This is a genomic window from Marinoscillum sp. 108 (assembly GCF_902506655.1).
GTDB lineage: Bacteria > Bacteroidota > Bacteroidia > Cytophagales > Cyclobacteriaceae > Marinoscillum > Marinoscillum luteum.
Genome location: NZ_LR734808.1, coordinates 1,326,444 through 1,441,786, shown reverse-complemented (window position 1 = coordinate 1,441,786; position 115,343 = coordinate 1,326,444). Strand labels below are relative to the sequence as shown.

The window sequence follows — 115,343 nt, the reverse complement described above, 5'->3', positions numbered from 1 at the left end:
TACCCGCTATACCAAATCCCGGAATGACGAAGATCTCAGCGGCAATCAGCAGCACCCCTGCAAAGAAGATGATGATTTCCCAGTTTTCGGCCAGTCCGTTGAGGTAGTAAGGGGTGAAATAGAGGATGGCTGCTATGGCAGAAGCCAATATAGGAAAACCCACCCCTGGTGTTTGCAACTCAAAATAAATACCCCCAATGATCACAAGGATTAAGATCCCACTAACAAACGGGTTCAAAAACAAGGCGATGATCCGGTCGGTCAGACTCAGCTTGAATTCAGTAATGTCATAAGTGGCGACTCCCGATCGGGACATGATCTCATCGATATTTGACACTTCAGCTTCGCAAAAACCATATCTGATGGCTTCTGAAACCGAAAATGTAACCACTTTTCCTTCTGTAGCTATGCTATCCAGATCGATATCCTCATCCACCATGCCTTCTGCAATGTGTGGGTTTCTTCCCTTAGCCTCCGCTGTGGATCGCATAATAGACCGCATGTAAGACTGGTATTTGTCCGGGGCTGCCGTACCATCCTGAGTGACCACCGTGGCTGCACCAATGCTGGATCCTTTGGCCATGTAGATACTATCGCAAGCGATGGAAATGAGCGCTCCTGCAGAGGCAGCATCCTTATTGATAAAGGCATAAACCGGCTTGTCGAAGTTAAGAATGCGGGTTCTGATTTCATCTGCATCATTAAGCGCCCCACCATAGGTGTCTAGCTCCAAAATCACATAGTCCGCCTCCATCTCTTTGGCTTTTTCAAAGCCAAGTTCGGTGTACCTGTTGGTTCTTGGGTCGATGTTATCAAGCACTTTGAGATGTAGCACGTTCACTTGCGAGCTATCTTGTGCCTGAACCAAAAGGCCTGAAATGAGGAAGAAAAAGAAGATATATTTTTTAAGCATAGTGGCTGTCCTAACTTTACAACAAATTTGAATAAAAATACTTCAATCAACCTCGTGGCTGTACCTTCTTTCGCTTTTTCTTTATCATTCACTTCCAAAATATGGCAGGTGGCACTGGATGCCGGCACAGGATACATGGTTTTGGAGCTTCGGGATGAGGATACTGGGGAGGTGAAATATCAACTTCTTGATTTAAAATCTCTTAAGGACAAAAAGTCATTTGAGATCCCTGAGGCTGATTGGTGGACCACCGTGTTGAGGTTTTATCATCCGTTTCTTTTGCTCGAGCGGTACAATGACCCACAGAATCCGCTCAGCAAGGATTTGCTGGTATATGATACCCTTTCACTGAGTCTCAATCACGTGCTTACTGATTTTCAGTTGATACAAATGGAGAGTGGAGAGCTCATGGGGCATGTTCCGGGAGATCAGTCCAATGAGCAGCGATGGAGCCTTGGTAGCCGGACAGAGCCGTTGGCAGGCAGCAACGTGAGATATCCGGTTTATTATGCCCCTGGTTCTGAGTACTATACCTTGGTAAAGGAGTTTTTGGGAATGGAGGAGGCACCGGTGGGTTTTGAGTATGATGAGTATGGAAAAAATATCATAATAAGCTATTATGAGCGTTTAGGTACAAAGTTTGATAGAAAGCTTTTGGTTATGCAGGGAGATGTCGAGCTTTACCACGAGGTGGTAGATAAGGGTTTGAATGGCTATGCTTCCGGCAGTTTTTTTTCTTTCAATAATCTTTTGGTGTTTGTTCAGAATGGTAATCAAATTCATGCAATTGAGCTATAAAATCGGAATCGTTTTAGTATTCACTTTTGGGACATTGGCCGGCCGGGCTGGTGGTTTAGATTCGTTGAGGGTCGAAAAAAACAAGGGCCAGTATTTTGTCATCCATCAGGTAGAAAAGGGCGAAACACTTTACAGTTTGGCCAGAAGATATGGCGCTGATCTGGAGCAGGTAGTGAAGCTCAATGACATCCAAAACAATCAGATTTCTCTCGGACAGGAACTGAAGTTGCCCATCGATAAGAGCAAGGCCAGGCAGGCATCTGAGATGAAGCCCGTTGAACCAAAAGCATCTTCCGCCATGGAGGAGGTTACCCATACGGTGGTGCAGGGTGAAACCCTTTATTCGATATCCCGAAAATATGGAGTGGCTGTGGAAGATATGAAAAAATGGAATTCCTTACCTTCTAATGAGATTTCCATTGATCAGCAGCTAACCATTCGAATCTCGGATGATCAGGCAGTACCTGCACCCGTAGAGGTAAAGAAACCCACGAAGGAGACTCCTAAGCCAAAATCCACCGTGCCGCCAGGTTTTACAGAATATTACGTACAAAGCGGAGACTTGCTGGAGACCATAGCAGCCAAGTTTAAGGTGAAACCTGACAGCATTGTTTTCTGGAACCATTTGCCCAATGCCTATTTATCCATTGGCCAAAAACTATTGGTCAGGGGAAAACCGGATTCTGTCAGAATTGCGCAGAATGATGCTGTAGAGATACTGCCATATGGTCAGCGCAAGACCGTTAAAGATCAAAGTGGCTTTACCCGGGTATTTGAAGAGGGTACGGCCCGAAAGATAGAGGATGGTATGGAGACTCAAAAGTATTTGGCACTACATCGTACCTTATCCGTCGGTGCGCTCATAGAAGTACGCAATCTGATGAATAATCAAAAGATTTTTGTCAGGGTGGTGGGAAAGCTCCCTGAGACTGGCCTTAATGAGAATGTGATGATCAGGCTGACGCCTATCTGCTTTGAACGACTAGGAGTGATTGACCCCAAGACGAGGGTGGAGGTATCTTACTATCTGGATTAGTTGTTTTGACAAAAATCCCTGAGCTAAAGGCGTTTCTGGACGAGAAGGTTACCCAATACAATCAGCCTGGTTTTATTGAAAATGACCCCATCTCCATCCCACATGAGTATACTCGCTTGCAGGATATTGAGATTGCTGGATTTATGGCCTCAATACTCGCCTGGGGTCAGCGGGTGACCATCATCAATAAGTGTCGGGAGTTTTTTGAGCGAATGGACAATGCTCCGTATGATTTCATATTGAATCACTCAGAATCCGACCTGAGGGCTTTTCTCGATTTCAAACACCGCACATTCAATGCTACAGACGCGCTTTATTTCATTGAGTTTTTCCGGCACCATTACTCCCAACACGAAAGCCTGGAGAACGCTTTTGTTCGTGGCGCTCTGGTTGGTGCCAGTGACACTTATAGTCATCTGGCAGGTTTTTTCGAATATTTTTTCTCTATACCTGACCACCCCAGGCGAACCTACAAACACATTTCGAGCCCGGTTCGCAAATCAGCATGTAAACGTCTGAATATGTTTCTTCGCTGGATGGTGAGGCAGGATACTTCCGGGGTGGATTTTGGGTTGTGGAAGGTCATTAAGCCCTCTCAACTGGTGTGTCCATGTGACTTACACGTAGATCGGGTGGCTCGCTCGCTGGGATTGATCACCCGGAAGCAGACCGATTGGCAAACTGCCATTGAGCTGACCAATCAGCTCAAGGCGTTTGATCCGAAAGATCCTGTAAAGTACGATTTTGCCCTATTCGGCCTGGGCGTAGAAGAAAAATTTCACTGATTCCACTGAGCAGGATTGCTTCTCCATGCCTGCAGGGTAGCTTCCTGGTCGGGAGCTATGCTTCCATCGGCCAGCATCGCTGCTATCATGGTGGAGTAGTCGCTCAGGTACCACAGGTCCACATGGTGATCCTTGAAGTTTTCCTCAGAGATGCCAAACCCATAAGTGAAAATAGCCACCATACCTAGTACCTCCATGCCTGCCGTTCGCACAGCCTCAGCGGCCTGTAGAGAGCTTCCGCCTGTGGAGACCAGGTCTTCTATCAAAACAACTTTGGTGCCCTTAGAAGCTACTCCTTCTATCTGATTTTCCATTCCGTGGCCTTTGGTGGTGGATCGGATGTAGATAAAAGGCAAATCAAGAGCATCAGCGACAAGAGCACCTTGTGGAATGCCGGCTGTGGCCACCCCCGCAATGCATTCTGCATTCGGAAATTTTTCTCGGATCACTTTGGCGAGGTGATTTTTAACCAGGCTTCTTGTTTCCGGATAGGAAAGGCTGAGACGGTTATCACAATAGATGGGAGATTTCCAACCTGATGCCCACGTGAAGGGCGCCTTGGGGCTTATTTTGATGGCTTCAATGTTCAGGAGGGCTTTAGCGATTTCTTTTGCGACTTGATTGTCGTATTGTTGTACAGGCATGCTTTGTCGATAAGTTTTTTAAAAATATTAGAAGGCGCTTTTATACCCCAATATTTATGTGTTTTATTTGTACGCAAAGCTAAACTTCTTGTGAAAATATTCATCAATGATATCCCTGTAAGTATCGTAAGTCCTGAGGAGCTGGATCCTGCCAAAGAATTTGATCTGGTCATTGATGGGGCGATCACCAAAATAAAACCAAAATCTCTCATTGATGATGTGCTGATCACAGATGCTGCCGCCGATAAGGTGGATGATCTCCTGCACGTGATGACGGATAATAAACTAAAGAAAGTAGATTCGATCACTTTTTGTAGTACTGACAAGCGGGACGTGATCCGCTATATCAAGAAGAAGTTTAAAGTGATAGAGGCTGCCGGTGGGGTGGTGGACAAGGGTGGTAAAATCCTCCTGATCTACCGGAAGGACAGGTGGGATATACCCAAAGGGAAGCTGGATAAAGGAGAGAATAAGCGTGACTGTGCCATACGCGAGGTGGAGGAGGAAACAGGGGTGAAGGTGTCCATAGAGAAAAAGATCAACGCCACGTGGCACACTTACATCAACAAAGAAAAATATGTGCTCAAAAAGACGCACTGGTATGTGATGCGTTGCCTGGATGACTCTAATCTGACACCACAGGCCGAAGAGGGGATAGATGAGGTACGATGGATGACCCTTACCGAGCTACGTGCAGCGCTTTACAATTCCTACCGCTCCATTCGGGTGGTGATACAGGAGTATCACAAACTCCTCAAAATACACGATCAAAGTTTGTAAGGCAGGAAGGGAGTCACATCCCCGCCATAGCGATGTACTTCGCGGATAATACTGCTGCTAATAGGAGCCAGGTCAGGAGAGGTAATCAAAAAGACTGTTTCCAGACCTGCATTCAGGTATTTATTGATTTGTGAGATACTGTTTTCGTATTCAAAGTCAGTGGTGTTTCTCAGCCCGCGTACGAGATAGCGAGCATTGTATTTTTGAGCAAGAATGGCCGTGAGTTCATCATACACTATGACCTTCACCCGCTCATCGCCCTCAAATGCAGCGTTGATCTTTCCGATGATGAAGTCCACTTCGAAATACCGCTTCTTATTGGAATTATGCCCCATGGCCACGATCACCTCGTCGAAGAGTTCCAGGCTTCTCAGCACAATGTCTTCGTGACCCTTGGTGAATGGGTCAAACGAACCAGGGAAGATCGCTGTTTTTTTCATTACTCGCAGAGAAATATGCTGTACAGATCGAAATACCTGTGATCGGCAATGTCTTCAAACTCTGAGGGAAATTTCAGAAAGTTTGGTTTGGTACCGAAGGAGATGTTTCGGATATATTTCTTCAAGAGTTCGATTTGTGGTGCGTCGTTCTTGAGTAGTCCCCATACTACCAGACTGCTGGTTTTGGGCGAAAGACCAATCTCTTTAAAAACGAGCATAATGTATTTGAGGTAATCTTCGCTCTTTCTTACTGCAAACTGATTGTAATAGAGCAACTGATTCTTCTGAGATACCATGATGTGCAGAATACCCCTGTCAAAGTAGGTAAACATGGTTTTTTCCTTGGAGTGGTCATCATACTTCAGCACTCCTTCGATCAGCGCACTACCCTGATGGATGACCTGTAAACTTTTATTGGGATAACGCTCCTTGGACCAGGAAATGACTTTTTTGTCACAAGCAAAGATGTTCACTGCACTACTCGCGATATGCTTGTAGTAATAAACCTCCTCAATCTTGGTTTTAATCTCCGAATTCACGGCCAGGTAATCACTGGATGCTTCCGGTAGAAAATGCGAACCAGGCACCAGAGAGAACTTGTGAGTTTTGAAACTTACCTTGATGTTGTCCCAGAGATTGGAACCTATGAAACTGTGTTTGTTGACGATTTCTTTGATGACCTCCAGCCGGGTATTGATCGTTTTGATGTTTTCCAGCTTGTAATCTTCCATCACCAGACAGGTGCCTGTCTGCTTATTTACCACACAAAATTGAAAATCGCGAATGCCTATTTGCAGACAAAGAGAATAAGATGGCAGCTTTGATTCATCAAAGCTGCCAGCCTTAATTCTTTTAATGAGTTTGAAATTTGATGTGGCGGTTTTTGTCAAAATATTATTCCCAGTTACCTGCTGTAGTTACACTTGTTTTGGAGCCAAATCTCAGAGGCTTTCTTGTGTTATACTCACTTTCTTCATCCCTAATAGGGTTGATAGGCTTAGGATTTTTTACCTCTATTGCATTTACAGAAACCCCACTCTTTTCAATTTTATCAGCCCAGATATCAAATTTGGTTGGAGGCTCTACACCCGGCACGTATGGAAGGGTAGATAGATTGAACCTCGGCCAGGTTGACTTTTTGAAAATTGAATCTTTTACAGAAACCGTACCCAAGGTGTCTATTTCCACATAGGTGCTATCTGCACCGTAATCCAGAGTGATTACATATTCGGTTTTCTCAGTAAGGTAAAACCTACCAGAATCCACAAATGCCAATAGTTTATCCCAATCGCTGGTGTATCGGCCATTCACGGCAAGGTACGACAGCTCCGCTTCTCTAATCATTTTTAATTGCTCAATGATTCGTGCTTCCATTTTAGCAATTCTCTGAGACTCTTCTATACTAGAGTTGATAGAGTAATACAGGAAGAACGACAAGCACAATGCGACGATTCCGAAAACTATGGTAAAGATTTTTGTTTTGGTCATTGATGTTAGGGTTTTTTGCAATAATAAAGATAATTAGACTGTTAGCGAAACGCTATTTTATGGAAATATTCGCAAATTTAAAAAACCCGCGTAATTCGGTTATTTGATTTGGTTCCTGTGTCAGGCCAAAAGCATTGTGCAGGAAACCTGAATCCATGTTTTTGATTTCGTCAAAACTCAGCCACCTCAGTTCTTCCAGTATTTGTTTATTTTTTGGTAGCTCCGGGTCAGCCCCTAATTGAATTTCTCCTGCCAGACGGGTCACTTCAAAAAAGAGTTCGATGGCATGATGCCGGTCGTCCTGATACTCATTCACAAACAAAAACTGACCTACACTGATCGTCAGCCCCGTTTCTTCCAGAAATTCTTTTTTTAGCGCATCTTCCGCATTTTCGCCAAACTCGATACCACCTCCTGGAGGTGACCACAGGTGACCATTAGGTCCGATCCCTTTATGTTTGAGCATTAATATAGCGTTCTCCTCCTGGAGTATTCCGCATACTCTTACCCTTACTCGTCCTTCAAAAATGCTTTTGGTGATGGAATCTGCCATGGTTTTGTTAACATATTATATCGATGTACGTTAACTTTACTCAAAAAAAAAATTATATGAGAGTTTTAGCAAGTTTATTCATACTCTGCGTAGGATTCGGCGTAGTAGCACAAACCACAGGTGCAGAAGAAGTACAGAATGGTCCAAGGATCACTTTCACTGAGTCTGCGCATAATTTTGGTGACATCACGCAGGGTGACAGAGTAACGCATGTTTTCAAATACGAAAACACGGGTAACGAACCTTTAATTCTTTCAGACGTGCGCACCACATGTGGCTGTACTGCTACCAACTGGGACAGAGAGCCTCTGGCACCGGGAGCTACGGCAGAGATTACTGTGAATTTCAACAGCCGGGGTAAGATGGGGATGCAAAACAAGGTGGTAACGATTCTTTCAAACGCCATCAACAGCACGGAGCGCGTGAAGATCACCACCAATGTACTGGCTCCAGCCCCTGTAGATCAGTGATGGCGTAGAGCATAGATAATAAGCGTAACCCAACCGGCAATGAAGAGGATACCTCCAATAGGCGTGATGGCTCCCAGAACGGTAATGTTGGTTATACAAAGCACATAGAGGCTACCCGAAAAGATCAGGGTGCCACTCAAAAAGAAACGAATGGTCCATGTCAGCAATTGATGTGGACCATTTTTATATAAGATGCTTACAAAAAGAATGGCCAGAGCATGAAACATGTGGTACCGCACAGCTGTGTCGTAGGTGTCCTTTCTCCCGAAAGTCTCCAGCGTTTCAGCCAAAGCGTGTGCTCCGAAAGCTCCTAAACCCACAGCAGTTACAGCCAGTATACTCCCGGTTAACAAGTGTTTCTTATCCATAATTTCTTTCTCCAAAGATAGAACTCCCCACTCTGATCATGGTGCTGCCATGCTCCAGCGCGTGCCGATAGTCGCCACTCATACCCATTGAGAGTTCAGTAAGCTCGAAATTGCGGAAATGGAATTTTGAAGAGAACTCATCGAATAGCATCTTAAGTCCTTCAAATTCCTTAGAGATCTGAGTAGTATCCTGGGTGAGGGTGGCCATTCCCATAAGTCCGCATACTTTGATGTGGGTAAGGGCTTCGAGTTCACCATTTTCCAGAAAATACTGCAGGTCATTTTTGTCGAACCCGAACTTGGTGGTTTCCTCTGCAATGTGAATTTGAAGGAGACATGAGATGATTCGGTCGTTTTTGGCGGCTTCTTTGTCTATTTCCCTCAGCAATCTCACGCTATCCACCGCATGGATGAGGTGCACATAAGGAGCGATATATTTCACTTTATTCCGCTGCAGATGACCAATCATGTGCCACCGGATGTCCTTTGGGAGAGCCTCGTACTTCTCAGTCATCTCCTGTACTTTGTTTTCACCAAAATCCCGCTGGTCACTGTCGTACGCTTCCTGCACGGCAGACATGGGTTTGGTCTTACTAACGGCAATCAGTCGGGCACTGGTGCCGGCGAGCTCTGTTTTTATTTTGTTAATATTTACTGCTATGTCGCCCATGTGGAGTGCTAAATTCTTGACTATGGTTAACTTTAAAACTAGCGCAAAGTTGGTAAGTCAGCGGTGAAAATCACATGACTTTCTTAAATACTCTATTATGGCAATATTAGGCACACTTTTGAAGAAAGGAATCATGCTGGGGGAGAGCATGGAGCAGCAATATACGTCTGCCTTTGATCTGCAAAAAGGGGAACTCCGAAAGTTGATGATCCATGCACAGCATACTGAGTTTGGCAGGCACTATGGGTTTGCGAATATCCTCAAAACTTTCAAAACAGGCTCCAGAGACCAGTTCTATGCTGAGTTCATCAGCAAAGTCCCGGTGTTTGACTATGATAAAATCCACAATGAATGGTGGCATTTGGCCAAAGCGGGCAAGAGGGATGTTTGTTATCCAGGCAAGGTGAAGTACTTTGCACTGAGCAGTGGCACGTCAGGCGCTTCCTCCAAGTATATTCCGATCACCAAAGAGATGATCAAGTCGATCAGAAAGACCAGTATGAGGCAAATACTTACACTCTCAAAGTACGACTTGCCTACTGACCTGTTTACCAAAGGAATTCTGATGCTTGGCGGGAGTACAAACCTCAGGAAGAGTGGTACCTATTTCGAAGGAGACCTGAGTGGGATCACTGCCGCACAAATACCATTTTGGTTTCAGCACTTTTACAAGCCAGGGAAGAAAATAGCTAAAACGTCGGACTGGGGAGATAAGCTGGACGAAATCACGCGACGAGCGAAGGATTGGGATATTGGGATTATCGTAGGGGTGCCAGCATGGCTTCAGATTTTGATGGAAAAAATAGTCAAACACTATGGCGTAGCCACGATCCATGATATCTGGCCAAATTTGAAAATCTTCGTGCATGGTGGAGTGTCCTTTGAACCCTACAAAAAAGGCTTTGAAAAACTTCTGAAACATCCATTGATCTATATGGAAACCTATCTTGCCAGTGAGGGATTTATTGCTTTTCAGGCCCAATCAGTGCAACGGTCCATGAAACTGGTATTGAATAATGGAATCTTCTACGAGTTTGTCCCCTTTACCCCTAAAAACTTTACAGAAGATGGTGTAATGAGAGAAAATCCTGAAACGCTTCATATAGATCAGGTAAAGACGGGGGTGGAGTATGCATTGCTGATCAGCACAAATGCCGGAGCCTGGAGGTACCTTATCGGAGATGTGATTAAGTTTGCGTCTGTAGAGGACTCGGAAATATACATTACTGGTCGGACCAAACACTTCCTGAGTTTGTGTGGTGAGCACCTTTCGGTTGATAACATGAATAAAGCCGTGGAGTTGGTAAGTGCGGAATTCAATATCGACATCCGTGAGTTTACGGTGCTGGGAGAATCAGTTGGAGGTAGGTTTGCTCACAGATGGTATCTGGGCACTGATGATACAGTGGATGAGGAGTCATTGCAGAAGCGCCTGGACCTGAAACTGATGGAGCTTAACGACGACTATAAAGTAGAGCGTGGGCATGCCCTGAGGGAGGTGACTGCAAGAGTACTCCCGACAGCATTGTTTTACGAATGGATGAAGGAGCAGGGGAAAGAGGGAGGCCAGAATAAATTTCCAAGAGTACTAAAAAATGAAAAGTCGCAGCAGTGGAAAGAATTCGTTGCAGCCAGAAATATCATGAACCCTAGCTGATGCCTTCATATTTTACAGGATTATTATTTGGATTGATTTTTATTTTTTCCTTTGGCCCTGGTTTTTTTGCACTCCTGCAAACCAGTGTTCAAAAGGGCTTTAAAAAGGCGATTTTTCTAGCCCTGGGTATTTCTCTGAGTGATGTGCTCTATGTGGCCCTGGCCATTATGGGGCTTGCTTCCTTGCTGGAAAAGCCCACTGCGCGAATGTGGATGGCCATAGTAGGCACGGTGGTGCTTATTGCTTATGGGTTATACTCATGGTTTAAAAAGCCTAAAATCTACCAGGAAAAACAGGAGGCGGATACTGAGCTTTCCTATCTCAAATACATGTTGAAGGGCTTTGTGCTCAACGGGTTTAATCCTTTCATAGTGATATTCTGGCTGGGAATTATTGGTCTGGTGGCGGTCAACTACGATTACAGCAGCGGTGAGCAAATTTATTTCTTCGTAGGCGTGCTCACCACCATTCTGGTCTCTGATATCACCAAAGCGTTCATTGCCTACAGGCTCCGAGCGATGGTTACCCCCAAGAAAATTTTGATTCTAAACAGGTCAGTTGGGGTGATCCTGATTCTTTTTGGTATTCAAATGATTTACTTCCTGTTTAATAATTTCCTCATTGACTAGAGGGGCTTCCGCCTAAGTAATCTGAATGTCCAGCTTATAGAGCAGGCCCACCACATCGGGCATAGAAAACCTGGCCTTTTTGAGTTTATTCAGGGCCGGGTCTATAGAGTAGTTCTGAGCTGCTCTGAAGTCTGCTTTTTCCAGGATGGTCTGTTCAAATATAGCGCCTGACAAATCACTTTGGTGAAAGCTGGCCCCGGTCAGGTTGGTCTCTGTAAAATCTACTTCATGCAGACTGCACTGCTGGAATTGGCTTCCCTTAAGATTGAGCTGATAGAAAGAGGAGAAGTTCAGCTGACAGCCACGAAAGTTCATGGCCATGAGGAAGGGATTGCTGTCACTAAAAATAAGGCCCAATAGTTTGCACTCATTGAATTGTACCTCTTTCCAAGAGGTGCTGTTCAGCCGGGCATTGCTGAGGTCACAGTTTTCAAACACACATTCGGAGAAGACCAGGTAGGAGAGGTCCACCCCGGAGAATAAACAGTTGGTAAATTGGCAACGGTTATATTCTCCTTTTTTCAGACGCTGCTCAGTGAAATTCACGCCATTAAAGGCCTGTTCTTCAAAGTAATCTTCCATACCTCGAAGTTAATTTAAACCACCCTTAGGAAGGATTTCTTCTCGTCTAATCTTCGAATTATTTGTACTTATCTGTGTGTACACCCACTGCTCTTCCAGAGGGGTCATTCATGTTTTTGAAGGATTCGTCCCAGGCCAGTGCCTCCGGAGTGCTACAGGCTACGGATGGTACAGATGGTACACACAGTGCCGCAGTGTCCGATGGGAAATGCTCAGAGAAGATGGTTCTATAATAAAATTCCTCTTTGTTTCTGGGCGTTTGTACTGGGAATTTATATTTGGCATTGGCCAGCTGATCGTCGGATACTTTTTCACTGACCACCTGCTTGAGGGTGTCTATCCAGCTATAGCCCACACCATCAGAAAACTGTTCTTTCTGTCTCCAGGCAATGCTGTCAGGGAGGTAGTTTTCGAAAGCCTTTCGCACTACCCACTTCTCCATTTTTTCCGGAGTGATCATTTTATCCTGAGGATTCAGGCGCATGGCCACATCGATGAATTCCTTATCCAGAAAGGGCACACGGCCTTCGATGCCCCAGGCGGCCAGGGATTTATTGGCTCGCAGACAGTCATACTGGTGTAGTTTGCTCAGCTTGCGCACAGTTTCTTCATGAAACTCCTTGGCATTGGGCGCTTTGTGGAAATAGAGATACCCACCAAAGAGCTCATCAGAACCTTCACCGGAGAGTACCATTTTGATCCCCATGGACTTGATCACTCTTGCCATCAGATACATAGGGGTAGAGGCACGCACGGTAGTCACATCGTAGGTCTCCAGGTGGTAGATTACATCGCGAATAGCATCCAGTCCCTCCTGTATGGTGAAGAGAATTTCATGATGGACGGTGCCTATGTGCTCAGCGGCATTTCTGGCGGCTGCCAAATCCGGAGAGCCCTCCAGTCCTACGGCAAATGAGTGAAGCTGAGGCCACCAGGCACCAGTCTTGCCATCAGTTTCTATTCTGTTTTGAGAAAATTTCTTAGCGAGGGCCGAGGTGACGGATGAGTCGAGCCCACCCGACAATAGCACGCCATACGGTACGTCAGACATCAACTGACGCTTTACAGCCGCCTCCAGAGCGTCGTGAAGATCCTCTATGCTTGTTTCACTGTCCTTCACATTTTCGTAAGCAGTCCAGTCACGCTCATACCATTTTACGAGCTTGCCTTCTTTACTATGCAGGTAATGTCCCGGAGGAAAAAGCTCTATTTTGGTGCACACTCCTTCGAGGGCTTTGAGTTCGGAAGCAACATAAAAAGTACCATCCTCATCCCATCCCATGTAAAGGGGGATGATGCCCATATGATCCCTGGCAACGAGGTAAGCATCGCTTTCAGAATCGTAAAGAGCAAATCCAAATATTCCGTTGAGTTCGTCTAAAAAGCTTGCTCCTTTTTCTTTGTAAAGAGCCAGGATCACTTCGCAATCTGATGCCGTGCTGAAATGGTATTTTCCTTCAAATTGTTTGCGGAGTTCCCTGTGGTTATAGATCTCTCCATTGGCAGCCAATACGATTTTCTGATGGTCACTGAAGAGGGGCTGCTTGCCGGAAGCCGGATCAACGATGGCCAGGCGCTCATGGGCCAGTATGGCATTTTCACTACTGTATATACCACTCCAGTCCGGGCCTCGGTGCCTCAGTTTTTTGGACATCTCCAATAATCTTGGTCTGAGTACTTCGGCCTTTTGCTTTAACTCAAAAGCACATACAATTCCGCACATATTCTTACGTTTTCTCCTTTTATTATTCTGTCAAATACTTATTGGTCAGAATAAATATCAGGTGTTTATTTTTCAAGGGCGGAAGTTAATCCCTGTTGCGAATATTTTCAATAAAGTCAAACTTTATTTGTAAATGGAGTGGGGTATATTTCTTGTTATTTGAAATATTCGTAAAATAGGAGGGTGGAAATCATCAATATTTCATCAGAATATTCCTTCTTCTGCAGGGCTTACAAGTTAATTTCGTATTTGTCTGATCAATGCTGTATCAGATGCTTTGGTTAGTCACTTAGCGCGTTGGTAATAAAGGTAGATTTTGTCAGGAGCCAAAGCAAAAAGAATATCATAGCCCAGCGCAGATAGATCGTATAATAATCCGTGGTGTCCTTGTAACGGGTTTCTTTGATTTCGGCCTTCTCCAGTGAGTCGATTTCTGAGAACACTTGCTGCAGAGCTTCTTTGTCGGAGACTCTGTAGAAGTTGCCCCTGCCTATTTTGGCAATCTCTCTCAGGTTGGTTTCATCCAGCGTATTTTCGACATACCTGGGGCGCCCAAAGAAGTCGGTCCCAAAAGGAACTTTGCCTTCTTTACCAATGGCAATGGTATAAATCTTGATGTCGTAAGCTTGAGCCAGTTTTGCGGCAGTGATGGGGTCTATGTTTCCAGCGGTGTTGTCACCATCACTCAGCAGTATCAGCACCTTTGATTTACTGTCTGACTCCCTGAGCCTGTTGGTGGCTACTGCCAGGGCACTGCCGATAGCAGTTCCGCGGTTTTCTATCAGATCAAAGGAGATGTCATCAATGTAAGAGTTGAGTAGGTCATAGTCGGAAGTGAGTGGAGATCTGGAGAACGCATCTCCGGAAAATACGACCAGCCCAATTCGGTCCTGAAACCTGCCCGCTACGAAATTTCTGGCTACCTCTTTGGCGGCCTCCAGCCTGTTGGGCCTGAAATCCTCAATTTGCATGGATTCAGAGATGTCAATGGTCATCATGATGTCTATGCCTTCACTCCATTGCTCCACCTGCTCGTTGGTAGACTGTGGTCTGGCCAGTGCTGTGACCAGCAGGCTAATGGTAATGAAGAAAAGAATAGGGGGGATAATCCTGAAATAGCTCACCGGATCACTTTTGATGTCTTTTTTGGTGAGTGCTATGGGGAGGCGCTGACGAAACTGGGTCATAACTACCGCCCTGATGAGCAGGAGTAGTAAAATGCCCAATAACAGATAGAACCATAAGGGTTGCTCCCAATCAAAAGATTGGAGTTTTGACCAGGTGAACCAGTTGACAGAAAACCAGGAATTCGTGCTCTCCATAATTGTTAGCTGTTTTTGATTTGGTCTGTGATCACTGAATATCTGTGCTGCGTGAAGTCTTCGATAGCCTGAAAATCCTTATATAGCTCGTCGCTCGAGCGACCGCCATAGACGCAGCGGTCAATGTTTTTAAGGGTACCGTTCAGCTCTCCGGTATATTCCAAAGCCATGATTTCCTTGGTGGTGAGCTTTGAGAATGGTCGTTGCTCAAGCCGCTCAAGAAAATTCTTCCACTCTGTCAGGGCGTGCTCGGCGATTTTTTGGTTTGGTGCTTCCTTCAGACTTCTGATGTCCATGGTCAGGTGCTCGGAGAACGCAATAAAGTCTTTTTTCAGTTTCCTCAACCTGATGGTCTTTCGTATTTTCTTTCCAAAAATGAGATAGGTAGCCAGTGTCAGCACCATCAGAACACCCAGAATGATCCATAGTAGTGGAAAATTAAATTGGGTAGGTACGTTTTGATAAGCCAGATTGGTTTTCAGGCTGGTAGTATCGGTCACCACCTCCAGAAGCTGCTTAAAAAAGATGGAATCAAGACCAGCATCTATGCGGGTACTGTCACCTGTAGGTTTGAGTATGAATACAGGAATGGAAAGCGACTGGATCGGATCAATCTCATAGCTCTGAAGGGTATAAACAGCAGAATCAAAGGCCCGATCGGTTTTGATTATACTGGGAAAGTATTCTTTCCCCGAAAATTCAAAGGGTGAGAAATTGTAAGTAGTATCGGGAAAGATCAACTCCAGATGATCCGGGTACTCCGCGGAAACCCAGTAATGAATGTCTTCACCGATTTTGAGGCTGTCTTCTATAAAACCACCTTTGACTGTGATTTTTTGGGCGTTGGCCCCCATCATGATCAAAAGCCCTAGTACGTAAATCAATAATCTACCTTGCACGTTGCGAATTCATTTTGTTCCTGTGTCTGAATAATTTGACCAGCTTGGGCACGTAATCTTCTTCAGTTTCTACCGAGAGATAATTCACGTCGTTTCGACGGCAGAAGTCCTCCAATGCAGCAGTATTTTTCCGATAGGTTTTGTCTAGTACGTTTCTGAATTTCCCCGAAGAGGTATTAATCCAAATGGTTTTCCCGGATTCCTTGTCCAGAAGTGGTACTATTCCCAGGCTTGGCATATTGGATTCCCGCTTGTCAAACAGCTGGATCACCACCAGATCGTGTTTTCTGGCCATGCCCTTCAGGCTGTGGAGATAATCTTCATCGATAAAATCTGAGATGAGAAAAATCACTGCGCGGCGTTTCAGCATGCCCAGAGCCAGCCGAATGGCCTGATCCAGGTTGGTTTTTCTGGAAATGGGTTTCAGCGAAAAGATACTCGAGAGAATCTCGTAGGAATGCTTCATGCCCTTACCGGGCTTGATATAGGTCTCTTTCTGGTCGCTAAACGACAGTAATCCAACTGAACTGCTCTCTTTCACCGCCGACATGGTCAGCAAGGCAGTGATTTCTTTACCCAGGTCAATTTTCTGGTGGTTGGCTTTGCCGATTTCACCGGATGCTGATACGTCCAGCATAAAGAGCACCGTTTGCTCTTTTTCTTCTATAAAAGTCTTTACGAACGTTCCGTGTCCTTTGGCGGTTACGTTCCAGTCAATCGTGCGCACATCATCGCCATACTGGTAGGCCCGGACGTCATCAAACTCGAGACCCGACCCCTTAAAGATGCTGTGAAAGTCACCTTGCATCTGAGAATTGATGGCTTTGCGCACTCTGATCTCATATTTTCTCAGCTTTTTGAGGATGTCCTTCATGCAAAGTAATTTTGGGGTTCAAAATTATAAGAACACTTAGACTTATACCTTGTGAAAAAATCTTTTTTTGTCATATTGATCGTGCTGCTTGGAAGCTGTTCGAAGAAACAAACGGAAATTCCGGCAGATGTGTTGAGTCATGATCAAATGGTCAGGGTATTGATAGAGGTGCACCTGCTGGAAGCCAAAGTAAAGAAGCTCTACATCAAAGGAGATAGCAGCCAGAAAGTTTACAATCATTTCGAAAAGATGCTTTTTGAAGAGCAGGAAATTACCCGTGAGCAATACAGAAGAAGCATGGAGTTTTATGTGGAGGAAATAGAGAACTACAAGGCGATCTATGATGAGGTGGTGGATAGCCTGTTGGCTCGCCAAAAAGCAAAGGACATTCGATAATGCTGATTTATCCAAAAGACATACAGGAGAAGCTGGGGATTGACCAGCTCATGGAGCTTATCCGCCAGCGGTGTAAGTCCGACTTTGCCGTGGAATTTCTGGAAAAGGCCCGGCCATCTTCCAGAATAGAAGAAATCACAAAGTGGCTGGACCAAACTGATGAAATGCTGCGTGTGATCTCCTCAGGTGATAATTTGCCTTCCAGAGATTTTCAGGATCTACGGGTATTTCTAAAGAAGATCAAAGTGAAAGGCACCTTTCTGCAGGCAGAGGATTTTGCGCAGCTGAAATCGCTGCTAGCCCTGCTTTATGATTGGACTCAGTACCTCAAAAAGCATCAGGAGGTATATCCAGAGTTATGCAGTCTGACCTATGGATTCATCGCAGATCAGAACCTGATCAAGGCCATAGAACTCATTGTGGATGAGAAGGGAGTAGTTCGTGATAACGCCAGTCCCGAGCTGGCCTCTATCCGTGCTTTGCTCATTCAGAAAGAGCGTGCTGTTCGTACAGCCATCAATAAAGTACTCAGAAAGGCCATTCAAGACAAACTCACTGATGAGGATAGTTCGGTGACCATCAGAGAAGGTCGTCTGGTGATTCCGGTAAAGGCAGAGCACAAGCGGCGGATTCAGGGATTTATCCATGATGAATCTGCCACCGGGCAAACGGTCTATATGGAACCTACGGAGGCCCTGCAGTTGAACAATGAAGTGCGGGAGTTGCAGTACCAGGAGAAACGTGAAATTGCCCGGATTTTAACGAGGCTTACTGACCTTGTGCGGGAGTCTGTAGAAGACTTGGACAAGGGAGCATTTTTTATTGGCTTATTGGATTTCATTCATGCCAAGGCTGTATTCTCCAAAACCATAGATGCGGTAAAGCCAGGAGTGACTAAAAATCCCATGGTCAAGTGGTATGGAGCCAGGCATCCCTTACTGTGGCTGTCACATACAGCCTCGGGCAAGCCCACCATTCCATTGTCGTTGGAACTCAGCAGGCAGGAAAACAGAATTCTGGTTATTTCCGGACCCAATGCAGGCGGTAAATCCGTGGCCCTCAAAACTGTCGGTTTATTGCAATATATGTTTCAGTGTGGCTTCCTGGTGCCCGCCAGTGAAGCATCCACATTTGGGGTTTTCCGAAGCGTCTTTTTGGACATTGGGGACACCCAGTCATTGGAGAACGACCTGAGTACCTACAGCTCACACCTTACAGCCATGCGTTATTTTGATGAGATGGCCGATCGAAACAGTCTTTTTCTCATCGATGAGTTTGGTACGGGGACTGAGCCGCAGTTTGGTGGAGCCATTGCAGAGTCCATTTTGGGTCAATTGAACGCGAGAAAAGCTTTTGGAGTGGTCACTACCCACTATCAAAACCTTAAGAAATTTGCCGAAAATCACCCCGGTGTGGTGAATGGTGCCATGAAGTATGATGTGGGGGCGCTCGAACCTTTGTTCGAACTGGAAGTGGGTAAGCCGGGAAGTTCTTTTGCTTTCGAAATCGCAAAGAAAATAGGATTGCCGACTCAGATCATTGAGAATGCCAAGGGATTTGTAGGTACCAGTCAGGTGGATTACGAGCTTTTGCTCAATAGTCTCGAGTCTGAACGGAATAAATTCCAGAAGCTCACTAAAAAGCTGGAAAAAGAAGAAAAGGAGGTAATCAGCATCAAAACCGACTATGAGGCCCTGAAGGAAATGCTTCAGGATGAGCAGAAGCGACTAATCAAAGAAGCAAAAGCCCGAGCGAACCAAATAGTAGAGGAGGCCAATCAGCGGATTGAAAACACCATACGTGGGATCAGGGAAAGTAGCGCGGATAAAGAAAAGACCCGCCGGTTGCGTTCAGATTTGGAGCACTATAAGAAGACTCAGGAGGAGAGCATTAAGAAAGAGGAGAAGCGAAAAAAGGCGGAAGAAATAAAGGTGGGCCAGCATGTGACCATAGAGGGGCAGGATACTTCAGGTGAAGTGATGAATGTGAAAGGTAAGCAGGCTCAGGTGCGCTTTGGGAATATCATTTCCTTCATAGAATTAAGCAGGCTCCGCAAGGCTAGTGCTCAGGCCGCCAGGCAGGAGTCGAGAGCGCGCAAAATCGGAGGCATTAATATGATCGAGAAGATGTCTCAGTTCAATGGAGAAATAGATGTGCGGGGAGTGCGGGCTGATGAGGCATTACAAAAAGTGGATGAATACATCGATCAGGCGCTGCTTCTGGGTACTGATCAGGTGCGGATCATTCATGGTAAGGGCCACGGTATCCTGAGGGATGTGATCAGAAATTATCTAAAGAGCCACCAGAGCATAGAAAAGGCAGTGGATGAGCACATCGAGTTTGGAGGAAGTGGCATTACTCTGGTGACTTTTCGCTGATGAGAGAAATTACCAGATCACAACTGGCTCTGAGAAACGGGCAGGACAAAGACGATATCTGGATTGCCTACCAGGGCCGGGTGTATGACGTGACGATCTCACGAATGTGGCGGGACGGCAAACATTACGAGCATTGGGCCGGGCAGGATCTTACCGATGAGCTGCCCGATGCTCCCCATACCGAAAAAGTCTTTGAGAGGTTCTCGCAAATTGGCATCTTAGTACCATGATATTGATAGCAGATGCAGGGGGCACTAAAACAGATTGGAGGCTGCTGGATGATAAGCAAATTTCCCAGTTCACTTCCAGAGGCTTCAACCTGAAGACTCAGGAATTTGATACCTACCTGAGGGAATTGCCGATGGAGCTTGCAGGCTTGAAGGGTATTTCCAGGATTTACTTTTATACTGCCGGGCTGGTGACGGAGCAGGATGCTCAAAGGATAAATGCTCGGCTGGAGTCTTTTTATCCGGGCGCCAAGAGTCATGCCTTCTCAGATACACTTGGTGCCGCTCGCTCACTTTTTGCGGCTCAGGCCGGGTATGTTTGTCTGCTCGGTACCGGGGCAGGTGCGGCATTGTACGATGGTCAGGAAATTGCTGAGAGAGTGCCTTCGCTAGGGTATATTTTGGGAGATGAAGGAAGTGGTGCCGATCTGGGGAGATCCCTTTTACAGACTTACCTCCGGCAGGGATTGCCGGCTGATTTGCAAGACACATTCAAAGCGCAATTCTCAGAACTGAATGAAGCTGCCGTGCTGGAAGTTGTGTACAAACAGCCGGGGGCCAATGCCTTTTTGGCTCAGTTTGTTCCATTCATCGTGGAGCATCAAAACCACCCTTTTGTTTACCAATTAGTATCAGGTGGTTTTCATCGGTACTTTCAGGCTTTTTTTCCCGATAAGGAAAAGTACCAGGGCGCGCCGTTCAGATTTATAGGTTCAGTAGCGCATCTTCTGAGTAACATTCTTCGTCGCGTTGCCTCGGGCTACGGATATCGCATCGACCTCATAGCACAAAGCCCCATAGCAGGACTCACCTTATATCATCAAGAACATGGATAAATTACCAGATACCGAGAAGGCCTCAAAATATGAGCGAATAGAAGAAATGTCCACTTTGGATGTTCTCTCAAATATAAATCGTGAAGATGCCACTGTGGCTGATGCCGTGGCGCTCGCCATCCCTCAAATCCAGCGTCTCGTGGACGCAATAGTGAGCCGGATGCAGACAGGAGGCCGATTATTTTACATAGGCTCTGGTACCAGTGGTCGGCTGGGGGTGGTTGATGCATCTGAGTGCCCGCCCACCTTTGGGGTACCGCACGATCTCGTGGTGGGTATCATTGCTGGGGGTGATGGAGCCATACGAAAGGCAGTGGAGTTTGCCGAGGATGATCAAAAACAGGCTTGGGAAGATTTGAAGGCTTATTTTCCTGATGAAAAAGATACAGTGATAGGCTTGGCGGCTTCCGGTACTACCCCATACGTAATAGGGGGAGTGAGTGAGGCGAGGGCCCATGGATTGCTTACTGGCTGTATTGCCTGCAGTGCCGGATCGCCATTAGGAAAGGTGGTAGAGTTTCCCATAGAGGCAGTGGTTGGGCCGGAGTTCATCACAGGCAGTACACGGATGAAATCAGGAACCGCTCAGAAAATGATTCTTAATATGATCTCCACTTCTGTAATGATAAAGCTGGGGCGGGTGAAGGGTAATAAAATGGTGGATATGCAGCTGAGTAATCACAAGTTAGTAGCGCGCGGGGTAAGGATGCTGATGAATGAACTGAAAATAGATCAGCGAGAAGCTGAAAGTGAGCTAAAACGTTTCGGATCGGTCAGGGCAGTTTTGAAGAACCGTGAGAAGTTATAATGTTCGTATGTTAAGTTAATGTTAAGTTAATGTTACGTATTATATTTTGATTTTAAGGACTTTCGGAGAATACTTTTTTACGATAAATGTAATATCAGAATCTCTTCACTGTCATATTAAGAAATTTTTAAGTCCATTTATATCTAAGGTGACATGGTGTTAACTTGGAGCGTCAAATCGACTAGAAAAATTAACCAAAACCTGAACTCTACTGGTTGGGCGAAAGCCTATTTTTGCCGGGAGTTTAAAAACAAAAAGTAAACGCAATGAGGAAAACTTTACGCAATTATGCACTTGTCGCTTCGATGCTTCTGGCATCGGTGGCATCTTTCGGGCAGAGCAGAATTACAGGAACTGTAGTTGATGCCGAGAACGGAGAGGGGCTACCAGGAGCGAGCGTTGTTCTAAAAGGAACAACCAATGGAACCATTACTGATTTCAATGGAGATTTCAGCTTAACAGTTGAAAAGAGCACGGCTACTATCGTGATCTCATTTGTTGGATTTCAGACTGTAGAGAGAACAATCAACCTTAGCGAGACACAAAGCCTGGGCAAAATAGAGTTAGCACCAGGTGCTAATGAGTTGAGCCCATTGGAAGTAATTGCTTCTGTGGCGGTGGATCGTAAGACACCAGTGGCTGTTTCTACTATCAAGCGAGCTGTGATAGAGGAGAATGCCTCAAATCAGGAATTTCCTGAGCTGCTAAAGAGTACGCCCGGAGTTTATGCCACCAAGCAAGGTGGTGGTTACGGTGACTCTAGAATCAACGTGCGTGGTTTCAATGATGAGAATGTAGCTGTGTTGATCAACGGTGTACCCGTGAATGACATGGAGAACGGAAACATCTACTGGTCTAACTGGGCTGGTTTGACAGACGTGACTACTACCATGCAGGTGCAAAGAGGCCTCGGCGCTTCTAAAGTGGCTGTGCCTTCTATTGGTGGTACAATCAATATTATCACTAAAACAACTGACCTTGAAAAAGGAGGTAATGTATATCAGGGCTTTGGTAACAACGGATATCTGAAGACTTCCTTTTCTTTGAATACTGGCCTTACTGAAAACAACTGGGCCATCTCTGTATCCGGTGCTAAGATCACCGGTGATGGATGGGCAGACGGTACTCAGTTTGTGGGATATAACTATTTCATGAATATCTCTAAAGTACTGAATGACAAGCACACACTTTCTTTTACAGGATTTGGTGCGCCACAGGTACACGGTCAGAGACAAAATATGCATTCAATTGCCAAGTTCAGAGAAGCTCCACAGGGATTGAGATACAATGCTGACTGGGGTGTATTGAATGGTGATGTGGTGAATGTGGAGGATAATTTTTACCACAAGCCACAATTTTCACTGAACCACTATTGGACCATCAGCAACAAATCTGAATTGTCTACTGCAGTATATTACTCTACCGGTACTGGTGGAGGTGGCGGATACGCTACTGAAGAAGATGCTGTTACAGGGTTTGAACCTACTTTTAATAACTACAGGACAGGTGGTACCTATAGCCCATATGATTTGGACGCTATTGTGGATCTGAATCAGACATCATCTGACGGCAGAGCACTGGGTTACCTGAGAGCTTCCCGAAATGACCACAGATGGTATGGTGTACTCTCTACTTATACTCAGGAAATCAATGATAACATTGACATTCTTGCAGGTTTGGATGGAAGGTTCTATAAAGGTATTCACTTCTCTGAGGTGTATGACCTCCTTGGAGCGGAGTATGTTTATGATGATAACAACATGAACAACCCCAATGCAGCATTGAATGTGGGAGACAAAAGAGACTACTACAACGATGGTTTAGTAGGATGGGCAGGAGCCTTTTTGCAGGGAGAGTACTCAAGTGGTCCATTGGCTGCATTTTTGACACTTTCAGCTTCAAATACTTCTTATCAGAGAATTGATTACTTCCAGTATGCTCCGGAAGATCAGGCTACACCATGGCAGAACTTCTTTGGCTACCAGGTGAAAGGTGGTGCTAACTACAACCTGAACAGAAACCACAATGTATTCGCCAATGTGGGTTACTTCGAGAAAGCACCGGATTTTGATGCGGTATTCCAAAACTTCAGAAATGACATCAACTCAGAGGCAGAAAACCAGAAGATCCTTAGCTACGAGTTGGGATATGGTTACAGAAGCCCTAAGTTCTCTGGTAATGTAAACTTGTACAGAACAGGATGGAACGACCGTACGTTCACCAAGAGTTTTCAGGGTGATGATGACAAGCTTTACTACGCGAACATTTTGGGTGTGAACGCATTGCATCAGGGTGTTGAGATAGATTTCACTTACACGCCTGTGAAAGCACTAAAAGTGATTGGTATGCTTTCATTGGGTGACTGGACATGGTCTGATGACGTAAACAGTGTGAACGTTTTTGATGAGCAGCAGAATATCATCGAAACCATCGACCAGTTGTATATCGCTGATATCAAGGTTGGTGGTTCGGCGCAAACCACCGGTGCATTGGGTATAGATTATAACATCATACCTGCTTTCAAGGTGGGTGTACTTTACACATACTTCTCTAAGTTCTATGCAGACTACGATCCTACGAACAGAACCAGTTCTGAGATAGCCGGCATACAGGCATGGGAAGTACCCACTTACGGTTTGCTGGATGTAAAAGCAAGATACGATTTCAAAATTGGAGATCTGGATGCCAATTTGTTTGTGAATGCCAACAACTTGTTTGATGTGGAATACATTTCAGATGCGCAGGATACCAATTCTACAGCAGCTGGAGCTAGCGTATTCTACGGTGTAGGTAGAACATGGACCACAGGCCTGAAGATCAATTTTTAATTAACGACTCTGAAAAATATTTAAGATGATATTCAAAAATATAAAATTCATTTACGCCTTATTGCTAGTAGGGGTATTTGCATGCGATCCTATGCAGGACGTATACGATGACCTGGATAAGGGGAGTACAGGTGGGGTGACCTCAGATGTGGCTTTCACCATGACAGAAGATGATTTCGAATTGGCATTGCCAATAGCTGAAAACGGTAGCGATTCATCAAGTATGAATAGTTTTTACAACTTTTCTGATGAGCAGGCTCGAAAGTATATTCCTTATATTTTGAGTAAGAAATTTCCACAGTTGGCGAAAGGTTCTTCTGCCAATGTGACTTATGCTCAGTATCAGGGAAGTTCGTCTACGGCGAATACTTACAGCAGAGCCAGTGTGTATACTTTGGATGCTGAAGATTACGAAAGTGCAGGAGAGTCAGTAGGGATGGCAGGCTTTTTCTCACCTTCATACCCGGCATCTGCTTATGTTCCCGCCATTTTGCTGGCTGAAGTTCAGGATCCTACAGAGGATCAGGTATATGGTGTCTCTTACAAATATTCAGTGACAGACCCGGAGTTTGACTATGAGAACGCCGGTGATCAGACTGTATACGTTGAAGGATTTACTGAAGATATTTCTGCTTACACCGTGAAGGAAGTTTCAGGAGATTTGGCCGTATGGACTTACGTGATCTTTAGTGATGGTAGTGCTCAGGGCTCAGGATATTCTGGTGGAGCTCAGGAGAATGAAGAGTGGTTAGTTTCTCCGGAAATTGATCTGTCTGGTTTGACTGAAGCAAAACTGCACATGAGTCATGTGACTAGATTTTTGGATGGTAATGCCGTTTCAGATTTCTTAAATGTGAAAATCTCAACTGATTACACAGGTGACATTGCTACAGCCACATGGGAGACTGTTTCATTCCCTGATTGGGTAGATGGTGGTAGCAGTAACACTGCAGTGGAAGTAGAGGCGATGATTGATGCATACGCTGGATCAAAAGTGACTTTGGCATTTGCATATAAGTCTTCTTCGACCATTGCTCCAAGATGGCAGCTGGCTGAGATCAAAGTGACTACTCCAGGATCTGTTGGAGTTATCGCTGAGGATCCTACCAATATGACAGATTACTACTCGTATTCTGGTGGAGCCTGGTCAAAAGACAACGGGGCTTACTACCTAACTGCGGCAGATTATGATGCCATGGGTGCTCCTGGTCAGTATGACAACTTCAGCAGCTCTGTGCCTGCTGATCCATACATCATCACTTACCTGAAGACGAACTATCCTTTTGCTCAGGAGGAAGATGAGTTGGTAGTGGTATACAAATATTACTCTAGTTCAGCTGGTGCTACACAGACAAGAAGCAACCTCTACACAGTAGTAGGAGGAAGCTGGACAGCATACTCTGCTGTAATAGATGCCACTTTGTTGTTTGCTTTTGATGGTACTGCCTGGGTTCCTGACAATACCATAAAGATTACTTTTGGTGCACCGGATTATACCTGGATATCTGAAAACTTCAAGGACAAAAACCCTGGAGGATCAAGCAATATGGGGACTTACGGAAACTTTAGCTGCTTTGAGTGGTCAGACGATCAAATCTTTGATGCCATTACTTCACGACTTGATGTGATCTACAGTAGCATCGAAGAGGGACAGAAATATCAGGTGACTTACTCTATCTACTGTGGAGCTTCTTCAGAGCCTTCACTTGCAGTCATTTACCAAGGTGGTGCCTGGGAAAAACTTTAAGAATTAGAATTTATACTCATTAAAAAGGGAAGTTATACTTCCCTTTTTTTTCTTTAATCCAATGATGAAAAAATATACCTTCCTTCTTCCTTTCGCTCTTTTGAGTTTTCTTGCCTTTGGCCAGGCCCCTAGTGGCTACTATGACGGCACTGATGGACTTACCGGTGAGGCCCTGAAGAAACAACTTCACCGAATATCAAGTGGTCATAAAGTATGGGCCTATAGTGATTTTCGTGATACTATTTTGCCAGATCTGGACGAAGACCCTGATAATCCGGATAACATCATCCTCTTCTATAAAAATGCTTCCATTCCCAAGGCAAATTTCGCTTCCAATAACGAGCCTGATTATTGGAACAGAGAGCACACCTGGCCCAAATCTCATGGGTTTCCAGACCTCTCAGACACTGCATATACGGATGTTCACAACCTAAGGCCCTCAGATGCTACTGTAAACACTTCCAAGAGCAATAAAGACTTTAACGATGTGGAAAACATCGCTGCAAATGCCGAAGGTGAGGCGCCAGATACCTATACCAATGCAGATTTTTGGGATCCCAGAGATGAGATCAAAGGCGATGTAGCCCGCATACTGTTTTACATGGACATGCGCTATGAAAGTGAAGCGCTCGATTTGGAATTAGTGGATCACAAGAGTTTTTCCGGTGATCCCGAATTGGGCGTATTGTTCACCTTGCTAAGGTGGCATGCACAGGACCCGGTAGACGCTGCTGAGATTGCCAGACATGAGAAAGCCTATGGATACCAAAACAACAGAAATCCGTTTGTAGACCATCCGGAATGGGTGGGTGAAATCTGGGGAACAGCTTCAGAGCCATTTGTTTCACTTGATCAATCCAATTTTAGCCAAAACTTTGGAACTGTGCCTTTTGGTCAATCTCTTGTCCAGCAGTATACAGTTAATGCATATAACCTTGAAGGGGACTTGACGGTGACGGTTGAGGCTCCATTCTACGTCTCTTCGGACAATTCAACCTTTTCAGGGTCAAGCACCTTTACGCATGCTGATGGTGTGGTATCCGAAAACTTCACGGTCTACCTCAAGTTTGAGCCCCAGCAGTCTGATGGGGGTACCTATGAGGGCATGGTTACTCATGCATCTGCCGGCCTGACTTCTGTGGAATTGAATGTACAGGGCAAGGAGGGAGAAGTCACCGTTACTACTATTGCAAAGGCACGTCAGCAGGAACTTGGGAGCATGGCCTATGTAACAGGGGTGGTGATAGACGCAGGCAATAATAGTGGAAACAGCCGTGTGATATTTGATGGGACAGCAGGTATTGTAGTGCGGAGCTTCGATGCTGGTAATGAATCTGCTAACCTTGTGCAGGGGGATAGTATTGTGGTAAGCGGTGGCTTATCGGACTATGCAGGAGTGCTTCAGATAGAACAATCTCCCATTACCATCACCTTGGTGGCTCAGGGGGCCATGTTGCCAGAACCCCAGGAGGTGACTATTGCAGAAGTGGGCGAACAGTATGAATCCGAGCTGGTAGTGATCAGAGATGCGGCTTTTAAAGATGCAGGCGGCACTTTTGCTGGTGGTGGTTCTGCAGGTAATTTTGAAATTAAGGACGCCACAGGGACTATGGTTTTCAGAATAGGGTCGTCTGAGCACCCATTGGTGGGTACTCGCATTCCCAATGGTTTATTTGATATCACAGGTTTCGTCGGAGAATTTGCGGGGGATTATCAGATTTCGGTCAGGGATTTGGAAGACATGGTGTTGGTAGACGAAGAGGAGGAGGAACGGCCTCCAGTGATCAGCATTGCAGAGGCGCGTACTATGGTCGAAGGAAGTGTCGTCACTGTGAAAGGCATCGTGATTGGTGGTGAAAATAACAACAGGGATAATCGGGTGGTCTTTGATGGCACGGCAGGGCTTGTGGTCCGCAGCCTTGACCTGGGGAATGCTTCTTCTGTCCTGGTCATGGGGGATAGTGTGATGATCACTGGTGGAATTTTTGACTATAATGGCCTTTTTGAAATAGAAGAGTCTCCGGTATACATAGATATCCTCAATAGTGGGAATGCCCTTCCTGAACCACAAGAGATTACATTATCGGCAGTGGGTGAGGAATATGAATCTGAGCTGATCAGCCTCAGGAATGTTTCCTTTGTGGAAACGGGTGAGTTCGCCGTGGGGAATTACACTCTGACAGGAGATGATGCAGAGGTTGTTTTTAGAGTTGGTACCATCGATCATCCTCTGGTGGGGACGAGTATTCCCCAGGTCTCTGTGGATCTCATCGGTTATGTGGGGCAGTCGAATGAAGATTATCAGGTATTTGTCAGGGTGGCCGAAGATCTCACCTTTTTGGAAGAGGTGTTGGGAGTGAAAGACGCCCGACCTTCACTGAACCTTGTCTACCCCAATCCTGTTTCGGGGTTGCTGCATTTGCATTTACCTGAGGGAATCGATTACCCGGTAAACTTGTCGCTTTTTGATTTACAAGGCAAAAAAGTAAAAACAGCCCAGGTGACGGAAGGAACCCTCAGTGTTGAGGAATTGCAATCCGGCATGTATCTACTCACTCTTGATAAAGAGGGGCGGATATTTTATAATCGAATAATCATAGAATGATTTGCATCAGATAGAACCATATCATAATTGGCAGCAGTACTACGATGCCAGTGAGGATCCTCAATCCCCTTTTTATGGAAAGGAGTACAACTACGACTTGTATTCTGAGAATATCTATGGGTATTTTATAGATCCGGCCTGGGATTTTTTTGGTTCCGAAACACTTTACATGAAGGTGCTTTTTGCCAATTATGAAGAAGGTTTTATTATCATCGAATTGATTGGAGAATGGAATGATGCCATTAACAATGATATCATGCACCTCAAGCGAAATGTGGTAGAGCATGTGATGCACACTGGTATCAACAAGTTCATCCTGATAGGCGAGAACATTCTCAATTTTCATGGCAGTGACGACAGCTACTATGAGGAATGGTTTGAGGAGGTAGAGGATGGTTGGATCGTAGCCATCAATTTCCGTGACTTTGTAGAGGAGGAAATGGCTCGGTTTGAGATTGATTCTTACGTCAATTTTGGTGGACATCTTAAGGTGGTTAATTGGCGCACAATGACGCCCACTGTTTTTTTTGCGGGAGTCAGTCAGCTGATGCAGAGGCGTTTGCAGATGGGTGATCTGTAACCATTAGACAGGAGATTTTACCGTTTGCTATTCAGTGCTTGTCTTTCCAGATTTAAAGAGTTAAATCTGTGATACATTATCAAAAACCATGATTATGAAAAAAACTACTCACCTAATGTTTTTAGTGGGGCTGTTCTTAGTGAATGCCCTCTCAGCTCAGGAAACTGAAAAGTTTGACTTTGATCTGTCGCAGCTTGATATCCCATATCAAAAGTTTGTGCTCAGCAATGGGCTCACGCTTATCGTGCATGAAGATCATAAGGCGCCCATAGCAGCCGTGAATGTATGGTATCATGTGGGCTCCAAAAATGAAAAATTTGGTAAGACAGGTTTTGCTCACCTTTTTGAACACCTGATGTTCAATGGAAGTGAAAATTTTGATGATGATTATTTCCAGGCCATGGAGCGAATCGGAGCCACAGACCTGAATGGTACCACCAATTTTGATCGAACCAATTACTTCCAAAACGTGCCCAAGTCAGCTTTGGATGTGGCACTTTGGATGGAGTCCGATCGAATGGGACACTTCAAGGACGCCATTTCTCAGGAAAAGCTGGATGAGCAAAGAGGCGTGGTGCAAAACGAAAAGCGCCAGGGAGAGAATCAGCCTTATGGTAAGTTTTTTGACCTTGTGACACAGTCCTGCTTTCCGAATGGACACCCTTATAACCACACAGTCATTGGTTCCATGGAGGACCTCAATGCGGCAGCTCTGGATGACGTAAAGCAATGGTTCAATGATTATTACGGAGCTGCCAATGCAGTAGTGGTGATCGCTGGAGATGTTAATACGGAGGAGATTTACCAAAAGGTAGTCGATTACTTTGGAGACATTCCATCAGGTCCTCCGGTTACTCATTATGGTTCTTATGTGGCCAAGAGAACTGGGGAGATTCGTCAGGTGCAGCAGGACAGAGTACCACAGTCGCGTATATACATGGTTTGGAATGTGTCCGAGTGGGGCAATCCCGATGCTTTCAATCTTGACTTTGTTGCTGATGCACTTGCTTCAGGGAAAAATTCACGTCTTTATAAGCGTCTGGTTTATGATGAGCAGATTGCTACAAGTGTGAGTGCTTACAATTGGGAAAATGAAATCGCCGGCATATTTGTGATCCAGGCCAATGTGAAGCCGGGTGTGGACAATATGGTAGTGGAAAATGCGATCAAAGAGGAGCTAGCTAAATTTCTGAAGGAAGGCCCTACCTCAGGAGAGTTGAAGCGTATCAAAACTGACTTTTTTGCCGGGTTTACCCGTGGCATTGAGCGGATTGGTGGATTCGGTGGAAAATCTGATATCCTCGCCATGAATGCTGTTTACGGTGGGTCGCCTGATTTCTACAAAACACGCCTGCAGGGAATGAAGGAAGCTTCCATCAGTAGTGTTAAGTCTGTGGCTAACAAGTGGCTGAGCGATGGCGTATACGTATTGCATATCAACCCTTTTCCTGACTATGAGACGACCGGTAAGGATGTGGATCGCTCCGCACTGCCGGAGGTGGGGCCAGCTGCGACCGTGGCTTTTCCAAAACTGGAGCGTGCAACACTTTCTAATGGGATGAAAGTGGTGCTTGCTCAGAGAAATACCGTTCCGCTCATCGAGTTCAGAATGATATTTGATGCTGGCTATGCCGCAGATCAGTATGCCAAAGCCGGTACTGCCAACCTCACCATGGACATGCTGGATGAGGGCACTAAGGCCCGTACAGCACTGCAGATCAATGAGGAGTTGGCCCTTTTGGGTGCTGAACTCAATACCGGTGCTAATTTGGATCAGTCCTATGTTACCCTCTCTTCATTAAAGAATAATTTCGATCAGTCGTTGGCCCTATTTGCAGATGTGGTGCTGAACCCGGCTTTCCCACAAGCTGATTTTGAGCGATTGCAAAAGCAACAGATAGTGGGGATACAGAATGAAAAGAAAAGCCCGGTGTCTATGGCTCTCCGCACCCTGCCAAAATTTTTATATGGCGAGGATCATGCCTACGGTAGCCCGCTGACCGGCTCGGGATATGAGTCCACTGTGTCTGCCATGACTCGCGAGGACCTGATGAAGTTTTATGAGACTTGGTTTAAACCCAATAACGCCACCATTGTAGCAGTGGGGGATATCACCATGGACGACCTGAAACAAAAACTGGAGCTGAACTTCAAGAAGTGGAAGTCAGGAGAGGTACCCAAGAAGAACCTGGAAATGGTGGGTGCCCCCAATAAGAACAAGATATATGTGATGGATAAGCCAGATGCACTCCAGTCAGTGATCATCACAGGACACCTGACCAAACCCTATGGTGAGGTCAGCGAAATAGGAGTGAGTATGATGAATAATATTCTTGGAGGGGAGTTTACCTCCAGAGTGAATATGAATCTACGGGAAGATAAAGGTTGGGCATACGGAGCATTTACATTCCTTTATTCGGCCAAAGGTCAGCGTCCGTTCCTGGCTTATGCGCCTGTACAGACCGACCAGACTGCTCCATCTATGAAGGAGATCATGGGCGAACTCAAGGGGTATATAGGTGACAATCCGGCCACTAAAGAGGAGTTTGAAAAGACCAAAACCAATGAAATACTCAGCCTGCCCGGTCAGTGGGAAACCATGAATGCCGTGGAAGGGTCTATCGCTAACATAGTGAGGTATGGTCTTGCCGATGACTACTATCAGACCTATGCCGGCGAGGTGCAAAGCCTGGAGCTTTCCAAGGTTCAAAAGTTGGCCAAAGAAATCATCGATCCTCAAAAAATGACCTGGCTGGTGGTAGGGGATAGCAAGAAGATCATGGCGGAGATCAAGGCACTGGGTTATGGTGAAGTGATCGCCATAGACAGTGATGGAAATGTATTACAACCCCAGAGTCAGAAACTTGACGTAGAAGGGGGAAAAAACTGATCCTGATAAACATCTTGGATGAAAAGAGGAATCTTCATTGGTGGAGATTCCTTTTTTTATTGGTTATGAGAGCACTCTTTTAGCTTTATTCCTGAAGGTTGAGATTCTCCAGTACTACATGGCTGGAAACATTCCCAAGAAACTTGGCCAGCAATTCATCACTCAATTTCATAAACTCTACGGCGGCAGTATTGTCAGGTGAATAGTCACTGATGGCCTGACCAATATCCAGTGCTTCGCCTACCTTAATGGATCGGCTCACAGTGGTATCCAATATGAGGTTGCCAAAAGAGTTCTTGGCTTCATTAAATTTTTCCTGAGACAGGATAAGGTTGTTGTTATACATATTGAAAAATACGCCAAGAATATTGAGAAGGCTATTCTCTACCATATTCAGGTAGCCCATCAGCGTTTGTATGCCGGTGATGGAAAAACTATCGGCTTGCGCCGGTATGAGGATGTTTTTGGAGCTCCCAAGTATGGCTTTGACCAGTACCCCAAAGTTGGTAGGGCAGTCCATAATGATAAAGTCATATTCCCTTCGCTGAGAGCTAAGAAGGCGGGCAATGATACCTGTGCCAAATGAAATAAACTGATTATTGGATTCAATCTGAGTCATTTGAAAATCTCCAGGAATGATGTGCAGATAAGGTGTGATTTCCAGCGGCTCAATATCCGGGTCATGATCATGCAGCAGATTTCTGATGTTGTTATAAATAGTGTTTCTTGGTTCCTCTATAGTAATGGCATTGGTGAGGTTACACTGAGGATCAAAGTCTATAAGGAGAACCTTAAAGGATCTCGACCAACTGATTCCAAGATTGAGTGCGGTAGTGGTTTTCCCTACGCCTCCCTTAAAGTTGTAAATGGAAACTGTGTTGGACATTAATGATGCTGGTTGGTAACAAAACACTCAATTTACTACAAACCTTGGAATATATCAATCTGATAATTGAATAGTTATATAGCCTTAATCTTTCATTGCCAGTTAGTCTTCAATCAGCATCACCTGAGCGACTTCAGATATGAGATAGCGTCTGGCGGATCGTTCTTCCATACAGAGGCTTCTGGTTCTTTTCTTTTCCAATTTTTTATAGACTTTTTCATTGAATTCAAATGAGTGACCAACAGGTATTTTGCTCAGAGGAATCAGGTCGGAGGGACCATCGAATTTTTTCAGAACGTTGTAAAGGATTGGATCCGAGCAGCTTGCAGCTTTAGGGTTTTTAAAATAGTTGGTAAGCGCCAGTAGTACAGGTGCCGGAAACACAGATTCATTGAGCACTGGTGTGGCAATCTTTTTGAAATTATCCTTCCATTCTTGCCCGTGAGGTGCGGCCTTTCGACCGTGCGCATTAAAAGTGACAAGGTGAGCCACTTCATGCAGGAAAGTGACGAGAAAGGAAAATTGATTCAAGTCATTGTTAATGGTGATGGTGTGCTTTTTGGTTTTTGGGGTGTACCTGTAATCCCCGAGTTTGGTTTGCCGGCTTTTTTTGATTTTAAACTCAAAACCAAAATAGTCGAGCAATTTACAACAGTACGTCACTGAGTTTTCCGGGACAAAACGCTCAAAAACAGCCTTGGTCGAATTCACGAATTAAAGAAAATAAAAAGTAAGCGAACTGAGTGTATGAAGTGAACAAAATCGAGAAGCCTGATTGACGACTATCAGTTGGATGATTGAGGTTCGTCATAGTTATGCGGGCCAATTCCATTGATCTTAGCCTAATTATTTAACCAACAAAATCATGAAGACGCTCACACCTCCAAAGCCTCATGTAGACCCTCACGAAGGTGGCCTGTCAGAGGCCATTCAAGCCAATGAAATGCTGCACAAGCAAGGTAGGGTTAATCAATACCAAGGTTTACTAGACCTCAAAAGGTCAAGGGAAAAGATGGATGCCGAACGTCGGCCGTTGTTCTTTTTCATCGGTCTCAGCTTGAGTCTTCTCTTTGCCGTTATTGCTTTCAATTGGAAGATTTATGATGAAACTCAAATGGTGGATTTGGGCGATGTGAGTTCAGATTTTGACGAAATACTGGAGGTGCCCCCAAGTTTGCAGTCCCCGCCACCGCCACCTAAGAGGGTAGAAGTATTTGTACTCAGGGAGATAGATGATGCGGAAGTCTTAGACGAAGTGAAATTTGATTTGGATGTGGAGCTTACTGAGGATATGGCCGTAAAGGACGTGATGTATGACGTGGTACTGGAAGAGCCTGAAGAGGAAAAAGCTGAGGAGATCTTCCAGATTGTAGAGGATCAGCCACAGTTTCCGGGAGGATTGAAGGCGTTTTATGCTTTTGTTGCTGAAAACATTGTGTATCCTGATTTGGCTAAGAGACTAGATATCAGTGGGCGGGTGTTTGTGAGGTTTGTAATAGAGAAGGACGGAAGTATTACGGACGTACAAGTGGTAAAAGGCATTGGGGGTGGATGTGACGAGGAAGCTGTGAAAGTGCTTGAAAACAGCCCCAAATGGATTCCTGGTAAGCAGCGAGGAAACAATGTGCGCGTATATATGACTGTTCCTATATTATTTCTACTCAAGGAAAGATGAAAAAATATTGATGCGGAATGACCGAATCAATCAATTAATAGCTTCAATCAAATAACTGTAATAATGAGAAACTCAATGTCTGCTTCAGAAGCAGTCCGCAACATCAAATCTGGTGACCATGTATTTATTCACACAGCAGGGGCTACACCCAATGTGTTGGTAGAGGCCATGACCGACCGGCATTCAGAACTCGAAGGAGTCAAAATTTATCACTTGCATACAGAGGGCCCAGCGCCGTACGCCAAGCCGGAGTACTCGAATAGCTTCCGGGTGAATTCCTTCTTTTTGGGAGCCAATTGCCGGAAAGCTACCCAGGAGGGTTATGCGGATTATATCCCCTGCTTCTTAAGTGAAATTCCATTAATGATTCGATCAGGAATCATAAAAGTGGATGTGGCCCTGGTGCAGGTTTCACCACCTGATGCCCATGGGTATTGCTCTTTGGGGATCTCAGTAGATGCTACCAAAGCTGCGGTGGATATGGCCAAGGTGGTGATTGCACAAGTTAACCCCCGCATGCCCAGGACACATGGAGATGGGTTGTTGCATAAGGATATGTTCACAGCCTGCGTGGAGGTGGATGAGCCACTTCCAGAGTTAATTGGCCATCCGATCACTCCTGAAGAGAAAAAGATGGGAGAATTCATTGCAGAGATGATTCCTGACCGAGCTACGATGCAAATGGGCATTGGGGCCATTCCTGATGCGGTGCTCTCCTGTCTGGGCAATCATAAGGATTTAGGTGTGCACACCGAAATGTTTTCCGATGGGGTGATCCCGCTGGTAGAAAACGGGGTTATTACCAATAAGTACAAGACCAGGCATAAGGACGTGATTGTGTCCGGGTTTATGATTGGATCCAGAAAGTTATACGATTTTGTGGATGATAATCCGATAGTGCGGATGTTGGACATTCAGTATGTGAATGACACAGCGGTGATCAGGCGAATGCCCAATATGATTAGTGTGAACAGCGCCATCGAGGTGGATCTTACTGGTCAGGTGAGCGCGGATTCAATAGGTACGCGTATTTACTCGGGAGTTGGAGGCCAAATGGATTTTATCCGGGGAGCTTCGCTCTCTCCCGGAGGTAAGCCCATCATTGCCTTGCCTTCTACTACCTCAAGGGGTGAGAGTAAGATAGCTTCGTTTTTGAAAGAGGGCGCAGGGGTAGTGACCACCAGAGCACACGTTCATTACATTGTCACAGAATATGGAGTGGCAGAACTCTACGGCAAAAACCTGAGGGAGCGGGCCAAAGCATTAATAAGGATCGCTCACCCTGATCATCAGGCGCGGTTGGAGCAGGAGGCATTCGAGCGATTCAGAGTACTCTGAGGTTGTTATTTTTGGTTGGATGAGCGTCACACTGGACATGTGGCGCTCTTTTTTTAAGTGAGTTTCTTGATGAAAGTGACCAGCCGATTGGTGACTTTGAATCCAACCTTCTGATGAAAAGCAACACTATCTAAATTGTCGGTTTCAGTGTCAGAACCCAGAAAACTGGTACCCTTTTCTCGGCACCATTTCTCAGCTCGCTCGATCAGCATTTTGGCCACACCTTGTTTTCTGAAGGCTGGTTTTACATATATGCCTTCAATGTATCCAACAGGGGATGAACTGGCACCTTCCACATAATCAAATCGCAGATTGAGGTAAATAAATGCAATGTACTGACCATGCGCTCTGGCCAGAAAGTAGCATTCTCTTTCAGATTCCATCGCTTTTACACAGTTGGTATATTCCTGGTCTAACTTACACTCAGGCCACAACTCCACGATCATCTTTGTTAGCTGATCGATGTTTGAATGGTCAAAACGAACAATTTCCATAAGGTCAAAACCTTTCGGCATCATTGATTTCAATCCAGTATCCATCAGGGTCCTGAATGTAAACTTGCTTGACTCCATCGGGCCTGGAATTCGTGCTATTGGCTTCTCCAGGCCAGTTTTCAAAATTTACCTTCTTCTCACGAAGCATGTTCACAAAAGCATCAAAATCATTTACGGCCAGGGCAAGGTGTACATCTTTAATGAGTTGAATGCCTTCTTTACTTCGGTTGATGAGGTGTAGTTCCACACCATCAGCGAAAGTGAACCAACGGATATTGGGTTTTTTAGTCTGGTTGGTTATTTCGTTAAGACCTAATATTTCCGAGTAGAATTGGGCACTCGCAGGTAGGTCTGCTACTACGATAGCGATGTGGTCGGTTTTTACCTGAGGCTTATAGTTTTGTCCGCTAGCTTCCAGGGTAACGAACAATATGGCGACAAAGAAGAATGTTTTTGGTAACAGGAGATTCATGGATGTTTGTTTTTGATTTGAGGGTCAAGATAAAAGAGAAACATTAAACGTATCGGTATCGAAATGGACAGTTTTGGTGTGCAAATGTTGATAGATCGCTCTGATTATGCCGATCGTAAAGGATTTGGAGAACGGATTATGCCCTCCGCTGGAGCTTTGATGGTGTCTGTTTGTTGTTTTTATTAACATGCGGCACCTCTGATGCCGACGATATGAAGCTCCGTAGGAGCGGGATATTAAATAGGCTGAGATTGGTTATTTTTAGAAGCTGCATAGCAGCGACATGTCGGTGTTTGAGATGCAATGTTTTTGATTGATTAAGATTTGAGGGGAGGATTGTGTCGCTCCTCCGAAGCTCAGGGGATTCGCATCGTTGGCGCTATTAATATTTGGCACTTCTGGTGCTCATGAAGTAGGAGATTGAATAAAAATCATAAAATTATGATAGATTCACTTGTCCTATTGAACCTACTCATGGCCAATACCTATACTCAGCTATATGTTCATGTGGTTTTTGCAGTCAAAGGCCGTCAAAACATGATCTCACCAAAATGGAAGGAAGAACTCTATAAATACATCACCGGCATAGTCACCAACCAGGGACAGAAATTAATGATTATTAATGGTATGCCGGATCATTTGCATATTCTTATTGGGATGAAGCCGGACATAGCCCTATCTGATCTGGTCAGAGACATCAAGTCCAATTCCTCCAAATTCATCAATGAAAAAGGGCTAACCATTGGCAAATTTGCATGGCAGAATGGGTTTGGAGCCTTTACCGTTGGCCAGTCCCAGAAGGAAAATGTGATCAACTATATCAAAACCCAGGAAGAGCACCATGGTCATAAGACGTTTAGGGAGGAATACCTTGGCTTCCTTCAGGCTTATCAGATAGCGTATAATGATCAATATGTTTTCGAATGAATACGGTTTTACACACGATCAATTGTGGGAGTTAATTCTGATTCCTTAGGTGATCATGATGGTTTTAGAAATAATCACTTCATCTTCCAGTAAGATGGAGAGCTTCCATGGGCCTCTTTTATCCTCCACCGGTGCCCATATGGAGTCCCCTAGGAAAAACTGAAATGGGTTGTGCTTCACCCGGAATGTGCCCCTAAATGGAGGCTCTACCGCACCGGTTTCATCCGTAAATGGAGGGTGTTCTATCAAGAAATCAAGATATCGGCCTTTGGCCTTTCGGATCTCCACGATCATTCCGAATTCAGCACCAATTACTGCATCTACGGTGTTTGCCAGAGCCATAAATTTAGGGAGCTCATTGCTCACACGATCCCATTCGCTATACGCTCCATAATTAATGATTTCAATTTCAATGGTTTTTGTATTCTTCTTTTTCATCAGAGAGGGCAAAACTAACCTATGCATTTGGGTATGAAAAAGGCCTTAAGAAGAAAAGCGATAGGGAACTAAATGTCAATAGTTAATGGATCATTTGGTTATTCTCCGATAATGCTACCGTTTTATTCTATCACCATTCATATTTTTATTATTTTCGACTTCTGTACCTTTTCCAGGTTGGATTTATTCAAAACTCCATTAACTCAAAACAAGTCAGAGATTATGCAAAGAAAAATTACAATAATGTTCGTCCTTTTTTCCATGGTGTCACTTACCTCATTTGGGCAGCAGTTTAAGGCCCTGCTTTTCACCAAAGTGGCGGGATACCATCACGAAGCAGTGAATGAGGGTGTGGATGCCATGCGGTGGCTGGCGGAGCGCAATGACTTTGCGCTTGACTGGCATCAGGATGCCTCCAGGGTTTTTAATGATAAAGCTTTGGCAGAATATGATGTTGTCATTTTTCTGATGACTACTCAGGACATCCTGAATGACGAGCAACAGGAAGCGTTTAAGCGGTTTATTCAATCTGGAAAGGGCTTTGTGGGGATTCACACGGCTTCAGATACGGAGTATGATTGGCCATGGTACAATCAACTCATTGGCCGTATGTTCTACATTCACCCACACCGTCAGACTGCAGCCATCAGGGTAGAGGATCGTAATTTTCCAGGGATGCAGCTCATGCCTGATATGCGCTGGTGGACAGATGAATGGTATGAGTTTGGAGAAGAAAAAGTGGATAATCTCAATTACCTGATCACCGTGGATGAGTCAACATATGATGTGAAAGCCAAGTGGGGGGAGAAAGAAGCTAAGGGGATGAATGGCTTTCATCCGGTAGCATGGTATCACGATTTTGATGGAGGGAGGGCCTTCTATACAGCCATGGGGCATATGGCGGAGACCTATTCTGATGCCATATTTCTTGAGCACATCTATGGAGGTATTTTCTGGGCGGCTACAGGCAAGGGTGTAATGAAGAAACAATAAAAAGCCTTCTATTTAGGGTAGAAGCCAGCTCCTGATCATATCAGGAGCTGGCTTTTTTGTTTTTCGACTTGTTGAGGTTCTCTGCCAACCGATATTGAACGATTCGGGTGACCAGTTCCATGGGGATCGGTTTGTTCAAGGGAAACTTAATGGTTCCTTTTCCACCTTCATATCCTGACAGCTCTTCTTTAAACACTTCGATCGCTCTTGGTGCAGGGTAGAAGCCTATGTGCTGCTTATATCCCCCAAAGTGAACAAGTGCTCCATTTTGAGAAAAGGTGGGGATGCCATAGCTGATGGATTCAGTAGCTTCCGGTGCAGCCTGTTGAATAACCTTTCTGATTGCCTTCAGGATTTCCTGCACTTCTATGGGGAAATCTGCGATGTACTCATCCACACTTTGTGGTGCTTCTTTTGAATCAGTCTTTTTCATACAGGTCAGTTTTTAGGCCTTAAAATAAACCAAACGCATCATATCACCAATTACTGCGTTACGTCAGTTTTTCTCCTAACAAGGGTCAATCAAATGGTTGATCAAGATCATCCGGTCTCACTGGTTTCGTCATACCTCACGTTCGTGTACCCCTCTACCTTCGCCTTATCAACTAAAACAAAACACAATGAAATTCTTACTAACACTCCTCCTTATATCAGGACTGACCGCCGGTCAGTGGGAGTTTAAGACAGTCCCATCACAGAGCACTATGACCATTCTGGGTACCTCCAGCCTTCACGATTGGGAATCCAAGGTTGGCGATTTTGTGGTCTCTGGTACCATGGGAGAAAACCTCATCAACAACCTCAAGGTAGAGGTGAATGTAAAGTCTATCAAAAGTGGAAAATCCATTATGGACGATAAGACCTACGATGCGCTGAAGAGCGAAAAATTTCCCACAGTCTATTTCACCGCCGAATCGCTGGCGCTATCTGGCAGTAAGGCCGAAGGACTGGGTGTACTCACCCTTGCAGGGGTGTCACGAACCATCTCACTCGAAGCGCAGACCACTATCAAAGGTGCCGGTACTGTGCAGGTGAACGGAGAAGTATCTATCAAAATGTCGGAGTATGGGATAGACCCACCGACAGCTATGTTTGGAAGCCTCACTACAGGTGATCAGGTGACCATCCAATATCAGCTTTTACTCAACAAATAAACAGACTATCTAAACTAAATCAATCATGAAAAACTTCAAGCTCAAATCAATCTTAACAGCCCTGTTTCTGACAGGAGTGGTGTTTGCTTACGCTCAGCAGCCAGCGCTGCAATATTTCAGAGCCAATGACAAAGATGGTCTCAATGTATTTGAGACGTCAAAGGAGAATGATGTGGAATTCACCGGTGTGAAAGTGCGTGTGGGTGGCGATTTTGCCATGCAATTTCAGGGACTTTCTCAAACCAATGCAGGAGACTCTTTAACAGAATTGGCCAATAATTTTAACCTGCCTACTGCCAATCTGAACCTGGATGTACAGCTGGCGGATGGTATGAGAATGCACTTGCGTACCTATCTCTCTTCCAGACACCATACTGAAGCCTATGTGAAGGGTGGATATATTCAGATCGATAAACTCGATTTTATCCGCAAAGACTTCATGAGTGGCTTCATGAATGTAGCAACCATCCGTGTAGGTATGGACGAGTTCAACTATGGAGATGCACACTTCAGAAGATCCGATAATGCCAGAGCTATTTTCAATCCATTTGTGGGCAATTACATCATGGACTCTTTTACCACAGAGCCATTCGCTGAACTGACCATCAATACATCAGGTTTTATAGGAGTACTTGGAGCCACCAATGGCCGACTCAATCAGAGTCCACTACCAGGTGATGATGGCTTTGTGCTCTTCGGTAAACTGGGCTACGATGACCAGATCAATGATGACCTACGTCTTCGTTTGACTGGCTCTTTCTACAGCAGCTCTGACAAAGGCACCAGAGACTACCTATACAACGGTGACCGTGCCGGTGGCAGATACTACCAGTTGTTAGGTACTCAGACCATTTCCAGCAGTGACTTTTCTCCAAGATTCAATCCTGGCTTCAAATACCAGACAGCCTTTCAGATCAACCCATTTGTGAAGTTCAAAGGCCTTGAGTTCTTCGGAGTGTTTGAAGTAACAAGCAATGGTGATGATGCCGTAGGTGGTAGCTTCACACAGCTTGGAGCAGAGGCGCTTTACAGATTTGGTGGTGAGGAGCAATTATACCTTGGTGGCCGTTTCAATAGCGTAAGCGGTGAAATGACCGACGCAGCTGCTGCTCGGGACACACAGCGAATCAATTTTGGAGGAGGTTGGTTCATGACCAAAAACGTACTGGCGAAAATAGAATATGTGAAGCAAACATATGATGGAGCCGGATGGAATGGCAGCCAATATCAGGGAGCAGAATTTAATGGTGTAGTGATTGAAGCCACCATTGGATTTTAGTAGCCTGTTTAGTTGAGTGGCCGCCTCCTTCGGGAGGTGGCTTCTCATTTTAGTTGTAAGAGCGGAGTGTTTACTGGTAGGTTGGGCCAGTAGATGCTCCGCTTCTTCCTTTATATGCGGTCTGAAATAGGTATTATTCCCCGGGTAAATGAAATCTTAACCTGATGCTGAATAAATAAGGTGTACTTTTGTGGCTTACAAAGAAATGACATTTAAAATAAATTGTCGTTTCACAAACAATTTATATGTCGTTTAAATCTTTGGGACTATCCGAATCCCTGTTGCATGCAGTCAACAAAAAAGGATATAGTACCCCTTCTCCAATTCAGGAAAAGGCCATTCCACTCATTTTGCAAGGAAAGGATATACTGGCATCAGCTCAGACAGGCACAGGCAAGACTGCCGGGTTTGCTTTGCCGATGCTGCAGCTACTGGCCGAAGGCCGACAGCAAAGCAGACCAGTTGTTCGTGCACTTATACTCACACCAACGCGTGAGCTGGCTGCACAGGTGCATGAGGATGTACACACATACAGTGAGTTTCTTCATCTGCGATCAGCAGTGATTTTTGGTGGCGTTAATGCCAATCCACAGATCAGGGCACTCAGAAATGGTGTGGACATACTGGTGGCTACACCAGGGCGTTTATTGGATCTGTACAATCAGAAAGCTGTATCACTTGCCAAAGTAGAGATACTGGTGCTGGATGAAGCAGATCGCATGCTGGACATGGGCTTCCTGAGAGATATCAAGAAAATTCTTGCTTTGGTCCCAGAAAAGAGACAAAATCTGTTGTTCTCAGCTACGTTTTCAAGAGAAATCAAGCAGCTGGCCAATGGAATTCTGAATCATCCTGTACTGGTGGAGGCAACTCCGGAGAATACCACTGCAGAGAAAGTGGATCAAAAAATTTACAGAGTAGACAAGAGCAAGAAAGCACAATTGATCACCAAGCTCATTGCTGAAGGTGACTGGCAGCAGGTATTGGTGTTCACCCGTACAAAGCACGGAGCGAACAAGCTGGGTAAAATACTCACCAAGAACGGGCTGACTGCTGCGGAGATTCATGGCAATAAGAGCCAGGGAGCGCGCACCAAAGCCCTTGCAGGGTTTAAGAAGGGTACAGTGCGGGTGTTGGTGGCTACGGACATTGCCGCTCGTGGGTTGGATATCCCGCTCTTGCCTCACGTGATCAATTACGAGCTACCCAATGTACCTGAAGATTATGTACACCGAATAGGTCGTACAGGTAGGGCAGGAGCTAGTGGTGAGGCCATTTCCCTGGTATCGCTCGATGAGATCGAATATGTGAAGGGCATAGAGAAGTTGCTTGGTTTGAAGCTTGATAGTGAGGTGTTAAGGGGATTTGAACCTACAGAGACCGCTGCTGATATCAAGAAAGAGCCTAAAAAGGGGTCTTTTCAGCGATCGCAATCGTCTAAACCCAGGGATTCGAATAAGGGAAATTTCAGAAGATCAAATAGAAGTAATTCGAGCAGAAATCGCTCAAACTGATAATAGAGGAGGGAATCGCGCGACTGCACTCAGTCGAGCGATTTCACTTCCATTCTTAGCTCAAAGGAGACATTGAGCTCATCGTTTACTTTCACCATTCCGAAAAATTTGGTGGGAGCCTCAAGGTCAAAATCATGCATGCTGAGATGCTGTGTGCCCGCCAGGGTAAGCGCCCCCTCAGAGTGATTGATCACCAGTCCATTTTCCACCAGTGCATCGTGTGATTTTCCTGCCAATGTGATAGTGACCGAGGAGACCACTGTTAGTTTAGCGACTTCCTGACTTTCATTTTTGATTTGGATGTCATTGATCCGAAGTAGCAGATACGGATAAGCATCGCTTTTCAGTGTCTTTCGCAAGTCCTGACTCATGGCTTCCAGTCCGCAATCAAACTCTGATACTGGGTATTTGAGTTCTAACCCCTCAAAACGAATCTGGCGTGCCTCACTGGTGGTCTTCACCACTATGGGCTTGCACGGGAGAGCTTGACTCAATGTACATTCAAATGTATTGAGGTTGGTGGTGCCCTGCAGGATGAAGCGTCCTGAACTAATGGTCACCTCGTGATGGGATGGCTGAGCTGAGAGTAGACTACTCCAGATAAGTGCACTGAAAAACAGGGTATATCTCATGCTACAAAGAAATAAACTACGTGCAAACGGTCTTATGACAATTGTCAGGAAGATCAGTGACAGTGCACATGACCACTATTAGGTCAGAACCGAACGGCACTCAGTTTTTCTGGATGGAGTACGTGGATGGTACTACCCTCTATTTTGATAAATCCGTCTTTCTTGAACTCGGAAAGTATCCTGATCACAGACTCTGTGGCTGTACCTACCATGCTGGCCAGGTCTGAGCGTGACACATCAAAGTGATCTTCCTCGTACTTATTGAAGAGCTTCATGAGCGCATCTGCAGTACGTTTTCTCACGGTATCATAGGCCATTTCCACCAGGCCATGTTCTTTTTCCAGTAGATTCTTAGAAAGCATTTTGATAAACTGTCCTGAGACTTCCCGGTTTTGGAAAATCAGATCCTGAAAGTCTTTACGAGGAACTAATATCAGCTCAGTCTCTTCGAGTGCTTGCGCAAATTCCGTGCGCTCAGTGTCCTGAATGAGAGCATTCTCGCCAAGAAAATCTCCGTCTGAGAGTACGTCAAGGATAAATTCCTTACCATCCGGATTGATCTGATAGGTTTTTACTTTCCCTTTTTTGATTTTGTAGGCATAAGAGGCAAAGTCTCCATGTCGATAAATAATGTCTTTTTTCTTGAAAGAACGTGTTTTTCCACTGTTTTCCAGGTCTTTCAGCTCATGGTATTCTTTGGCTCTGGTTACAAATTCCTGTAGGGATTCGTTGCTTGAGAGTCGACTGAATTTCTCCAGTCTTCGCTCTATGGCTCCCAGGAGCTCCATTTCTTCGAAGGGTTTGGTGATGTAATCGTCCGCACCCATGTTCATTCCTTTTCGGAAATCTGTCTTTTCGGCCTTTGCCGTAAGAAAAATAAACGGAGTAGACGCGATCTCAGGATTTTTGCCAATCAGGTAGAGCACCTCATAGCCATCCATCTCCGGCATCATGATGTCACAAAGTATCAGGTCTGGTTTGTGCTCCAGGGCCTTCTTTACACCTTCTTTGCCGTTTGGCGCGGTGATAGGCTCATAGTGAGAAAGTAGTAGGAGTTCTTCTATGTTTTCCCGTACTTCCAACTGGTCTTCGATGATGAGTATCTTCTTTTTCATGACTTTGATTGATCAGGGTTGTATAGGAAAAGAAATCACAAACTCGCTGCCCTGGTTTTCCTTACTGGTAAAAGTAATATTTCCGTGAATGAGGTTAAGGTACCTTTTCACAATATTCAATCCAAGGCCGGTGCCCTGGATGTTGGAGGCATTGTCGGCCCTAAAAAACCGCTGAAAGAGGTTTTTTTGCTCTTCTAGCGGGATGCCGATCCCCTCGTCTTTGATGGAAATCTGAATGCGGTCTTTCACCCGGGAGGTGGTGGCGGTGATGGTCTTTCCCTCATCTGAATATTTAATGGCATTCGAGATGAGGTTGATTATGATGTTTTTTAGAATGTGTGGGTCAGAAACCACTTCAGTCAAGCCCTCCTCAATGGTGATTTTTAGTTGTTGATCTTTTTTCAGGCCTTGTTCGAATATTTCTTCCACCTCCCTGAATAGGCCAGTCATATTGAAGGCCTCTACTTTCATAGTGATGGCACCACTTTCCAGTTTTTCAAGGGAAAGAAAATCATTCAGGATATTGGTGAGGTTATTCACAGCAGATTTGATCCGGTTCACATGCTTGTCACGGTTGGCCTGTTGCTCGGTTTCCGTGTATTTGGCCACCAGATTAGCGGAGGAGTGGATGGTGGTGAGTGGCGTGCGAAACTCGTGACTGGCCATCGAGATGAACCTTGATTTCATCTCATTGAGCTCTTTTTCCTTTTCCAGGGCATTGAGTATCTCTTTCTCTGCTTTCTTTAGCTCTTCCAGACTGGAATGCAGGGCGGCTTCTGCCAGCTTGCGCTCTCTTATCTGGCTCTTGAGCCCCAGGTTGAGATGCTCTAGTTCCTGGGTACGCTCCTGTACTTTAGACTCGAGCTCCGCGGTGTACTGCTTTAGCTTTTCTTCGCTCTCCCTCAGGGCGTCTTCCTGCTCTTTTCTTCTGGTAATATCCGAAATGAATGCCACCACCAGCTTCTCATCCTCATGCATGACATAGCTAAGACTTACTTCCACAGGAAACTCGCTGCCCGATTTTCTCTGCCCGGTGAGGTGACGTCCTATGCCCATAGGTCTGGTCACTGGATGGGCAATATATTCGGTTCGGTGAGGGACGTGCTGTTTGTGATATTTTTTGGGAATTAGATCTTCAATGACCCTCCCCATCAGCTCGTTTTGCTCATATTCAAAAATCTCCTCTGCTCGCTTGTTGATGAGCCGGATTTTTCCTTCACTATCAACGATGATAATACCCTCACCTGCTCCGAGAAAAATCTTATTAAGCAGTTGGAGTCCATTGGAAGAAGTAAGGTATTCGCTGCTGATCGGCATAAACGTGAGGTTTCCGGATTTTGACTTTGAAATATAAACCTACAAAAGGTGCCAGACAGAAGCCCTAGAAGAGTACTGATTTATTTCATTTTTTGGATTGACTATCGTCACATACCCCCAAAAGTGGCATCGATACTTTTGTGAGATACTTTTTTCTTTACCTAATGCCATGAATTTATTCCATCAGATACTTATCCCCACCGACTTTTCACTGGCTGCATGGCATGCCGTGCAGTTGGGCCTACGGCTCATTGCTCCAGAGAATTCCCGTCTCACCCTGCTTCATGTATTTCCCTCGGGACCATCTGAAAGAAGTGGGGACCTTGAGCTGATGGAGGGACTAAGGAGACAGATGGATGACCTTTGTCAGACCCTGGAAAGAAGTCAGAAAAAGAAGATTCAACCCGTGATCCTTGGAGGAGAGGTAGAGGGAGAGGTCCTCAAATTTATCCAGGCAAACGCTTTTGAGCTGATTATTTTAGGTGTAAATAGCAATGGAGTAGACAATGAGCCCGGAAGTCACATATCGGGCATCATCGCTAAGGCCAATGCCCCTGTGATGGTAATGCCCAATGTGATCAATGAAACTCATCAGGTGTCATAAGTCCTCGTCTAGTTGTTTTTACGGATAGGAGATTACAGAATTTGTGTGAGCCCTCCGCATGGTGTGGTGTTCTAATTTTGAAAAATGAAGAACCCACATTTATGTCTTAGTGTCCTGCTCGTGTTTTCGCTGGTATGGCCACTCCAGGCACAGGATTTTCCTGTGAGTATAGAAGCTGAGTATGATCGGTTAACCGCCAAATGGCTGGAAGTCTCTGATGGGCTGAAGACCTATGACGGACTTTCTGAGTTCTGTGCCAATCCCAATTATCGTAATGACATCATTACGGTCTTAGAACATCTTCACCATTATGATTCATTGGTACTGGACTTGCTTCTGGATCCTACTGCCAATACCTCCGATATAAGCCATCACGAATACAAGCGCTCCTTGTCAGATATTCAAAAACTGGAAGGAGACTTTGATATGAATACCTTCATTTCATTTCTGAAAACATCATGCCTTACACGCAGGGATTTGGAACGTGATAAGGAGGATCTGAAGAAGGAATCTGGCATATATTCGTATGACGGGCAGTTGTTGATGCTGGAAACTCAGTTGGGGAAATTTCTAAAACACATAGATAAGAAAGTAGTGCTGGTAGATGAGCATGTTCACAAGATTCACCCCGATCAGATCAGGCCACTACGATTACTTTCGGATAACTAACCACTGAAATGTCGCTGATCAGGTATGTCAGTTTTATATTGTTCATTTTCAATGTGCTTTTTGCCATTGATGCGTATCAAACGTATCACCTGCCAGTGAGCCTAACCAACCTGGCGCGCGAACCGGTGGTGAGAATTTTCAACACCAAGCTCTATTATGATGAGAGTGCCCGGGATCGGAGTAAGGAGGAGCTTTCAACGACTATTCGTCAGATTTACCTGCTCAGAGACAAACTGCACAATAAAGACAGCAGGGAGGTGATAGATATGGCCCTGCCAAGTCTGGTTCAGCTTCACTATGACCTCAAGTCCGATACTGGGAATATTGAGATGAATGAGCACTTTGTCAAGATGCTACTGGCGCTTTCCTATGTGCAGGTGCGATACGCTCAGACCGCCTGTGCTCAGCGGAAAACTGCAGAAGTACACACTTCTTTGCGCACCGCCATGGGCATCATTCGGAGGGCCCTATTCCTTTCAGAGGGAACCAAAAGAGACTTTGAAATCAATATCTACGCTGAGATGTTTGATCTACTTAAGACAAAAGTATCTCATGAAGAGATGGAGAAAAGACTAGGAGGCATACTGGATGAAATCCGGGACCTGGAGGTCAGTTTCCATCATTAGGGACGGACTGTGGTTTCATCCATCCCAGGCTGGTATGCTGGAAGTGATCCGGGTACTTCAGCCCATAACCAAACACCCGATCCATGCTGGCATGTCCAAAGAGTATGATTCCCGAAAGACTCAGTACATCATTTCCAAATTGCCAACCGGCCAGCAGTATGATCACAGCAATGCCCTTATGATGAAGGAAATTGTAGGTAAGGGCACCCACCCTTGTATTGATGGCGTAACCGATCATACCTATGTCCGGAAGCAACAGAAGCGCAGGATACCACCACCAGCTAAATGAGGTCAAAGTAAAGAGGTAAATAGAAAGGCCAAACATGGCTACTTCTTCGAGTTTCAGGAGGTTTTTCATACGGGAGATGGGTTGAATTAATGTTTCTGAAAGCTAACGGAGTATTGTCTTTCGGGTTGTTCGGAATGAACCGTTCGATGAATTGGCAATATTTAGGAAAAAAGCTACCTGAAAATTACGTCATTTACAAAGGGAGTCTTTTAAAAATGCTCTCTATCTAATTATTTGAGCGTCTATTGAGAAATATTCATTAATCGTCTTCCTTTGTATTGAAAATATTAATGAATTATGGAAAAGATTAAGAAATTTCAAATCGTCAATGCCATACTGGCCTTCTTCGGAATTGGTTTTATTGCCATTGGATTTATGGTTTTTAGTCAGCAGGATTCATTCGTGATTTCTTTGATGATCACCTTCATAGGTTGTGCTATGGCCATCTCGGGTATTGCTTCTATGATAGAGCTGAAATTGCTCAGTGATAAACTAAGACACTGAAATTTGCCCTGAGTTAATCATCCAGAGGTAATCGGAAGCCATAGACTTCCAGTGTCCCTTGCCTGAAATCCAAATCCTCGGATCGTTCGAAGCCCATGCGCTCGTACATTCCCCAGGCTACTTGCATGGCCTTGGTAGAGTGAATAATCAATTGCTGACGTTTCTCCTTGCGTGCCCTCTCAATACAATACCTCGTCAGCAGCCTGCCAATTCCCTGACCTCTGAAGTCAGGAGCCACTGCCAATAATCTGAATCCCGAACTGTCTTTTACCTGGGTGGCTGTGCCACCTGATCCATAATATTGCATGTCGCCGATGTACAGCACACAGCCAGCCAGCACCTGCTCCGGAGAGTAAGCGGCCAGTAGGTGGATGTGTGGGTTTTCAGTAAGGGAGCCCACATTCGAGAGCATTTCATAGTATTTGGGCTGCTCCGCCGGTGTGGGAAATCCCTCCAACTGTGAGTACACCTCCACCATCAGCGCACCTATGACGCCATGCTCTTTAGCTCCGGGTTTCCTTGTTGTAAACTTAGATGGATGCATATGTAATGATAAATGGATCTCTGGAATGGGTGGCGGAAATCTGACTACTCCTGGCCACTTACTCTTTTAACTGATAATGTAGCTGAACCAGCCCTGATTCAAAGTTTTTGGCCTTCTTAAGCTCCAGAAGCTGCTCTGGCCTGCCTGTTTTAAATAGAGGAGTTCCTGCCCCCACGATTACCGGCACGATGGATAGAATCAGCTCATCGATGAGTTTTTCCTGGAGTAAGAGATGGACGATTTCTGCACCACCATCACAGAAGATGTTTTTTCCTTCTTTTTTTTTGAGGTCCGTTACCAGGGTTTTGAGGTTGCCGGTGTAAAAAGTCAGGTTCCCTTCTCGCGGCCTTTCTTGTCTGGTGATGATGTACGATTCCTTGTCAGCGTGAGGAAAATCATAGCCCTGACCGATCACCCAATCGTAGGTTTTTCTACCAACTATTACCGTGTCCACAGAAGAGACAAAGTCAGTGTAGCCATAGTCTTCTCCTTCTATCTGAACCAGATTAAGGAAACTCAGATCGTCATTGGGTTTGGCGATGTAGCCGTCCAGTGAGGCCGCGATGTAGAGAATTAATTTTCGCATGTTATTTTTAAGTAATGTCCCGATTCAACCATTCAGGACGGATAGATTGAAGAATTCAAATAAGGCATTTTGATTGATTAGTAGTCCACCTTTGGCGGGTGTCATACGTTTTCACATTTGAGCCTATACGGAGAGCGCCAGACCTGCGTTGCAGGGTTATCAGTATTCAAATATTTCGTGTCCTTAATTTCATCCTCAGGATAGGATAATCATTACCCTGGTCATCTTTGTCACTTCTTTCATAGGTAGCAAATCCCAGGTTCTCATAAAAAGCTACTGCACCCACATTTTGCTCGTTGACATCTACCTTGTGGGCCTTCAACTGAACGATTGCAAAATTTATCAGTTTTTTACCTAATCCCTGACCAAAGTAATGGGGATCCAAAAAGAGCATTTCTACCTTTTTTTCTGCCACACCTAAAAAACCAATCACTCGTGATTCATCCATAAGGCAATGAACTTCAAAACGACTGAAATCAATCTCCCTTACCATTGCTTTGATGGAAATGAAGTCTTCCGGACTCAAAAAGTGGTGGGTGGCGAGCACTGACTTTTCCCAAACGTCGAGCAGTTGCTCCCTATCGGTTTCCTGGTATGGTTTTATTTCCATTAGATATTCTTTGTGACTCAAATGTCTCTAAAATGATTTTCACTGGAGCTCGATTGTCTCGATTTTACTTTGGTAGCTCTACGGCTGTCTTCATGTTGTTGTTTACCTGAAAAGTCAGTTAGGTCAGAAAGGCTTTACATGTTGAACCAGGGCTTTGGACCCTTACGATATTCTTATAACGAGCCGCCTTTCTCGTATCGGGAAAAACGAACCATTCACCCCCAATTTTAAAGTGCTGACCAGTAAGTGATTGACTGCAATATCCGGTTGTGGCATGCTAATGGCAATTGGGCAAGCAATTGAATTAAACCAAAACAAAATGAAAATTTTCAGCCTTTTTAAGTCAGGAGCTCTGCTATCCACAATTTTACTTGGAGCATGCAGTAAAGACGATCCGTCTCCAGGGATCACCATACCTATTCAGACTGTGGTGCAGTCTGGCATAAGCATGGGCGGCACTTCTAGTTTGGCCTTACTAGCCGGAGAGTCTGTTACAAACACTGGAGCGACTTCCATTAATGGAGATATTGGGCTGAGTCCCGGTACTTCTATCGATGGGTTTCCTCCGGGGGAATTCACCGGTACCTTGCATGTTAATGACGCGATTGCCAATCAGGCCAAATTGGATTTAACCACAGCGTACAATGATGCTGCGGGTAGAACATCCACTGATATCGTTGTCTTATCAGGAAATATTGGTGGGTTGACACTTACCCCAGGCTTGTATAAGTCTACCTCTTCTCTGGCGATATCTTCCGGGGATCTGACGTTTGACGCTAAGGGAAATGCTAATGCTGTCTTTATTATTCAGATAGCGAGTGCGCTGACTACCACTTCCGGCCGACAGGTGATCCTGGCCGGCGGAGCGAAAGCTGCCAATATTTTCTGGCAGGTAGGAAGCAGCGCTACTTTCGGGACCACTACCGTTTTTAAAGGCACCGTCATGGCCATGCAATCTATAACGTTCAACACCGGTGCAACGCTAGACGGCAAGGCATTGGCCCGAACAGGTTCTATCACCATGGAGGGCAATGCCATCGTGTTGAAATAACTTTAGATTCATTCAAAGTCACTCCCTCGGCAGAGACCATCTACATCGGAAAAAAGATAGGGGTGGATGGACACTTTGCCGAACAAGTGATATATGTAACGATTAATTTTTAGTGTGTAACTGTTTCGCTTTCAATAGCCTCACCTTTGCATTGTAATGATAATTACACTTTTTAAAAGAAAATATTATGAAAATTATTAAATCAGGACTCGTACTAGCGTTACTACCCATTTTGATGTTCGTGGGTTGTGACAAGGACAAAGACCCAGTGTTGGTGTCACCGGATGTGGTGTCGACCGCCCCGGCTGATGATGCCACCGGAATCGCCGTTACGGCTGCTGTACAATTCAATTTCTTGGCTGATATGAATCCTGAAACCCTAAATAGCACCACGGTGGTACTCATGGAAGGAACTAATAAGGTTGCGACAACAGTGAGTTATGCCAATAAAAAGTTAACAATGACCCCAGTGGCTAACCTGAAGAACAGTACCGTGTATACGGCTACTGTCAAGACGGGTGCCGAAAGTGAACTTGGTGCTGCTTTGGAAAACGACTTCACGATCACCTTCACCACTGTGGCGGAGGTTGACAATGAGGTTCCGGTTATCAGTTCTACGAGCCCTTTGGCTAATGCAGTTAATATAACAAAAGGTAATTCGGTATCTATAGTCTTTAATGAGCCCATGAACCCTGCGACCATCAACGTGACCACTTTTACTTTGGTGAAAGGAACCACAGCTGTAGCAGGAGTGGTCTCGTATGCCGATAACACTGCTACATTTACTGCCACCGAAAGCTTTGAGTCAAATACGGCTTATACAGCCAGGATCACTACAGGTGCTCAGGATTTGGCCGGAAATGGATTGGCTGCTGATACCGAGTGGAGTTTTACAACCACAGATTTCGCAGCGCCATTTATCAATTCTACCGCTCCTCTTAGTGATGCTACGGGAGTTGCCAGAAATAAAACAGTGTCTGTCGTATTTAATGAGCCAATGAATCCTGCTACAATAAGTGCCGCCACCTTCCAGTTGAAGAATGGAACTACTTCTGTACCTGGGGTAGTAGCTTATTCTGGCACTACGGCCACTTTTACTTCAACCACAATTCTAGAAGCGAGTACGGTTTACACGGCGCAGATTACCACAGGCGCACAGGATCTGTCGGGAAATGGATTAGCTAATAACGAGAGCTGGAGCTTTACCACTGGTGAGGTAACCGCCACACTTGCTATGGTCAACCTAGGTGGGGCGAGCAACTATGTGATCCTTGCGAAGACTGCCATCAACAACAGCTCCACTTCTGCCATCACTGGACATTTGGGATTGAGCCCGGCAGCTACCTCATACATCACTGGTTTAGATTTAGTAGATGCTACAGGGTATGCCACTTCTTCTCAGGTAACAGGTAATGTGTATGCAGCTGACATGGCGGACCCCACACCAGTCAACCTGACTACTGCCGTAAATGATATGATCACGGCTTATAATGATGCGGCAGGAAGACCCACACCTGAGTTTCTTGAATTAGGAACAGGAAACATAGGTGGAATGACCTTATCTGCGGGTCTTTATAAGTGGACATCTACGGTGACCATCCCGGCAGATGTTACCCTCACGGGTGCTGCTGATGATGTTTGGATCTTCCAAATCTCAGGTGACCTTACCCAGAGCAGTGCCATCAATATGACGTTGAATGGTGGTGCTCAGGCCAAGAACATTTTCTGGCAGGTAGCAGGAGAGGCGACTTTTGGAGCCAATTCACACTTTGAAGGTAATATTCTCTCAATGACAGGGATTACTTTCCTCACCGGTGCTTCTATAAACGGACGTGCTCTGGCTCAAACTGCGGTCATTCTTGACGCCAATGCAGTGACTAAGGTGCAATAGAAATTGGAAGATAAGGTTAGTAGAGTAGTTTAGTAAAGACCATCCCGGATTTTGGGATGGTTTTTTTATGCCTTCTTTCAAGGAAAATGATTTCATAATGAAGCAGGCACGACCGATGGCTTGAAAAAGGGTTGTGATTATATTTACGTAAGAAACATCAGGTTAAAAAAAGCGGCACTGCAAAAGAGAAAAACTACAAGCCTCTGAAGTAGCAATAATTACAGGTTTTCTGACGTATCTTATTTTACTAAATGCTTCACTGAATTCTATAAGTCTACTCCAGGTGAGTTTGTGAAAATGAGTAAAACAGGAATGTAGTCTGAAGAAAAAGCCTTGTAAATAAATCAATGGAATGCCACCTATATAACTTGATCAGATTCGTATTTGCTTTCTCCATAGTGAATGTGTAGCCTTCCCGGAGTTTACAGCTCCCACCACTTACTGCCTTTATAGCTACCTCTGCCAGGAGGGCCCAGCACCACCAACCCTCGCGCAGAGCGCCCAACCACATCCACTAAGTTTCCAGTGCAGTTTATCATTAACTATTTATAAGTGTTTAAAGTACACTTATTAAAATAATTTGATTACTTTAGTCTTGAAATAAAAATTTTGCAGCATCCATATGGAAAAACAGTATGTAATTGGATTGGACTTTGGTACCGACTCTGTGCGGTCAGTGTTGGTGGATAGTGCCAACGGCAGCACCCTCGGCAGTCAGGTGCATTGGTATAATCGTTGGCGCGAGGGCCTCTATTGCGATCCGGCCACCAATCGCTTTAGACAGCATCCACTGGATCACATAGAAGGAATGGAGGTCACCATTAGAGAGGTGGTGAAGGAGACAGGGGTGAACCCGACCTCAGTGAAGGGTATTTGTATTGATACCACAGGCTCGTCGCCCATTCCGGTAGATGTCAGCGGCACGGCACTTTCGCTGCTGCCCGGTTTTGAGGAGAACCCCAACGCCATGATGGTACTTTGGAAGGACCACACGGCCATTGCAGAAGCCCAAGAGATCAATACATTGGCACGCACCTGGGGTGGGGAGGACTTCACCCGGTTTGAAGGGGGGATTTATTCCTCGGAGTGGTTTTGGGCCAAAATCCTGCACATCTCGCGTGAAGATGAGGCGATAAAAGCCGCAGCGCATTCGTGGGTGGAGCATTGCGATCTGATGACGTTTCTGCTCACAGGGGCCAGTGACCTGAATGGGTTAAAGAGATCGCGCTGTGCGGCAGGGCACAAGGCTATGTGGCACGAGCGCTGGGGTGGATTGCCAGCAGATGCGTTTTTAGCCAAACTGGATCCACATATGGTCACCTTGAAAAAGCACCTTTACCAGGACACTTATACTTCAGATAAGGCAGCGGGTAAGCTGAGTACTGAGTGGGCAGAGCGGCTGGGACTCACCACCGATGTGGTGATAGCCGTGGGCACTTTCGATGCGCACTCAGGAGCAGTAGGGGCAGAGGTGGAGGAGAATACGCTCGTACGTGTGATGGGCACTTCTACCTGCGACATTATAGTCTCTGGCAAGTACGTGATTGGTGAGCGTACCGTCAAAGGCATTTGCGGACAGGTGGATGGTTCGGTATTGCCCGGCATGGTGGGACTGGAAGCTGGCCAGTCGGCATTTGGAGATGTGCTGGCATGGTTCAGAGACATCGTCTCATGGCCTATAGACCAGCTCATCGCTAGGTCTAATCTGCTTACGCCCGAGCAGATCGAACAGCTCAAAGGCGACGTAATCGTGGAGCTCTCACGGCAGGCAGAGCAGACCCCGGTAAGTGAGAGCGCACCCGTAGCCCTCGACTGGGTGAATGGCAGACGCACCCCGGATGCCAACCAGTCCTTAAAGGCCGCTATGGTGAATCTGAGTTTGGGAACTGGCGCACCACATATTTTTCGCGCCCTGGTAGAAGCCATTTGTTTTGGATCAAAGAAGATTGTCAAACGCTTCGAAGAGGAGGGCGTCACTATCAGCACCATAGTGGGCATCGGCGGAGTGGCTAAGAAGTCAGGCTTTGTGATGCAGACCCTGGCGGATGTGATGAATATGCCGATCAAAATAGCTGTGTCAGATCAGGCTCCGGCATTGGGTTCAGCCATGTATGCGGCAGTTGCCGCAGGGATTTACCCATCCATGAAGGAGTCGGTAGCAGCCATGGGCAATGGCTTTGAAAAGACCTACCACCCCAGACCGGATATGGTCAGGATATACGAGGAACTTTATACCAAATACGAGGCACTCGGTGCCTTTGTAGAAACCAATATCAACAACAAGTAAGATGTCAAAATACCTAGAACTTAAAAGAATGTGCTATGAAGCCAATATGGAGCTTCCGGCACAGGGGCTAGTCATTTTCACGTTTGGAAATGTGAGCGCTGTAGACCGCCAGGAGGGTGTGTTCGCCATCAAGCCCAGTGGGGTGGATTATGCCGTACTAAGGCCAGAGGACATTGTGATCGTGGACTTTGACTGCCAGGTGGTGGAGGGAACTATGCGCCCTTCGTCCGATACCAAAACACATGCTTTTCTATACCGCGAATGGTCGGAGATAGGCGGCATCAGTCATACCCATGCTACCTACTCGGTAGCGTGGGCGCAGGCCCAGCAGGACATTCCCATTTTTGGAACTACCCATGCGGATTACCTGACTTCCGACATTCCATGTGCACCGCCCATGAGTGATGAACTCATCAAAGGCAACTATGAGCACATGACAGGGCAGCAGATTGTGGATTGCTTTTCAGAAAAAGGGCTTTCCTATCAGGAGGTGGAGATGGTGCTGCTGGGTAATCATGGGCCTTTTACCTGGGGAAAAACGGCTGCTAAGTCTGTGTTTAACAGCAAACTACTGGAAGAGTTGGCCCGCATGGCTTACCTCACCCGGCAAATCAACCCTGAAGCGCCCAGGCTCAAGGAAGCACTGATCAAGAAGCACTGGGAAAGAAAACATGGCAAAGACGCCTATTACGGACAAAACTAGAACTAACAATACGATGAAGAAATTGAATGAATATGAGGTGTGGTTTGTCACCGGCAGCCAGGATTTATACGGAGCAGAAATCCTAAAGAATGTAGCGGTACACTCAGAGGAGATAGCCAAAGGACTGAGTGACAGTGTGCAGATTCCTGTGCAGGTGGTGTATAAGCCTGTGGTGAAAAGCCCTGAGGAAATCTATCAGGTATGTCAGCAGGCCAATGTGGCGGAAGGTTGTATCGGTCTGGTAGTATGGATGCATACTTTCTCTCCTGCCAAAATGTGGATCAGGGGATTGGATATCCTGAAAAAGCCGCTGGCCCATTTTCACACCCAATACAACACAGAGATTCCATGGGGCGAGATCGACATGGACTTCATGAACGAAAATCAATCGGCCCATGGGGGGCGTGAGTTTGGCTTCATGGCCAGTAGATTGAGAAAAAACAGAAAAGTGATTGTCGGGCATTGGAAGGATGAGTCGGCTCGCAAAAAACTGGGGGTGTGGACAAGGGCTGCTGCCGGTTGGCATGTATGGCAGACCACCAAAGTGGCTCGGATAGGGGATAATATGCGGGAAGTGGCCGTCACCGAAGGTGACAAAATAGAGGCTCAGATTCGCTTTGGATTTTCTGTGAATGGCTATGGCATAGGTGATGTAGTTGCCCACCTCAATGAAGTCTCCAATGCGCAGGTAGAGGCATTGGTGAAAGAATACAACGCACAATACATCATTTCACCTGAAACCCTCAAGAGTCAGTTCTTGAAGGATGCGGCTAAGATTGAACTAGGTCTGAGGAGTTTTATGGAGGAGGGAGGCTTTGGAGCCTTTACAGATACTTTTGAAGATTTGCATGGATTCAAGCAGCTACCAGGAATCGCCGCACAGCGACTGATGGCAGACGGGTATGGGTTCGCTGGCGAAGGAGATTGGAAAACCGCTGCCCTGTTGAGAGCAGTGAAAGTAATGGACCAGGGATTGGAAGGCGGTAGCTCTTTTATGGAAGACTATACCTATGACTTCCGTGATGGTAGAAGCAGGGTTTTGGGGTCACACATGCTGGAGATATGCCCTTCCATTGCCATGGGCAAAGCCCGATGTGAAGTGCACCCTTTAGGCATTGGTGGCAAAGAAGATCCCGCCAGGCTGGTTTTCGATGTAGATGCCGGACCAGCTATCAATGTATCGCTGATCGATATGGGCACCCGATTCAGAATGATTGTTAATGAGGTGGAAGCAGTGAAACCTGAGCACGAGTTGCCAAAGTTGCCGGTGGCCCGGGTGCTTTGGGATCCTATGCCCAACCTTACTATAGCTGCCGAAGCATGGATATTAGCTGGTGCGGCCCATCATTCAGTCTTTAGTAAAGCCATCAATACGGAGTATATTGAAGATTTCGCTGAAATGGCCGGGGTGGAATTGGTGGTGATTGATAAGGATACAAAGCCTCGTCAATTCAAAGATCAATTACATTGGAATGAAGTATATTATCACCTTTTTCAAAATAAAATGTAATCGTTATTAACTTGCGGCCAAATGAAAAATAGAAATATCCTTTTTCTTGCATTAATTATTCTTGGATTTGCTTGTGCTCAGCAGGAGGCACCGAAGGCAACCCTGACCAGCGCTCCGTTCGGAACATTACCCAATGGAGATTCTGTTACTCTTTTTACACTCACCAATGTCAATGGATTATCCATGGATGTGATGACCTATGGAGGGATCGTCACTGCGCTTCGGGTTCCGGATCGTGATGGGAAGTTAGAAGATGTGGTGCTGGGCTATGATAATTTGGATGGCTACTTGAAGTCCTCTCCATATTTTGGAGCCCTGATCGGCCGCTACGGAAACAGGATAGCGGATGGTAGGTTTACATTGGATAGCGTGGAATATACCCTGGTTCAGAACAATGGCAAAAACCATTTGCACGGTGGAACAGTGGGTTTTGATAAGGTAAACTGGACCGCCACATCTGTGGATGTAGAAGGGGGTGTGGCTTTGGCACTGAGCTATGTAAGTGCTGATGGTGAAGAAGGTTATCCGGGTACCTTGACCACTCAGGTGATCTACACCCTGACCAACGAGAACGAATGGAAGGTGAGCTATGAAGCCACTACTGACAAGCGTACTGTGGTGAATCTTACCCAGCATACCTATTTCAATCTTTCTTCCATGAAGGAAGACATCCTGAATCATGAGTTGGTTTTGAATGCGCCAGCGTTCCTGCCTGTAGATAGCACCCTCATTCCCACAGGGGAATTGAGACCAGTAGCAGATACCCCGTTTGATTTCACCTCTGGCAAGCCTATTGGCAGAGACATCTTGAAGGATAATACCCAGTTAAACTATGGTTTGGGTTTTGATCATTGCTGGGTGTTGGAGAAGTCAGATAAGAAGATGAATTTTGCAGCCTCTGTGTACGAGCCAGTGAGTGGCAGGTTCATGGAGATATACACGGAGGAGCCGGCGATTCAGTTTTATTCAGGTAATTTCCTGGATGGATCCATCACCGGGAAAAACAGCACCGTGTACAACCATAGAAATGGGTTGTGTCTGGAAACACAACATTACCCTGATTCACCGAATCAACCCGAATTTCCAAGTGTGGTGCTTAGCCCTGGTGAGACGTATCGCACCAGCACCGTGATGAAGTTTTCAACCAAGTAAAATTTTTTAAATAAAATCACCTAATTAAGGCAATGAGTAATCATCAAAAAGATCAAAGAGCAGTTGATAATATTCGCGTGTTATCGGGAGCTATGGTAGAAAAGGCAAAATCCGGACACCCCGGAGGTGCCATGGGCGGAGCGGATTATATCCATATCCTTTACAGCGAATTTTTAAAGTTTGATCCGGATGATACCAGGTGGCCTTTCAGGGACAGGTTTTTTCTTGATCCTGGTCACATGTCACCCATGCTTTATTCTCAGCTGTATCTTTTGGGTAATTATGCCAAGGAGGATATTGCCAATTTCCGTCAGTGGGGATCGGTGACTCCCGGACACCCGGAAGTAGATGTGGCACGTGGTGTGGAAAACACCTCAGGCCCGCTCGGTCAGGGACATGCCATGGGAGCGGGAGCTGCTCTGGCTGCCAAGTTTCTGGGAGCCAAATTTGGTGGCTGGATGAATCACAAGGTTTATGCTTTCATTTCGGATGGAGGTATTCAGGAGGAGATTTCCCAGGGAGTGGGCCGGATTGCCGGCTACCTGAAACTGAATAACCTCATCATGTTTTATGATTCCAATGACGTACAGTTGTCTACCTATACCAATGAGGTAACAGCAGAAGATACAGCAAAGAAATATGAAGCTTGGGGATGGAAAGTGGTCTCCATCGATGGCAATGATCATGATCAGATCAGAAAGGCACTGACCGAGGCGAATGCTGAGACTGAGAAGCCGTTCTTGATCATTGGGAAGACCATCATGGGGAAAGGCTGTAAAGATGCCGATGGCAACCCGTATGAAGGCCAGTCGGAGCTACACGGTAAGCCTATTGGAGCGACCAAAGCCTCTTACGAAAAGACCATCGAAGGGCTTGGTGGCTCGTTGGAAGATCCATTTGTGATTTTCCCAGATGTAGCTGAGACCTACCAGGAGATTCTGACAAGAAAACGCGCTGAGGTCAAAGCCGAAAAAGCTAAGGAAGCTGAATGGAGAGCTGCCAACCCAGAGTTGAGTGCTAAGCTGGATCATTTCCTTACCGGAAAAATTCCTGCAGATATCGATTTTTCGGCAATCCCTCAAAAGGCAAATGTAGCTTCGAGAGATGCTTCTGCTGCGGTGATGGGTTACCTGGCTGGTAAAGTAGAAAACCTCATTGTGGCTTCTGCAGATTTGGCCAATAGCGACAAGACAGATGGTTACCTCAAGAATGTAAAAGCATTCACACCTGGTGAATTTGATGCCAACTTCCTGCATGCAGGGGTGTGCGAATTCTCTATGGCAGCCATGGCCAATGGAATGGCCCTGCACGGCGGAGTAATTCCTGTGGTGGGTACTTTCTTTATCTTCTCTGATTATCAGAAACCTGCATACAGGCTTTCATCATTGATGGAGCTACCAGTAATTTATCTGTGGACGCATGATGCCTTCAGAGTGGGAGAGGACGGACCTACGCACCAGCCGATTGAACAGGAAGCTCAACTGCGACTGATGGAGCAGTTGAAAAACCACAAAGGTAAGCGCAGCATGCTGGCACTGAGACCGGCAGATACAGCTGAAACGACTGTTGCCTGGAAGATGGCCCTTGAAAACACAGAAACGCCAACAGGCTTGATCCTGTCCAGGCAGGGAATCACGGATGTGCCTTCTGATAGAGACAGGTATCAGGATGCCCTTCAGGCAGAAAAAGGAGCCTATGTGGTGAAGTCCTCTGCTGACGCGGCTGTGACACTCCTGGCCAATGGCTCAGAGGTAAGCACCCTTGTGGAAGCTGCTGCTCTACTGGAGAAAGATGGCATCAATGTGAACATTGTTTCTGTGATTTCGGAAGGGCTTTTCAGAGATCAGCCTGCTGATTATCAGCGTTCGGTTCTGGATAGCTCCAAGCCAGTATTTGGACTGACAGCCGGTTTGCCAGTGACTCTGGCTCAGTTGGTGGGAGCCAATGGTACCGTCTTTGGATTGGATCATTTCGGATACTCAGCGCCTGCCGGTGTGCTCGATGAAAAGTTCGGATTTACCGGAGCTCAGGTGTACGGCGAGGTGAAGAAGTATCTTGGTAAATAAAATAGAAACCTTATAGAGTAAAACACCCTGATTCAACATCAGGGTGTTTTTTATTTGATTTTTTAATAAATGTATTTGTTACACTAATTTTAAGCATGATATATTGAGCCAATTCTGATGGCATAAAAATGTTTTTGGTGTGATCAGATTTCAGGTCATCACCTCCACTTTAACCTAAACACACTATGGGCTTTTCGACATTAGACTACATCGTATTTGGCATCTACTGTGCAGTCATTTTATTCATGGGCTTGTATGTCTCCAGAGACAAAAAAGGACACCAAAAGACAGCCAATGATTATTTTTTGGCGAGCAACTCGCTCACCTGGTGGGCTATTGGGGCATCGCTCATCGCAGCAAATATCTCCGCGGAGCATTTTATTGCTATGTCTGGGTCTGGCTATGCTATCGGGCTAGGGATCGCGGCTTATGAGTGGTTGGCGGCCATCGCGCTTATCCTTGTGGCCAAGTATTTTCTTCCAATTTTTCTGGAGAAGAAGATCTACACCATGCCACAGTTTGTCAATGATCGCTTTAGCAAGCTGGTAGGCTCTTTGTTTGCTGGTTTCTGGATTTTGGTTTACATCTTCGTGAACCTCACCTCGGTAAGTTATCTGGGTGCACTGGCCATGGAGAAAATTATGGGTGTGCCGCTAACCTATGGAATCATTGGGTTGTTGGTGTTTTCAGGGATTTATTCTATATACGGCGGGCTTTCCTCAGTGGCATGGACGGATGTGATTCAGGTGATTTTTCTAATTGGAGGTGGGCTGGTAACTACTTTTATCGCACTGGACGTGGTAGGTAATGGAGACGTTTTTCGGGGATTTAATTATTTGTATGAAGGGGCCAGAGGCCACTTTTCAATGATCATCGCCGAGGGTGCCAAATCAGTCCCGGATGGCAGTGGCGGGCTGAAGGATGCCTATAATGACCTGCCAGGTCTAGCAGTGATTCTGGGCTCTATGTGGTTAATCAACCTCGGGTATTGGGGCTTTAATCAGTACATTATCCAGAAAGGGCTTGCAGCAAAGACGTTGCAGGAAGCTAAGCGAGGGTTGATTTTTGCGGGATTTCTGAAAATATTGATTCCCTTGCTGGTAGTCATTCCTGGTATCGCGGCCTATGTCATCACCAACGACCCTGAATTGGCCAAAAACACGGTAGGGGAGATCACTAAGTCTGACGAAGCTTATCCCTGGCTGTTGCAGAATTTTGTGCCAGCGGGTGTAAGAGGATTAGCTTTCGCCGCATTGGTGGCCGCAGTGGTGTCTTCATTGGCGTCCATGATCAACAGTACTTCCACGGTCTTTACCATGGATATTTACAAAGCATACATCAGTCCGAATGCCGATGATAAGCACCTTATCCGTACGGGTAGGTTGATGGCAGTCACAGCGATGGTGATTGCCATGGTAGTGGCTCCGGCCTTAAAATCTTTGGATCAAGTATTTCAGTACATTCAGATGGTTACGGGTTTTGTTTATCCTGGAGTGGTGGTGGTCTTTGGTTTGGGTTTATTCTGGAAGCAGATCACCAATAAGGCAGCTCTTTGGACAGCCCTTTTGACTTTGCCGACTGGTATTTTCTTCTATCTGGTGACTCCAGAGCTGCCATTTATTCTCAGGATGGGTTACGTATTTATGATTCTCTGTGTGGTAGCGTCGGTGATCAGCTTTATGGACAAGGGAGTGAAAATCTCAAGTGTGGTGCCTACAGGCAGCGTGCAGAGGAAGTTGGTCAATACCAGCTACTTATTGTTTGCTATAGGCGTCATTACGCTAATTCTAGGGGTGTTTTTATCAGCACCTCTTGCTAAATACGGCTTTGAAGCAATATTTGTGATCAGCACGCTGTTTCTGATGCTGGGAATGGTGATTTATACGAATGCGAAAATGGACGTGCAGGATGCACATGCCATTTCTGTGAGGCCTACTCTTTTCAAAACGGATGTGGTTTTCAACGTGGGAGCTATCGGCATCATTGGGATTGTGGTCATTCTCTATACCCTGTTTTGGATCTAAGGTGTAAAACGACAGGCATTAAAAAAGGCTCCGAACGGAGCCTTTTTTAATGCCCAATCAGAAAGAAAACCGGTCGTGAAAGGAGCGGATAATTTCCTTGAAATCAGTTTTTTCTTTGAGCTCCATAAACCCGGCAAGTTTCAGGTCGGTGCTCACTTTGATGTTTCTCAGCTTCAGGTGCTGGTTGATAAAGATAAACTCCAATTCAGGGTTTACTTCCTTGAGTACATCCACAATGTCCAACACCGAAATATTCAGTTCTACAAGATTGTAAATCCCCGATGGAACGGAGGAGGTGAGTAAACGATTAAAGGTGTCGGCTACATAATCCACATGAGCGAATGATCGATACTGCTTTCCATTTCCATGAATGGAAATCCGGTTGCTGAAGTTGCTTTCGAATACAAACTTGTTGATCACCGAATCGAAGCGCATACTTCTGCTATAACCGAAAATGTTTCCACATCGGATGATGTGGGTTTTCATCTTTTCACTGAGACGTGAGACGTGCTCTTCGCCACGGTGCTTGGAGATGGCGTAGAATGTCCGTGGGTTAGGATTGGTACTCTCGTCCATTTCGCTGCTAGATGAGCCATATACACCCACACTGCTGCTGTAGACGAAATGCTTGACGCCACTCTCTTCTGCTGCGTATACCAGTTCGGCGGTTCCCCAGTGATTGACCTGCTCGAAGAAATGAGGGTCTGTATTGGCAAAAGGACTGGTAACCTTGGCGGCCAGGTGGAAGACAGCATCTACCCCCTCCAGTGCTTTTCTGAGCTTTCTGGAGTCGAGCAATTCTCCATGAATGAAGGAGATGTTTTCTTTATTGTCGTACTTATGACCTGTGAATAGGGCGTAATTGTCCCTGCTCAGGTTGTCATATATTCTGATTTCCTTGACTTCCGGGTTTTTCGAAAGTTCCTTGATTAGTTCCGTACCCAGATATCCTGCGCCTCCGGTAATCAATACATTCATAGATCGTAATTTTCGGTTGGAATTATTTTTTCACAAGGTCAGTATGGAGACCACATTCTACTTTGTTGAGGCCAAACCATCGGGCTTCACGCTCCTGCATTTCGGGGTCCAGCTTTCGGGTACATGGTTCACAGCCTATGCTCAGATAACCCTTGGAGTCCAGAGGATGCCTGGGGAGGTTGTGCTCCCTAATGTAGGCAAAAATGGTTTTCATGTTCCAATCAAGCATGGGGTGAAAACGAATGGTATCGAAAGGAGCCTCTTGTTCAGTTTTCATGGCTTTACGAGTAGAGCTTTGGTCTCCTCGTACACCATTGATCCATATGTCATAGGTTCTGAGGAGCTCCTCAGTCGGTGCTGTCTTGTTGATGTAGCAGCAGTGATCGGGATCAGAGGTAAAAAGGAGCTTTCCTGAATGATCTTTTTGCATGTATCTGGGTACTGAAGAGCGGGTTTCTATGACGTTCAGACCGAAGGCCTCCGTCACCTGATCTTTGAAAGAGACCGTCTCCGGAAAATGATAGCCGGTGTTTAGAAAATAGACCGGAATGGTATTGTCTATTCTGCTCAGGATGTGGAGCATTACCAGACTGTGGGTCTGGAAAGAGGATGTGGTAAACATCTTTTTCCCCTCAGCTTTGTAGGATTCCAGTTTTGCTTTGATTTCAGATATCTCCATGTTTCGAAATTAGTATACAAAACAATAAGGAGCTGTTGAAAATTCAAATGAAAGTCGGTTTTTTTCGAAACTGTAAAATAAAAAGGGCTATTTCCTGAGAATAATATCCCATTGGAAATAGCCCACAACTAACCGCTAACTTTAAGATAAGTGAGTTTTTCGTTAAGCGTATACTGACGGTTCCAGTAAATAGCCCAGTCGACTGAACGAATCTTCCATACTCAAACCATTCCTGATGTTCAGTTTCAGAAATGACGTTAATTCTTTCGCCTTTTCTTTTGATAGATCCAACACCTGAAGGAGTCTGGCGACAATACCTTCTTTTCTATCAGAAAGGGCTCCATTGGCCATGAGGGAGTTTACCAGAAAAAAGACCAGATTAAATCGTTCTCTGGCTGTTTTAGGTAGGTTTTTTCTGATTTTGTCCACTTCCACCATCTTATTCTCTAAAGAGATGTAGCCAATCTCCTGCTTGAGTAAGAGGATGTCTTCCTGATCGATAATGTGCTCGTAATGAGCAATGATTACGAGCTTGTTGATATGCTCTTTTTCACTCCTGTTGGTGAATAAAGTGTTTATCCATCCCATGATTTTGTCTGGTTTTTTGGTTGTTTCGTCTATAAATATAGGTATTTAGTCGAAGGATGCAATAGATAAATGCAAAAAATAATAAGAAAAGTCATATTGAATTGATTTATGGCATGAATTGCATATTTGATCAGCTCAAAACCAGTCTTTGGTAGCGCTTGGGGTGTCCTGTTTTGCAATAGTTAAATTCTGTTGAGTGGAGTTCTTTCTATAATGACAATGCGTGTAGATTAATGTCGGTTAGCTTATCAAATGTATGTTTAATTATTAGGTAAAAATGTTAAACAAAATCAATTTGAAATGTGTTTGATGGAAGTAATTTGATTTTTTAATCAGTTATTTGCCTAAACATCACAGCTGAATGAGAGTAGCAGTTTTTCGGAAGGAACATTTTAACGCAGCCCATCGTCTATACAATCCTGATTGGACAGATGAACGCAATCAGGAGGTTTTTGGGAAATGCAACAATCCAAATTGGCATGGTCACAATTATGAACTGGTGGTAAAACTGGTAGGTGAACCTGACCCAGCTACAGGCTACGTTTTTGATATGAAGGAGCTCAGTGACCTGATCAAGATCCATGTATTGCGAAAATTTGATCACAAAAACCTGAATCTGGACACAGAAGAATTTAAAAGTATCAATCCCACGGCGGAGAATATTGCGGTAGTGATCTACAATATTCTGAGAGAAAAGATTGATCGTACATTGGAATTGAAAGTGATACTTTATGAAACAGAAAGAAACTTCGTTGAATACCCCGCATAATATGAATCATTTGGATGACGATTTTGCAGAAGACCATGCAGGTACTTCTGACAGTACACCCCTGAGATCGGACGCTTTCGAAATGGATGATGACCTCAAGATGGAGTTGATTGCCAAACATTTCAAAGAGATTATGCAGATTTTGGGACTGGATCTGACAGATGATAGCCTCCAGGGGAGTCCTAAGCGTGTGGCCAAAATGTATGTGCAGGAGGTATTCAGTGGTTTGAATCCGAAGAACAAGCCCAAAGTACGGCTATTCGAAAATAAGTATAAGTATGACCAGATGCTCGTGGAGAAAGACATCACGTTTTACTCTCATTGTGAGCATCATTTTGTCCCTATTTATGGCAAAGCACATGTGGCTTACTTCTCGAGTGGGAAAGTAATAGGCCTTTCAAAGATCAACAGGATCGTGCAATACTATGCCAAAAGACCTCAGGTTCAGGAGCGTCTCACTATGCAGATTGCCAATGAACTGAAGGATATTTTGATGACTGATGATGTGGCTGTGGTGTTGGATGCTACTCACATGTGCGTGAGCTCTCGAGGAGTGAGTGATACCAACAGTATGACAGGTACGGCATTCTTTGATGGCAAATTCAGAGATCAGAACATAAAGACAGAGTTTCTCAATTACATCAACGCCAAAACTGACCTGAGATAATTGGCTTCTATTGGAACATTTGAAGGAAAGAATGTACTGGTGGTAGGTGGCAGTAGTGGAATAGGCAAAGCCACCCTGTCCAAACTTCGGGAGCAAGGAGCGGAAGTTTATAATGTTTCAAGATCGCCTTGTCATATTCAAGGTGTTTCCGATATTTTACTGGATGTCTTGTCTGATTTTTCAGTGATAGAGGGCATGCCGGATAGGTTAGACGGACTAGTATACTGCCCGGGTAGTATCAACCTCAAGCCTTTTCAGGGATTGAAGTACGAGGACTTTTTAAGAGACTTTGAAATCAATGTGCTGGGAGGGATCAAGGTACTGAAGGCATGTGTCAAGAATATTAAGGCCGCAGAGAGTCCCAGTATTGTCTTTTTTAGTACCGTTGCCGTCACGCAGGGTATGAGTTTTCACAGCTCTGTAGCGGCATCCAAAGGGGCTATAGAAGGGCTGGTCAAATCATTGGCAGCTGAGTGGTCGAGATCAGGTATCAGGGTGAATGCCATCGCACCGAGTTTGACGGATACGCCAATGGCCCAAAATCTACTTTCTACAGATGAAAAGAGGAAGGCTTCAGAAGAACGTCATCCACTTAAGGGAATCAGCACAGCCGAGGAGCTGGCAGGTACCGTGATGTACCTGCTTTCAGACGTTGCCCACAGAGTTACTGGACAGGTGATTCATGTAGATGGAGGAATGTCCTCTATACGGCCCTTTTAAATCTTTCATCTTTCGATGTCCGGTTTTTGAACGGGCATTTGTCAACCGATGCAGTTAATCCAAAATATCACCTCATTTAATTGGATTGCAGGCAATGAATGACCGAAAAAACCTATCTGATTTTACATTTTTATAATTTCACGAGTCGGTTATCTTTGCACATCTTTTTAAAAACCAATACAACAATATGAGTTATTTGATATACGCAGTGCCGGTACTGGCATTGATAGGAATCCTAGTGATGATCGTGAAATCACGATGGGTCAACAAGCAGGATGCGGGCGAGGAGAAAATGCAAACCATCGCCAATCACATCAAGGAAGGTGCCCTGGCTTTTTTGAGCGCTGAATACAGAGTGTTGGCCATTTTCGTGGTGATTGCCGGCATTTTATTGGGTGTCATTTCTGCATTGGTAGAAACTACCCACTGGTTCATCGTAGTGGCATTCGTCATAGGTGCCATATTCTCTGCAGTAGCTGGTAATATTGGTATGCGCATCGCCACCTCGGCTAATGTGCGCACCACACAGGCGGCACGTACCAGCTTGTCAAAAGCACTAAAAGTGAGTTTCACCGGGGGTACCGTCATGGGACTTGGTGTAGCTGGTTTGGCTGTATTTGGTTTGAGTATGTTATTTATCCTGCTATTTGGCTGGTTAATGGGAGGTCAGTGGACCAACACTGACGACATGACCATTGTACTTGAGGCATTAGCAGGATTCTCGTTAGGTGCAGAGTCCATTGCTTTGTTTGCCCGTGTGGGTGGTGGTATATATACTAAGGCTGCTGATGTAGGAGCCGATCTGGTAGGTAAAGTAGAAGCCGGAATTCCTGAGGACGATCCTCGAAACCCGGCTACTATCGCTGATAATGTTGGGGACAATGTTGGGGACGTAGCTGGTATGGGTGCTGACCTTTTTGGCTCCTATGTAGCCACGGTATTGGCTTCTATGGTGTTGGGTAATTATGTGATTCGCGATATGGGCGGATCCATTGATGATTCCTTCAATGGCATCGGACCTATCTTGCTTCCGCTGGTAATCGCCGGATTGGGTATTATTTTCTCCATCATCGGTACTTTCTTTATCAGCGTGAAGGACGAAAATGCAAAAGAGCCTCAGGTACAGGCGGCATTGAACAAAGGGAACTGGAGTTCCATCATTATCACTGGGATTGCTTCCTATTTTGTGATAGATATTCTTCTTCCTAAAAATATGAAGATGGACTTCTTCGGAATGGGTGTTATTGATATCCCTTCTTCCAACGTTTTTTATGCGGTATTGATTGGTCTTTTCGTAGGAGCGGCCATTTCATTCTTTACTGAATACTATACAGGTCTTGGTAAAAAGCCGGTAATGGATATTGTTAGAAATTCATCTACAGGTGCGGCTACCAACATTATCGCAGGACTTTCTACAGGAATGATTTCCACTTTTGCACCAATACTCCTTTTTGCCGGAGCTATCTGGGGTGCTTATGAGTTAGCCGGATTTTACGGGGTAGGTATTGCTGCCTCTGCAATGATGGCTACTACAGCCATGCAGCTGGCCATAGATGCTTTCGGACCAATAGCCGATAATGCGGGAGGTATTGCTGAAATGAGTGAACTTCCTAAAGAGGTGCGCGAGCGCACAGATATATTGGATTCGGTAGGGAATACTACTGCTGCAGTTGGTAAAGGTTTTGCTATTGCCTCAGCAGCATTGACAGCCTTAGCACTTTTCGCTGCTTATGTCACTTTTACCGGGATCGATGGAATCAACATTTTCAAAGCCAAAGTACTTGCTGCTTTATTCATAGGTGGCATGATTCCCGTTGTGTTTTCCGCATTGGCCATGAGGTCTGTAGGTAAGGCAGCCATGGAAATGGTGAAAGAAGTGAGACGTCAGTTCAGAGAGATACCAGGTATCATGGAAGGAACCGGGCAGCCTGAGTACAGTAAATGTGTTGATATTTCAACGAAGGCAGCCATCAAGGAAATGATGTTGCCAGGAGCACTGACTATCATTACACCTATTTTGATTGGATTCTTCATGCAGGCAGAAGCATTGGGAGCTTATATGGCTGGTGTTACCGTTTCGGGTGTGCTATGGGCTATTTTCCAAAACAATGCCGGTGGTGCATGGGACAATGCTAAAAAGTCTTTTGAGGCAGGAGTAATGATTGATGGTGAGATGACCTACAAAGGCTCAGAGGCTCACAAGGCCGCTGTGACCGGAGATACTGTTGGTGATCCATTCAAAGATACCTCAGGCCCATCCATGAACATTTTGATCAAGCTAACCTGTCTGGTAGGTTTGGTGATTGCGCCTATTCTGGGTGAGATTCATGGAGCTAGTGGACACGGAAAAGCCGCTGTAGAGATCGTTGATCCGGTGGTTATAAAGAAAGAAGTGAAGGTGAAGGTGGAAGGAGAGGATGAATCTAATATGAAAGCTGAGATTACCATCACTGAGGGTGAAAACACCACTACTGAGACTTTAGAAGGCTCAAAAGAGGAGATAGAGAAGAAGATCGAAGAGTAGACTAAGTTCTTAATTATAGTAAATAAGTCAGAACCCTGCTTGAAATTCAAGCGGGGTTTTTTTATGCCCTTGACGCCAGGGGTATAGCTTAAATAGTGCAACTCAAGCTTTAATTAATCATATCTAATCACCTGTTTTATAGGTGTTTAAATAATTTATCTATATTTGTGCAGGATATAATCGAAAAATTATGAGAAAATCCAGCCGTCTAATTATCGTTGCCCTCATTGCTTTGACCTATGCATTTCCTGCATTTTGCCTTGGCGGAGGAGAAGAAGCTAATTTTCAAACACTCTCACAGAAGCTGGAAAATGCGATAGAAGAGAGGAACTTTCATGAAGCCAGGGAGGCCATAGAGGAGTTGATGCCTCTCATGAAAGAGGAATTAAAAAAGGATAAGAAAACACTTTCAGAACTGAAGCGTGAAGAATCACCAGAGATGGATCCTACTGAATTCGAAAAGAAATTGGTACGGAAAACCGAGCTGTATGATGCTTTGAAGGAGTTGGTGAATATATCACCTGCTGCGCTCAGGGTAAAATCTGAAAGAATAAAAACTGATGTCAAGGAGTTCATCGATCTCTCCTGATTTTTAGTGGTTACTGTAGTTTAAATCCTCCTGGTATCAGATCAGGAGGATTTTTTTTGTTTGACACATTCGAGTAAAAATTTCTCAGGACAGATTAGTAACTGCATATTATTTCGGAGTTTTGCAGGCATCCCGAGCAACCTTGGCGCAAAAGGAGCTGGGGTGATTCCACTAAAAGTAGCATCATTTGAAAAAATCAGTCCTCTTCTTTGTTTCGATATTAGGTACCATCCTACTGTCTCGCGGGCAGGGAGTGTCTTACACTGATGCCCAGGCTCAGCAGCAGGTGATAGACCGAGACAACAGTGATTGGGCCATGCAGCAAGGCTATGTGGTGCTTGTAGGTATTGATGGTTTTCGATATGACTATGCACAGAAGTACGGAGCTAAGCACATACAAAAGCTGGGACAAAAAGGTGTAAAATCAGAGCGTTTACTGCCCTCATTCCCGACCAAAACATTTCCTAATCACTACACCATTGTTACAGGTCTGCTGCCTGGCAATCACGGCTTGGTGGGCAACAGTTTTTATAGCAGAGCCAAGCAGGCATGGTATCACGTTTGGGACAGAGAGGCGGTAAGAGAAGTAAGCTGGTATGCGGGTGTCCCGCTATGGGTATTGGCAGAGGAGCAGGGCATGCTTTCTGCTAGTTTCTTCTGGGTGGGTGCCGAATCACCTATTCATGGAGTAAAGCCTACCTACAACTATGCCTACGACGGGAGCATGCCAAATGAACACAGATTGCGTCAGGTACTGGATTGGCTGAGACTGCCTGATGCCAAACGTCCACACATGATTGCTGCTTATTTCTCACTCGTGGATGATGCCGGGCACAAGTACGGACCTGACCACCCCAGGACGGGAGAGGCAGTGTTGAAGGTAGATTCTTTGATTGGGAATTTTATGGATTCTTTGGATCAACTGGATTTACCAGTTCATGTGGTGCTGGTTTCTGATCACGGTATGTCTGCCATCAGCCATGGGATTGTACTGCCGGATGTGGCGGACCTTGATGATGCGCAGGTATCTTATAGCTTCCCGCCGATGGTCTACCAGCCGGACAGCGCCAAGCGACTGAAACTGTATGATCAGCTCCTTAGGGTGCCCAATATGGACGTTTATACCAGAGAAAACATCCCGGACTTCTTATCCTTTAGCAACGATGATCGGATTGGCGATTTCATACTCATGACAGACGCACCAACCATCATTTTAGAAAAGCCCAGACCTGTGTCTGGTGGCACACATGGGTTTGATCCCTACAGAAATGTGAATATGGGAGCCATCTTTTATGCCGCAGGCCCAAAGTTGAAATCTGGTTTGGAAGTACCACCCGTAGAGAATATCCACATTTATCCTTTCATTGCCGAACTACTCGGGCTGACCATTTCTGAGCCAATAGACGGTGATTTGAATGCATTGCAGATCCTATTGAAGCAAGACTAGTATTTATTATTGGCATGCTTTTAGATAATGTACTTGTATGCTACAGTTTTTAGATGCTTTTCTGACTATTTTTCATTCGGCGTTTGTTCTGTTTGTGTTATTTGGTTGGGCTCACCCAAAAACACAGAAAGCACATATCACGGCGCTGTTGCTCACGTTTTTAGCCTGGATGCTTCTGGGCTTGTACAAGGGCGTGATTGGCTATTGCCCCCTTACTGATTGGCACTGGGATGTCAAACGTGCATTGGGGGAGACAGGAATGTCCGGTTCCTTTGTTGGTTACATGATCGAACACTATTTAGGCCTTTCATTTTCAAGAAGCTTTTATGATGCCATTACGGCAGGTGGACTTATTTTAGGATCGCTGATGTCCTTTTTGGTCCATCGAAAAAATCGGAACAGCAAATCTGAGGCTAGTAGTCAGGTTGCTTGAAATCGTCTGGAGAATTCCTGTTCACTTCACAATCGAACCAAACCATATGAAAATTGACATTTTCATTCAGGAAAAAATCCCAATCATGCAAAAAAAGCTATAACTAAGCGATAGTTGATTTATCTTGGTGCTTTCTAGGGGTAACATGAGACAATCAAAAGAATATACGGTACTGTACGTAGACGATGAGCGGGCAAATCTTCGAAGTTTCAAGTCTGCATTTCGAAGGATATACAACGTGATTATTGCTGATAGTCCCCTGGAAGGCATTGAGATTATCAAGGAGAATAAAATCAACATTGTGGTGTCTGACCACAGGATGCCCGAGCTGATAGGTACCGACTTCCTGAGAAAAGTATACGAGCACGACGGCAACATCCGCAGGATCATTTTGAGTGGGTTTGTAAAGAAAGAGGATTTGCAGGAAGCCAATGAGGAGTTCGGGATCCATGCCTACATCTCCAAGCCCTGGGATTTCGATCATCTCCAGGGGATTTTTGAAAGGTTACTCACCGAAGAGAAGTCTGAGCACATCATTTACGACTGATTTAATTAGGTCCAGCATTTACATCATTGCTTTTTCAAATTGAGATTTTTTTCCTCGCTCTGAGAGAAAAGAATACTCTTTTAAGTCCTTTTGGAGCCTTCGTGTCAGATCATGGCCGCTTATTTCAATATTTTCCTGAAAAATTTTCATGGTTTTTAGTTTTTGGCATAGTTATCGCTAATAAGTATTCAGAGTTTGAGATCAGAAAATGACCTTGACTCGGAAGAAACTTTTTAGTTAGGTTAGGTTGGTGATAAGCTCCCCTCATTTATGAGGGGGGCTTTTTTTTGCTCCTTGTTTGAGGGAATGAAGGGGATTTATTTTATCTTATCCTATCACTAACTCTAGTTCAATATGAAAGTACTTTTCGAATGGCTGCTTAGTATCCTTGCAGCGTTTCTGCTTTTACAGACCTTATTTTACAAGTTTTCGGGGAGCGATGAGAGTGTATATATCTTCACTCAAGTGGGTATGGAACCCTGGGGGAGGTATGCTTCAGGTGTGGTAGAGCTTTTGGCAGGTGTGCTTTTACTCTCCCAAAAGTATAGGGCATATGGTGCTGTCTTGGGTTTGGGAGTGATCTCGGGAGCTTTGTTTTTTCACCTGACCTCCCTCGGTATTGAGGTGTTGGGCGACGATGGTCGTTTGTTCTATTATGCGCTTACTGTTTTTATCAGCTGCATACTGCTCCTGATCATGCGGAAGAAAGACATTCCGTTGATAGGACAGAGATTTTGAGTGTTTTTTTGAGTGTTGGGATCGATACTTGGCTGAGGCGACACATTGAAAGATGAATTAGAACCGGCACTGGCCTGGTTTAAATCCAGAGGATGGGAACCATTTGACTTTCAAAAGGAGACCTGGCAGGCATATCTCAGCGGTCATAGTGGCTTGCTCAACGCGCCCACGGGCAGCGGAAAAACCTACGCCCTCTGGATTCCATGTGTTTTGGAGTTTCTGAGGGATCATGATCCTTCCGAGGTTACTCCAGAATTGCGGATTTTATGGGTCACCCCACTGAGGGCACTAGCCAAGGATATTCAGCGTGCCATGCAGGCTGTCTGTGATGAAATGGATCTTCGGTGGACCGTAGGTCTCAGAACGGGAGATACCACTACCTCTGAACGGCAGAGGCAAAAGAAAATCGCGCCACAGGCTTTGGTAATTACTCCCGAAAGCATTCATGTTTTATTCAGTCAAAGTGATTACCCCAATTTTTTCAAGGGAGTAAAAGCCATTATCGTGGACGAGTGGCACGAGATTCTGGGTACCAAGCGTGGAGTGGCCACGGAGTTGGCCATTTCCAGACTCAAACACATTACCGAATCAAAGCTAAAGGTTTGGGCAATTTCTGCCACCATTGGTAATTTGCCCCAGGCCAAGCGGGTGATCCTCGGCGAAGACGCCTATAAGGAGGGTGTGGTGATCAAGTCCCGATTGGAAAAAAAGGTGGAGGTGGAGTCTGTCTTGCCCGATGAGGTGGAAAAATTTCCCTGGACGGGGCATTTGGGTACCAAATTACTACCCAAAATATTGCCCATCATTCTTAAGAGTAAGACCACTTTGCTTTTTACCAACACCCGCTCTCAGACAGAGCTCTGGTACCAGGCCATTCTGAAATTTGCCCCAGAGCTGTCAGGAATCATAGCCATGCACCATGGTTCTATGGATCACGACATCAGGGGCTGGGTAGAGGATGCTCTTCACGCAGAGAAACTCAAATTGGTGGTGTGTACCTCCAGTCTGGATCTGGGGGTTGATTTCCGCCCGGTAGACACTGTTATTCAGATCGGAGGGCCAAAGGGCGTGTCGCGGTTCTTTCAAAGGGCAGGCCGTAGCGGCCATCAGCCAGGAGCTACCAGTAAGATTTACTTTGTGCCCACACACTCTCTGGAGCTGATAGAGGGTGCGGCCCTTAGGGAGGCTATTGAGGAGGGAATGTTTGAAAGTAGAAATCCCTTGCAAAAAAGTTTGGATGTATTAGTGCAATATCTGGTCACCCTGGCCGTGAGTGGGGGATTCAGGCCACTACAGATACTTGAAGGGGTGCGTCAAACGTATAGTTACCGATTGTTGACGGCTGAAGAGTGGAGCTGGTGCCTTGATTTTATCACCACCGGAGGCAAAACTTTAGGTCAGTATGATGAGTTTGCCAGAGTGTATAATGATGATGGGGTTTACAAAATCATTAATAAGAAGGCGGCTACCAGGCATAAACTATCCATAGGCACTATAGTGGGGGATCCGGCCCTCAAGGTTAAGTTTATCACAGGTGGTCATATTGGTACCATTGAAGAGAGCTTCGTGTCAAGACTGAATGTAGGGGACACTTTTTGGTTTTCTGGCAGAAACCTTGAATTCGTGAGGATCAAAGACCTGACGGTACTGGTAAGGAAATCCAATAAGAAAAGTGGACTCACCCCTCAATGGATGGGGGGTAGGCTGCCTCTTTCCTCTATGCTGGCATTTAAGATCAGAGAAAAGCTGGATGGTGCTATTGGCGGTGATTATTCGTCTGTCGAGATGCAAACCATCCGACCTATCCTGGATCTGCAAAGTCGCTGGTCGATGATCCCCTCTTCCAAACAGCTCCTGATAGAGAAAACTAAAACGCGATTTGGTCATCACATTTTTATTTTCCCATTTGAGGGAATGTTTGTTCACGAGGTGCTTGCTGGTGTCATTGCCATGCGCATCAGCAGGATTAGACCCATTTCATTTTCCATTTCCATGAATGATTATGGGTTTGAAATGCTTTCTGATCAGGAAGTACCCATAGAGGAAGCACTTGAACTGGACCTCTTTTCAGAAGAAAACCTCATACCGGATATCTATGAGTCCATCAACATGACAGAGATGGCCCAGCGAAAATTTCGTGATGTGGCCACGATTGCAGGCCTGATCTTTCAGGGGTACCCCGGTAAAAACATTAAATCGCGGCATTTGCAGGCCTCTTCAGGTATTTTGTTCAAAGTATTTGAAGAATATGATCAGGGAAATTTGCTGGTTCGTCAGTCTATGGAAGAGGTGATGACCTTGCAGCTGGAGCATTCACGGCTTTTTGAAGCTGTCAGGCGAATTAACCAACAAACCATCATCTTGAAAGAGACCATTAAACCTACCCCGTTTGCATTTCCTATATTGGTGGATATGTTTCGAAGGCAAAAACTCACCTCTGAGCAGCTAGCCGATCGCATCCGGAAAATGCAAATACAGCTGGAACGTGCGGCAGCCAAATAGGGTATTTTCATTACTTTGCGGAAAATCCTGAATATGAGACAAATTTTCATTCTCCCTCTTTTTTTTAGCCTGATATCAGTACAGGCCCAGTCAGTTACTGGACTATGGAAGACCATTGATGATGAGACTGGTAAGCCCCGATCAATCGTACAAATAGAAGAACGCGATGGTCAGATTTTCGGTACCATTGTGCGCTTGTTTAGATCCCCGGATGAGGAGCAGGATCCTGTGTGTAAGGTGTGCCCCGGGAAGCGCAAAAACCAGAAAATTATCGGAATGGAAATCATCTCTGGATTGAGTTACGATCAGGATGATGAGGAGTATGGTGGTGGAGAGATTCTGGACCCGGAGAGTGGCAATGTGTATGACTGCAAAATTTGGCTGAGTGAGGATGGAACCCTAAAAGTGCGTGGATACGTCATGTTTTTATACCGAACCCAGACATGGCTCCCTTATGCGGAGTGATCTGGAGATAAAAGGTTCTGAACATCAGTTTCATCTCAAAGGGCAGTCTTTGGTGTTGAGTTGTGATCGTTCCATTTTCTGGGAGGATCACTCGGCGCTTGTGGTGTCCGATCTGCATTTGGGTAAAGCCGGTCATTTCAGAAAACACGGGATTCCTGTGCCTTCACAGATTCATATCTCAGACCTTCAGCGGGTCAATTCCCTGATTGAAATATATCGCCCAGAGCGCATTCTATTTCTTGGGGACCTTTTTCATAGTGACCAAAACGATGAGTGGCAGGATTTTATGCACTGGTCCAATTTTCATTCCGACATAGAACAGATCCTGATTTTGGGGAATCATGATATTTTGGATCCTTCTCAGTATGGTCACACGAGGGTGCGGTTATGCGAAGAATACATGCACGGTCCCTTCGAATTCACCCATGAAACACGCCGGTCAAAGGCCTACAATATATCAGGTCATATCCACCCATCCATCAGGCTCAGTGGCCTGGCCAGGCAAGGGGTTACGTTACCATGTTTTTACTTTGGGCAAGACCATGCCTTGCTTCCGGCTTTTGGAGAATTTACCGGAAACCACCCGATTCGCGCCCGCGCCGGAGATCAGGTTTTTGCAATTGGCGAAGATCTTTTGATAGGGTTGGTGGGGTAAATCACTAATTTTACAGTCAGAAATGACCAATTCATCGACAATGCGGTTACTTTATCAGGAAAAGAGGTATTTAATGACAGAGCGCGAGCTCCTGCTGCTATGAAGGATAGTGAGATTCTTGAGAAAATTGCAAAAGGAGACGAGACAGCCCTTGACTATCTGTACAAGAAGTACTACAGGATGATGACCAATCTTGTCCTGAAGAACAACGGTACAGAAGAAGAAGCTAAGGATGTGTATCAGGAAGCGCTTTTGGCATTTTGGCAAAAGGCAATAAGTGGGAAGCTGGTGTTGACCTCAAAGATTAGCACCTTTCTCTATAGCATTTGCCTGAACCAGTGGAGAAAGGAATTAGACAGGAAGAGCAGGTTATCCAATGAAGAGGTGGATAGCGAAGAGTTTCAGGGGCATGACCAGAATGAGCGATACAAGATAGTCATGCAATGTATCAGTGAACTTGGCGATACCTGCAAGAGAATATTGACATACTATTACTTTGATGGTCTGAATATGACCGACATAGCGGAAAAATTGAATTTTGCTAACACGGACACAGCCAAGACCAAAAAATATAAGTGTAAGAAGAAATTAGATAGTTTAATAAAAGCACGATATACCACAACCGACTTTTTTGATTAATGAATCCAACGCCGCACCAAATAGATAGCTACTTAAGAAACGAACTTAGTTCATCCGAACTGAGTGCATTCGAAGCAGAAATGTCCAATAACCCAGAGCTTATGGATCAGGTTCGTTTTGAACAAACTGTTGTAGAAGGTATTTCACAGTATCGCAAGGCAGAATTGAAAGCCAGACTTGATGCCATAGAGATCGGTTCAGGCTGGATGGGAATCGGCCAGCTGGGGAGTAGTGCGTTGGTGAAAAGTGTTGGTGGAGTGCTGGTGGCCTCACTTGTTGGGGTGTCTGCATATTTTGTTTTCACAGCAGAAGAGAATATCACTTCTCCGGAGATTATTGAGTCGATTGAAATCACCTCACCAAAGCAGTCGGAGAGCTATCAGTTTGAGTTCCCTGAATTATCAGTTCAGAAGGTTTCATCTGTCGTTTCCGAATCTTCTCCCAATGTTGCTGAAAAAAGCAGCGCCACTTCGGATGAAAAGGTGAAGGCACTGCCTACTGTACAGAAATCAGTAGCTTCTGTAGATGAAGAGACTGAATTTGTACCGGTGGTTGATTTACCAGATTTGGGTGAGTTGAGTGAAGAGAAAGGATTGAAGATCGAGGATGCAAACTTGCCGGAAATGAATGAGATGGACGTAGTATCCTCTAAAGGTGAAAGTCCGATCAGCGTGGAGACCATCCAACGAAATTCTGAATCCATCAAATACAAATATTTCGACGGTAAGCTTTTCCTCTATGGGGATTTCAAAAGCACTCCTTATGAAATCATAGAAATCAACAGACCTTCTGAGCGAAAACTATACCTCTTCTATGATCAGGAGTACTATTCTATCATCGTCAGCGATAAGGTACAGGAGCTATCTCCGATTACGAATCATCAACTACTTCAGGAGTTGGAAATAGTCAGAAACAATAAGCTCTAGCATTCTCTGCATTTCGGGTTACATTATTTAGTTTTGGGGCGGGATGGAACAGAAAACCCGTACAAAAAGGAAATTAGGGAGCTATCCCTTCGTGAGTGTTACGTTTAGCATCACGTTGGCACTCTTTGTCATTGGTCTATTTGGCCTGATGGCTTTGCATGCCAATAAGTTGACAAACATCATTCAGGAAAACATAGAATTGCAGGTCTTTTTGAATAAACAGATTTCTGCTGGCGAGGTGAGTAAGATCAATCGCACCATAGGCTCCAAAGCCTATGTCATCAAAGAAAATAACGAACCAAGAATAAGACTTGTTACCAAAGACGAGGCAGCCGCCCAGTTCATTGAAGATACCGGAGAGGATTTCAAGGAGTTTTTGGGAGATAACCCACTTCGTGATGTGCTGATCATCAATGTGAAAACGACCTATCAGTCGGCCGATTCACTGAAAATGATCAAGAAGGACATAGAGAAGATGAGTGGAGTCTACGAAGTGTCTTACGTAGAATCCCTGGTTGAGAGTATCAATGAAAACCTGGCCAAGATTGGCGTCATATTAATCGGATTTTTCACGATTCTGCTCATTGTAGTGGTTATCCTGATCAATAATACCATCAAATTGGCCTTATTCTCCCAGCGCTTTCTTATTCGCAGTATGCAGCTTGTAGGCGCCACTTCCGGATTCATTCGAAAGCCTTTTCTCAAACGCTCGATTTGGTATGGTTTTCTGGCCGGTCTTTTTTCATCTTTAATGCTCCTGGCGCTGCTGATGTATGCCAACCAGCGTATCGAGGACATCAGAGCGCTTCAGGATTTCAAGAATTTAGGAATACTTTTCGGAGGATTAATCGTTTTAGGAATTACCGTGGGCCTTTTGAGTACCTACCGGGCAGTTAAAAAATATTTACAAATGTCATTAGACGAACTTTACTAGCTTATGTCAGACCAACATAAATTCGCCTTTCAAAAGGCCAATTATATCATCATGCTCGCCGGAGTACTTACTCTGGTGATAGGTTTTTTCATCATGGCTTCAGATAGCGAACCCTACGGCTTTGGTTTTCTCGGCCTTACGCTCGGACCAATAGTGGTGATGCTTGGTTTTTTGATTGAGTTCGTAGCCATCTTTTACAAAGGGAAGAAATCAGAATCAGATAGCCAATAACAGCCTATGACCTGGATTGAGGCGTTAATTCTTGGGATTATTCAGGGATTAACTGAGTTTTTGCCAGTGAGCAGTAGCGGACATCTGGAGATGGGTACGGTGCTGTTGGGGGTAAAGTCAGAGGAAAACTTGCTGTTTGCAGTTATTGTGCATGCGGCTACCGCATTGAGCACCATTGTGGTTTTTAGGAAAGATATTGGGGAGATCATTGCAGGCTTGTTTCAGTTCAAATGGAACGAATCCTGGGATTTTGGCATCAAAATCATTATTTCTATGATTCCGGTTGGCATTGTAGGGGTGTTTTTCGAAGATGAAATTACCGCCCTTTTTACCGGAAACCTGTTGCTGGTAGGGAGTATGCTATTGGTCACCTCGGCACTGCTGTTCTTTTCGCATTTCAAAAAGAATAACGAGAAGCCTGTGAGCAAGCCGCACGCTCTTATCATTGGACTGGCTCAGGCAGTGGCCATTCTACCCGGTATTTCCAGATCTGGAGCCACCATTGCCACTGCATTGCTCCTGGGTGTCGAAAAGAACAAAGCCACACGATTTTCATTTTTGATGGTGCTCATTCCCATATTGGGAGCAAGCATGTTGAAGCTAAAAGACTACTTTGAAGCCCCTGCTGCATATGAGGGGCTATCAGGACCTTCCATGGTGGTAGGGTTCCTGGCAGCATTCCTGGCAGGCTACGTAGCATGCAAATGGATGATTGGTATTGTGAGAAAAGGTAAACTCACCTACTTCGCGGCATATTGTCTGGTTATTGGACTCATTGCCATTATTTCTCAGATATGGATTTAAATGCCTACACAGAAGGACAAATACTGCTCATAGACAAGCCGCTGACCTGGACTTCCTTTGATGTGGTGAAAAAACTGCGCTACGCACTAAAGGTCAAGAAAATCGGGCATGCAGGCACCTTGGATCCTTTGGCTTCAGGTTTGCTGTTGATCGGTACAGGCAAGTTCACCAAAAAACTGAATGAGCTACAGGGGCTTGATAAAACCTACGAGGGTATTATCACCATCGGAAAAACCACTCCATCCTATGACCTGGAGACAGATTTTGACTCTGAGACTGATATTAGTCACTTGACCAAGGAGGACCTTCAGGCAGCAGCGCTGAAGCTTACAGGCCCCATAGCGCAGGTGCCACCGGCTCACTCTGCGGTGAAGGTGAATGGGGAGCGGGCATATAAGAAAGCCAGAAAGAATATCGAAGTAAAGCTGGATCCTCGAAGTATCACCATCCATGAGTTTCAATTGTTGAAGGTGGAGGGTGCTGATGTTCATTTTCACATTAGCTGTTCCAAAGGAACCTATATCCGTAGTATCGCCAGGGATTTCGGTGAAATACTGGGAGTGGGAGGACATCTTTCCAGTCTGAGACGAACCAGTATTGGCGAGTACCAGGTGAGTGATGCTGAGGATTTGGAAGCGTTTGTTGCCAAAGTTCGTGACGATGAAACTGATTGATGACCTTTCTCAGTTCACTGCACCGGCATATTCGGTAGTGACCAGCGGCACTTTCGATGGGGTGCATGTGGGACATCAGAAGATTCTTCAAAAAATTGTGCAGGAAGCACGAAAGAGGGGTGGTAAGAGCATTGTGCTCACGTTCTGGCCACATCCACGGTTTGTCTTGAAAAAGGATGCCGGTGACCTGAAGCTGTTGACAACTTTCGAGGAGAAAGTGGAGCTATTGGCTCAAAATGGCATAGACTATTTAGTCAAAATACCTTTCACTAAAGAATTCTCAGAGCTCACCTCAGACCAGTTCATCAGGCAAGTGCTCGTGGAAAAGCTCAATACAAAGCTGTTGGTGATCGGTTATGACCACAGATTTGGAAAAAACAGAGAAGGTGGCTTTGACTATCTAATGGAACATTCAGGTGAGTATGGTTTTGCCATCAAGGAAATATCCCGAAAAGATATAGAGGATGTGGGGGTAAGCTCCACCCTGATTAGAAACTCTCTTGCCGAGGGCAACATTCACATTGCTAACGATTTTCTGGGAAGGCCATACAGTCTTTCCGGTTTTGTGAAAGATGGTGATAGGATTGGCCGGAGTATTGGATTCCCAACGGCTAATATCGACGTACCGGAAGCTTACAAACTCATTCCGGCGGATGGAGCCTATGCAGTGTTGGTGAGTCTTGAGGGGCAGAAATTTCAGGGAATGCTAAACATTGGTCAGCGCCCTACAGTTTCTGGTGAGGAGCGCAGGATTGAAGTAAATCTGTTTAATTTTGATGCTGATATCTATAATCAACGCCTCACGATTGAGTTCATTAAGTTATTGAGGACGGAGAGAAAATTTGAAAGTATTGAGCGGTTGAAAGAGCAACTCTCTCTGGATAAACTGGAAGCAATTCGGATTTTAAACCAACAGTCATGAAAGTACTAAAGTTAAATGCATCATTGATCATCATGATCATCTTGTCGGGGTGTGTGGCTTCCGGAGGAAGGGTCACTTCATTGCTTTTTGCACCTTCGGATGACAAGAAGCTGGGTGAGCAGGTGAGCCAGGAGATCGCAAACAACCCTGCCGAGTATCCGGTATTATCTGAGAGCAAATACCCTCAGGCTTATCAGTACCTCAATGCCATGCGGGACAAAATACTAGCCAGCAATGATATAGATTATAAAAGTGAATTTGCCTGGGAACTGAAAATCATTCAGGATGACCAAGTCCTCAACGCTTTTGCCACACCAGGGGGCTACATCTATGTGTATACAGGTCTGATCAAATACCTGGAGAAAGCCGATGACCTGGCGGGTGTGATGGGGCACGAAATTGCCCACGCCGACAGGAGGCATTCGATCAAGCAATTGGAAAAACAATATGGGTTGAACATCCTACTCAGCATAGCGCTAGGCAATGAACCAACTCAGCTGGCACAAATTGCCGCACAGCTGGCAGGTACTGGAGCTGTTTTGAAGTTTAGCAGAAATGCAGAAGCAGAGGCGGATGAATATTCGGTGAAGTACCTGGGCGATACCCCTTATGCCTGTAATGGAGCGGCTTCTTTTTTTCAGAAGCTGTTAGATCAGGGACAAACCGGTGGCACACCGGAGTTTCTGAGTACTCATCCCAGCCCCAAAAGCAGGGTGAGTGATATCAATGCCACGGCTCAGTCAGCAGCATGCAGTACGGCCCTGATCAAAGAGACTGGTATGAATTATGCTCAGTTTAAAGCCAGCCTTCCTTAAGTAGCCTATGAAAACAATGAGAATTTTATCCCGAGTTTTAGTCTTAGCGCTTTTGCCATTTTCAATGGCTTGTGACAAGAATGGAGACGTGAGTTTTTTTTCGATCGAACAAGACAAAGAGTTGGGCGCGCAGGTGGCTGCACAGATTGCCTCAGACACCAGCTTCAATATATTGTCAGCTGCGGAATACCCGGAGGCTTATGCCTATCTGGAGAGCATGAAAAATGTCATCCTTAATTCCGGTAGCGTCAGCTATAAAGATGAATTTGCCTGGAAGTTGCACATCATTTATGATGATGTGCTCAATGCTTTCGCTACCCCGGGAGGTTATATTTATGTCTATACAGGTTTGATCAAATACCTGGAAAAAGCCGATGACCTGGCAGGAGTGATGGGCCATGAGATTGCCCATGCGGATCAGCGACACAGTTCCAAACAACTCCAAAAGGCCTATGGAGTTCAGATTCTTCTGAGCATTGCGCTGGGAGAAGATGCATCACAGCTAGCACAGGTAGCCGGTCAGATCGCGGGTACCGGGGCTATTTTGGCATTTAGCAGAAGTGCTGAGACAGAAGCTGATGATTTTTCGGTGCAGTACCTGTCCGATACAGATTACGCCTGCAACGGCGCAGCCAGTTTCTTCCAGAAGTTATTGGACGAGGGGCAGGGAGGGAGTACGCCTGCTTTTTTGAGCACCCATCCTTCACCTGACAACAGAGTAGCAGATATCAATGCCAAAGCAGACAAGCTAGGCTGTGATACCGACACCATTACTGAAAGTGGATTTACTTACCAAGATTTTAAAAATAGTTTACCTGAATGAAAAAATCAGACATCAATATTACCGTAGAGTTGGATGACCAGAACATTCCTGAGAAGATCACCTGGGATGCGGATGAAAAGGATCAGCCTGGTGCTTCTGAAACCAAATCCATGAGCCTGTCACTTTGGGATGAGAAGACCAAAAACACGCTACGCATAGACCTCTGGACCAAGGACATGCCGGTGGAAGATATGAAGCGGTTTTACATCGATTGCCTGGGCGGGCTGGCACAGTCCGTACTCAATAGCACCGGAGATGAATACATGTCATCGGAGCTCAATGCACTCTGTGACCGGTTTGTGACTCACCTGAAAGATGAGGTGGGTTAGTAGAATGTCTAAAGATATGATGAAAAAGCCTGTTGATGCCAACAGGCTTTTTTTATGGTCAAAATTGATCGTTTGATCAGAATACCTATGGTTTTAGGGAGAAAATCTTGATATTTTTATCTAATATTAGCTTTTACTATCATACTTACATTAACCTCTACCCAAATGACGATTTCAAGGATCAAATTTTACCTGAGTTTCCTTCTGCTTTGTTTAATTGGTATGCATGCATACGGTCAGGTGACCATCGCCGGTCAGGTGACAGACGAGCGAACTGGAGAATCACTCATCGGAGTAAACGTGCTGGTGAAAGGGACGGTACTGGGTACCATTACCGATGTTCAGGGAAACTTTAATTTGAAAATCACCTCACCTCCTCCGGTGACCCTGGTGATTTCCTTTGTGGGCTTTGAGCGGCAGGAAATAGAAATTGATCAGGCGGTCATTTCCAACCTTCAGGTGAAGATGACTGAGTCTTTTATGCTGGGGCAGGAAGTCGTGGTTTCAGCCTCGCGTGTTGAGGAGAGCATTTTGCAATCTCCCGTGAGTATTGAGAAAATGGACATACTCGCAGTACAAAACACCTCTTCAGATACTTATTACAAGGCGATAGCCAACCTGAAAGGAGTGGATGTTGCTTCCAGTAGTATCAATTTTCAGATTATCAATGCGAGAGGTTTTGGTAATACTGGTAATACACGTTTTGTGCAGCTGATCGACGGGATGGATACACAGGCCCCGGCGCTTAACTTTCCGATAGGTAATCTTAATGGCCCCTCAGAGCTGGATGTAGAAAGTGTAGAATTAATTCCGGGAGCTTCTTCGGCATTGTACGGCCCCAGCGCATTCAATGGCGTACTGCTCATCAATAGTAAAAATGCTTTTGATTATCAGGGAGCAAGTGCTTTTGTGAAGACAGGAGTGAACCACGTGGGTAGCTCTGCAGACCAGGGCCCGGCATTGATGAAGGAGGCTTCTATTCGATATGCAAAGGCTTTTAACAATAAATTCGCATTTAAGATAAACGGTAGCTACTCCAAAGCCGATGACTGGCACGGAACAGACGCTGCGGACAGAAATGCTGACTTCAACCCATTGGCATCCGTAGGTGGTGAAAACCCAGGAGCTGACAGGTTGCACTTCCATGGAGATGAGGCAGGTATCAACCTGGCCATATTCCCATTTAGTGCGGCGTTTGGTACCATAGCCAGAACCACCCAGTTTGAGAATGGAAGGTTTGCTTCTAACTACATGAATGCTGGAGATTTACCCAATCATGTGGCAACGATCACTCCCTACAAGGAAGTGGATCTGATCAACTATGGTGCAGAAAACATGAAGGTGAATACAGGTCTCTACTACAGGATCACCGACAATATGGAGCTTAGTTACTTGTACAATGCCGGGTTCGGTACCAGTATCTACACCGGAGCTCAGCGTTATTCCCTTTCCAATTTTGGGATTCAGCAGCACCGTTTGCAGCTCCGTGGAGACAACTTTTTCCTACGGGCTTATGGCACCTTTGAGAATTCGGGAGACTCTTATATCACGGAGTTTTTGGCCAAGCGGGTAAACGACTTAATGGTGGGTTACAACTTCGGGGATTACCACAACGGGTTTAATCCGTTTGAGAACCAGGGGAAAGGGGACCTTACAGGGTATTTGGTGGATTATGGTATTGAATACCTTCGCTCTATCAGTGATCAGGGCTATCAGCCGGGTGAAATCGCTGCATTGAGTGAGGCAGAGCGTCTGCAAGTGCAGCAGAATGCGCATCAGTATGCCCGCTCTACGGTGGATGATCGATACATCATGGATCCCAAAACAGGTACGGTGGTAGATGGAGAAGGTAATACGCTTACTTTCGAAGATGTGAAGAAGGAGGCATTGAAAGGGACCATCCCGAACGGACCAAGCTTCGCAGATAAGTCGGCCATGTACCATGCAGAAGGGCAGTATGATTTTAAAAATGAAATTGATTTTATGGAGCTCCAGATGGGGGCCAGTTTCAGGATTTATGATCTGGGCTCCAAGGGAACGATTTTCCCGGATACTGTAGGAAATGAAATTGCCATTAAGGAATATGGAGTTTACGCGCAGGCAGGTAAAAGGCTCACCGATAACTTCAAACTATCAGGATCGATACGCTACGATAAAAACGAAAACTTCAAGGGGCAGGTTAATCCTAGAATCTCAGGAGTATTTACGTTCAATAAAACTCATAATATCAGAGCTTCCGTGCAGACTGGTTTTAGGTTTCCTACCACCCAGGGGCAATATATCAACCTGGATGTACTTTCCAGTAGATTGCTAGGTGGATTGCCTCAGTTTTATGAACAATATCTTCCTGATCCGGAAAATAACTACTATTACTCCGGTGCATCAGTGAATGCTTTCCGAAATAACATTTTTTCAGGCCAGGAGATATCAGAAGCCGCCACTGCCTTGGTGAGAAGGACTGACTTTAGTCCGGTAAAACCTGAGCAGGTAAAATCCATTGAAGTGGGTTACAAGAGTCTGATCCAGAATAAGCTGCTAGTGGACATGGTGTATTACTACAATAGCTATTCAGACTTTATTACACAGGAGTTGGTAGTAAAAGCCCAAAAGGATACTGATGACGAGCCCAACTACCTGACTATTTTGAGAAGTAATGCAGACAATGCATTTTCTATCTACACCAACCTGGATAACCAAGTGACCACCCACGGAGCAGCAGTAGGCCTGACCTACAACCTGGTCAAGGGATATCAAATAGGAGGGAATTATACATGGAGTAAATTTATCAGCGGTTATGATGAAAATGTGCTGAATGACTTCAATACACCTGAGCACAAATTCAATGTCAATTTCGGGAACAGAAAAGTGACGGATGTTTTCGGCTTCAATGTTACCTACAGATGGCAGGAAGCTTTCAGATGGGAATCTTCATTTGCCAGGGGCCCTGTGCCAGCCTATGGCACGCTGGATGCCCAGATTTCTTTAAAATTGGATAACCTGAGGTCAATTTTGAAAATTGGTGGGTCCAATGTTCTGAATAATTACTATATTCAAAGTCTGGGAGGACCCAATATTGGTTCCATCTATTATGTATCCATCAGTTTTGATGAATTAATGAACTAAACGGTTTTATCACCAATCTAACCGAAGCCCTTTCCATTTGGATAGGGCTTTTTTCATGGATTTGCGATATTTAGGATATGGAAAACGCGGATTTTAAACATTTCGGCAAACTGAGAAGCAAGCTCTTCGTCATCGTGTTTGGTACCGATACCCCGGCAGGCAAGGCTTTTGATTTGGTACTGCTAGTGGCCATTGTACTCAGCATCATTGTTGTCATGCTGGAGAGTGTAAGGGATATCAAAATCAGATTTGAGGAGATATTTTACATACTGGAATGGACCTTTACAATCATTTTCAGCATCGAATACCTGCTGAGGATTTTCATAAGTAAAAAACCAAAAACGTATGTCTTTAGCTTTTTTGGAGCGATAGACCTCATTGCCTTGCTGCCGACTTATATCAGCTTATTTGTGACCGGAGGCAGCTACCTGGTAGTGATCCGGGCGATACGGTTACTGCGAGTTTTTCGAATCATGAAGCTGACCAGGTACATCAATGAAGCCAGGATGTTGGGGCAGGCCATGGAAGGTGCCAAACGCAAGATCCTGATATTTATGGGAGCTGTATTTACCCTGGTAATGATCACTGGCACCCTGATGTACCTCATAGAAGGTGGGGAAAATGGATTTACCAGCATTCCTAGAAGTATCTACTGGGCTGTGGTGACCGTAACGACTGTTGGTTATGGAGATATCGCACCGCATACTGTGCTGGGGCAGACCTTTGCCACCATACTGATGCTTACGGGTTATGCTATCCTGGCAGTGCCCACAGGGATTATGACTTCTGAGATCAATAAAGCAGAACGACGAGGATCTATAAAAGATAAGATTTGTCAGCGTTGTACTACGGGCAATGAGCGACAATCCAATTACTGCAGTAAATGCGGAGAACGCTTGGAAGAAATATAAGCGCATAAAAAAACCTCCCTGATGATTCAGGGAGGTTTTTTTATGTAATTGGTTTCGTTTAATTCTTATTGTACCGGAGACAGAAGCCCTGCGATTACATGTACTCGACCATTTGCAGTAACAAGAGATGAACTTGCGCTGGCAGGTACAGCTACCTGAGCCTCAGGTGTAGTGTCACCATTAGAATCAATCACTATTCCTGTAAGGATACCTTTTGCAGGATCAGTAGGGGCTTCAGTAGACAATACGGTCAGCGTAGCTCCAGAAGCAGCTGTGAATTGTGCACCTTGAGTTAAGCTGGTGGATAACACCTCAGACAAAACAATCTGAGTGGTGATAATTCCATAAAAGCTCTGAGCCGGGGTGCCTGACATAAAGGCTTTGATCTCTGCTTCACTGGCTGTTCCATCGCTATTTCCCGCTTTTGTATCGGCAGCCACATGGAATGTTCCATTACTTGGTGCAAACACCGTGTGCGTAGCACTACCCGAAAGCATGGAGTAAATGGTAGGCAAAGAATTTTGAGCCGCGAATGTGTCAGCTTTGAAGATCGCCTGAGCAAGTAATGAGAAATCAGCACCAAGAAGGAGTGTTCCTGCATTGGTTCCAAGGATAGGAGTCAGCTGTGCACCGACTGTTTGGGGTATCAATACAGATCCTACCACGTGCATCACGCCATTTGTCGCTTTTTTGTTAGCTCCTGTAATTGCAATGGCATTATTAGAAGAACCTGTCAGCAAGGTTCCATCAGCATTCACCACGATTTTATCTACGCTATTCACATCCACACCCTGACCTGTAGCCAATGTGGTTACCTGCTTGCCAGAGGTCAAGTCAGCTTTCAGGTAAGAGGTTACCGAAATGTGATAGGCCAGTACATTTTTGATGATATCTGGATTAATAGAGGTGATCTGAGCTGGGAATCCCGGAGTGGCCAGTAGGTTGACAAATGCATCATTGTTAGGCGCAAATAGGGTAAAAGTACCACTAGCACCCAGAGTAGCTACCAAATCAGGATATACACCCAGGTATTTCTCCAAAGAGTCAAGACCCTCAGTGCTTTGTACCAATTCCCAGATGGTCTTGGTAGGTTCGCCCTGAGTATCATCATCATCATCGCTATTATCTACATATCCGGTAGGCTGCTCGCAGGCACTTACAGAGGTATTGGCATCACCCAAACCATCCGCATCGGCATCCGCATACCAGGTAGTTTCAGTACATGAAGGTTCATCCTCACCACAGCTGGTGGTGAATGCCAGGCCAATTACTACGGCAAGCATAGCCAGGACTTTCAATGGGTTAATTGAATTTTTCATCATCATCTTCTTCGATTTTGTTTAATGTGTAATTTAATTCCAATCTCTCATTTTATGGAACACATAAAGTTAGATAAAATTATTATGCAAGCATACTATTTTGCTCCTCAGAAATGTCGAAATATTTTCATTTTGTTAATTCTTCAGATTTTTTTCCGGGCTACCTGAGTGTGCAGATCTTTGAGTTTCATAAGTGCAGCACTACCATACCATGGCCTGAGCTCCATTTTTAATCGCCCCGCCTGTATGGCAGGATCGGTGCTGGTAAGGGCTTCGGCTTCTTCTATGGTTTCCACCGCAAAAACATAGATACCCCGGATTTCCTGATCATCCAGAAACGGGCCAGCCAGAACCAGTGTGCCTTCCTCAGCCATTCTGGTGATGTTATCCAGGTGTGCTCTTTGCAGCCTGGAAGCTTCCACAGAATCCTGACTCCTGTTGGGACCTGCAATGAGGTTGGCAATGACGTAGGATCGCATGCCATAGTCGTCTGCACCAACTTCCGCTGCCAGCAGTGAATCATACTCAAGAGCCGTAGATGGTTGAAGGTTGGTTTGTTCTTTTTTGGAAGATTGGCAGGCACATAGTGCCAGTATAAGTCCGGGGATTATTATCTTAAGGGTGTTCATGTGAGCGAAAATTGTTTTAGGTTAATCTAGCCATTTTGACAATAATCGAGGAAATGATTAGTTTTAAAGAATACAAAAATTTCTATGAATAATTCAAAAGATAGAAATTATCTACCAAAAAATTATCAGGAGCTACTGGCCAAGTACCGTAAAGTACCACCGGTAGTGTTGGAAACCAATCACCCAGCCTCGCCGAAGCGAAGTGCCTTAGCCACTGGTTTGGAGGTTTACTCAGGGGAGTGGGGCGATGTGCAAAAGCTTCATCTACTCAGGAGAACACTTTTTGGAACCAGGCAGAAGGATTTGGAAGCCCTTGCGGGTTTAGACGTGTCGCAAGCCGTTGATCTGTTGCTGACCAAAGGAACAGTGACGCTTCCCGTGAACAATTATAATGATCCTGCAAACGGGGTGGAAGATCCGGAGATTGCTTTCGGGGAAACCTGGATCAATTCCGCTTACGGCGATCAATACGAAGGGCCCAGAACCAACTCACTCAAGGGATGGCTGATTAAAAATATGCTCAATCAGGATACCTCAGTTGAGGAGAAAATGCTTCTTTTCTGGCATAACCTGCTGCCTATCCAAACCTGGGGTGTGTTCTATGCAAAGCTGAGCTATCGCTATTTTGAGATGTTGAGGAGAAATCTCTTTGGCAATTTCAAAACCATGATCAAAGAATTGACCCTTGATCCGGCCATGCTGCTGTACCTAAACGGAACCTTTAACAACAAGGAAGCTCCCGATGAAAACTACGGCCGTGAACTGCAGGAGCTATTTTGTATCGGTAAGGGACCCAATGCGAACTTCACTGAGGAAGATGTACAGGCTGCTGCTCGTGTGCTTACTGGTTGGGTTGTTCGGTGGGAGGATTTTGAGGCGTCCGGGATATTGCCTTCTTATTTCTACAGCCCGTTTCATGACACCACCAACAAGCAATTTTCAGCATTTTATGGGAATAGGGTCATCCTGGGCAGGACCGGAGAGGCCGGAGCGGAGGAGCTGGATGAGTTGCTGGATATGATTTTTGATAACAACGAAACAGCACTTTATCTGTGCAGGCGACTGTATCAGTTTTTCGTATATCCGGAGATAGATGCCGCAGCTGAAGGTCAGGTGATAGAACCCCTGGCGAATATTTTAAGAACCAATGATTATGAAGTAAAGCCTGTGCTGGAGGCCCTATTCAAGAGTGCTCACTTTCATGATGAAGCCAACTGGGGAGCCATTATTAAAAGCCCGACAGAGTATGTTTTAGGCTTGTGGAGAACCCTGGAAGTAGAAGGAGTAGATACTGAGGATTTGCTGCTCGGTTACACACAGCATAACAGTTTCTTATGGAACATGGCCAATCTGGGTATGGAAATTGGTGATCCCCCGAGTGTATCGGGTTGGCCAGCCTATTACCAGACTCCTTCTTATGATAAATATTGGCTGACTACAGATACCATTGCCAACCGTGCGATTGCGAGTGATTCGCTGGTGTATTGGGGTTTTTGGATCAAGGAGGGAGTTCAGATTCCTGCGGATTTGATCAAATTTATCAGTGGACTCAACCATCCTGAAGACCCTAACCTGATGCTCCTGGAGAGTAGCCGGCTCTTGCTCGGAATGGAGCTGGATACGGAGATGCTGAATAACCTGAAGAGCATTTTATTGTCTGGCCAGCAAACAGATAGCTACTGGTCTACAGCCTGGGGTGAGCTTACGGAAAACCCCGACGATGAAGAGTACAGAATGGTCGTTGAAAACCGCTTGAAGCCTACTTTTCAGCATTTGTTACAATTGGGAGAAGCCCAGCTAATGTAGATTTATTATGAGAAGAAGATCATTTTTAAGACACGTTTCTCATTCTCTGGCGGTACCTGGCGTGCTGGGTGCTATGGGCTTCCGCATGCCGGGACCCAATTCCTTAACCTCATTATTGAGAATGGCTGTGGATACCGATCGCGTATTGGTTATGATTTTTTTGGAAGGTGGAAATGATGGATTGAATACCGTCATCCCTCTGGATCAGCTTTCTGCTTTGAACAAAGTGAGACCACATGTGATCATGCCTGATAATAAGCTTCTGAACCTTTCAGATGCTGATGTGGCGTTTCATCCTTCTTTTGATGGTTTGAAATCACTGTATGATGAGAACAGGTTTCAGGTCATTCAAAATGTGGGCTATCCACAGCAAAATTACTCTCATTTTCGATCCACGGACATCTGGATGAGTGCCTCTGATTCCAATGAGTTGGTCAATTCGGGGTGGACCGGGCGCTTTTTGAGTGATTCCTATCCTGGTTATCCTGAGAGTTTCCCCAATGATGACATGACCGATCCACTATCCATTGAGATAGGCTATGGTAGCTCTTTGCTTTTTCAGGGGCCTCAGTCCTCCATGAGTATGGTCATCAGCGATCCGGATTTCTTCTATGACCTGATAGAGAATGAGGAACGGGAAGTGCCGGATACCCCCGCAGGAGAAAAACTAAAATATGTGCGTCTGATTGCCAAGCAATCTCAGCAATATGGGCAGGTGGTCAAAGCTGCTGCCGCCAAGGTCAAAAGTCAGGCGACCTATCCTCAAACGTATATTGCCCAGCAGCTGAAGATTGTTTCTCAGTTGATCGCCGGAGGATTGAGAACTCCTTTGTACCTGGTGAGAATGGGGGGCTTTGATACCCATGATGCGCAGGTAGAGGGATCTGATCATACCCAGGGAGAGCACGCTTCTCTTCTCAAGGATCTGAATGACGGCATTATGGCTTTCATGAAAGATCTGGAGATGCAGGGGACAGATGATAAGGTAGTTGGTCAGACATTTTCCGAATTTGGGCGACGCATCGTCTCCAATGCCAGCTTAGGTACGGATCATGGAGCTGCCGCTCCGATGTTCTTCTTTGGAAATGCAGTGATGGGAGGGGTGACAGGCACTAACCCGAGCATCTCCAGCAATGCCAAGTATGATGACAACCTGGAATGGGAGTTTGATTTCAGACAGATTTACGCTTCTGTTTTGGAGCAATGGTTGGGAGCTTCTTCGCCTCAGGATGTATTATTTAGGGACTTTGAAACAGTCTCTATTATTGGTGAACGCGAAAAAACATTGGCTGCCCAACCTCAGGAGGGTCGGGGATTACTGGTCTACCCTAATCCACTGAACGGACGTGCTACGATCAGGGTGGATGCCGTGACAGAGGCAGTAGCCATCGATTTGATTGATATCAGCGGAAAACATATTGAGTCCATCTATCGAGGGAACATTTCTCAGGACCAGCAGATTAGTTGGGAAACTTATCGCCTCCCACCGGGTAAGTACTTTGTCACTGTTCGTGGCCAAAAAACAAGGCGGGTTTTTCCGGTCATGAAGGTTGGATACTAATGACCTTTTAGGGTGCGAAATAAAATATCGGGCAGCTATTCGCTGCCCTTTCTTTTGGCTGCTTGTCTGGGAGCATTCACCTTTAAAGGAGCGGAAGCATTCTTCTCACCAATGTTCAGTGTGAAGGTGTAGGCACCCGCCGGGAGGTAGTACTTTCCATTGTCTCTTGCTTCCAAAGTGCTTTCCAATTCCAATTGCTTTTGCAGTTGTTTCACCTGAGAGCTGTCAAATGTGAAATCATATTCCAGGTAGTTCAACCCTTTGTCCAGATGAGTAGTCCATGATTTCAATACCAGGCTGTCTATTGAAATGCTCAATGTAGCCGTGCCTCCGATGCTTGTATAGGCTTCTACGACCGTTTGAGGCTCATTGTACCCGTCCCAATGCCAGCTGCCTTTGGTGCCCCACCTTTCGGAGTAACTCTTCTCAGAGATCGGAAATACCTTGATGTCATCAGTAAGGCCGGGAAGTTGCTGTAGGGATTCCATATTGGCCACATAGATAGAGCGCCCATGGGTACCGAGGATGAGGTCTTTGTCTCTGGGGTGGATCACCAGATCATGCACTGCCACGGCCGGTAGACCTGCATTGAAAGCCATGAAAGACTCACCTCCGTCCAGGGAGACATATGCTCCATGATCTGTACCTACATAGAGAATGTTTTCGTTTTTCGGGTCCTCTTTGATCACGTTCACGGGTTCTTTGGGCAAATCCAAGCCAATTGGTTTCCATGTTTTTCCATAATCATCGGATCGATAAATCAGGGCATCAAAAAGGTCCCAGCGATAACCATTGAGGCTGGCATACACCCGGCCTTCGGCATGTGCCGATGCGGTCACCCTGCTCACCCAAAGGTTGGTGGGAAGGCCACTGGCTATTTTCTCCCACGTCTGTCCGGCATCTCTACTGATATGGATGAGTCCATCATCGCTGCCTGCATAGAGCAGCCCAAACCTGATGGGAGATTCGCTAATGCTCGTGAGTGTTCCATAAGCCACATCACCTTTTTTGCCACCATTGGTCAGGTCTCCGGAGAGGGTCTCAAAATCTTCGCCCTGGTTCATAGAGCGATGAAATTTGTTGCTGCCAAAATAGACAATGTCCTGATTGTGGCTGGAAAGGAGGATCGGTGACTGCCAGTTCCAGCGGAGCGGGGCCTCGCCCAGTTGATGCTTTGGGGTAATGTATTTTTGATCTCCGGTGGAAGTATTGATTCTGAAATAGTTGCCAAACTGATAGCCGGTATAAACCAGATCGTTGGTTCGGGTGTCTATGACCACCTGCATACCATCCCCACCCATGAGCCGCTCATAAGGGTATTTTCCTTCTTCCAGCCAACTTCTGCTGTAGGTATAGTTGCTGGGGCCTTTCCAGACACCATTGTCCTGAAGACCGGCGTACACATTGTAAGGCTCAGCCATATCCACATTTACCGTATAGAGCTGACCTACTGCCGTGGAGTTACACTTGACCCAGGTGTCGCCGAAATCATAAGAGATATTGATTCCACCGTCATTCCCATTGATCAAATGACCCGGCCTGGAGGGGTTGACCCAAAGAGCGTGATGATCGGCGTGCACGTTTTCCATATCCGTGATGCTCCAGGTGCTGCCCCCGTCTGTTGATTTGATCAGTGGAACTCCCATGGTATAGAGAATGTCAGGATTTTGTCCGTCCACTCTTATTTGTCCAAAATAGTAACCATAGGAAAATACCAGCGCGTCAATGTAATCTTCATGCGTTTTTCTCCAGGTTTCTCCGCCATTGTCTGAGCGGTATACTTCCGCACCCTTCACGGGGGTATCAAAAAGGAGTGAATTCGCATCCTCCAGATAAGTCACCAGGTCCTGGGGTTTTACTTTTCCTTTTTTTACCTCTTCCTTGATGTCTACGGCATTGTATTCATCGGGAAAGTTTTCCCGGTCCAGAAAATCGTTGAGTTCATCATTGGTAAGCGCCAGGAAGGCATCGATCGTTGTGTTTCTCAGTAGGTTTTTTGTGACAGAAAAAGTTTCCTTTTCCTCTTCATTCCGACGGTCCTGATTATCCAGTATGGCATAGATGATCTCAGGGTTAGAGGGGGCATATGCCAATCCAATCCTGCCAGTGCCTTCAGTATCCGGAAACCCATTGTTTCCGGATGAGATATTGAGCCAGGTGATGCCACCATCTGTAGATTTAAACATGGCCGAACCTTTGCCTGACTCCTCAAAATTCCATGCTTTTCGGTCCTTCTGCCATGAAGCCGCAATCAACTCATCGGGTTTTTTTGGATTCAAAATCAATTCTACAAATCCACTTTTTTTATCTACATAGAGGGTTTTTTCCCATGAAGCACCACCATCCACGCTCCGGTAAATGCCAGATGCTTGATTATTTGAGTACAATGGGCCCAAAACAGCCACCCAGAGAATTTTCGGGTTATCGGGATGTACAATGACCCGGCCGATGTGATGGGATTCCGGGAGCCCCAAATGCTGCCAGGATTGGCCATTGTCTGAGGATTTGAATAATCCGTAGCCTGAGTAGGAGGACCGGCTGGAGTTATTTTCACCGGTGCCTACATAGATGACTTTCTCGGTCCAGTCTACAGCAATATCGCCGATGGTCATCACGATCTCATTGTCAAATATGGGATCAAAAGAGGCACCTTCATTTTTGGTTTCCCAAAGCCCTCCGGAGGCATAGGCCACGTAGAAGTGCGTGGGATCCTGAGGGTCAACTTCCAGGTCTACCACCCGGCCACTCATGATGGTGGGGCCAATATTTCTGAAGGGAATGTTTTTGACCAGCGAGTTTTCCAAAAGGCTTTGTCTCTGCAAAAAGCCTTGCCATCTGTCTGCAGCAGAGGTGGCGGCCGGGGTATCATTTATTTTTAGTTTTTGCCCGGAGACGTGAGTAGTAGCTAGCGTTAAGGCGAGCAGTAAAATCAGAGGGAAGCTTTTCATGGGTAATGTTTTTGACGGAGGTGTAATTATACTAAATTTCGGGTTCAAGAAAACGAACCCAAAGATGACCAAAATATTTCATAACCCGAGGTGCCGAAAGAGCAGGGAAACGTTGAATTTACTGGAAGAGAAAGGTGAGCAGCCCACTATCATAGAGTATTTGAATACGCCCCCCACAAAGGCCGAACTGGCGGAAATCGTAAATATGTTGGGTATCGCCCCTGAGAAGTTGATTCGAAAAGGAGAAACTGAATATAAGGAGCTTTTCAAGGGAAAAACGTTGTCTGATGATGAATGGCTGGATGCTATGGTGCAATACCCCAAACTTATCGAGCGCCCCATTGTGATCAAAAATGGGAAGGCTGCGATCGGTCGTCCTCCGGAAACCGTACTCGATATTTTATGATTACGAAATCCATCCTCGTGAATCAGTTTAGTGCGTCACTTGATTTGACATTTACGGAGACTGATTTCCCTCGGTTTGCACAGGATGAGGTGTTGATCAAGACAGCATTTTGTGGTGTAAACTTTCCCGATCTTTTGATTGCTCAAGGGAAGTACCAGTTTCGGCCGGATTTACCTTTTTCTCCAGGACAGGAAGTTTCCGGTGAAGTGGTAGCGGTGGGTACCTGGGTGGATCACGTGCAGGTAGGAGACAGGGTGATGGCTTCTATGGGGTGGGGTGGCTTTACTGAATTGGCCGTGGCCAAGGGCAGCAATACCTACCTTATTCCACCGGAGGTCTCTTTGAAAGATGCTTCGGCGATTTTGGAGTCTTATGCTACAGCCTTGTATGCACTGAAAGACAGGGCCATGATGAAACCAGGTGAAACACTTTTGGTATTGGGTGCTTCTGGTGGTACAGGCACAGCCGCAGTACAGCTCGGAAGAGTGTTTGGTAGCAAGGTTATTGCGGTAGCTTCTACCGAAGAAAAACGAGCATTTTGTTTGCAGAATGGTGCCCATGAGGTGGCGAGCCCCGGTGAAGAACTAAAGGAACAGATCAAAGAGCTGGGAGGTGCAGATGTTATTTTCGACCCGGTAGGGGGCGCTCAGTCGGAGGCAGTGTTTCGCACCCTGAAACCCGGAGGGCGCCATTTAGTGGTTGGATTTGCCTCTGGAGAGGTTCCGTCCATTCCTTTTAACCTGCCACTACTGAAAAGTGCGTCTATTGTAGGCGTATTTTGGGGAGCCTTTTGGCGAAATGCTCCGGAGGACAATCGCAGAAATGTATTGATGCTCCTCCGGTGGTTTGCAGAAGGTAAATTGAGCATCAATGTTACAAAAACGTACCCACTGGCGGATGCAAAAAAAGCCCTTGAAGACCTGATGAACAGACGTGTGTCTGGCAAGATTGTGCTTGAGGTTTAGAACCGTTGATTAAGTCTGACCCCAACATAATCATGCCGTGTGGCTGATGCATTCTCCTGTGTTCTCCAGTAGGCAATAAAGCCCAGGTCAAACCGGGGCCAACTGAGCATCACACCTCCGCGGTGCTGGAAAACCCATCGGATCGCATCCACGGTGTAGATGGATTTCTCACCAATAAAATTGCCCTCCAGGGTGGCATTGTAAAACACATATTCCAGTCCTGGAGAGTAGAAAAAATAGATCTCGCTGATTTTGGGTTCAGGGAGTTTGATTCGTTTGTTGCCCAGAGATGAGCTGACATAGGCAGATTTGTTGATCGGCTTGAGTTCTCCCACCCGTACCATGAGTTCCTGTCTGATGTTGTTGTAGACCGTACCTCCACTGGCATTGGTTTCGCTGGTCAGCTCAAAATTGTAAGAAGAGTAAATGGGCTTAATGTAGGTAAGGTTGAGGTTAATGATCGGTGTGTTATTGATCTGATATTTCCAGCCCATGGGCTGAGGCATACCAAACCATCTGTGCCAGGTGGCCTGTGTTTCTCCCACCAGGGCCCCAGGCCCCAACCATCCCAGCTCCAGCTGCGCTTTCAGGTATTGGTTAGAATGAAAGTAATATTCATTGGCAATGGAAGCAGATAAGAGACCTGCGTAAGGACGATCCAGCTGTTCTTGTCGGTCCCAACCGATCCACTTGGGCGTATACATCCTGTGGTTGAGCTGATAAGATTGAATCACCTTGGCATTGGCGATGCTGTCTTTCAGTATCCTCACTGATCCATAAATGCCACTGCTGTAATATTGATCCTGTGTGAGATCAAAGGTGAAGGCATCATTATCCACTATCAATTGATAATCGAAGGTGAGGTATTTTTTTTGAGATTTTTCCTGTGCGGTGAGTTTCAGAATGAGCAGCAGGGCAATGATAGTAATGAATAATTTTCGCATTGGTGGTCAAAGATAGATATTTACCAAATTTGCAGGCATGACATTGGATTTTCTACAAGAAAAACTTCAGGACAGGATTGAAAAGGGCAATATCCGTACGCTAGGTGGGAAAGCGGGTTTGGTGGATTTTGTATCCAACGATTACCTGGGCCTTTCTCAAAACCAAGAACTGGCGAAGCGAATAAGAGAAAGAATGGATAGTGAAGGAGCTGTACCCAATGGAGGTACGGGCAGCCGCCTGCTCTCTGGCAATCATCGATTTTATGGAGCAGCTGAGCAATATCTTCAGGAAGTATTCAGGGCTGAGTCAGTGTTGATTTTTAATTCGGGCTATGCAGCCAACCAGGCCCTCGTATCCGCTGTGGCAGAAAAGGGCGATACCATTTTGTATGACCAACTATCCCATGTATGCCTGAAGGAAGGTGCCTGGCTAAGTCGGGCCGAGACCGTTAGTTTTTTGCATAATGACCTCAATGACCTGGAGGCTAAAATAAAGCGGGCGAAGGGCAGGGTCTTTGTGTTGACCGAAACGGTCTTTTCGATGGATGGTGACATGGCCCCATTGGCTGATCTGGTGGAGGTCTGTGAGCAATCAAACGCTTACCTGATTGTGGATGAAGCCCACAGCACTGGGGTGATGGGCCCGGGGGGTGCCGGATACATGATTCAAAAGAACCTACATGACCGGATTTTTGGCAGAGTCTACACCTTTGGCAAAGGCATGGGTGTACACGGTGCCTGTGTGGCCGGATCCAAGATCCTTACCGATTATCTGATCAACTTTGGCAGGCCTTTTATTTATACCACTTCTCTGCCACCACACAGTGTATTGGCAATAGAGGAGAGTTTTCGGTACCTGAGTGAACACCTTGTGTTACAGGATGAGCTGGAAGCTAAAATTAACCTTTTCAGGAGTCGTTGGGAGAAATCTCTGAGTCATACTGCTATTCAGCCAGTGATGATTGGCAGCAACAAAAAAGCTCGTGAGGTTTCCATGAGCCTTCAGGAAGCTGGTTTGGATGTAAGACCGATCCTTTCACCCACCGTACAACGGGGTACCGAGCGATTGAGGATCAGCCTGCATGTTCACAATACTGATGCGGAGATTATCCGCCTCACAGACTTGCTCAGCGAGTTGGTGTAGTTTGATGCCTGAGGGTCATGGAATCCACTTGATGTCTTTGAAATCTGGCTTTCGCTTTTCCAAAAAGGCATTACGACCCTCTTTGGCCTCATCAGTCATATAGGCCAAACGGGTGGCCTCTCCGGCAAAAACCTGTTGCCCCACCATGCCATCGTCGGTCAGATTGAAGGCAAATTTGAGCATTTTGATAGAAGTAGGAGATTTCTGAAGGATTTCAAGTCCCCACTGATAGGCCGTATCTTCCAACTCTTCGTGAGGGATCACATCATTCACCATGCCCATGTCGAAAGCTTCCTGTGCAGAGTAGTTTCTTCCAAGGAAGAAGATTTCTCTTGCCCGTTTTTGCCCAACCATCTTGGCCAGATAGGCTGACCCGTAGCCCCCGTCGAAACTGGTGACATCTGCATCTGTTTGCTTGAAAATAGCATGTTCCTTGCTGGCCAGCGTGAGATCGCATACGGTATGGAGCGAGTGTCCTCCACCCACAGCCCATCCAGGTACCACTGCTATGACCACCTTAGGCATAAACCGGATGAGGCGCTGTACTTCCAGGATATTGAGGCGGGGCATCCCATCATCATCCACATAGCCCTGGTGGCCACGCGCATTTTGATCTCCACCTGAGCAAAACGCCCATCCTCCATCTTTCTTAGAGGGGCCCTCCCCTGAGAGTAGCACCACACCAATGGAGGTGTCTTCTCGGGCATCCAAAAAGGCCTGATAAAGCTCGCCTACGGTTTTAGGTCGGAAGGCATTGCGTACCTCCGGCCGATTGAAGGCTATACGCGCTACACCACCTGACTTTTTGTAAGTGATGTCTTCAAATTCTCTGACTACTTTCCAGTTGGGTTTGCTCATGGTGTTTATTTTTTGGTGAAATTATTGATTTCAGGTGTAGTACCAAAGACCGAGCAGAGTTTACTGCCATGAACTTGTCAAAATCCCATTCCAGAGAAGTCTGTGCTCTTGTTTCTGTTGGATGAATTCTGACCACCACAAAGAGTCGGGATATTAGGACTTGCATATTAACTTCGCTTCATGAACTACTTTGTGACGGCCATAGGGACGGATAGTGGAAAGACACTGGTGAGTGCCATACTGACGGAGATGCTACATGCTGACTACTGGAAGCCGATCCAATCGGGAGCGCCCAGAGACACGGAAACGGTCAGAGCGCTGGTCACCAATGAGCAAAGTAAATTTTACAAGGAGACCTTCCTCTTAAAAACCCCGGCCTCACCACATGCCGCTGCCCGCATCGATGGGATAGAGATCACCATTGACCAGATAGTACCTCCCATTTCCAATCGTGATTTGATCATTGAAGGTGCAGGTGGGGTGATGGTACCTCTAAATGATGAGGAGGTGATCCTGGATATGGTGCCTAAACTGAATGCAGAAATCGTGTTGGTGTCCAACCTGTACCTGGGGAGCATCAACCATACCCTGCTAACGGCTGAAGTCATCAAAAGCCGCGGTTATGACGTGAAGGGAATTATTTTTAATGGCCCGGGCAATGAGGAGAGCGAAAGAATCATTCTGCTCAAGACAGGGTATAGGCAGTTATTGAAAGTGGAGCAGGAACCCGTAATTAATAAAGAGATTGTAAAGAAATACGCCGAAAAGCTAAGCGCATGTTGGGATTGAATAATTTTGAAAAGGCAGACCATAAGAATATTTGGCATCCGTTTTCTCCACTGGCAGGAAATAAGCCGATAGGGATCAAAAAGGCTAAGGGCGTATATCTGTACACCCAGGATGGTCGTAAGATCATGGATGCGGTATCCTCGTGGTGGGTGAACATCCACGGTCATAGCCATAAGCGAATCAATAAAGCCCTGAGCAGGCAGGCTGCCCGGTTGGAGCATGTGATTTTCGCTGGATTCACACACAAGCCTGCGGTGGATCTTTCCAAAACACTCAAACGGTTACTCCCCAAATCCATTGACAAGATCTTTTTTTCTGATAATGGGAGCACCTCCGTGGAGGTGGCCATCAAGCTCGCGGTGCAGTATTGGTACAATCAGGGAAAGCCACGCAAGAAAATCATCGCATTGGAGGGTGCCTATCACGGAGACACATTTGGCAGCATGTCGGTAGCGGAGCGAAACTTGTTTTCTGCTCCTTTCAATGAATTATTGTTCGAGGTTGATTTCGTTCCTTTTCCAAAGGGCGATGGGGCAGAGGCCATAGCCAGAATGAAGGAACTGGTCACGGAGGAGACGGCCGCTTTCATATTCGAACCTTTGGTGCAGGGGGCTGCAGGCATGCAAATGTATGCAGCCGAGGTACTGGATAAACTCATCGATATTGCACGAAGCAGGGAGGTGGTGTGCATAGCGGACGAAGTGATGACCGGCTTTGGTCGCACAGGTAAAATGTTTGCCTCCGACCATCTCAGAAATGATCCTGATCTGTTTTGTCTCTCCAAAGGGATCACCGGGGGCTATTTACCCATGGGAATCACGGCAGTCAATGAGCGAATCGTGAAAGCCTTTGATGTGGAAGATCGTACCAAAGCCTTTTTTCATGGTCATTCGTATACCGCCAATCCACTGGCCTGTGCAGTCGCCAATGCAAGTATGAAGCTGCTGCTCGGGAAAAAATGTCAGCAGGATATACAGCGCATCTCTGAGCAACATCAGGCCTACCTGGATCAATTTCGATTTCATAACAAAGTCAAAGAGATTCGTCATTGTGGTACCATTCTGGCGATTGAGCTCCATGCTGATGATGCTGGCTACACGAGTAACCTGAAGGAGAAAATTTATGATTTCTTTATGGCCAGGGACTTGCTGCTGAGGCCTTTGGGAAATGTAATCTATATCCTGCCACCCTATATTATTACCGATCAGGAGCTACAAAGGCTGTACAAGGCGATTGATGTTTTTCTGCTAGAGCTGTGATGGCCGGAGACTTTCAGCGTTAATTTCATTCAGAGTGTTGAGGGCGTCTGAGGCTAGCCTCGTCAGTAGGGTGCCTGGTTGTATTCGTCTTCCACTCGTTGGCCCCATTCAGGTTTTATCCTACTCATCAATTCAATTTTTTTGATTAAAAAGTGCTTATGAAAGTCCTGACCCGAGGGGTCCATTTCCATGGCATGTGCTGATGCCATGGCGGGTACAACATGCTGGAAGGTGTGGTACATTAATTCTTCCAGATCGGTGAAGGTATAGCAGAATACCTGCAAGCCACGCTCATAGGCTTCATATGAAAGCAGACCATCATCGGAGATATTGATGTTCGGGCGACCACCACCCTGGAGTCGGCAAACGGTTGGGAGCTGATCAGATTTGGCACCTATGAGCTGCGCCATACGTCTCATCTCATTCTGTACTTCTTCAATGGTCATAAACTGCCTGATGTCTTGTTCTGAAATTTATGCCATTTTGAATGATCTCTGTTTACTTTCTTCCACTTTTTCTTTGTCCATCTGGTGGATATTGGCAAGGGTCGAATGTTTCGGTGGATTGGCTGATCTGGAAAGTTGGGGAGACGGGAGCTCGCCGGGCCTTCTCACTGGGTGGCCATCACACTCCTTTGTGACAAAGCCAACACGTGTCGACCTGTGGCCTATACATAGGAGGTCTGACGGAGGATTGCTTCGCCCCGATAGGCATCGGGTACTCGCAATGACGGACTGGACAGTCATTCCGTGTAGAGGGAATACACTGCTTTGTCTTACCCTTCGACGGTGCTCAGGGTGACAAAGCCAACACATGTAGACAACCAGGGCTGGATTAGTGAAGTCACTACCTGCCTCCCGTTACCTCAATAAATGATCCGGTTGAAAAGGAGGATTCTTCAGACAGTAACCAAAGTATGGCGTTGGCCACTTCTTCGGGTTGGCCACCTCGCTGCATGGGGAGGGTTTCTTTGATTCGGTCTACTCTATTGGGCTCACCACCATCAGCATGAATGTCTGTATAGATAAACCCGGGTCTCACGCCATTCACCCTGATTCCTTCGGCTGCCAGTTCTTTGGCCAGTCCTATGGTAAAGGTATCTATGGCACCTTTAGACATGGCATAATCTACGTACTCATTAGGTGAACCGGTGCGGGCGGCGATTGATGATACGTTCACAATAGCCCCACCACTGCCACCATAGCGTGTTGACATGCGCTTGATGGCCTCCCTGGTACACAAGAAGGCGCTGACGACATTCTTATTGAATATCCGCATCAGTCGCTCTAAATCCATTTGATCCACTCTTGATTGAGTTTCTAAAATGCCTGCATTATTCACCAGCGCATTGATCGGACCAAAGTCCCGGTCGATTTTTTGAAACAGACTGAGCACCTCAGCTTCTTTGGAAACATCGGCCTGATAGGCGACAGCATGTCCTCCATCTGTCTTTATTTGATTCACTATTTGAGATGCAGCTTCGCTATTACTCAGATAGTTTACACAAATATTGTAGCCTCTTTTTCCAGCAAGCAGGGCAGTAGCCGCACCGATTCCGCGACTGGCTCCTGTGATTAATAGGGTCTTTCTCATAGGTTGGACTCCGGTTTCTGCGCCCGGTTATTGGCTTAAATTAATACAGCTGACGGATATAATCCAAAGAAGACTGCTTTGGAGAAGGGTACGATCTCGTAACCGCCATTCCGTGCAGGCGGCCTTCACACTCCTTTGTGACAATGCCAACGCATGTCGGCTTATGGCCTATACATAGGAGGTCTGGCGGCGGATTGCACCGCCTATGCCGGCTGGATCAAATCAATCAAATTGCCATACAGGTCCTCAAAGACCAGCACCTGGCCGTAGGGCTCGTCCACAGGTCCGCGTACGATCTTCACGCCTTTGGCTTTCAGGTTTTCATAGTCCCCCTCAAAATCATCGGTATGGATAAAGAGAAACACCCGGCCACCGGTCTGGTTGCCTACGCGGCTGAGCTGCTCGTCACCTACACCCTTGGCCAGCAGGAGCCTGCAGCCAGTGTTTCCGGGCGGGGCCACCACCACCCAGCGCTTGGTTTCGCTCATTTTCGTATCTTCTATTAGTTCAAAGCGGAGCGTTTGGGTGTAGAAGGCAATTGCCTCGTCATAGTCTGCCACCACCAGGGCGAGTTGTACAAGTTGCTGCATAGGTTATCCGAATAAGTTTCTGGTAAAGTTGATTTTGATGCCTTGCTGGAAGTTTTCTATCACCTTGAAAATAGCCTTTAAGGTCACCACCTCTATCTTGGTGAGACTGCCGGGACTTACGTAGTTGTGGGGCTCGGTGTGGTCGTTCATGATCTGCCGGGCCTGATACCTCAGGCGCATGCCCATCATGTAGTAGTACGACTGCATCAGCTCATGGTAGGCTTCCTCGGTAAATACCTTCTGATCCCGCAGAGCAGAGAGCCGTTCGCCGGTATTGGTTTTGAGGATTTTGTGTTTCAGGGCGTATACCCGCACCAGGTCCACGATGGGCGTCATAGACCGCTTGATGTTAAACACTTGCTGATCGTCCTTTTCGATGGTTTTGATCCCTCTGAAAAAGGTGAGGGGCGGTTCGTACTGCAGGGCGTTGGTGGCCAGCTGTGTGAAAAAGTAGGTGCCCGGGTCCTCCAGCTTTTGCAGGATGTGTGCCTGTAGCTCCTTCACCAGCGACTCTTCACCGTAGATAAACCGGCAGTCAAAAAAGGTGGAGAAATTCATCACCGACTGTGAGTCGGGGTTTTCAATCCATTCGTTGTAATTTCTTTTCCAGTGGGAGAGGGAGTGGGTCCACTTGGGGTTTTTGGCCATGAGTCCGCCGGTACAAAACACAAAGCCGATGTGGTTGAGTCGCTCGGAGACCAACTCCGCAAAATGAAGAAAGTAGGTTCTCGTGATCTCCCTGAACTCGTTGGCTTTGTCCTCATAGATGATGGCATTGTCCTGGTCGGTCTTGAGAGTCTGCTCCATGCGGCCCTCGCTGCCCAGTGCCATGAAGACAAATTTGGCTGGCGGAGGGCCTATTTCAGCAATCACACCCTCGATGACCTTCTGAGCGATGGTGTCGGAGATGTTGGTAATGATCTGGTTGGCCAGCTCTGACTTTACTCCCCGTGTCAGGAGGTTGTAGACCACCTCGGGCACTTCTGCCCACTTGGCTTTGAGTTCGTCCACAGACATGGCCAGCCGCACCGACTGGATAAACACAAAAGGTGATTGCGCCTGGTCGGAGAGGAGTTTGCTCCGGCTGATCACCCCTGTCTCCTGGCCATGATCCTCCACGATGAGGTAGCGGATTTTATGGTTAAACATCATGAGGATGGCTTCATAGATATAAGCCTCCCGTGATATTCGGTAAATAGGGCCTTCCATGATCTCCTCCACTGGGGTATTCGCATCTCGCTGCGCCGCAATGATCTTGTTCCGAAGGAGTATATCCGTCACATACCCGATAAAGTCATCATCATCCCGCACGAAGAGGCAGCTGAGTTTATTGGCTTCCATAAGCTTAGCGGCTTCATGTACCGGTGTGCCACGCTCACAGCTCACAATGGGGCGGGTGTTCACGCTGTCCATTCGCCCGATGAAGTAACGATCGAACGTGAGTGTGTCCAGGTCATAGGAAGGGCGGGTGACAAAGTTGGCAAAAGCATCATTGAGCATTTCCCTACCGAAAAGGGTGACAAAGGACTGATAAAAGGCATCATGCTCCTTGCAGAGGGTTCTGAAAGTGGCGGTTGGCGCCCGGTAGATTTTGGTTTTCTTAGCAGCAAAAACGGTCTTGATGGATTTTCCTTTGTTCAGGAGGATGGAAAAAGCCCCATAGGTATCACCCGGCCCCAGGTTGCTGCTGGCTTCCTTCTTACCCTCACTGTTGTAAAAATAGGTTTCATACTGGCCCATTACGATGATTTCCAGTCCATCCACTTTGGTTTTGTGCTGCTCATGGATAATGCCAGATTGACCAAATTCGATTTCCTCAAGGGCATCTGCCAGGTGCGAAAGCGCATCATCTGGCAGTAGGTCAAATGGGTGGGTGTTTTTCAGAAAAGATAACTTGTCGCTCATAGAAACCATAAAAGGATGCTTGCAATGATCAAAACGAAAACCGGCAATCCGCAGCCCATTTTGGCTTTGGCCTTGCTTTTCATTTGGGTGTAAATTGGCTGTGCGGCCAGAATTTTCTCGGTGAGTTCCCCCTTATGGTAGAGCACCCAAAAACATTCCGCAGTTGCGGCCACATCTGCAGCCGCATCGTGCTGATGCTCCATCCGCTTGCCAAAGAGTTTCAGATAAAGTTCGTCCAGTTTCGGGTAGTTGTGGTCTGTATGGCGAGCATACTCTGTGGTGGCTTTCATGGTGCAAAACATCGGGTAGCGGGTTATGATGTTTTTCATCCCCGAGCGGAGGAGTGCCACTTGTAGCATCTTGCCATCAAACTCCATGAAATGGCCAATCAGCAGTGGCTTGTACTGGCGCAGGTCCTTGGTGAACTGCCGCATCACCGCTTTGCGGTCTTCGCCTTTTTCTTTTAGTTCTTCCAGCGTGATTCCATGGATCTCAATGGCTGACGGACGGATGGAGATGTCGTCTTCATAGATGAAATGATTTTCCTGTTTGACGAGCTGACCAGCCCGATCATACACCGCCCAGGCCAGCTGGAGGATAAAAGGCCATTTATCCAGCTCCGAAATGGGGGATTTCAGTGAGTGCGGGATGCCGGAGGTCTCAGTATCTACAAAGAGAAGGTATTCTTGCATGGCAGGGTGGAAAGTTACTGCCGCAGGGCCAGATCGCAAAGGTATAGGGGTCACTCATCTGCTATTTTGCTCGATTAAAGCGCGGGAGGTGGAGCTAGGCACTTTGATCGGGTATTTATAAAGATATATACCCTACTTTTGCAGCGAATCCATTTCCCCTTCATGAATACATTTGAAATTTTGAACCTCTCAAAGCCTTTGCGTCAAGCCATTGACGATCTGGGGTTCGAGAGGCCTACCCCCATACAGGAGCAGGCATACCCGGTGATTCTTTCCGGCAAGGACATCATCGGGATCGCTCAGACAGGTACAGGTAAAACCCTGGCCTATATGCTGCCGATCCTCAAGGACCTTAAATTTTCTGAGCAGGTAAACCCACGAGTGCTGGTGCTGGTACCTACCAGAGAACTGGTGCTACAGGTGGTGGATCAAATAGAGCAGATGGCTGCCTATATGAGTGTGCGGGTGCTGGGCGTCTACGGGGGCACCAACATCAACACCCAGAAGATCACCGCGCTACAGGGAGCGGATATTGTGGTGGCTACTCCCGGTCGTCTGTATGACCTGGTGCTGAGCCGTGCGCTCCAGCTGAAGGAAGTGAAAAAACTGGTGATTGATGAAGTGGATGTGATGCTCGATCTGGGCTTTCGCTTTCAGCTTACCAACATCATGGAGCTGCTGCCCGAGCGCAGACAGAATATTATGTTTTCTGCCACCATGACCGAGGATGTGGAAGTGCTGATCAATGATTTCTTCAGCGCGCCGGTCAAAATCTCCATAGCGGTGAGTGGTACACCACTGGACAATATTTCGCAGGAGTACTACCCGGTGAAGAACTTTTATACCAAAGTAAACCTGCTGCTGCATTTGCTCAGGGACAGGGAGACTTTTCATAAGGTACTCGTATTTGTTTCCAATAAGAAAAGTGCCGACCGCCTTTTCCTGGCTATGGAAGGCATCTATGGTTCGGAGACCTGCATCATCCACTCCAATAAGAGCCAGAACTACCGGATTCGCTCCATCAGACAGTTTGATGAAGGTAAGAACCGAATACTGGTGGCCACAGATGTGATGGCCCGGGGACTGGATATGGCGAAGGTTTCTCACGTGATCAACTTTGACACACCCGCTTATCCGGAAAATTATATCCACAGAATCGGCCGTACAGGTAGAGCTGAGGAAGAGGGCAAAACGATCCTGTTTTGTACAGAAAAAGAAACACCTTTCAGAGAGGCCATCGAATACCTGATGGCCTATGAGATTCCAAGGCTTGAGTTTCCTGAGGAAGTAGAGGTGTCCACAGAGCTGGCACCTGAAGAGCGACCGAAGAACAAAGAAATCAATGCCCACCACAAGGTGCCTGATCCGGATGCACCAGGCCCTGCATTTCATGAGAAAAAGGCCAAGAACCGAAAAACGAACCTGGGAGGCTCTTACCGCAGGGAAGTGGGTAAGAAATATAAGAAACCAAGAACCCGGGGGGACAAAAACCAAAAAGGTAAGGGGAAAAGATAGGGAAAATGGCAGGGCTGAAAAGTGTGCACCACATCGCCATTATTTGCTCAGATTATCAGCGATCTAAGCACTTCTATACAGAGGTGCTGGGGTTGGAGATTATCCGGGAAGTCTATCGGGAAGCGCGTAAGTCCTACAAGCTTGACCTGGCGCTGAATGGCCACTATGTGATCGAGTTATTTTCTTTTCCGGAGCCTCCTGCGCGTGTTTCTCGTCCAGAAGCCGTGGGCCTGCGGCACGTAGCTTTTGAGGTGGAGGATATCACGGAGATGGTGGAGGCGTTGAAGGCCAAGGGAGTGGAGACAGAACCCATTCGGATAGATGAAAGCACTGGTCGCCGGTTTACGTTTTTCGAAGATCCGGATCGGTTGCCGATTGAGCTATATGAAGTGGCCAACTAGCAATTAGTAGATCTTCGTCTCCAGCCATTTAAGATCACGCGACACACCCTCCAGTCCCGGATAAATTAGCCGCTGGTTGATCCCGTATTTAAACAGCGTCTTTTTAATAACTCCTTTGATTCCTTTGGGGATGATGACCCTGCGCAGCTTGTCGTGTTCAAAAGCCTGGTCGGGATGCGGGTGAACCGTGAAGAGCCCGGCCTGATTTTGAATCCTGGCAGAGATGTAGGGCGGCCGATATTTGTAGACTTTGTCAATGGTGAGTGGCTTGAATGCCTGTGGATCCTGGATGGTACTGCATCCAGACAGGATATAGATGGCAGCATCTTCCGAGGGGTTAGATTCTATGGCAAAGTAAGTGGCCACCAGTGGGTTATAGCTCCAGTCCAGCAGGCGGGTAGGGAGCCCGAAGTGTTGAGCAATGGCCAACCATTCCATCTCATTGGCAGGCTTATGTTCCAGGTAAGGCACGGATGATTCTTTGAAGAGTTTGATCAGTCGTTTTTCCAGTTGCTCAAGTGATTTGCCATTGACCGGCTCACATCTGCCCAGAGAGGTGAGGAGCTGGTAGGAGCTGTTGGCGACACCTCTGAAGACAATGTTTTGACCTTCTTTTTCCTTTTCGAATTCCTTGAGGAGCTCCTCAAAGCTGGAGATGGTGGTGGACTTCATAGACGGCTTACGGTTGGTTGGTAAAACGTCTAAAATAGCGGATTCGTAAGGGAACACAAAGTTCCCTTACGAAATCGACAGATGATTTTTATTGAGGCTGTGCCGGAGAACCTTCCTGCTTACTTCTGCTTGATGATCGCTTTGATCGGCACCCCTTCGAAATCAAAATGTGACCTGAGCTTGTTGATCAGGAAACGCTCGTAAGACTCAGTGATGTCTTTAGGGTGATTACAGAAGAATGCGAATGCAGGTGTCTTGGTGGGCAGCTGCGTGATGTACTTGATGTGAATGTGTTTGCCACGGACAGATGGTGGCGGATAATTCTCTATTTCTTTCAGCATTTTGGCATTGAGTACCGAGGTGCTGATCCGTTTGTTTTTATTCTCAGCAACTTTCAGGGCCAGTTCTATGGCTTTGAAGATTCGCTGCTTATTGATGACACTGGTGAATACCACCGGGATATAGCCCAAAGGCCCCAGTTTTTCAGCAATGTGTTTCTTGTACTCATCGGCAGACTTGGTATCCTTTTCATACAAATCCCACTTGTTTACCATGATAATGGATCCCTTGCGGTATTTGTGTGCCAGTCCGATGATGTTCATATCCTGTGCTTCCAGTCCGTTTTCGGCGTCCAGCATGACGATACATACGTCAGAGTCTTGCAGGGCCTGTATGGCGCGGAGTACAGAGTAGAACTCTATGTCTTCTTTTACTTTGGCTTTTTTTCGAATCCCGGCAGTATCAGTCAGGATAAAGTCTTTGCCAAACAGGTTATACCTGCTGTCGATGGCATCTCGTGTGGTACCGGCGATGTTGGTAACGATGGTTCTGTCTTTACCCAGCAGGGCATTCAGGAAAGAGGATTTGCCCACATTGGGGCGACCCACGATGGCAATTCTGGGTACTTCATCTTTCTCCTCATCTTCCACTTCTTCTGCGAAGTGAGACACCGTTTCATCCAAAAGGTCTCCTGTGCCTGATCCACTCACCGACGAAACGGCATAAATGGAATCGGTCAGACCCAATGCGTAAAATTCGTTGGCAGCGTATGATTTTTCTGTATTGTCGGCTTTGTTGGCCACAATGATGACGGGCTTGCCTACCTCACGTACTACATTGGCAAAGTCCTGATCCAATCCGTGAAGGCCTGTGATACAATCCACCATGAACAGAATGACATTGGCCTCCTGTAAGGCTTCCTTCACCTGTGTGCGAATGGCTCCTTCAAAGATATCATCCGAACCTTCCACATACCCGCCTGTATCTATGACGGTAAATGACTTACCATTCCATTCAGAATACCCATAATGACGATCTCTGGTCACTCCGGACTCATTATCCATGATGGCCTGTCTGCGTTCGATGAGTCGGTTAAAGAGGGTGGATTTGCCAACATTGGGTCGGCCTACAATTGCTACAATATTTGCCATAAACCGCAAAGGTAGACTTTTTAAGGTTAAGGAACACTTATTTGGTTGAAGGGGATTTTATTAAGTTATGATGGCATGTTAGGAGTGTGAAGTTACACTTCTGTTGGCTTGTCCGAAACATTGACAGGGAATGCCAGGTAGAAAGTAGATCCCTTTCCTTCTTCACTGACGGCCCAAATCCGGCCATGGTGTCTGTCCATGATTTTTTTGCATAAAGCCAGCCCAACTCCTGTGCCTTCGAATTGATCATCTGTATGAAGGCGTTCAAACATGCCGTAGAGCTTTTCACTATATTTAGTATCAAACCCTACCCCATTATCTGAGATACTGAATACTACCTCATTTCCCATTGTTTGTCCTTCGAGGACAATGGTGGGCTGATCTTCATTATTGCTGTATTTGATGGCGTTGGAAATGATGTTTTGAAAGACCTGACGAACAAGCGATTGGATTCCCTGGACGGATGGGAGCGGTTTGATCTTGATGTGTGAGGACGAATTGGTGAAAGTGTCTTCTATGAGTTCGGAAACAATCTTCTGTACGTTGATGGTTTCATAACCTCCGGTGATTCTGGTCACACGGCTGTATTCTAGTAAGTCATCTATGAGTTGCCCCATTTTGACACTGTTTCTGGTGATTCTCGATAGGTATCTGACTCCATTTTCAGGGATCAGGTCACCATAGTCTTCAATGAGTGCCTCGGAAAAACTGTTGATCGCTCTCAGTGGGGCTCTCAGGTCATGTGATACGGTATAAGTAAATGCTTCAAGCTCGCTATTGACATTTTCGAGCTCGCTGGTCCGTTGCAATACCTTTTTCTCAAGGAGGGAGTTCATGTTAGCTAGGATTAGCTCTGCTTTCTTTTTGGTATCGATGTTTTGAAATAACCCTCTGAGAGCAATGACTTTACCGTTTTTCACCACTGGTTGGCCAATGGCTCTCACCCAAATGACGTTTTCTTTAGCGGTGATCAGAGTTAATTCCAGATCGTAGGGCTCATGATGTTGAATGGCGTTATCCAGGGCTTTGGTAATGATATTTCTGAAGTCGTTGTGGTAGAAGTTGATTCCTTTGGTAAGGTCAATGTTTTCGCCACGTTCTATTTCATGAATATCATAAACTACGTCACTCCATTCAATAGTGTTATTGATCAGGTCAAATTCCCAGGTTCCGATCTGAGCTACTTCAGACATACCCAGCATGGTTTGTGCTTGTTTTTGAGCCTGCTTATTTTTTTGAAACAGCTCTTTCTCTAAGCGTACATTCTCGGTGATGATTTCGGTAAAAAGAAAAACCCCACCAACTTTCCCATTGCTCAAGCGCCACGGTTGGGTTCGCCACTTCAGGTAGATTGTTTCTCCGTTATACTTGAGCTTAGCCCTTTCACTTTCTGTAACTTGACCCGTTAGCGCTGCGGGTAATGCGTTTGTCCAATTATCATCTGTATCCGCATTCGGAAAAACTGCGTTGAAAGAAAGTCCGGTAATATCGGCTCCTTCAAGCTTATAATCTCTGTACCAGTTGTCATTGACCATCATAAATTCCAGGTCGCTGTCTAGCATGGCTGTGGCGCCTGGAGAGTATTTGACGAAGATTTCGAAGATTTCCTGGAGTTTCCTTCGCTCGTTTATTTCCTCCTGCATTTCTTTTGGGCTCTTAAACTTGAGCGCAGAGGGAATGACAAAGCCTAGTACCACTGCAGTGGCCATAGAGACTAGTCCGGTCAGAAGCTTGGTGAATCCGCTGAGGCGGTAGACGGGCTCCCAGAAAAGGGTGGCATCTAGTAGGTGAGTAATACCACATAGCCCTATAAAGGCCACAAAAAGTAAGACAATCCACCTTAAGTGTCCAAGTGGTTTCTCTCTGACATACCAGAGCAGCATGATCGGGATAGAAAAGTAAGAGAGAAAAATGGTGATATCCGAAATGATGTATACCCAACCCTCGGTTTCATTCCAATCTCCACAGGTCCATCTGGCTGGCCATCTGCTGGTGTCTAACAAACCTCCAAAGTACTGTCCTATACTGATAGAAGCCGGGGAAGGCTGTTGTATAGCGCAGGTGGCAATGTCGCCCTGGATGCTAATGGGATCTTCGGTAGCACCGAGGGGCAGAGCCGCCAGAAAAAAGAGAAAAGTAATAATAGCGTTCAAGTTCATGGAAGTGCCATTTACATTCAGGTAATGTTACTTCCTTCTGCTATGTGTGAAGACGCTTTTTAGTCGAGGGGTATAGAATTGCTCGTTAAACCCTAAGAAATGTCAGTTAAATGGTTTTAGTGGCTTAGTAGCCAAACCGTTTCAATTTGGAATCGTCCTTGCGCCAGTCTTTTTCCACTTTCACAAAGGTTTCCAGGTGGATCTGTTTGCCAAAAAAAGACTCAAGCTCCTGCCGGGCGGCGATACCCAGGTTTTTGATGGATTCGCCCTTCTTGCCGATGATGATGCCCTTTTGACTGTCGCGCTCCACAAATATTTCAGCAGCGATCCGGATGATTTTCTCTTCTTCCTTGAAAGAAGTCACCACCACTTCTGAGCTGTAGGGGATTTCCTGCTTGTACTGCAGAAAGATTTTCTCTCTCACGATCTCCGCAGTGATAAACCGCTCAGACTTGTCGGTCATCTCATCTTCAGGGAAATAGGGGGGGTGCTCCGGTAAGTGACTGACGATGGTCTGCTGGAGGAGGTCTACGCCCTCACCAGTCACGGCGGATACTGTCATAGGTTCCGCCCAGTCGAGTTGTTCTTTCCAGTAAGTGACTTTATCTTCTACCTGTGATCCTTTGCCAAGATCCGTTTTGTTAATCACAAAAAGCATGGGTATTTCTGTGCGTCTGGCCATGTCTATCCATTCCTGGTGATCGTTTTTTTCACCCAGCTCCACCATGAAAAGGATTACGTCGGCATCTTCCAGCGATTTCTTCACGAAGCCCATCATGCGTTCCTGCAACTTGTAGCTCGGGTCCAGCGTGCCGGGGGTATCGGAGTACACAATCTGATACTCAGGTGTGGTGACGATCCCAAAGATGCGATGACGGGTGGTTTGCGCCCGGTTACTAACAATGGAAATGCGCTCCCCTGTGAGCTGATTCATGAGGGTGGACTTACCCACATTGGGTTTTCCCATGATGGTCACAAATCCCGATTTGAATGGCTTGGCTTCTGTCATATCGGGTGCAATTTCGCCAAAAACCGGATACCCTGAGGTCG

Annotated in this window: 112 protein-coding genes (1 of these 112 only partly in view); 69 read left to right on the top strand and 43 right to left on the bottom strand. The window is 45.9% G+C overall.

What is annotated here, in order from left to right:
- Positions 1 to 913: the 5' portion of a nodulation protein NfeD gene (locus tag GV030_RS06005; RefSeq protein ID WP_159580772.1), read on the bottom strand. The gene continues 431 nt to the left of window position 1, outside the view; the window shows 913 of its 1,344 coding nt (coding positions 1-913); its start codon is at positions 911 to 913; the stop codon falls past the left edge of the window.
- A 27-nt stretch (positions 914 to 940) separates the two neighbouring features.
- On the opposite strand from GV030_RS06005, the gene GV030_RS06000 reads away from it, so the two are divergent.
- Genes GV030_RS06000 through GV030_RS05990 form a run of 3 tightly spaced genes read left to right on the top strand, consistent with a single transcriptional unit; the run spans position 941 to position 3,532 of the window.
- Positions 941 to 1,711 carry a DUF4905 domain-containing protein gene (locus GV030_RS06000; protein ID WP_159580770.1) on the top strand — a complete coding sequence of 257 codons (771 nt, stop codon included), beginning with the start codon at positions 941 to 943 and terminating at the stop codon, positions 1,709 to 1,711.
- Positions 1,701 to 2,747, top strand: a complete 1,047-nt coding sequence (locus tag GV030_RS05995; RefSeq protein WP_159580768.1) for a LysM peptidoglycan-binding domain-containing protein — start codon at positions 1,701 to 1,703, stop codon at positions 2,745 to 2,747. Before GV030_RS06000 ends, GV030_RS05995 begins: the two co-directional genes overlap by 11 nt.
- 14 nt (positions 2,748 to 2,761) lie before the next feature.
- Positions 2,762 to 3,532: a TIGR02757 family protein gene (locus tag GV030_RS05990; RefSeq protein ID WP_159583643.1), complete on the top strand. Its 771-nt coding sequence runs from the start codon at positions 2,762 to 2,764 to the stop codon at positions 3,530 to 3,532.
- On the opposite strand, the gene pyrE is transcribed toward GV030_RS05990, so the two are convergent.
- A complete protein-coding gene (gene pyrE / locus GV030_RS05985) occupies positions 3,526 to 4,176 on the bottom strand; it encodes an orotate phosphoribosyltransferase (protein WP_159580766.1) in 651 nt (216 codons plus the stop codon). The two genes, GV030_RS05990 and pyrE, sit on opposite strands and share 7 nt — an antisense overlap.
- A 90-nt stretch (positions 4,177 to 4,266) precedes the next feature.
- Here pyrE and GV030_RS05980 point away from each other — a divergent pair, with 90 nt between their 5' ends.
- On the top strand, positions 4,267 to 4,956 hold the full coding sequence (locus GV030_RS05980; RefSeq protein WP_159580764.1) for an NUDIX hydrolase: 690 nt from the start codon (positions 4,267 to 4,269) through the stop codon (positions 4,954 to 4,956).
- Here the strand turns inward: GV030_RS05980 and coaD are convergent.
- From coaD to GV030_RS05960, 4 genes are read right to left on the bottom strand one after another with little or no spacing between them, the layout of a single operon-like run.
- Positions 4,944 to 5,396 (bottom strand): pantetheine-phosphate adenylyltransferase, encoded by a 453-nt coding sequence (gene coaD, locus GV030_RS05975; protein ID WP_159580762.1) that lies wholly within the window; start codon positions 5,394 to 5,396, stop codon positions 4,944 to 4,946. The genes GV030_RS05980 and coaD overlap by 13 nt on opposite strands.
- Positions 5,396 to 6,286 carry a DUF3822 family protein gene (locus tag GV030_RS05970; protein ID WP_159580760.1) on the bottom strand — a complete coding sequence of 297 codons (891 nt, stop codon included), beginning with the start codon at positions 6,284 to 6,286 and terminating at the stop codon, positions 5,396 to 5,398. The genes coaD and GV030_RS05970 overlap by 1 nt, the downstream gene beginning before the upstream one ends.
- 4 nt (positions 6,287 to 6,290) lie before the next feature.
- Complete coding sequence (locus GV030_RS05965) at positions 6,291 to 6,884, bottom strand: hypothetical protein (protein WP_159580758.1); 594 nt, start codon at positions 6,882 to 6,884, stop codon at positions 6,291 to 6,293.
- A gap of 52 nt (positions 6,885 to 6,936) precedes the next feature.
- Positions 6,937 to 7,437: an NUDIX hydrolase gene (locus tag GV030_RS05960; RefSeq protein WP_159580756.1), complete on the bottom strand. Its 501-nt coding sequence runs from the start codon at positions 7,435 to 7,437 to the stop codon at positions 6,937 to 6,939.
- A 56-nt stretch (positions 7,438 to 7,493) separates the two neighbouring features.
- Here GV030_RS05960 and GV030_RS05955 point away from each other — a divergent pair, with 56 nt between their 5' ends.
- Positions 7,494 to 7,907 carry a DUF1573 domain-containing protein gene (locus tag GV030_RS05955; protein WP_159580754.1) on the top strand — a complete coding sequence of 138 codons (414 nt, stop codon included), beginning with the start codon at positions 7,494 to 7,496 and terminating at the stop codon, positions 7,905 to 7,907.
- Here the strand turns inward: GV030_RS05955 and GV030_RS05950 are convergent.
- Together GV030_RS05950 and GV030_RS05945 are read right to left on the bottom strand one after the other, a co-directional pair.
- Positions 7,901 to 8,275: a DUF423 domain-containing protein gene (locus GV030_RS05950; protein ID WP_159580752.1), complete on the bottom strand. Its 375-nt coding sequence runs from the start codon at positions 8,273 to 8,275 to the stop codon at positions 7,901 to 7,903. The genes GV030_RS05955 and GV030_RS05950 overlap by 7 nt on opposite strands.
- Complete coding sequence (locus tag GV030_RS05945; RefSeq protein ID WP_159580750.1) at positions 8,268 to 8,945, bottom strand: YggS family pyridoxal phosphate-dependent enzyme; 678 nt, start codon at positions 8,943 to 8,945, stop codon at positions 8,268 to 8,270. The genes GV030_RS05950 and GV030_RS05945 overlap by 8 nt, the downstream gene beginning before the upstream one ends.
- A gap of 97 nt (positions 8,946 to 9,042) precedes the next feature.
- Here GV030_RS05945 and GV030_RS05940 point away from each other — a divergent pair, with 97 nt between their 5' ends.
- Positions 9,043 to 10,602, top strand: a complete 1,560-nt coding sequence (locus GV030_RS05940; protein ID WP_159580748.1) for a GH3 auxin-responsive promoter family protein — start codon at positions 9,043 to 9,045, stop codon at positions 10,600 to 10,602.
- A complete protein-coding gene (locus GV030_RS05935; RefSeq protein ID WP_159580746.1) occupies positions 10,602 to 11,231 on the top strand; it encodes a LysE family translocator in 630 nt (209 codons plus the stop codon). Before GV030_RS05940 ends, GV030_RS05935 begins: the two co-directional genes overlap by 1 nt.
- A gap of 12 nt (positions 11,232 to 11,243) precedes the next feature.
- On the opposite strand, the gene GV030_RS05930 is transcribed toward GV030_RS05935, so the two are convergent.
- The 5 genes from GV030_RS05930 to GV030_RS05910 form a co-directional block, all read right to left on the bottom strand.
- A complete protein-coding gene (locus tag GV030_RS05930) occupies positions 11,244 to 11,813 on the bottom strand; it encodes a pentapeptide repeat-containing protein (RefSeq protein ID WP_159580744.1) in 570 nt (189 codons plus the stop codon).
- Between the two features lie 58 nt (positions 11,814 to 11,871).
- Positions 11,872 to 13,536 (bottom strand): asparagine synthase B, encoded by a 1,665-nt coding sequence (asnB, locus tag GV030_RS05925; protein ID WP_159580742.1) that lies wholly within the window; start codon positions 13,534 to 13,536, stop codon positions 11,872 to 11,874.
- Between the two features lie 281 nt (positions 13,537 to 13,817).
- Entirely contained in the window at positions 13,818 to 14,858 is a 1,041-nt protein-coding gene (locus GV030_RS05920) for a VWA domain-containing protein (RefSeq protein WP_159580740.1), read from the bottom strand.
- A gap of 5 nt (positions 14,859 to 14,863) precedes the next feature.
- Positions 14,864 to 15,757, bottom strand: a complete 894-nt coding sequence (locus GV030_RS05915) for a hypothetical protein (protein WP_159580738.1) — start codon at positions 15,755 to 15,757, stop codon at positions 14,864 to 14,866.
- Positions 15,747 to 16,631, bottom strand: a complete 885-nt coding sequence (locus GV030_RS05910) for a DUF58 domain-containing protein (protein WP_159580736.1) — start codon at positions 16,629 to 16,631, stop codon at positions 15,747 to 15,749. Before GV030_RS05910 ends, GV030_RS05915 begins: the two co-directional genes overlap by 11 nt.
- Before the next feature lie 51 nt (positions 16,632 to 16,682).
- On the opposite strand from GV030_RS05910, the gene GV030_RS05905 reads away from it, so the two are divergent.
- The 10 genes from GV030_RS05905 to GV030_RS05860 all read left to right on the top strand — a co-directional run bounded on the left by GV030_RS05905 (position 16,683) and on the right by GV030_RS05860 (position 31,926).
- Positions 16,683 to 17,027 carry a DUF4296 domain-containing protein gene (locus GV030_RS05905; RefSeq protein WP_159580734.1) on the top strand — a complete coding sequence of 115 codons (345 nt, stop codon included), beginning with the start codon at positions 16,683 to 16,685 and terminating at the stop codon, positions 17,025 to 17,027.
- The gene (locus tag GV030_RS05900) at positions 17,027 to 19,405 is read left to right on the top strand and encodes an endonuclease MutS2 (protein ID WP_159580732.1); all 2,379 of its coding nucleotides are present in this window, start codon (positions 17,027 to 17,029) and stop codon (positions 19,403 to 19,405) included. The genes GV030_RS05905 and GV030_RS05900 overlap by 1 nt, the downstream gene beginning before the upstream one ends.
- A complete protein-coding gene (locus GV030_RS05895; RefSeq protein WP_159580730.1) occupies positions 19,405 to 19,635 on the top strand; it encodes a cytochrome b5 domain-containing protein in 231 nt (76 codons plus the stop codon). The genes GV030_RS05900 and GV030_RS05895 overlap by 1 nt, the downstream gene beginning before the upstream one ends.
- Positions 19,632 to 20,468 carry an N-acetylglucosamine kinase gene (locus GV030_RS05890; protein WP_159580728.1) on the top strand — a complete coding sequence of 279 codons (837 nt, stop codon included), beginning with the start codon at positions 19,632 to 19,634 and terminating at the stop codon, positions 20,466 to 20,468. Before GV030_RS05895 ends, GV030_RS05890 begins: the two co-directional genes overlap by 4 nt.
- Positions 20,461 to 21,276 (top strand): N-acetylmuramic acid 6-phosphate etherase, encoded by an 816-nt coding sequence (murQ, locus tag GV030_RS05885; RefSeq protein ID WP_159580726.1) that lies wholly within the window; start codon positions 20,461 to 20,463, stop codon positions 21,274 to 21,276. The genes GV030_RS05890 and murQ overlap by 8 nt, the downstream gene beginning before the upstream one ends.
- A gap of 266 nt (positions 21,277 to 21,542) precedes the next feature.
- Positions 21,543 to 24,104, top strand: a complete 2,562-nt coding sequence (locus GV030_RS05880; protein WP_159580724.1) for a TonB-dependent receptor domain-containing protein — start codon at positions 21,543 to 21,545, stop codon at positions 24,102 to 24,104.
- Between the two features lie 25 nt (positions 24,105 to 24,129).
- Positions 24,130 to 25,851 (top strand): choice-of-anchor J domain-containing protein, encoded by a 1,722-nt coding sequence (locus tag GV030_RS05875; protein WP_159580722.1) that lies wholly within the window; start codon positions 24,130 to 24,132, stop codon positions 25,849 to 25,851.
- Between the two features lie 61 nt (positions 25,852 to 25,912).
- Positions 25,913 to 28,456: an endonuclease gene (locus GV030_RS05870; RefSeq protein ID WP_159580720.1), complete on the top strand. Its 2,544-nt coding sequence runs from the start codon at positions 25,913 to 25,915 to the stop codon at positions 28,454 to 28,456.
- Position 28,457: 1 nt separating this feature from the next.
- Positions 28,458 to 29,036, top strand: coding sequence for a hypothetical protein (locus GV030_RS05865; RefSeq protein WP_159580718.1), 579 nt, complete (start codon positions 28,458 to 28,460; stop codon positions 29,034 to 29,036).
- 94 nt (positions 29,037 to 29,130) lie between these two features.
- Positions 29,131 to 31,926 carry a pitrilysin family protein gene (locus GV030_RS05860; RefSeq protein WP_159580716.1) on the top strand — a complete coding sequence of 932 codons (2,796 nt, stop codon included), beginning with the start codon at positions 29,131 to 29,133 and terminating at the stop codon, positions 31,924 to 31,926.
- Positions 31,927 to 32,011: 85 nt separating this feature from the next.
- Here the strand turns inward: GV030_RS05860 and GV030_RS05855 are convergent, their stop codons facing one another.
- Complete coding sequence (locus tag GV030_RS05855; RefSeq protein WP_159580714.1) at positions 32,012 to 32,812, bottom strand: ParA family protein; 801 nt, start codon at positions 32,810 to 32,812, stop codon at positions 32,012 to 32,014.
- A 102-nt stretch (positions 32,813 to 32,914) separates the two neighbouring features.
- Positions 32,915 to 33,523: a SprT-like domain-containing protein gene (locus GV030_RS05850; RefSeq protein ID WP_159580712.1), complete on the bottom strand. Its 609-nt coding sequence runs from the start codon at positions 33,521 to 33,523 to the stop codon at positions 32,915 to 32,917.
- 154 nt (positions 33,524 to 33,677) lie between these two features.
- On the opposite strand from GV030_RS05850, the gene GV030_RS05845 reads away from it, so the two are divergent.
- Positions 33,678 to 34,487: an energy transducer TonB gene (locus GV030_RS05845; RefSeq protein ID WP_159580710.1), complete on the top strand. Its 810-nt coding sequence runs from the start codon at positions 33,678 to 33,680 to the stop codon at positions 34,485 to 34,487.
- Between the two features lie 63 nt (positions 34,488 to 34,550).
- On the top strand, positions 34,551 to 35,825 hold the full coding sequence (locus GV030_RS05840) for an acetyl-CoA hydrolase/transferase family protein (RefSeq protein WP_159580708.1): 1,275 nt from the start codon (positions 34,551 to 34,553) through the stop codon (positions 35,823 to 35,825).
- Positions 35,826 to 35,878: 53 nt separating this feature from the next.
- On the opposite strand, the gene aac(6') is transcribed toward GV030_RS05840, so the two are convergent.
- On the bottom strand, positions 35,879 to 36,319 hold the full coding sequence (gene aac(6'), locus GV030_RS05835; RefSeq protein WP_159580706.1) for an aminoglycoside 6'-N-acetyltransferase: 441 nt from the start codon (positions 36,317 to 36,319) through the stop codon (positions 35,879 to 35,881).
- Positions 36,320 to 36,323: 4 nt separating this feature from the next.
- Positions 36,324 to 36,791, bottom strand: a complete 468-nt coding sequence (locus GV030_RS05830; RefSeq protein WP_159580704.1) for a VOC family protein — start codon at positions 36,789 to 36,791, stop codon at positions 36,324 to 36,326.
- Between the two features lie 441 nt (positions 36,792 to 37,232).
- On the opposite strand from GV030_RS05830, the gene tnpA reads away from it, so the two are divergent.
- Positions 37,233 to 37,718, top strand: coding sequence for an IS200/IS605 family transposase (tnpA, locus tag GV030_RS05825; protein ID WP_370519054.1), 486 nt, complete (start codon positions 37,233 to 37,235; stop codon positions 37,716 to 37,718).
- A gap of 45 nt (positions 37,719 to 37,763) precedes the next feature.
- On the opposite strand, the gene GV030_RS05820 is transcribed toward tnpA, so the two are convergent.
- Positions 37,764 to 38,156, bottom strand: a complete 393-nt coding sequence (locus tag GV030_RS05820) for a DUF3859 domain-containing protein (RefSeq protein WP_159580702.1) — start codon at positions 38,154 to 38,156, stop codon at positions 37,764 to 37,766.
- 222 nt (positions 38,157 to 38,378) lie between these two features.
- Between GV030_RS05820 and GV030_RS05815 the strand changes: the two genes are divergently transcribed.
- The gene (locus GV030_RS05815; protein ID WP_159580700.1) at positions 38,379 to 39,149 is read left to right on the top strand and encodes a ThuA domain-containing protein; all 771 of its coding nucleotides are present in this window, start codon (positions 38,379 to 38,381) and stop codon (positions 39,147 to 39,149) included.
- A 40-nt stretch (positions 39,150 to 39,189) separates the two neighbouring features.
- Here GV030_RS05815 and GV030_RS05810 read toward each other — a convergent pair whose 3' ends face one another.
- Positions 39,190 to 39,582 carry an iron chaperone gene (locus GV030_RS05810; protein ID WP_159580698.1) on the bottom strand — a complete coding sequence of 131 codons (393 nt, stop codon included), beginning with the start codon at positions 39,580 to 39,582 and terminating at the stop codon, positions 39,190 to 39,192.
- Positions 39,583 to 39,769: 187 nt separating this feature from the next.
- On the opposite strand from GV030_RS05810, the gene GV030_RS05805 reads away from it, so the two are divergent.
- From GV030_RS05805 to GV030_RS05795, 3 genes are all read left to right on the top strand, one after another.
- A complete protein-coding gene (locus GV030_RS05805) occupies positions 39,770 to 40,303 on the top strand; it encodes a YceI family protein (protein WP_159580696.1) in 534 nt (177 codons plus the stop codon).
- 25 nt (positions 40,304 to 40,328) lie between these two features.
- Positions 40,329 to 41,582 carry a hypothetical protein gene (locus GV030_RS05800; protein ID WP_159580694.1) on the top strand — a complete coding sequence of 418 codons (1,254 nt, stop codon included), beginning with the start codon at positions 40,329 to 40,331 and terminating at the stop codon, positions 41,580 to 41,582.
- A 245-nt stretch (positions 41,583 to 41,827) separates the two neighbouring features.
- Positions 41,828 to 43,096, top strand: coding sequence for a DEAD/DEAH box helicase (locus GV030_RS05795; RefSeq protein ID WP_159580692.1), 1,269 nt, complete (start codon positions 41,828 to 41,830; stop codon positions 43,094 to 43,096).
- A gap of 29 nt (positions 43,097 to 43,125) precedes the next feature.
- On the opposite strand, the gene GV030_RS05790 is transcribed toward GV030_RS05795, so the two are convergent.
- The 3 genes from GV030_RS05790 to GV030_RS05780 form a co-directional block, all read right to left on the bottom strand.
- A complete protein-coding gene (locus tag GV030_RS05790; protein WP_159580690.1) occupies positions 43,126 to 43,728 on the bottom strand; it encodes a hypothetical protein in 603 nt (200 codons plus the stop codon).
- Between the two features lie 83 nt (positions 43,729 to 43,811).
- Positions 43,812 to 44,843, bottom strand: coding sequence for a response regulator (locus GV030_RS05785; protein ID WP_159580688.1), 1,032 nt, complete (start codon positions 44,841 to 44,843; stop codon positions 43,812 to 43,814).
- A gap of 12 nt (positions 44,844 to 44,855) precedes the next feature.
- Positions 44,856 to 46,160 (bottom strand): PAS domain-containing sensor histidine kinase, encoded by a 1,305-nt coding sequence (locus GV030_RS05780; RefSeq protein WP_159580686.1) that lies wholly within the window; start codon positions 46,158 to 46,160, stop codon positions 44,856 to 44,858.
- A 169-nt stretch (positions 46,161 to 46,329) separates the two neighbouring features.
- Here GV030_RS05780 and GV030_RS05775 point away from each other — a divergent pair, with 169 nt between their 5' ends.
- The 3 genes from GV030_RS05775 (at position 46,330) to GV030_RS05765 (ending at position 48,059) form a co-directional block, all read left to right on the top strand.
- A complete protein-coding gene (locus GV030_RS05775; RefSeq protein ID WP_159580684.1) occupies positions 46,330 to 46,764 on the top strand; it encodes a universal stress protein in 435 nt (144 codons plus the stop codon).
- An 84-nt stretch (positions 46,765 to 46,848) separates the two neighbouring features.
- On the top strand, positions 46,849 to 47,433 hold the full coding sequence (locus tag GV030_RS05770) for a hypothetical protein (RefSeq protein WP_159580682.1): 585 nt from the start codon (positions 46,849 to 46,851) through the stop codon (positions 47,431 to 47,433).
- Between the two features lie 8 nt (positions 47,434 to 47,441).
- The gene (locus GV030_RS05765; RefSeq protein WP_159580680.1) at positions 47,442 to 48,059 is read left to right on the top strand and encodes a hypothetical protein; all 618 of its coding nucleotides are present in this window, start codon (positions 47,442 to 47,444) and stop codon (positions 48,057 to 48,059) included.
- Here GV030_RS05765 and GV030_RS05760 read toward each other — a convergent pair.
- Positions 48,043 to 48,417: a DUF4260 domain-containing protein gene (locus tag GV030_RS05760; RefSeq protein ID WP_159580678.1), complete on the bottom strand. Its 375-nt coding sequence runs from the start codon at positions 48,415 to 48,417 to the stop codon at positions 48,043 to 48,045. The two genes, GV030_RS05765 and GV030_RS05760, sit on opposite strands and share 17 nt — an antisense overlap.
- 228 nt (positions 48,418 to 48,645) lie before the next feature.
- Between GV030_RS05760 and GV030_RS05755 the strand changes: the two genes are divergently transcribed.
- The gene (locus tag GV030_RS05755; protein WP_159580676.1) at positions 48,646 to 48,852 is read left to right on the top strand and encodes a hypothetical protein; all 207 of its coding nucleotides are present in this window, start codon (positions 48,646 to 48,648) and stop codon (positions 48,850 to 48,852) included.
- A gap of 13 nt (positions 48,853 to 48,865) precedes the next feature.
- Here GV030_RS05755 and GV030_RS05750 read toward each other — a convergent pair whose 3' ends face one another.
- From GV030_RS05750 to GV030_RS05740, 3 genes are all read right to left on the bottom strand, one after another.
- Entirely contained in the window at positions 48,866 to 49,396 is a 531-nt protein-coding gene (locus GV030_RS05750; RefSeq protein ID WP_159580674.1) for a GNAT family N-acetyltransferase, read from the bottom strand.
- Between the two features lie 58 nt (positions 49,397 to 49,454).
- Positions 49,455 to 49,982 carry a dihydrofolate reductase family protein gene (locus GV030_RS05745; RefSeq protein WP_159580672.1) on the bottom strand — a complete coding sequence of 176 codons (528 nt, stop codon included), beginning with the start codon at positions 49,980 to 49,982 and terminating at the stop codon, positions 49,455 to 49,457.
- A gap of 166 nt (positions 49,983 to 50,148) precedes the next feature.
- The gene (locus tag GV030_RS05740; protein ID WP_159580670.1) at positions 50,149 to 50,592 is read right to left on the bottom strand and encodes a GNAT family N-acetyltransferase; all 444 of its coding nucleotides are present in this window, start codon (positions 50,590 to 50,592) and stop codon (positions 50,149 to 50,151) included.
- Positions 50,593 to 50,911: 319 nt separating this feature from the next.
- On the opposite strand from GV030_RS05740, the gene GV030_RS05735 reads away from it, so the two are divergent.
- From GV030_RS05735 to GV030_RS05700, 8 genes are all read left to right on the top strand, one after another.
- On the top strand, positions 50,912 to 51,643 hold the full coding sequence (locus GV030_RS05735; protein WP_221413290.1) for an ice-binding family protein: 732 nt from the start codon (positions 50,912 to 50,914) through the stop codon (positions 51,641 to 51,643).
- A 187-nt stretch (positions 51,644 to 51,830) separates the two neighbouring features.
- Positions 51,831 to 53,534, top strand: a complete 1,704-nt coding sequence (locus tag GV030_RS05730) for an ice-binding family protein (protein WP_159580666.1) — start codon at positions 51,831 to 51,833, stop codon at positions 53,532 to 53,534.
- Positions 53,535 to 54,156: 622 nt separating this feature from the next.
- Positions 54,157 to 55,821, top strand: a complete 1,665-nt coding sequence (locus GV030_RS05725) for a ribulokinase (protein WP_159580664.1) — start codon at positions 54,157 to 54,159, stop codon at positions 55,819 to 55,821.
- A gap of 1 nt (position 55,822) precedes the next feature.
- Positions 55,823 to 56,524 (top strand): L-ribulose-5-phosphate 4-epimerase, encoded by a 702-nt coding sequence (locus GV030_RS05720; RefSeq protein WP_159580662.1) that lies wholly within the window; start codon positions 55,823 to 55,825, stop codon positions 56,522 to 56,524.
- A gap of 13 nt (positions 56,525 to 56,537) precedes the next feature.
- Positions 56,538 to 58,034, top strand: a complete 1,497-nt coding sequence (araA, locus tag GV030_RS05715) for an L-arabinose isomerase (protein ID WP_159580660.1) — start codon at positions 56,538 to 56,540, stop codon at positions 58,032 to 58,034.
- Between the two features lie 21 nt (positions 58,035 to 58,055).
- Positions 58,056 to 59,186 (top strand): aldose epimerase family protein, encoded by a 1,131-nt coding sequence (locus GV030_RS05710; protein WP_159580658.1) that lies wholly within the window; start codon positions 58,056 to 58,058, stop codon positions 59,184 to 59,186.
- Positions 59,187 to 59,218: 32 nt separating this feature from the next.
- Positions 59,219 to 61,252, top strand: a complete 2,034-nt coding sequence (locus tag GV030_RS05705; protein ID WP_159580656.1) for a transketolase — start codon at positions 59,219 to 59,221, stop codon at positions 61,250 to 61,252.
- Positions 61,253 to 61,437: 185 nt separating this feature from the next.
- Positions 61,438 to 63,276: a sodium/solute symporter gene (locus GV030_RS05700; protein WP_159580654.1), complete on the top strand. Its 1,839-nt coding sequence runs from the start codon at positions 61,438 to 61,440 to the stop codon at positions 63,274 to 63,276.
- Positions 63,277 to 63,333: 57 nt separating this feature from the next.
- Here the strand turns inward: GV030_RS05700 and GV030_RS05695 are convergent, their stop codons facing one another.
- The 3 genes from GV030_RS05695 to GV030_RS05685 form a co-directional block, all read right to left on the bottom strand.
- Positions 63,334 to 64,254, bottom strand: coding sequence for an NAD(P)-dependent oxidoreductase (locus tag GV030_RS05695; RefSeq protein ID WP_159580652.1), 921 nt, complete (start codon positions 64,252 to 64,254; stop codon positions 63,334 to 63,336).
- A gap of 22 nt (positions 64,255 to 64,276) precedes the next feature.
- The gene (locus GV030_RS05690) at positions 64,277 to 64,933 is read right to left on the bottom strand and encodes a phosphoadenylyl-sulfate reductase (RefSeq protein WP_159580650.1); all 657 of its coding nucleotides are present in this window, start codon (positions 64,931 to 64,933) and stop codon (positions 64,277 to 64,279) included.
- A 162-nt stretch (positions 64,934 to 65,095) separates the two neighbouring features.
- Positions 65,096 to 65,521, bottom strand: a complete 426-nt coding sequence (locus GV030_RS05685) for a hypothetical protein (protein WP_159580648.1) — start codon at positions 65,519 to 65,521, stop codon at positions 65,096 to 65,098.
- Positions 65,522 to 65,882: 361 nt separating this feature from the next.
- Between GV030_RS05685 and GV030_RS05680 the strand changes: the two genes are divergently transcribed.
- The 24 genes from GV030_RS05680 to GV030_RS05565 all read left to right on the top strand — a co-directional run bounded on the left by GV030_RS05680 (position 65,883) and on the right by GV030_RS05565 (position 88,708).
- Entirely contained in the window at positions 65,883 to 66,290 is a 408-nt protein-coding gene (locus tag GV030_RS05680; protein ID WP_159580646.1) for a 6-carboxytetrahydropterin synthase, read from the top strand.
- Positions 66,253 to 66,957, top strand: coding sequence for a GTP cyclohydrolase I FolE (gene folE, locus GV030_RS05675; RefSeq protein ID WP_159580644.1), 705 nt, complete (start codon positions 66,253 to 66,255; stop codon positions 66,955 to 66,957). Before GV030_RS05680 ends, folE begins: the two co-directional genes overlap by 38 nt.
- Complete coding sequence (locus GV030_RS05670; protein WP_255465146.1) at positions 66,958 to 67,677, top strand: SDR family NAD(P)-dependent oxidoreductase; 720 nt, start codon at positions 66,958 to 66,960, stop codon at positions 67,675 to 67,677. It begins immediately after the preceding gene.
- A gap of 187 nt (positions 67,678 to 67,864) precedes the next feature.
- The gene (locus tag GV030_RS05665) at positions 67,865 to 70,201 is read left to right on the top strand and encodes a sodium-translocating pyrophosphatase (RefSeq protein ID WP_159580642.1); all 2,337 of its coding nucleotides are present in this window, start codon (positions 67,865 to 67,867) and stop codon (positions 70,199 to 70,201) included.
- 190 nt (positions 70,202 to 70,391) lie between these two features.
- A complete protein-coding gene (locus GV030_RS05660) occupies positions 70,392 to 70,790 on the top strand; it encodes a hypothetical protein (RefSeq protein WP_159580640.1) in 399 nt (132 codons plus the stop codon).
- A 187-nt stretch (positions 70,791 to 70,977) separates the two neighbouring features.
- The gene (locus tag GV030_RS05655; RefSeq protein WP_159580638.1) at positions 70,978 to 72,237 is read left to right on the top strand and encodes an ectonucleotide pyrophosphatase/phosphodiesterase; all 1,260 of its coding nucleotides are present in this window, start codon (positions 70,978 to 70,980) and stop codon (positions 72,235 to 72,237) included.
- A gap of 37 nt (positions 72,238 to 72,274) precedes the next feature.
- Positions 72,275 to 72,670 (top strand): DUF2784 domain-containing protein, encoded by a 396-nt coding sequence (locus GV030_RS05650; protein WP_159580636.1) that lies wholly within the window; start codon positions 72,275 to 72,277, stop codon positions 72,668 to 72,670.
- Between the two features lie 145 nt (positions 72,671 to 72,815).
- Entirely contained in the window at positions 72,816 to 73,217 is a 402-nt protein-coding gene (locus GV030_RS05645; RefSeq protein WP_159580634.1) for a response regulator, read from the top strand.
- A 354-nt stretch (positions 73,218 to 73,571) separates the two neighbouring features.
- Complete coding sequence (locus GV030_RS05640) at positions 73,572 to 73,955, top strand: DoxX family protein (protein ID WP_159580632.1); 384 nt, start codon at positions 73,572 to 73,574, stop codon at positions 73,953 to 73,955.
- A gap of 45 nt (positions 73,956 to 74,000) precedes the next feature.
- Complete coding sequence (locus GV030_RS05635; protein ID WP_159580631.1) at positions 74,001 to 76,457, top strand: ligase-associated DNA damage response DEXH box helicase; 2,457 nt, start codon at positions 74,001 to 74,003, stop codon at positions 76,455 to 76,457.
- Between the two features lie 33 nt (positions 76,458 to 76,490).
- Complete coding sequence (locus GV030_RS05630; RefSeq protein WP_159580629.1) at positions 76,491 to 76,922, top strand: DUF2147 domain-containing protein; 432 nt, start codon at positions 76,491 to 76,493, stop codon at positions 76,920 to 76,922.
- Positions 76,912 to 77,577, top strand: coding sequence for a ligase-associated DNA damage response endonuclease PdeM (gene pdeM, locus GV030_RS05625; RefSeq protein ID WP_159580627.1), 666 nt, complete (start codon positions 76,912 to 76,914; stop codon positions 77,575 to 77,577). The genes GV030_RS05630 and pdeM overlap by 11 nt, the downstream gene beginning before the upstream one ends.
- Positions 77,578 to 77,676: 99 nt before the next feature.
- Positions 77,677 to 78,216, top strand: a complete 540-nt coding sequence (locus tag GV030_RS05620; protein ID WP_159580625.1) for an RNA polymerase sigma factor — start codon at positions 77,677 to 77,679, stop codon at positions 78,214 to 78,216.
- Positions 78,216 to 79,142, top strand: coding sequence for a hypothetical protein (locus GV030_RS05615; protein ID WP_159580623.1), 927 nt, complete (start codon positions 78,216 to 78,218; stop codon positions 79,140 to 79,142). Before GV030_RS05620 ends, GV030_RS05615 begins: the two co-directional genes overlap by 1 nt.
- 43 nt (positions 79,143 to 79,185) lie before the next feature.
- Complete coding sequence (locus GV030_RS05610) at positions 79,186 to 80,076, top strand: ABC transporter permease (protein WP_159580621.1); 891 nt, start codon at positions 79,186 to 79,188, stop codon at positions 80,074 to 80,076.
- A gap of 3 nt (positions 80,077 to 80,079) precedes the next feature.
- Entirely contained in the window at positions 80,080 to 80,307 is a 228-nt protein-coding gene (locus GV030_RS05605; protein ID WP_159580619.1) for a DUF3098 domain-containing protein, read from the top strand.
- 6 nt (positions 80,308 to 80,313) lie between these two features.
- Positions 80,314 to 81,111: an undecaprenyl-diphosphate phosphatase gene (locus GV030_RS05600; RefSeq protein WP_159580617.1), complete on the top strand. Its 798-nt coding sequence runs from the start codon at positions 80,314 to 80,316 to the stop codon at positions 81,109 to 81,111.
- The gene (truB, locus tag GV030_RS05595; RefSeq protein WP_159580615.1) at positions 81,102 to 81,785 is read left to right on the top strand and encodes a tRNA pseudouridine(55) synthase TruB; all 684 of its coding nucleotides are present in this window, start codon (positions 81,102 to 81,104) and stop codon (positions 81,783 to 81,785) included. The genes GV030_RS05600 and truB overlap by 10 nt, the downstream gene beginning before the upstream one ends.
- A complete protein-coding gene (locus GV030_RS05590) occupies positions 81,772 to 82,707 on the top strand; it encodes a bifunctional riboflavin kinase/FAD synthetase (RefSeq protein WP_159580613.1) in 936 nt (311 codons plus the stop codon). Before truB ends, GV030_RS05590 begins: the two co-directional genes overlap by 14 nt.
- Complete coding sequence (locus GV030_RS05585; RefSeq protein ID WP_221413289.1) at positions 82,704 to 83,522, top strand: M48 family metalloprotease; 819 nt, start codon at positions 82,704 to 82,706, stop codon at positions 83,520 to 83,522. Before GV030_RS05590 ends, GV030_RS05585 begins: the two co-directional genes overlap by 4 nt.
- A 64-nt stretch (positions 83,523 to 83,586) precedes the next feature.
- Positions 83,587 to 84,345 carry a M48 family metalloprotease gene (locus GV030_RS05580; protein ID WP_255465140.1) on the top strand — a complete coding sequence of 253 codons (759 nt, stop codon included), beginning with the start codon at positions 83,587 to 83,589 and terminating at the stop codon, positions 84,343 to 84,345.
- Positions 84,342 to 84,674 carry a gliding motility protein GldC gene (gldC, locus tag GV030_RS05575; protein ID WP_159580609.1) on the top strand — a complete coding sequence of 111 codons (333 nt, stop codon included), beginning with the start codon at positions 84,342 to 84,344 and terminating at the stop codon, positions 84,672 to 84,674. Before GV030_RS05580 ends, gldC begins: the two co-directional genes overlap by 4 nt.
- A 165-nt stretch (positions 84,675 to 84,839) precedes the next feature.
- Positions 84,840 to 87,797: a TonB-dependent receptor domain-containing protein gene (locus GV030_RS05570; RefSeq protein ID WP_255465139.1), complete on the top strand. Its 2,958-nt coding sequence runs from the start codon at positions 84,840 to 84,842 to the stop codon at positions 87,795 to 87,797.
- 77 nt (positions 87,798 to 87,874) lie between these two features.
- A complete protein-coding gene (locus GV030_RS05565; protein ID WP_159580607.1) occupies positions 87,875 to 88,708 on the top strand; it encodes an ion transporter in 834 nt (277 codons plus the stop codon).
- A 65-nt stretch (positions 88,709 to 88,773) separates the two neighbouring features.
- Here GV030_RS05565 and GV030_RS05560 read toward each other — a convergent pair whose 3' ends face one another.
- Together GV030_RS05560 and GV030_RS05555 are read right to left on the bottom strand one after the other, a co-directional pair.
- Entirely contained in the window at positions 88,774 to 90,033 is a 1,260-nt protein-coding gene (locus tag GV030_RS05560) for a fasciclin domain-containing protein (RefSeq protein WP_159580605.1), read from the bottom strand.
- A 137-nt stretch (positions 90,034 to 90,170) separates the two neighbouring features.
- Complete coding sequence (locus GV030_RS05555; RefSeq protein ID WP_159580603.1) at positions 90,171 to 90,656, bottom strand: YciI family protein; 486 nt, start codon at positions 90,654 to 90,656, stop codon at positions 90,171 to 90,173.
- Positions 90,657 to 90,740: 84 nt separating this feature from the next.
- On the opposite strand from GV030_RS05555, the gene GV030_RS05550 reads away from it, so the two are divergent.
- Positions 90,741 to 92,462, top strand: coding sequence for a DUF1800 family protein (locus GV030_RS05550; protein ID WP_159580601.1), 1,722 nt, complete (start codon positions 90,741 to 90,743; stop codon positions 92,460 to 92,462).
- 7 nt (positions 92,463 to 92,469) lie between these two features.
- Entirely contained in the window at positions 92,470 to 94,023 is a 1,554-nt protein-coding gene (locus tag GV030_RS05545) for a DUF1501 domain-containing protein (protein WP_159580599.1), read from the top strand.
- 35 nt (positions 94,024 to 94,058) lie between these two features.
- Here GV030_RS05545 and GV030_RS05540 read toward each other — a convergent pair whose 3' ends face one another.
- Positions 94,059 to 96,971: a sialidase family protein gene (locus tag GV030_RS05540; protein WP_159580597.1), complete on the bottom strand. Its 2,913-nt coding sequence runs from the start codon at positions 96,969 to 96,971 to the stop codon at positions 94,059 to 94,061.
- A 64-nt stretch (positions 96,972 to 97,035) separates the two neighbouring features.
- On the opposite strand from GV030_RS05540, the gene arsC reads away from it, so the two are divergent.
- Positions 97,036 to 97,377 carry an arsenate reductase (glutaredoxin) gene (gene arsC / locus GV030_RS05535; protein ID WP_159580595.1) on the top strand — a complete coding sequence of 114 codons (342 nt, stop codon included), beginning with the start codon at positions 97,036 to 97,038 and terminating at the stop codon, positions 97,375 to 97,377.
- Positions 97,374 to 98,342, top strand: coding sequence for an NADPH:quinone oxidoreductase family protein (locus GV030_RS05530; protein ID WP_159580593.1), 969 nt, complete (start codon positions 97,374 to 97,376; stop codon positions 98,340 to 98,342). Before arsC ends, GV030_RS05530 begins: the two co-directional genes overlap by 4 nt.
- On the opposite strand, the gene GV030_RS05525 is transcribed toward GV030_RS05530, so the two are convergent.
- Positions 98,339 to 99,286, bottom strand: a complete 948-nt coding sequence (locus GV030_RS05525; protein ID WP_159580591.1) for a lipid A deacylase LpxR family protein — start codon at positions 99,284 to 99,286, stop codon at positions 98,339 to 98,341. The two genes, GV030_RS05530 and GV030_RS05525, sit on opposite strands and share 4 nt — an antisense overlap.
- Before the next feature lie 37 nt (positions 99,287 to 99,323).
- Between GV030_RS05525 and GV030_RS05520 the strand changes: the two genes are divergently transcribed.
- Positions 99,324 to 100,430, top strand: coding sequence for an 8-amino-7-oxononanoate synthase (locus tag GV030_RS05520; protein ID WP_159580589.1), 1,107 nt, complete (start codon positions 99,324 to 99,326; stop codon positions 100,428 to 100,430).
- Between the two features lie 15 nt (positions 100,431 to 100,445).
- On the opposite strand, the gene GV030_RS05515 is transcribed toward GV030_RS05520, so the two are convergent.
- A complete protein-coding gene (locus tag GV030_RS05515; RefSeq protein WP_159580587.1) occupies positions 100,446 to 101,288 on the bottom strand; it encodes a 1,4-dihydroxy-2-naphthoyl-CoA synthase in 843 nt (280 codons plus the stop codon).
- Positions 101,289 to 101,468: 180 nt separating this feature from the next.
- Here GV030_RS05515 and bioD point away from each other — a divergent pair, with 180 nt between their 5' ends.
- Positions 101,469 to 102,077 carry a dethiobiotin synthase gene (bioD, locus tag GV030_RS05510; RefSeq protein ID WP_159580585.1) on the top strand — a complete coding sequence of 203 codons (609 nt, stop codon included), beginning with the start codon at positions 101,469 to 101,471 and terminating at the stop codon, positions 102,075 to 102,077.
- Positions 102,065 to 103,336 carry an adenosylmethionine--8-amino-7-oxononanoate transaminase gene (bioA, locus tag GV030_RS05505; RefSeq protein WP_159580583.1) on the top strand — a complete coding sequence of 424 codons (1,272 nt, stop codon included), beginning with the start codon at positions 102,065 to 102,067 and terminating at the stop codon, positions 103,334 to 103,336. Before bioD ends, bioA begins: the two co-directional genes overlap by 13 nt.
- Before the next feature lie 62 nt (positions 103,337 to 103,398).
- Here the strand turns inward: bioA and GV030_RS05500 are convergent, their stop codons facing one another.
- The 5 genes from GV030_RS05500 to GV030_RS05480 form a co-directional block, all read right to left on the bottom strand.
- Positions 103,399 to 103,782: an Imm63 family immunity protein gene (locus GV030_RS05500; RefSeq protein WP_159580581.1), complete on the bottom strand. Its 384-nt coding sequence runs from the start codon at positions 103,780 to 103,782 to the stop codon at positions 103,399 to 103,401.
- A gap of 400 nt (positions 103,783 to 104,182) precedes the next feature.
- On the bottom strand, positions 104,183 to 104,929 hold the full coding sequence (locus GV030_RS05495; protein WP_159580579.1) for an SDR family oxidoreductase: 747 nt from the start codon (positions 104,927 to 104,929) through the stop codon (positions 104,183 to 104,185).
- 203 nt (positions 104,930 to 105,132) lie between these two features.
- The gene (locus GV030_RS05490; RefSeq protein ID WP_159580577.1) at positions 105,133 to 105,519 is read right to left on the bottom strand and encodes a VOC family protein; all 387 of its coding nucleotides are present in this window, start codon (positions 105,517 to 105,519) and stop codon (positions 105,133 to 105,135) included.
- A gap of 3 nt (positions 105,520 to 105,522) precedes the next feature.
- Positions 105,523 to 107,424, bottom strand: coding sequence for a DUF294 nucleotidyltransferase-like domain-containing protein (locus GV030_RS05485; protein WP_159580575.1), 1,902 nt, complete (start codon positions 107,422 to 107,424; stop codon positions 105,523 to 105,525).
- Entirely contained in the window at positions 107,421 to 108,116 is a 696-nt protein-coding gene (locus GV030_RS05480) for a 3'-5' exonuclease (protein ID WP_159580573.1), read from the bottom strand. Before GV030_RS05480 ends, GV030_RS05485 begins: the two co-directional genes overlap by 4 nt.
- A 162-nt stretch (positions 108,117 to 108,278) precedes the next feature.
- Between GV030_RS05480 and GV030_RS05475 the strand changes: the two genes are divergently transcribed.
- Positions 108,279 to 109,631 carry a DEAD/DEAH box helicase gene (locus GV030_RS05475; protein WP_159580571.1) on the top strand — a complete coding sequence of 451 codons (1,353 nt, stop codon included), beginning with the start codon at positions 108,279 to 108,281 and terminating at the stop codon, positions 109,629 to 109,631.
- A 5-nt stretch (positions 109,632 to 109,636) separates the two neighbouring features.
- Entirely contained in the window at positions 109,637 to 110,032 is a 396-nt protein-coding gene (locus GV030_RS05470; protein WP_159580569.1) for a VOC family protein, read from the top strand.
- Positions 110,033 to 110,035: 3 nt separating this feature from the next.
- On the opposite strand, the gene GV030_RS05465 is transcribed toward GV030_RS05470, so the two are convergent.
- The 4 genes from GV030_RS05465 to era all read right to left on the bottom strand — a co-directional run bounded on the left by GV030_RS05465 (position 110,036) and on the right by era (position 115,302).
- Positions 110,036 to 110,704, bottom strand: coding sequence for an FRG domain-containing protein (locus GV030_RS05465; protein WP_159580567.1), 669 nt, complete (start codon positions 110,702 to 110,704; stop codon positions 110,036 to 110,038).
- A 119-nt stretch (positions 110,705 to 110,823) separates the two neighbouring features.
- Complete coding sequence (gene der / locus GV030_RS05460; protein WP_159580565.1) at positions 110,824 to 112,134, bottom strand: ribosome biogenesis GTPase Der; 1,311 nt, start codon at positions 112,132 to 112,134, stop codon at positions 110,824 to 110,826.
- Positions 112,135 to 112,226: 92 nt separating this feature from the next.
- On the bottom strand, positions 112,227 to 114,293 hold the full coding sequence (locus tag GV030_RS05455; protein WP_159580563.1) for an ATP-binding protein: 2,067 nt from the start codon (positions 114,291 to 114,293) through the stop codon (positions 112,227 to 112,229).
- A 124-nt stretch (positions 114,294 to 114,417) separates the two neighbouring features.
- Entirely contained in the window at positions 114,418 to 115,302 is an 885-nt protein-coding gene (gene era / locus GV030_RS05450) for a GTPase Era (RefSeq protein WP_159580561.1), read from the bottom strand.
- Positions 115,303 to 115,343: the final 41 nt, after the last annotated feature.

Coding starts and splice junctions, on each gene's coding strand:
- pyrE (WP_159580766.1), bottom strand. CDS start 4,176: ATGCCTGTACAACAATACGACAATCAAGTCGCAAAAGAAATCGCTAAA.
- coaD (WP_159580762.1), bottom strand. CDS start 5,396: ATGAAAAAAACAGCGATCTTCCCTGGTTCGTTTGACCCATTCACCAAG.
- GV030_RS05965 (WP_159580758.1), bottom strand. CDS start 6,884: ATGACCAAAACAAAAATCTTTACCATAGTTTTCGGAATCGTCGCATTG.
- GV030_RS05960 (WP_159580756.1), bottom strand. CDS start 7,437: ATGGCAGATTCCATCACCAAAAGCATTTTTGAAGGACGAGTAAGGGTA.
- GV030_RS05955 (WP_159580754.1), top strand. CDS start 7,494: ATGAGAGTTTTAGCAAGTTTATTCATACTCTGCGTAGGATTCGGCGTA.
- GV030_RS05950 (WP_159580752.1), bottom strand. CDS start 8,275: ATGGATAAGAAACACTTGTTAACCGGGAGTATACTGGCTGTAACTGCT.
- GV030_RS05945 (WP_159580750.1), bottom strand. CDS start 8,945: ATGGGCGACATAGCAGTAAATATTAACAAAATAAAAACAGAGCTCGCC.
- GV030_RS05940 (WP_159580748.1), top strand. CDS start 9,043: ATGGCAATATTAGGCACACTTTTGAAGAAAGGAATCATGCTGGGGGAG.
- GV030_RS05935 (WP_159580746.1), top strand. CDS start 10,602: ATGCCTTCATATTTTACAGGATTATTATTTGGATTGATTTTTATTTTT.
- GV030_RS05930 (WP_159580744.1), bottom strand. CDS start 11,813: ATGGAAGATTACTTTGAAGAACAGGCCTTTAATGGCGTGAATTTCACT.
- asnB (WP_159580742.1), bottom strand. CDS start 13,536: ATGTGCGGAATTGTATGTGCTTTTGAGTTAAAGCAAAAGGCCGAAGTA.
- GV030_RS05920 (WP_159580740.1), bottom strand. CDS start 14,858: ATGGAGAGCACGAATTCCTGGTTTTCTGTCAACTGGTTCACCTGGTCA.
- GV030_RS05910 (WP_159580736.1), bottom strand. CDS start 16,631: ATGAAGGACATCCTCAAAAAGCTGAGAAAATATGAGATCAGAGTGCGC.
- GV030_RS05900 (WP_159580732.1), top strand. CDS start 17,027: ATGCTGATTTATCCAAAAGACATACAGGAGAAGCTGGGGATTGACCAG.
- GV030_RS05895 (WP_159580730.1), top strand. CDS start 19,405: ATGAGAGAAATTACCAGATCACAACTGGCTCTGAGAAACGGGCAGGAC.
- GV030_RS05890 (WP_159580728.1), top strand. CDS start 19,632: ATGATATTGATAGCAGATGCAGGGGGCACTAAAACAGATTGGAGGCTG.
- murQ (WP_159580726.1), top strand. CDS start 20,461: ATGGATAAATTACCAGATACCGAGAAGGCCTCAAAATATGAGCGAATA.
- GV030_RS05880 (WP_159580724.1), top strand. CDS start 21,543: ATGAGGAAAACTTTACGCAATTATGCACTTGTCGCTTCGATGCTTCTG.
- GV030_RS05875 (WP_159580722.1), top strand. CDS start 24,130: ATGATATTCAAAAATATAAAATTCATTTACGCCTTATTGCTAGTAGGG.
- GV030_RS05870 (WP_159580720.1), top strand. CDS start 25,913: ATGATGAAAAAATATACCTTCCTTCTTCCTTTCGCTCTTTTGAGTTTT.
- GV030_RS05860 (WP_159580716.1), top strand. CDS start 29,131: ATGAAAAAAACTACTCACCTAATGTTTTTAGTGGGGCTGTTCTTAGTG.
- GV030_RS05855 (WP_159580714.1), bottom strand. CDS start 32,812: ATGTCCAACACAGTTTCCATTTACAACTTTAAGGGAGGCGTAGGGAAA.
- GV030_RS05845 (WP_159580710.1), top strand. CDS start 33,678: ATGAAGACGCTCACACCTCCAAAGCCTCATGTAGACCCTCACGAAGGT.
- GV030_RS05840 (WP_159580708.1), top strand. CDS start 34,551: ATGAGAAACTCAATGTCTGCTTCAGAAGCAGTCCGCAACATCAAATCT.
- GV030_RS05830 (WP_159580704.1), bottom strand. CDS start 36,791: ATGAATCTCCTGTTACCAAAAACATTCTTCTTTGTCGCCATATTGTTC.
- tnpA (WP_370519054.1), top strand. CDS start 37,233: ATGATAGATTCACTTGTCCTATTGAACCTACTCATGGCCAATACCTAT.
- GV030_RS05820 (WP_159580702.1), bottom strand. CDS start 38,156: ATGAAAAAGAAGAATACAAAAACCATTGAAATTGAAATCATTAATTAT.
- GV030_RS05815 (WP_159580700.1), top strand. CDS start 38,379: ATGCAAAGAAAAATTACAATAATGTTCGTCCTTTTTTCCATGGTGTCA.
- GV030_RS05810 (WP_159580698.1), bottom strand. CDS start 39,582: ATGAAAAAGACTGATTCAAAAGAAGCACCACAAAGTGTGGATGAGTAC.
- GV030_RS05805 (WP_159580696.1), top strand. CDS start 39,770: ATGAAATTCTTACTAACACTCCTCCTTATATCAGGACTGACCGCCGGT.
- GV030_RS05800 (WP_159580694.1), top strand. CDS start 40,329: ATGAAAAACTTCAAGCTCAAATCAATCTTAACAGCCCTGTTTCTGACA.
- GV030_RS05795 (WP_159580692.1), top strand. CDS start 41,828: ATGTCGTTTAAATCTTTGGGACTATCCGAATCCCTGTTGCATGCAGTC.
- GV030_RS05790 (WP_159580690.1), bottom strand. CDS start 43,728: ATGAGATATACCCTGTTTTTCAGTGCACTTATCTGGAGTAGTCTACTC.
- GV030_RS05785 (WP_159580688.1), bottom strand. CDS start 44,843: ATGAAAAAGAAGATACTCATCATCGAAGACCAGTTGGAAGTACGGGAA.
- GV030_RS05780 (WP_159580686.1), bottom strand. CDS start 46,160: ATGCCGATCAGCAGCGAATACCTTACTTCTTCCAATGGACTCCAACTG.
- GV030_RS05775 (WP_159580684.1), top strand. CDS start 46,330: ATGAATTTATTCCATCAGATACTTATCCCCACCGACTTTTCACTGGCT.
- GV030_RS05770 (WP_159580682.1), top strand. CDS start 46,849: ATGAAGAACCCACATTTATGTCTTAGTGTCCTGCTCGTGTTTTCGCTG.
- GV030_RS05765 (WP_159580680.1), top strand. CDS start 47,442: ATGTCGCTGATCAGGTATGTCAGTTTTATATTGTTCATTTTCAATGTG.
- GV030_RS05760 (WP_159580678.1), bottom strand. CDS start 48,417: ATGAAAAACCTCCTGAAACTCGAAGAAGTAGCCATGTTTGGCCTTTCT.
- GV030_RS05755 (WP_159580676.1), top strand. CDS start 48,646: ATGGAAAAGATTAAGAAATTTCAAATCGTCAATGCCATACTGGCCTTC.
- GV030_RS05750 (WP_159580674.1), bottom strand. CDS start 49,396: ATGCATCCATCTAAGTTTACAACAAGGAAACCCGGAGCTAAAGAGCAT.
- GV030_RS05745 (WP_159580672.1), bottom strand. CDS start 49,982: ATGCGAAAATTAATTCTCTACATCGCGGCCTCACTGGACGGCTACATC.
- GV030_RS05740 (WP_159580670.1), bottom strand. CDS start 50,592: ATGGAAATAAAACCATACCAGGAAACCGATAGGGAGCAACTGCTCGAC.
- GV030_RS05735 (WP_221413290.1), top strand. CDS start 50,912: ATGAAAATTTTCAGCCTTTTTAAGTCAGGAGCTCTGCTATCCACAATT.
- GV030_RS05730 (WP_159580666.1), top strand. CDS start 51,831: ATGAAAATTATTAAATCAGGACTCGTACTAGCGTTACTACCCATTTTG.
- GV030_RS05725 (WP_159580664.1), top strand. CDS start 54,157: ATGGAAAAACAGTATGTAATTGGATTGGACTTTGGTACCGACTCTGTG.
- GV030_RS05720 (WP_159580662.1), top strand. CDS start 55,823: ATGTCAAAATACCTAGAACTTAAAAGAATGTGCTATGAAGCCAATATG.
- araA (WP_159580660.1), top strand. CDS start 56,538: ATGAAGAAATTGAATGAATATGAGGTGTGGTTTGTCACCGGCAGCCAG.
- GV030_RS05710 (WP_159580658.1), top strand. CDS start 58,056: ATGAAAAATAGAAATATCCTTTTTCTTGCATTAATTATTCTTGGATTT.
- GV030_RS05705 (WP_159580656.1), top strand. CDS start 59,219: ATGAGTAATCATCAAAAAGATCAAAGAGCAGTTGATAATATTCGCGTG.
- GV030_RS05700 (WP_159580654.1), top strand. CDS start 61,438: ATGGGCTTTTCGACATTAGACTACATCGTATTTGGCATCTACTGTGCA.
- GV030_RS05695 (WP_159580652.1), bottom strand. CDS start 64,254: ATGAATGTATTGATTACCGGAGGCGCAGGATATCTGGGTACGGAACTA.
- GV030_RS05690 (WP_159580650.1), bottom strand. CDS start 64,933: ATGGAGATATCTGAAATCAAAGCAAAACTGGAATCCTACAAAGCTGAG.
- GV030_RS05685 (WP_159580648.1), bottom strand. CDS start 65,521: ATGGGATGGATAAACACTTTATTCACCAACAGGAGTGAAAAAGAGCAT.
- GV030_RS05680 (WP_159580646.1), top strand. CDS start 65,883: ATGAGAGTAGCAGTTTTTCGGAAGGAACATTTTAACGCAGCCCATCGT.
- folE (WP_159580644.1), top strand. CDS start 66,253: ATGAAACAGAAAGAAACTTCGTTGAATACCCCGCATAATATGAATCAT.
- GV030_RS05665 (WP_159580642.1), top strand. CDS start 67,865: ATGAGTTATTTGATATACGCAGTGCCGGTACTGGCATTGATAGGAATC.
- GV030_RS05660 (WP_159580640.1), top strand. CDS start 70,392: ATGAGAAAATCCAGCCGTCTAATTATCGTTGCCCTCATTGCTTTGACC.
- GV030_RS05650 (WP_159580636.1), top strand. CDS start 72,275: ATGCTACAGTTTTTAGATGCTTTTCTGACTATTTTTCATTCGGCGTTT.
- GV030_RS05645 (WP_159580634.1), top strand. CDS start 72,816: ATGAGACAATCAAAAGAATATACGGTACTGTACGTAGACGATGAGCGG.
- GV030_RS05640 (WP_159580632.1), top strand. CDS start 73,572: ATGAAAGTACTTTTCGAATGGCTGCTTAGTATCCTTGCAGCGTTTCTG.
- GV030_RS05630 (WP_159580629.1), top strand. CDS start 76,491: ATGAGACAAATTTTCATTCTCCCTCTTTTTTTTAGCCTGATATCAGTA.
- pdeM (WP_159580627.1), top strand. CDS start 76,912: ATGCGGAGTGATCTGGAGATAAAAGGTTCTGAACATCAGTTTCATCTC.
- GV030_RS05620 (WP_159580625.1), top strand. CDS start 77,677: ATGAAGGATAGTGAGATTCTTGAGAAAATTGCAAAAGGAGACGAGACA.
- GV030_RS05615 (WP_159580623.1), top strand. CDS start 78,216: ATGAATCCAACGCCGCACCAAATAGATAGCTACTTAAGAAACGAACTT.
- GV030_RS05610 (WP_159580621.1), top strand. CDS start 79,186: ATGGAACAGAAAACCCGTACAAAAAGGAAATTAGGGAGCTATCCCTTC.
- GV030_RS05605 (WP_159580619.1), top strand. CDS start 80,080: ATGTCAGACCAACATAAATTCGCCTTTCAAAAGGCCAATTATATCATC.
- GV030_RS05600 (WP_159580617.1), top strand. CDS start 80,314: ATGACCTGGATTGAGGCGTTAATTCTTGGGATTATTCAGGGATTAACT.
- truB (WP_159580615.1), top strand. CDS start 81,102: ATGGATTTAAATGCCTACACAGAAGGACAAATACTGCTCATAGACAAG.
- GV030_RS05590 (WP_159580613.1), top strand. CDS start 81,772: ATGAAACTGATTGATGACCTTTCTCAGTTCACTGCACCGGCATATTCG.
- GV030_RS05585 (WP_221413289.1), top strand. CDS start 82,704: ATGAAAGTACTAAAGTTAAATGCATCATTGATCATCATGATCATCTTG.
- GV030_RS05580 (WP_255465140.1), top strand. CDS start 83,587: ATGGCTTGTGACAAGAATGGAGACGTGAGTTTTTTTTCGATCGAACAA.
- gldC (WP_159580609.1), top strand. CDS start 84,342: ATGAAAAAATCAGACATCAATATTACCGTAGAGTTGGATGACCAGAAC.
- GV030_RS05570 (WP_255465139.1), top strand. CDS start 84,840: ATGACGATTTCAAGGATCAAATTTTACCTGAGTTTCCTTCTGCTTTGT.
- GV030_RS05565 (WP_159580607.1), top strand. CDS start 87,875: ATGGAAAACGCGGATTTTAAACATTTCGGCAAACTGAGAAGCAAGCTC.
- GV030_RS05560 (WP_159580605.1), bottom strand. CDS start 90,033: ATGATGATGAAAAATTCAATTAACCCATTGAAAGTCCTGGCTATGCTT.
- GV030_RS05555 (WP_159580603.1), bottom strand. CDS start 90,656: ATGAACACCCTTAAGATAATAATCCCCGGACTTATACTGGCACTATGT.
- GV030_RS05550 (WP_159580601.1), top strand. CDS start 90,741: ATGAATAATTCAAAAGATAGAAATTATCTACCAAAAAATTATCAGGAG.
- GV030_RS05545 (WP_159580599.1), top strand. CDS start 92,470: ATGAGAAGAAGATCATTTTTAAGACACGTTTCTCATTCTCTGGCGGTA.
- GV030_RS05540 (WP_159580597.1), bottom strand. CDS start 96,971: ATGAAAAGCTTCCCTCTGATTTTACTGCTCGCCTTAACGCTAGCTACT.
- arsC (WP_159580595.1), top strand. CDS start 97,036: ATGACCAAAATATTTCATAACCCGAGGTGCCGAAAGAGCAGGGAAACG.
- GV030_RS05530 (WP_159580593.1), top strand. CDS start 97,374: ATGATTACGAAATCCATCCTCGTGAATCAGTTTAGTGCGTCACTTGAT.
- GV030_RS05525 (WP_159580591.1), bottom strand. CDS start 99,286: ATGCGAAAATTATTCATTACTATCATTGCCCTGCTGCTCATTCTGAAA.
- GV030_RS05520 (WP_159580589.1), top strand. CDS start 99,324: ATGACATTGGATTTTCTACAAGAAAAACTTCAGGACAGGATTGAAAAG.
- GV030_RS05515 (WP_159580587.1), bottom strand. CDS start 101,288: ATGAGCAAACCCAACTGGAAAGTAGTCAGAGAATTTGAAGACATCACT.
- bioD (WP_159580585.1), top strand. CDS start 101,469: ATGAACTACTTTGTGACGGCCATAGGGACGGATAGTGGAAAGACACTG.
- bioA (WP_159580583.1), top strand. CDS start 102,065: ATGTTGGGATTGAATAATTTTGAAAAGGCAGACCATAAGAATATTTGG.
- GV030_RS05500 (WP_159580581.1), bottom strand. CDS start 103,782: ATGACCATTGAAGAAGTACAGAATGAGATGAGACGTATGGCGCAGCTC.
- GV030_RS05495 (WP_159580579.1), bottom strand. CDS start 104,929: ATGAGAAAGACCCTATTAATCACAGGAGCCAGTCGCGGAATCGGTGCG.
- GV030_RS05490 (WP_159580577.1), bottom strand. CDS start 105,519: ATGCAGCAACTTGTACAACTCGCCCTGGTGGTGGCAGACTATGACGAG.
- GV030_RS05485 (WP_159580575.1), bottom strand. CDS start 107,424: ATGAGCGACAAGTTATCTTTTCTGAAAAACACCCACCCATTTGACCTA.
- GV030_RS05480 (WP_159580573.1), bottom strand. CDS start 108,116: ATGCAAGAATACCTTCTCTTTGTAGATACTGAGACCTCCGGCATCCCG.
- GV030_RS05475 (WP_159580571.1), top strand. CDS start 108,279: ATGAATACATTTGAAATTTTGAACCTCTCAAAGCCTTTGCGTCAAGCC.
- GV030_RS05470 (WP_159580569.1), top strand. CDS start 109,637: ATGGCAGGGCTGAAAAGTGTGCACCACATCGCCATTATTTGCTCAGAT.
- GV030_RS05465 (WP_159580567.1), bottom strand. CDS start 110,704: ATGAAGTCCACCACCATCTCCAGCTTTGAGGAGCTCCTCAAGGAATTC.
- der (WP_159580565.1), bottom strand. CDS start 112,134: ATGGCAAATATTGTAGCAATTGTAGGCCGACCCAATGTTGGCAAATCC.
- GV030_RS05455 (WP_159580563.1), bottom strand. CDS start 114,293: ATGAACTTGAACGCTATTATTACTTTTCTCTTTTTTCTGGCGGCTCTG.
- era (WP_159580561.1), bottom strand. CDS start 115,302: ATGACAGAAGCCAAGCCATTCAAATCGGGATTTGTGACCATCATGGGA.